Below are 113,442 nucleotides of genomic sequence, written 5' to 3'. Positions count from 1 at the left end.
CTGCGGGCTGATATAGCGCTGACCGCTGAATACCATACGGATGGCCTGAACCATTTCTTCCAGCGCGGCACCCTTGGTCAGGTAGCCGGCGGCACCCGCCTGCAGCAAGCGCGTCGGGAACGGGTCTTCTTCGCACACGGTAACTGCGACGACTTTAAGGTCGGGATGGCTGCGAATCAGTTTGCGCGTGGCTTCGAGGCCGCCGATGCCCGGCATCTTGATGTCCATCAGGACAACGTCGGGCTTCAGCTCGCGGGCTTTCTTCAGGGATTCTTCGCCAGACTCGGCTTGACCAACTACATGCAAGCCGTCGATATCAGCCAGCATACGGGTGATGCCGGTACGTACCAGGTCGTGGTCATCAACAACTAGCACCCTGATCAAGCGACACCCCGGTTTGCGTCAGCCGCCAAGAGCGGCTGGTTGGGTTGGAAGGCTGGAGATTTAATAAATTCCAGCTTGGCGCATAACCGTCAAAAAGCAAGCGCCAATAAGGCTGCGCTAGGGTGACGGCTTGAGGAATTTGGCGGAAGCGGTGAGATTCGAACTCACGGAAGAGTTTCCCCTTCGACGGTTTTCAAGACCGTTGCATTCAACCGCTCTGCCACGCTTCCGGCGTTTGCGGGCGGCAATCTTACCCGAACGCAACACGCTGTCAAACTCTGCGTATTGGCTCTTTATCTGCCTCTGCTATGATCGGGCCTGACCTTGGTCACGGAACCATCAGCCATTTCAGGAGTGTCGCCATGAACGAACACAATTATGCACTTGACCATACGCAGGTTGAGCAGCAAGAAGTCAGCCGCGTCCTGCGCAACACTTATGGCCTGCTGGCCATCACCCTGGCCTTCAGCGGCCTGGTGGCGTACATCGCGCAGCGCGCCAATGTGCCTTATCCGAACATCTTCGTGGTGCTGATCGGCTTTTACGGCCTGTTCTTCCTCACCGCCAAACTGCGTAATTCGGCCTGGGGCCTGGTTTCGACTCTGGCTCTGACCGGCTTTATGGGCTACACCCTCGGCCCAATCCTCAATCGCTACATGGGCATGGCCAACGGTGCTGAAGTTGTCAGCTCGGCTTTCGCCATGACAGCCCTGGTGTTCTGCGGCCTGTCGGCTTACGTGCTGACCACCCGCAAGGACATGAGCTTCCTCAGTGGCTTCATCACTGCTGGTTTCTTTGTCCTGCTGGGAGCGATGGTTGCTGGCTTCTTCTTCGAGATTAGCGGCCTGCAACTGGCGATCAGCGCAGGTTTCGTGCTGTTCTCCTCGGCCTGCATCCTGTTCCAGACCAGCGCAATCATCCACGGCGGCGAGCGCAACTACATCATGGCGACCATCAGCCTGTATGTATCGATCTACAACCTCTTCGTCAGCCTGCTGCAGATTTTCGGCATCATGGGCAGCGACGACTGATTTATGTCGCTGCGAAAAGCCCGCTTCGGCGGGCTTTTTTATACCTGTTGCGCGCATCTTGGCGGCTCAGGCTTTATCATTCCGGCAAATTGGCTTGCCAGGTTTGCTATGAAGTTCGCCATCGCCCTCTTCTCACCTCCTCATGCGCCCTCCTCGCGCCGCGCGCTGCGTTTTGCCCAAGCGGCATTGGCGGGCGGGCATGAGATTGTGCGGCTGTTCTTCTATCAGGACGGCGTCCACAGCGCATCGAGCAATGTGGTCTGCGCGCAGGATGAAGTGGATCTACCGCGTGAATGGCGTGAGTTCGTGCAAGCGCAGCAACTGGATGGCGTGGTGTGTATCGCCGCCGCCCTGCGCCGTGGCGTACTGAATGACGATGAAGCGCAGCGCTACTCGCGCACAGCCGCCAATCTGAATGCACCCTGGGAGCTTTCCGGCCTGGGCCAATTGCACGAAGCGGCGCAGCTGGCGGATCGCCTCGTGTGCTTTGGAGGGCCTTGAAATGAGCAAGTCACTGTTGATCATCAGCCGCCAAGCGCCCTGGTCAGGCCCCGGTGCGCGGGAAGCGCTGGATATCGCATTGGCTGGCGGCGCTTTCGATTTGCCGATTGGCATGCTGTTTCTCGATGACGGCGCATTTCAGCTGAGTGGCGAGCAGCAACCAGCCAATCTGCAGCAGAAAGACCTCAGCGCCAACCTGCAGGCCTTGCCGATGTTCGGTGTCGAGGCGCTGTATGTTTCGCAGCGCAGCCTGGCCGAACGTGGCCTGCAGAATCAACCCAGCAGCCTCGCTGTCGAGCGCCTCGATGATTCCTCAATAAGCGCCTTGATTGACCGTTACGACCAGGTGATTACGCTCTGATGGCTACCTTGCACGTACTTTCGCACTCGTCCTTTACCGATAGCCGCCTGAGCAGTAGCCTGCACATTCTCGGCAGCCAGGATGCCCTGCTGCTCTGCGGTGATGCCGTATACGCCTTGCAGGACGGCAGCGCGCAGCGTCAAGCGCTTGAACTGATGCCCGAAAGCATTGCGTTGTATGCGTTGGATGAAGACGTGCAGGCTCGCGGCCTTGTGTTCCCTGCCCGCCTCACACTGGTCGATTACCCTGGCTTCGTTGCGCTGAGCTGCAAATACGACAAGGTAAACACCTGGCTATGACCACGCTGAATGTTGAGGGTCGCAGCCTGGCGCTGGACAAAGACGGCTATCTGCTCGACCTGACTGATTGGTCCGAAGCTACCGCGCACGCCCTAGCGCAACGTGAAGGCATCAACCTGGACGCCGATCACTGGGAAATCCTCTGGCTGGTGCGCAGCTTTTACGACGAGTTTCAGTTGTCACCGGCCAATCGCCCACTGATCAAATTTATTGCCGTAAAAATCGGCCCCGAGAAAGGCAATAGCCTGAACCTCAATCGGCTGTTCAATGGCGCTCCCGCCAAACTCGCCGCCAAGTTGGCGGGCCTGCCCAAGCCGACCAATTGCCTATGAACCTTGTAACCCCAGCCGAACACCCTTTTGCCCAGTTCGTCCGCGCTCTGGGCAAAGGCAAGCGCGGCGCACGCAATCTCACTCGCGAGGAAGCCCGTGAAGCCATGGGCATGCTGCTTGATGGAAAGGTCGAAGACACCCAGTTGGGTGCCTTTTTGATGCTGTTGCGGCACAAGGAAGAAAGCGCAGAGGAAATGGCCGGCTTTGCCGAGGCTGTGCGTGCACGCTTGCAGGCGCCCGCGATTCAGGTGGATCTGGATTGGCCTAGCTACGCCGGGAAGAAGCGCCACCTGCCCTGGTTCCTGCTGGCCGCCAAAGCCCTGGCCGGCAGCGGCATTCGCATCCTGTTGCATGGCGGCGGCCCACACACCGCGGGGCGGATGTACAGCGAACAGCTACTCGAAACTCTGCACATCCCACTGTGCCGCAGCTGGGGTAGCGTCGAGCAGGCATTGGCGCAACAGCAGCTGGCGTTTATCCCGCTGGGCGACTGGATGCCGCAACTGCAGCGGATGATCGACCTGCGCAATATCCTCGGCCTGCGCTCACCGATTCATTCGTTGGCGCGCATTCTCAATCCGCTGGACGCGCGTTGCGGCCTACAGAGCATCTTTCATCCGGGTTATCAGGCGGTGCACCGTGAAGCCAGCCAGTTGCTCGGCGATAGCGCAGTGGTGATCAAGGGTGAAGGCGGCGAAATCGAGATCAACCCGGACGCCACCAGCCACCTCTATGGCACGGCCAATGGCGACAACTGGGATGAAGAATGGCCGGCGTTGTCGGCGCTGCGCCACGTCAAACCTGAATCATTGGAACCGGCCCATCTGGCAGCCTTCTGGCGCGGTGAAGTGGCCGATGATTACGGCCAGCTTGCCGTCATCAGCACCATGGCTCTGGCCTTGCGCGCCCTCGGCGAACCGCGTGAGCGGGCCTTAGCGCGCGCGGCTCAGCTGTGGGCTGCGCGCAATCAGACGCTGGCCTGAGCCCCTTCGAACCAAGCCAGTTTTTCCCGCAGCTGTACCACTTCGCCGACTATTACCAACGTCGGCGCATGCACCTCATGCTGCGCCACCAGCTCCGCCAGATTGGCCAGGGTGCCAGTAAACACCCGCTGGTTCTGCGTGGTGCCCTGCTGGATCAATGCTGCCGGGGTTGTCGCGGCGCGACCATGGGCAATCAGCTGCTGACAGATGATCGGCAAACCCACCAGCCCCATATAAAACACCAGAGTTTGACTGCTGGCGGTGAGTTCGTTCCAGGGTAAATCACTGCTGCCATCTTTCAGGTGACCGGTAACAAAGCGCACCGACTGCGCATGGTCTCGGTGGGTCAGCGGAATCCCAGCATAAGCGGCGCAGCCAGAGGCTGCGGTGATGCCTGGTACAACCTGAAAGGGGATGCCGTGGGCGGCCAGTTCTTCAATTTCCTCTCCGCCGCGGCCAAAGATGAACGGATCTCCGCCTTTAAGACGTAGCACCCGCTTACCTTCTTTGGCCAGATTGACCAAGCGCTGGTTGATCTGCTCCTGCGGTACGGCATGCTCGGCACGCCGTTTGCCGACATAAATGCGCTCGGCATCACGGCGGCACAGTTCGATAATCGCAGGTGCCACCAGGCGGTCATACAACACAACATCGGCCTGCTGCATTAGGCGCAGCGCACGGAAGGTCAGTAAGTCAGGATCACCCGGCCCTGCGCCAACCAGATATACCTCGCCCAAGGTGCGCGGGGCAATGCCAGCAATTTTCTCTTCCAGCAGGCGCTGACCTTCTTGCAGCTTACCGGCGAATACGCTTTCGGCCACCTGGCCCTGGAACACATCCTCCCAGAACACCCGGCGCTGCTGCACATCGGGGAAGAGCCCTTTGACCTGGGCACGAAAACGTTTGGCCAGACCGGCCAACTGGCCATAGGTTGCGGGAATCCAGGTCTCGATCTTGGCGCGAATCAGCCGTGCCAATACAGGAGCATCGCCGCCACTGGTAATCGCCACAATCAAAGGTGAGCGATCAACAATGGCGGGGAAAATCACGCTGCACAGCTTCGGCGCATCCACCACATTAACCGGAATGCCCAGGGCCTGCGCCTCAGCCGATATTTGCGCATTCAGGGGTTCGTCATCGGTGGCCGCAATAATCAGCGCCACACCGTGAAGATCCGCCGACTGGTAATCACGCAGCAGCACCTCGCCGTGCCGAGCGCTGGCCATCTCACGCAGCTCATCGCGAATCTCCGGCGCAACCACACGCAAGGTTGCACCTGCATCACTGAGCAAGCGCGCCTTGCGCACGGCAACTTCGCCGCCACCGACCACCAGTACCAGGCGATCCTGCAGTTTGTGGAACAGGGGCAGAAAATCCATGACGCACGCTCTCGATCGGATAAACAAAACGGGGCGGCACTGGCCGCCCCGTCGCAGGTAACTGAAATTCGGATTAACCGATGATTTCGATACCGCCCATATAGGGCTTCAGCACGTCCGGCACGCGGATGCTGCCATCGGCCTGCTGGTAGTTCTCCAGTACGGCGACCAGTGTGCGACCTACTGCCAGGCCGGAGCCGTTGAGGGTGTGCACCAGCTCGGGTTTTCCGGTTTCTGGGTTGCGGTAGCGTGCTTGCATGCGACGCGCCTGGAAGTCGCCGCAGTTAGAGCACGAGGAAATCTCGCGGTACTTATCCTGGCTCGGCACCCAGACTTCCAGGTCATAGGTTTTCACCGCACCGAAGCCCATGTCACCGGTACACAGCGCCAATTTTCGGTATGGCAGCTCAAGCAGCTGCAGCACGCGCTCAGCGTTGGCGGTCAGACTTTCCAGCGCTTCGAAAGATTTGCTCGGCTCGACGATCTGCACCATCTCAACCTTGTCAAACTGGTGCTGACGAATCATCCCGCGGGTATCACGACCCGATGCGCCGGCTTCGCTACGGAAGCACGGGGTGTGAGCAACCAGCTTGAGTGGCAGCTGCTTAGGGTCAAGGATCTCGCCAGCAACGATATTGGTCAGCGACACTTCAGCAGTCGGGATCAGGTAAAGATCGGCTTCGCCTTCGCGGCTGATCTTGAACAGGTCTTCCTCGAACTTCGGCAGCTGGCCGGTGCCTTGCAGCGCCGGCGCCTGTACCAAATACGGCGTGTAGGCTTCTTCGTAGCCGTGCTCGCCGGTGTGCAGGTTAATCATGAACTGTGCCAGGGCGCGGTGCATACGGGCGATGGGCCCGCGCAGCAAGGCAAAGCGCGCGCCAGAGAGCTTTGCGGCAGTCTCAAAGTCCAGCCAGCCGTGCTGCTCGCCGAGGGCAACGTGATCCTGAATCGGGAAGTCGAAGCTGCGCGGCGTGCCCCAGCGCGACACCTCAACGTTACCTTCTTCGTCTGCACCAACCGGCACCGACTCATGCGGCAGATTGGGGATATTCAGCAGCAGGTTGTCGAGCTCGGTCTGGATGCTGTCGAGGTCACGTTTACCCTGCTCCAGATCGCTGCCCATCTGGTCCACTTCCGCCAGCAGCGGCGTGATGTCTTCACCGCGCTGCTTGGCCTGGCCAATGGATTTAGAGCGACTGTTGCGCTCGGCCTGCAGCTGCTCGGTGCGGGTCTGCAGAGTCTTGCGCTGGGCTTCTAGCGCTTCAAAACGCGCAACATCGAGGACAAAGCCACGGGCAGCCAGGCGCTCGGCCACTTCATGGAGCTGGGTACGAACGAGTTTGGAATCAAGCATGTTCTGGTCTCAACACTTCACAAGGGTTTGCATGGCTTTGGCCATGACGCGCAATGCCGCGCAGTTTAAGGCTTTAGCGGGGGGAAGTGCCAATCGACAACGCCGTTACTGACACAGGCGCGCCAAGCTAAGTCCCGCCCAGGTCGCTAGCAGGCTACCCAACACGCTGACTGCCGCATAGCCCAGAGCCAGCGTTATCTGGCCGCTCTCCAGCAGCCGTAAGGTGTCGAGGGAAAAAGATGAAAAGGTGGTCAGGCCGCCGAGAAAGCCAACAATCAGCCCCGCGCGCAACTCCAGCGGCAGCTCAGGGCGCAGCAGGAACAGGCCATATAAGTAGCCGATCAGTAGGCAACCGAGAATATTCACCGCCAGGGTCGCGCCGTAGAAGTGCTGCGGCCAGTTTGCGCTGACCCAGTTGGCCGTGGCGAAGCGCAACAGCGTGCCGAACATACCGCCCAAGGCTACGGCAACCACTACACCGATCATGTTTTTCTCCGCTGCCGAGGGCTATTGCGGTCCTGGCTTTTCAAATGCTGCAGCTTTTCGCGAATCTTCAACTCCAGACCACGTGGCACTGGCTGGTAATACTCGCGCGGCTCGAAGGCTTCCGGAAAGTAATCTTCGCCTGCCGCATAGGCATCAGGCTCATCGTGGGCGTAGCGGTATTCGTCGCCATACCCCAACTCTTTCATAAGTTTGGTCGGAGCATTGCGCAGGTGCAGCGGTACTTCCTGCGAGCCATGCTCGGCAGCGTCACGCTTGGCAGCGTTGAAGGCGTTGTAGACCGCATTGCTTTTCGGCGCGCAGGCCAGATAGACAATCGCCTGAGCAACCGCCAACTCACCCTCGGGACTGCCCAGGCGCTCTTGCACATCCCAGGCATTCAGACAGAGGGTTAAGGCGCGCGGGTCCGCATTGCCGATGTCTTCGCTGGCCATGCGTACTACGCGCCGAGCGATATACAGCGGATCACAGCCGCCATCGAGCATGCGTGCAAACCAGTACAGCGCGCCGTCGGGGCTGGAGCCACGCACGGATTTGTGTAACGCGGATATCTGGTCGTAGAAGGCTTCACCGCCCTTGTCGAAGCGCCTACGAGTATCGCCAAGCAGATCGAGTAACAACTCACTGCCGATCTCGCTGCCGTCTTCGGCAAGGTCCGCAGCGTTTTCCAGAAAGTTGAGCAAACGCCGACCATCACCATCGGCGGCGGCTTGGAGAATCTTGAAGCTTTCTTCCGGCAGGCTAAGTTGGCGCTCGCCCAGGCCCTTTGGGTCGCTCAAGGCGCGATCGACTAGTTTGCGCAGCGCACTTTCATCCAGGCTTTTCAGCACGTATACGCGTGCGCGTGAAAGCAAGGCGTTGTTCAGCTCAAACGAGGGATTTTCCGTGGTGGCGCCGATAAAGATCAACGTGCCGTCTTCCACGTAAGGCAGGAAGGCATCCTGCTGCGACTTGTTGAAGCGGTGCACTTCATCGACAAACAGGATGGTCTGACGGCCATATTGCGCGGCATGCTGCTGCGCGACTTCCACGGCCTGACGAATCTCCTTGACCCCGGAAAGCACCGCAGAAATCGTCTCGAAATGCGCATCGGAAACCTGCGCCAGCAACCGCGCCAAGGTGGTCTTGCCGACACCCGGCGGGCCCCAGAAGATCATCGAGTGCAGCGCGCCCTGCTCCAGCGCTTCACGCAAGGGCTTGCCGCGAGCCAGCAAGTGCTCCTGGCCGACGTACTCATCCAGGCTGGCTGCGCGTAAACGGGCAGCCAGAGGTTGAGCGACGGGAGCCTTGCGAAACAGATCCATGACTGCGGTTTAACGCCTCTTGCTTTTGAGCTTTCTACTCTTGAATCACGTCCGCGCCGGCCGGGATTTCGAAGGTGAACTGCGCATTGTCCTGTGGCTCATTCATTTTCACGTTGAGGAAAAGAATGTTGGTGCGCTGGCCAATGCTGTCGATCAGCTGCATATCGTTGAGCACCTTGTTGCGGAACGAAAGGCGCAGACTGTCGAACAGAGTGTCCTTGGATTTTGGCTTGAGAATAAAGTCGACTACGTTGCCGCCTTCGTTGTGGCTGATCTCGAAGTTCTCACGAATCATCGACACATCGCCAGACAGCAGCAGCGCTGGCGTGTGGGTCAGGCGCTGATCGAGGGTCTGGATGGTCACCTGCTGCAGGTCCGGGTCATACAGCCAGACCTTTTCACCGTTGGAGACCAACAGCTGCTCCATCGGCGCATCGGTGTGCCAGCGGAACAGGCCCGGACGCTTGAGCACGAGCTGGCCCGCGGTTTCCTGCAGCTGGGTGCCGCTGCCATCCAGGGTCAGCTGGGAAAAACGCGCAGTGATGGTTTGCGCCTGGTTGAGCAGCTCGGTCAGGCGCTGCACAGCCACTTCATCGTCGGCCATGGCGGCAACGCTGGTAAAACTCAGTACGGTCAGCAACAACATGCGAATCAGGCGCATGGGACTCCTTAAGATCGGGCTAGGCGTTAATCGCGAACGGGGCTTGGTGCTATGACCTCGCGAGAGCCATTGGTGTTCATTGAGGTGACGACGCCGGCCATTTCCATGGCCTCAATCATCCGCGCGGCACGGTTGTAGCCGATTTTCAGCTTACGCTGCACCGCAGAAATAGAGGCGCGGCGACTTTCTAGGACGAAATTGACCGCCTCGTCATAAAGCGGGTCGGACTCACTGCCTTCACTGCCTTCGCCGCTGCCACCCTCAAAGCCGCTACCGGACTCTTCAGCGCCGGCCAGGATGTCATCGATATAGTCAGGTGTGCCGCGCTGCTTCCAGGCCTCAACCACACGGTGTACTTCCTCGTCGGAGACGAAAGCGCCGTGCACGCGGATCGGCAAGCCAGTGCCCGGCGGCATATAAAGCATGTCACCGTGGCCCAACAGTTGTTCGGCGCCACCCTGATCGAGGATGGTGCGCGAGTCGATCTTGCTCGATACCTGGAACGCCATACGGGTCGGGATGTTGGCCTTGATCAGGCCGGTGATTACATCCACCGAAGGACGCTGTGTGGCAAGAATCAGGTGAATCCCCGCAGCACGGGCTTTCTGCGCAATACGCGCAATCAGCTCTTCCACCTTCTTGCCGACGATCATCATCATGTCGGCAAACTCGTCGACCACCACCACGATAGTCGGCAGGGTTTTCAGCAGCGGCGCTTCGTCGTGCATGCTTTCGCGCTTGTACAGCGGATCGCTAAGCGGCTCGCCCGCCTCTTCGGCGTCCTTGACCTTGCGGTTGAAGCCAGCCAGGTTGCGCACGCCCATCTTCGACATCAGCTTGTAGCGCCGCTCCATCTCGGCCACCGACCAGCGCAGGGCGTTGGCGGCTTCCTTCATGTCGGTCACTACCGGGCAAAGCAGGTGCGGAATACCCTCGTAGATCGACAGTTCGAGCATTTTCGGGTCGATCATGATCAAGCGCGCCTCTTCCGGCGTGGACTTGAACAAAATCGACAGGATCATTGCGTTGACCCCGACCGACTTACCCGAGCCGGTGGTACCGGCCACCAACAGGTGGGGCATCTTCGCCAGATCGGTTATCACCGGCTTGCCGCCGATATCGTGGCCCAGAGCCAGGGTGACCGGCGACTTAGCTTCGTCGTACTCGGGCGATGACAGCACTTCGGAGAAGCGCACGATCTGCCGGTCTTCGTTGGGGATTTCGATACCGACGGTGGTCTTACCCGGAATTACTTCCACCACGCGTACGCTGATGATCGCCATTGAACGCGCCAGGTCCTTGGCCAGGCCGGAAATACGGCTGACCTTGACCCCAGCTGCGGGCTGAATCTCGAAACGGGTAATCACCGGGCCCGGATGCACCGACTCGACGATAACCTCGACGCCAAACTCCTTGAGCTTGATCTCAAGCAGGCGCGACATGGCTTCCAGGTATTCGGGTGAATATTTCTTCTGAACTTTCTCGGCCACATCGAGGATCGAAATCGGCGGCAGACTGCCGGCCAGAGCGCTGTCTTCAAACAGGTTGACCTGCTTCTCTTTCAGCACGCGTTTGCTCGGCTCAGGCGCTTTCGGCGCGGCCGGCGGCGTGATCACCGGTGCTGGGCGGTTGACCCGTTCACTCATGTGCTTATTCAGCGACTCTTCGCGCTCAATCAGGCGCTCTTTGACCTTGGCCTGTTCACGGCGATCCAGCACGATCGGCGCGGAGACTTCACTGACGCGCTCATCGACTTCACGCAACTGCGCCACCAGCTGCTTGCGCTCAACTCGCGCACTCCACCAGCGATTGGCCAGGCTCTGGATCAGCTCGATCAGGTCGAGGGTGATCTTGCCGGTCAAGTCCATCACCTTGAACCAGGACAGGTCGGTAAATACCGTCAAACCGAAGAGGAACAGCGCAATCAGCAGCAGCGTACTGCCTTGCACATTCAGCGCATTGATCGCCAGCGCCCCCAGGCTTTCGCCCAGCGCGCCACCTGCAGAGGCAGGCATGCTTGAGCTGGCATGAAAATGGATATACGCCAGCGCGGCACCGGACAGCACCAGAAAAACCAGGCCAATCAGCCGCCAGGAGAACAGCCAGCCACTCCACTGCCACGGCTGATGGCGAGCGCGGAACACCTGCAGGGTTTTTACTGCCAACAGCAGCGGGAATAGATAGGCGAAATAGCCCAGCGCCATAAACAGGATGTCGGCAAACCAGGCACCGGCGCGGCCGGCGGCGTTTTGTACCTGCTCAACATTACTGGTATGGGTCCAGCCCGGATCGGCCGCATCGTAGGTCAGCAGAGCCATCCATAGATAAAGGCAAAGTGCGCCCAGGCCAATCAGTGCGCCTTCTTTGAGTCGATAAGGCAGCTGCTGACGCCAGAGAGGGGCTTGTGCGGTTGGGCTAGATTTCTTCAAAACGCATCTGTTCCTGCGCCAGAGGCGCCGAATAATTGGTTAACGGCAAAATATGCTGCGATTGTACGGGTTTAACCGCACGATACCAGACCGAGCTGTATGCATAAACAGCTACGGCGGTTGACTCCCGCTCTTCGCCCGCTTCGGTGTAGCATATCCGCCAATATCTTCCGTGCGGCTCAATTGGAGCATGCATTCTCTTTTGTGACAAAGGCTTATGAGGTGTTTTTATGAGCGAAGTCAAGCATTCACGCTTGATCATCCTGGGCTCCGGCCCTGCCGGTTATAGCGCTGCCGTTTACGCTGCCCGCGCCAACCTCAAGCCCGTGATCATTACCGGCATTCAGCCCGGCGGTCAGCTGACCACCACCACCGAAGTGGACAACTGGCCCGGCGATGTTGAAGGCCTTACCGGTCCGGCGCTGATGGAACGCATGCAAAAGCATGCCGAGCGCTTTGAAACCGAGATCGTCTACGACCACATCCACACCGCCGAGTTGCAGTCGCGCCCTTTCACCTTGAAAGGCGACAGCGGCACCTACACCTGCGATGCGTTGATTATCGCCACGGGCGCATCGGCGCAGTACCTGGGCCTACCGTCCGAAGAGGCGTTTTCCGGCAAGGGCGTATCGGCGTGCGCCACCTGCGATGGCTTCTTCTATCGCAATCAGGTGGTAGCGGTGATTGGCGGCGGCAATACCGCGGTCGAAGAAGCGCTGTACCTGTCGAATATTGCCAAGGAAGTGCACTTGGTGCATCGCCGCGACAAGCTGCGTTCCGAGAAGATTCTTCAGGACAAACTGTTCGATAAAGCAGCCAACGGCAACGTGGTGCTGCACTGGAATCACTCTCTTGAAGAAGTACTGGGTGATAACACCGGCGTTACCGGTGCCCGGCTGAAAGATACGCAGAGCGGCGTGAGCAAAGATTTGCCTCTAGCCGGCGTGTTTATCGCCATCGGCCATAAGCCCAATACCGAGCTGTTCCACGGCCAGCTGGAAATGCGCGACGGCTATCTGCTGATCAAAGGTGGCAATGAAGGCAATGCCACCGCCACCAGCATTGAAGGTGTGTTTGCTGCGGGCGACGTGGCTGATCACGTTTACCGCCAGGCCATCACCTCTGCCGGTGCCGGCTGCATGGCCGCGCTGGATGTCGAGAAATTCCTCGACGACAATTGATCCACTCAGGGCGGACGCACAGTCCGCCCTTCCCTCCTCCGTCCAATTTCGGCCCTGCACATGCTGACGTGGCTGCAACGCGACTCACTGGATTTTCCGCCCCTCAATAAAGCCTTGCGCGAGCCGAACGGCCTGCTGGCGGCGGGTGGCGATCTACGCCCCGAACGCTTGATCCAGGCTTATCGCCACGGTTGCTTCCCCTGGTTTCAGGATGGCCAGCCGATTCTCTGGTGGTCGCCGGACCCGCGCACCGTGCTGCTGCCTGACAAACTGCATGTCTCGCGCAGCCTCGCCAAGGTGCTGCGTCAGGACCGTTATCGGGTGACCTTCGATCAGGCTTTCGCCGACGTCATCCGCGCTTGCGCCGCACCGCGCAGCTATGCGGCTGAAACCTGGATCACCAGCCCTATGCAGGACGCCTACCTGGAACTGCACAGGCACGGTATTGCTCATTCGGTTGAGGTTTGGCGCGATAGCGAGCTGGTTGGTGGGCTCTATGGCCTGGCCATGGGCCAGCTGTTCTTTGGCGAGTCGATGTTCAGTCGCGCGGACAACGCCTCCAAGGTGGGTTTTGTCACGTTGGTCGAACATTTGAAAGACTGGGGTTTTGTGTTGATCGATTGCCAGATGCCGACCGAGCACCTGCTCAGCCTTGGTGCGCAGACGATTTCCCGAAGCGAGTTCGCCGGCTATCTGAATGACCATCTTGATCAACCCAGCCTGGCCGACTGGGTCGCCTAGGCGAGTTTGCCAGCCTGGCTTACACTTGATTCAAGCCCGACCCTGAGAGTCGATCATGACTGAGCTGGCCCGCCTGAAGTTTTACGCCACTCAACCGCACCCTTGCAGCTATCTGCCCGACGAGCAGGCCACCACCCTGTTCCTCGACCCCAGCCAGCCCATGGATGCGGATGTTTATGCTGAGCTTTCGGAAATGGGCTTTCGTCGTAGCGGCGACCACCTCTATCGCCCGCATTGTCAGCGCTGCACAGCTTGCGTCCCGGCGCGCATCCCTGCCGCGCAGTTCAGCCCGAATCGCCAGCAACGGCGCATTTTTAAGCGTAATCAGGACATTCAGGTCCGCCTGGTGCGCCCGGCATTTACCGAAGAATATTACGCGCTGTACGTACGCTACATTGAGCAGCGGCACGCCGACGGCGATATGTACCCGCCCAACCGCGAACAATTCTCGACCTTTCTGGTGCGCGATCTGGCTTTTTCGCGCTTCTATGAATTCCGCCATGACAACCGCCTACTGGCAATTGCCGTGACCGATGTACTGCCCAATGGGCTGTCGGCGGTTTACACCTTTTACGAGCCAGGCGAGGAACGGCGCAGCCTCGGGCGTTTTGCCATCCTCTGGCAAATTGCCGAAGCGGCGCGTTTGGGACTGCATGCGGTCTATCTGGGCTACTGGATCAAGAACTGCCGCAAGATGAGTTACAAGACCCAATACCGGCCGATTGAGCTGTTCGTCAATCAACGCTGGGTCAGCCTTAACTGAAGCCCTTGGCGCAAACCCCAAATTTCGGGCACAATGCACGCCGCTTTTGCCTGGCGCCAGTTGCACCGGGCCATTCATTGGATACCGAGGGCTTTACTGCATGTCGAAAGAAGACAGCTTCGAAATGGAAGGCACTGTCGTCGACACCCTGCCCAACACCATGTTCCGTGTGGAGTTGGAAAATGGGCACGTCGTTACTGCGCACATCTCCGGAAAGATGCGCAAAAATTACATCCGCATTCTGACTGGCGACAAAGTTCGTGTTGAGCTTACGCCTTATGACTTGAGCAAGGGTCGCATTACTTACCGCGCCCGTTAACAGGCCAGCGAAACTTCGTTTCCTGGCATCTGTTACACCAAGCTCCAGTAAAAACGCCCGGCATTGCCGGGCGTTTTTGTGCGCGCAGGAAAACTGCGACTAGGCCATTTCTGCCGTGGTTTCAAAATCGAAGGTCAACTCGCCACTTTCGATATCGATATGCACCACACCGCCGTGCTCAGACAACTCGCCAAACAGAATCTCTTCCGCCAGCGGACGCTTGATCTTGTCCTGGATCAGACGCGCCATCGGCCGAGCGCCCATCTGCACGTCGTAACCGCTTTCTGCCAACCAGCTCCGCGCTGCATCGCTGACCTCCAGCGTGACGCGCTTGTCCTCCAGCTGCGCCTGCAGTTCGGTGAGGAACTTGTCGACGATGCTTTTGATCACTTCGTGGCTCAGGCGGCCGAACTGGATAATGGTATCCAGGCGGTTGCGGAACTCTGGCGTGAAGCTCTTCTTGATCACTTCCATGGCATCAGACGAGTGGTCCTGATGAGTGAAGCCAATGGATGCCCGCGCCGCTGTTTCAGCACCGGCGTTAGTGGTCATGATCACGATCACGTTGCGGAAGTCCGCCTTGCGGCCGTTGTTATCGGTCAGGGTGCCGTGGTCCATGACCTGCAGCAGCAGGTTAAAGACTTCCGGGTGAGCCTTTTCGATCTCATCGAGCAGCAATACGCAGTGCGGCGTTTTGGTGATGGCCTCGGTTAACAGACCGCCCTGATCAAAGCCGACATAGCCCGGCGGTGCACCGATCAGGCGCGAAACCGTGTGGCGCTCCATGTACTCGGACATGTCGAAACGAACCAGTTCAACGCCCATGGCCTTGGCCAACTGGCGAGCGGCTTCAGTTTTACCAACACCAGTAGGGCCGGCAAACAGGAAGGAGCCCACCGGCTTGTCAGGCGCCTTGAGTCCTGCACGCGACAACTTGATCGCCGTCGACAGCGAGTCAATCGCCGCATCCTGGCCAAACACCGTGAGCTTCAGATCGCGCTCCAGATTACGCAGCAGTTCTTTATCCGAGCTGCTGACGTGTTTTGGCGGAATACGGGCAATTTTCGCCACGATGTCTTCGACCTGCGCCACATCAATGCGGGTTAGGCGCTTTTCCAGAGGCTGCAAGCGCTGATAAGCGCCTGCCTCATCGATTACATCAATGGCCTTGTCCGGCATATGGCGGTCATTGATATAGCGCGAGGCCAGCTCAGCAGCTGCGCGCAGGGCCTCATCGCTGTATTCAATGCTGTGGTGCTGCTCGAAACGGCCTTTCAGACCACGCAGGATGCCGATGGTGTCTTCCACTGAGGGCTCAACCACATCGACTTTCTGGAAGCGCCGTGCAAGGGCGCGGTCTTTCTCGAAGATGCCGCGAAACTCCTGGAAGGTCGTCGAACCGATGCAGCGAATCTCACCCGAGGACAACATAGGCTTGAGCAGGTTGGACGCATCCATTACCCCGCCAGAAGCGGCGCCAGCGCCAATGATGGTGTGGATTTCATCGATAAACAGAATGGCGTGCGGGCGTTTGCGCAGCTCGTTGAGCAGAGCTTTCAGACGCTTCTCGAAGTCACCGCGGTATTTGGTGCCGGCCAGCAGTGCACCGAGATCCAACGAGTAGACCACGCTGTCCGCCAGCAGATCAGGAACCTGGTTATCGACGATGCGCTTGGCTAGGCCTTCGGCAATGGCGGTTTTACCGACACCAGCTTCACCCACCAATAGCGGATTGTTCTTACGCCGACGCGCCAGGATCTGCGCCACGCGTTCGACTTCGAGTTCACGACCGACCAGCGGATCAATACGACCCTGACGAGCAAGATCGTTCAGGTTGCTGGCATAGGCGTCCAGCGGATTGCTGGAGCTGGTGGACTCACCGCCCTCGTCGTCCTGCATTTCCTGTTCGGTTTCTGAATGGCCACCATGACCTGGCACCTTGGAGATGCCGTGGGCAATGAAATTGACCACATCGATACGCGCGACGCTCTGCTGCTTGAGCAGAAACACGGCCTGACTTTCCTGCTCGCTGAAAATCGCCACCAGCACGTTGGCGCCGGTCACTTCACGCTTGCCAGAACTCTGTACGTGGAACACCGCGCGCTGCAGAACGCGCTGAAAACCCAGCGTAGGCTGTGTCTCGCGTTCTTCATCATGTTGAGGGATCAGCGGCGTGGTGGAGTCGATAAACTCCTGCAGATCATGCCGCAGCTTGTCCAGGTTGGCCCCACACGCGCGCAGCACGCTGGCAGCGGCCTCGTTATCCAGGAGGGCCAGCAGCAAATGCTCAACCGTCATAAATTCATGACGCTTGGTACGGGCCTCCTTGAAAGCCAGATTGAGGGTGACTTCGAGCTCTCGATTTAACATAGCTTCACCTCATGCCCAAGTGGCCGGCGTTAACCGTCCTTCTCTATTTCACAGAGTAGCGGATGCTGGCTCTCTCTCGCATATTGATTCACCTGTGTGGCTTTGGTTTCAGCAATATCGCGGGTAAACACTCCACACACTGCCCGCCCCTCTGTATGGACGGTCAGCATGACTTTGGTCGCCAGTTCTCGATTCAGGTTGAAAAACACCTCGAGAATCTCGACCACGAAATCCATGGGCGTGTAGTCATCATTAAACAAGATCACTTTATACATGGGAGGCGCCTGCAGAACGGGCTTGGATTCCTGAACGGCTAAGCCGAAGGAATCGTCCTCATGCTCTGCGGGGCGATCCTGATTGAATGTTAGTCGAATCTGGCTACGTGCATGCATGCTGAATAGCTTCGTTGATGGGCGAATAGTCTGTGCTAGACAGAGTTTGAACGGCTTCTCAGCCAGTTGCAGCATTGCCTTGACTATCGGCAAAACGGTGTTACAAACAATGAATACCCAGCGTGGGTATTAAGGGGTTTCACAGCTTTGCCGACTCACGTCAAGCAAAGCGTGGAATTGAAGTGGATGATACTCCAGTGATGGAGTCCTTTGCAGAGGGATATCAGCATGGTTAGCGGTAAGGTCAAGTGGTTCAACAACGCCAAAGGCTATGGATTCATCCTGGCCGATGGTCGAGATGAGGACCTGTTCGCCCACTACTCGGCCATCCAGATGGACGGCTATAAAACGCTGAAGGCTGGCCAGCCGGTAAGCTTCGATATTATTCAAGGTCCAAAAGGACTCCACGCCGTCAACATCAGTGCGGCTACTGTCGCCAGTGAAGCGCCCGCTGCGGTCAAGCAGCACCAGGGCTCAACGGTTGAAGTCTGATTAGAGTCACCTGGGCAGTTAATCGCCCACAAAAAAGGCCGGTCATATGACCGGCCTTTCTTTATACGGCTGATTTGCTTACATGTGCGAAATCAGTGCATCACCGAATGCCGAGCAGGACAGCAGCTTGGCACCGTCCATCAGACGCTCGAAATCATAGGTCACGGTCTTGGCCGAGATAGCGCCGTTGGTGCCTTTGATGATCAGGTCAGCCGCTTCGATCCAGCCCATGTGGCGCAGCATCATTTCGGCGGAAAGGATCAGCGAACCTGGGTTCACTTGGTCCTTACCAGCGTACTTCGGTGCAGTACCGTGGGTAGCTTCGAACATGGCAACGGTGTCGGACAGGTTGGCACCAGGAGCGATACCGATACCACCGACTTCGGCCGCCAGGGCGTCGGACAGGTAGTCGCCGTTGAGGTTGAGGGTGGCGATCACATCGTATTCGGCCGGACGCAGCAGAATCTGCTGCAGCATGGCGTCGGCGATGGCGTCTTTAACGATGACGTTCTTGCCAGTGCGCGGGTTCTTGAACTGCATCCAAGGACCGCCATCGAGCAGGGTCGCACCGAATTCTTCAGCGGCAATCTCGTAGGCCCACTCCTTGAAGGCACCTTCGGTGAACTTCATGATGTTGCCTTTGTGCACGATGGTCAGCGAGTCGCGGTCGTTATCGACTACATACTGCAGTGCTTTACGTGCCAGGCGACGAGTGCCTTCTCTGGAAACCGGCTTAACGCCGATACCGCAGTTTTCGTCGAAACGAATCTTAGTAACACCCATTTCCTCTTTGAGGAACTTGATGACCTTGGTCGCTTCCGGCGAGCCAGCTTTCCACTCGATACCGGCGTAGATGTCTTCCGAGTTCTCGCGGAAGATCGTCATGTCGACATCGCCGGGCTTCTTCACTGGGCTTGGCACGCCTTCAAACCAACGCACTGGGCGCAGGCAGACGTACAGGTCGAGCTGCTGACGCAGAGCAACGTTCAGGGAACGGATGCCGCCACCGACTGGAGTGGTCAGCGGGCCTTTGATAGAAACGACATAGTCTTTGACCGCATCCAGGGTTTCCTGAGGCAGCCAGGTGTCCTGGTCGTAAACCTGAGTGGCTTTCTCGCCAGCGTAAACTTCCATCCAGGAGATCTTGCGCTCGCCGCCGTAGGCTTTCTGTACGGCAGCATCAACGACTTTGATCATGACCGGGCTGATATCGACACCGATGCCATCACCTTCGATAAAGGGGATGATTGGATTATTCGGTACGTTCAGGGATGTGTCGGCATTAACGGTGATTTTGTCACCGGTGGCAGGCACCTGGATCTTTTGGTATCCCATGCTGGACTCCGTCTTGTGGTTAAACAGTCAGATCGCCCCAGAGTAACTCACTTGAATCGGGCGAAACCATATGTTCGTTGGTCTTATGCGCCAAGGCATTCTGCGACGCGTTAGCGCGGTGGTATACTTCACAGATGACTAACAGGTCATAGGCGCGGATCGTTCAAACAGGCTGTCCGCCTCTTGAAACCGTCGAACTGCTACAGCGATTCAACGGCTCGAAACGCTCAACACTCTACTGGTGCATCCAACATCACCGCGGCAAGACCTCGACTTCTGGCTCGTTCGCATGGGCCTCTGCGCTTACCTGCGCATGTCGAGTGCCTGTGCACGCTCAGCAAAGAAGAGAGTTAACTCAGAATGTCCACCCCTTCGAAGATCATCTATACCTTCACCGACGAAGCCCCAGCCCTTGCGACCTATTCGCTTTTGCCTATTGTAGAAGCCTTCGCAGCCTCTGCTGAGATTGCCGTCGAAACACGCGACATCTCTCTTGCAGGGCGCATTCTTGCAAGCTTTGCCGACCAGTTGGATGCCGACAAGCAAGTCGATGACGACCTCGCCAAGCTGGCTGTACTGGCCACCTCGCCAGACGCCAACATCATCAAATTGCCGAACATCAGCGCCTCGGTGCCGCAGCTCAAAGGCGCAATCGCCGAGCTGCAGGCCCAGGGCTACAACATCCCGAATTTCCCTGAAGACCCGCAAACGGACGCCGAGAAAGAAGCCAGCGCCCGCTACAGCAAGGTACTTGGCAGTGCGGTAAACCCTGTGCTGCGCGAAGGCAACTCAGACCGCCGCGCACCTGCAGCAGTCAAGGCTTTCGTGCGCAAGCATCCGCACTCCATGGGCAAGTGGAGCATGGCCTCGCAATCCCACGCCGATTACATGCGCGGCGGCGATTTCTTCTCCAGCGAACAATCGATCACCATGGCCAAGGCCGGTGATGTACGCATCGAGTTTGTCGGCAAGAACGGTCAGGTCGTGGTCAAGAAGCAGCTCGCCCTACAGGAAGGCGAGGTCTTCGACAGCATGTTTATGAGCTGCCGTAAGCTGCGCGAATTCTTCGAGAAGACTCTGCAGGACTGCAAAGAAACCGGCGTGATGTGGTCCCTGCACGTCAAGGCGACCATGATGAAGGTCTCCCACCCGATCGTCTTCGGCCACGCCGTCAGCGTCTACTACAAAGATGTATTCGACAAATACGGCGAGCTGTTCAAAGAACTGGGCGTCAACCCGAACAACGGCATCAGCAGTGTCTATGACAAGATCAAATCCCTGCCCGCCTCGCGCCAGGAAGAAATTCTCGACGACATCCATGCCTGCTACAGCCATCGCCCGGAAATGGCCATGGTCGATTCGGTCAAGGGCGTCACCAACCTGCACATCCCTAGCGACGTAATCGTCGACGCCTCGATGCCAGCGATGATTCGCAGCTCCGGGCAGATGTGGGGCAAGGACGGCAAGCTCAAAGACACCAAAGCGGTGATGCCGGAAAGCACCTACGCCCGCATCTACCAGGAAATGATCAACTTCTGCAAAACCAACGGCGCGTTCGACCCGACCACCATGGGCAGTGTGCCGAACGTCGGTCTGATGGCGCAGAAGGCCGAAGAATACGGCTCCCACGACAAGACCTTCGAATTGACCGAGAGCGGCATCATGCGCGTCGTCGCAGCCGACGGCACTGTGCTGATGCAACATGAAGTCGAAGCCGGCGACATCTGGCGCGCCTGCCAGACCAAAGATGCGCCGATCCGCGACTGGGTCAAGCTGGCCGTAACCCGTGCCCGCCAGTCCAACACCCCGGCAATCTTCTGGCTCGACCCGGAGCGTGCCCACGATCGCGAATTGCAGAAGAAGGTCGAAGCCTACCTGCAGGAGCACGACCTGACTGGTCTGGACATCCGCGTTATGGACTACAACCAGGCCATCCGTGTGAGCATGGAGCGCCTGATTCGTGGCCAGGACACCATTTCGGTGACCGGCAACGTACTGCGCGACTACCTGACCGACCTGTTCCCCATCATGGAACTGGGCACTTCGGCCAAGATGCTCTCCATCGTTCCGCTGATGGCCGGCGGCGGCATGTATGAGACCGGTGCTGGCGGCTCCGCGCCCAAACATGTGCAGCAGCTGATCGAAGAAAACCATCTGCGCTGGGACTCGCTGGGCGAATTCCTGGCTCTGGCGGTTTCCCTGGAAGAAACCGGGATCAAGACCAACAACCCGAAAGCCAAACTCCTGGGCACCACCCTCGACGCGGCCACCGGCAAGCTTCTGGACAACAACAAATCGCCATCGCGCAAGACCGGCGAGCTGGACAACCGTGGCAGCCATTTCTACCTGGCGCTGTACTGGGCTCAGGAACTGGCCGCGCAGAACGATGACGCCGAGTTGAAAGCGCAGTTCGCGCCACTGGCAAAAACCCTTAGCGAGAACGAAGCAACCATCGTTGCCGAGCTCAGCGCCGTACAGGGCAAGCCCGTGGACATCGGTGGCTACTACCGCTCCAACCCGCAGCTGACCAGCCAGGTCATGCGTCCAAGCGCGACCTTCAATGCTGCGCTCGCGGCTCTGAACTAAAGCATCACGCCCTGCGCCCTCGGGCGCAGCAACACCGCAAACCCCGGCCTCCGCGCCGGGGTTTGTGCATTGAGGGCCGAGAGAATCAGGATAAGATCGCCTTTTCTCATAACAGGTAGCACGTTCATGCAGTGGCAGCCGCACATCACCGTGGCCACGGTCATCGAAGACCAGGGCCGTTTTCTGTTAGTCGAAGAAATGGCCGAAGGCCGCGCCGTGTTCAACCAGCCGGCTGGGCACCTAGAAGCAAACGAAAGCCTGATACAGGCCGCGCTGCGCGAAACCCTCGAAGAAACTGGCTGGGATGTCGAGCTGACCGGCGTTACCGGCATTTACCTGTATACCGCACCAAGTAACGGCATCACCTACCAACGGGTGTGTTTTGCCGCCAAGCCGCTGCAACAGAGGCCCAATCACCCGCTGGATGACGGCATTATCGGCCCACGCTGGCTGACCCGAGACGAGCTGGCAGCGCAACCCGAACGCTGGCGCAGTGAGCTAGTGCTGCGCTGTATCGATGATTACCTGAGCGGCCAGTGCTTTTCACTCAGCCTGATTCGCGATTAACGGCCCCGCGCCTCAGCCTGCTAGAATCGCCCTCTTTTTAGACCCGTGCCCAGTATTCCCATGCCAGATCCAACTACTCAGCGCGTAATCGTCGGCATGTCCGGCGGCGTCGACTCCTCCGTTTCCGCTCTGCTGCTGCTTGAACAGGGCTATCAGGTCGAAGGCCTGTTTATGAAGAATTGGGACGAAGACGACGGCACCGAATACTGCACCGCCATGGACGACCTGGCCGATGCTCAGGCCGTGTGCGACAAGATCGGCATCAAGTTGCACACCGCCAACTTCGCCGCGGAATACTGGGACAACGTGTTCGAGCACTTCCTTGCCGAATACAAGGCCGGACGCACACCGAACCCGGACATTCTGTGTAACCGCGAGATCAAGTTCAAAGCTTTCCTTGATTACGCCCTGATGCTCGGCGCCGACCTGATTGCCACCGGCCACTATGTGCGTCGCCGCGATATCGACGGGCGTACCGAACTGCTCAAGGGCCTCGATCCGAACAAGGACCAGAGCTACTTCCTGCATGCGGTGGGCGGCGAGCAGATAGCCAAAACCCTATTCCCGGTCGGTGAGCTGGAAAAGCCAGCGGTACGCGCGATTGCCGAGAAATACGCACTGGCCACGGCAAAGAAGAAGGACTCCACCGGCATCTGCTTTATCGGTGAACGGCGATTCAGCGACTTCCTCAAGCAGTACCTGCCCGCCCAGCCGGGCAATATCGAAACCACCGAAGGCGAAATCATCGGTCGCCATCACGGCCTGATGTACCACACCATTGGCCAGCGCCAGGGTTTGGGTATTGGTGGCTTGAAAGACGCCAGTGACGAGCCCTGGTACGTCCTGCACAAGGACCTGATGCGCAATGTACTGGTGGTTGGCCAGGGCAATGAACACTCCTGGCTGTTCAGCCGCGCCCTACTCGCCTCGGAGATTTACTGGGTAAACCCGATTGATCTGAGCACGCCGCGCGAGCTGACGGCCAAAGTGCGTTATCGCCAGAGCGATCAGGCCTGCACGCTGGAAAAAACCGCCAGCGGCTATCGCGCCGTCTTCAACGAGCCGCAGCGCGCCGTGACTCCAGGCCAGTCCGTGGTGTTCTACGACGGCGAAATCTGTCTGGGTGGCGGCGTGATTGAAACCGCCGAGCCCTGGACTGCGCGGGAGCAAACGGCGTGAATCCAATCCGCGAGCAACTGATCGCCCTCGGTGCAGTATTCGAATCGGCCGTATTGGTCGACAAACTGGCACGCACCGGCCAGGTCGGCGAGCCGGCCGTAGCCTGCATGATCAACAGCCTGCTGGTGCGCGACCCGAAAGACACGCTGGACGTTTACGGCGGCGATGACCTCAACTTGCGCGACGGCTACCGTGCGCTGGTCAGCGCCCTGGAGCGCGACCCGGCCAGCTTGCAGCGTGATCCGCTGCGTTATGCCCTGGCCCTGCTGGCGTTGGAGCGCCAGTTGGATAAGCGTGGCGATATGCTGCAAGTCATGGGCAGCCGCCTCGACCAGGTGCAGCAGCAGGTCGAGCATTTCGGCCCGACCCATGAAAACGTAATCTCCAACTGCGCCAGCCTGTACCAGGACACCATCAGCACCTTCCGCCAGCGCATTCAGGTGCAAGGCGATATGCGCCACCTGCAACAGACCAACAATGCCGCGAAGATTCGTGCGCTGCTGCTCGCTGGTATCCGTTCTGCGCGCCTGTGGCGCCAACTGGGCGGCCATCGCTGGCAGATGGTGTTCAGCCGCAGCAAGTTGCTCAAGGAACTCTACCCGCTGTTGCGCGCGTGAACATGGGCACCCGTTCGGTCAAACCCGTTCAGGGTGCTGCACTGCTTGCGCTGTCGGCCTTGCTGTTTTCCCTGATGGGCGTGGGCATCCGCGAAGTCTCGGTCAGCGTCAATAACGAGTCCGTGGTGTTCTTTCGCAACCTGGTCGGCGTGCTGTTTTTTCTGCCGCTTATTCTGTTCAAAGGCCTGCGTCCACTCAAAACCACACGCCTGAAATCCCACCTGTGGCGCACCACCTACGGCCTGGCGGCGATGTACTGCTTCTTCTACGCCATTGCCCACCTGCCGCTGGCCGACGCCATGCTGTTCACCTACTCCGCACCGCTGTTTACCCCGCTGATTGCCTGGTGGTGGCTCAAAGAGCCGCTGAGCAAGCGCATGCTGCTGACCACCGTAGTTGGCCTGATTGGCGTGCTGCTGGTGGCCAAGCCCTCAGCTGCACTGCTCGACAGTCATGCATTGATCGGCCTGGCCGCCAGTGTGATGGCCGCCTTTGCCTTTGTATCGATCCGCGAGATGAGTTATACCGAGCCTGCGTATCGCATCGTTTTCTATTTCTCCCTGTTCAGCGCCCTGATCTCGGCCATCCCATTGACCTGGGCCTGGCAGCCAATGACCCAGCATGACCTCGGCCTGCTGCTGGTGATCGGTCTGCTGGCCACCGCCAGCCAGATCGTCATGTCAAAAGCCTACAGCCTGGCGTCGCCCGGGCTGATCGGACCCTTTGCCTATCTGGCGATTGTATTTGCCGGGCTGATCGCCTGGTTGCGTTGGGGTGAAACCCCGGACCTGACCTCGTCGATCGGTGCGGCGTTGATTTTCAGCGCCAGCCTGCTGTCGATTGCTCGAAGCAAGCGCGGCTGAACGGTCGCAGCCAATCGCGATTCAGCTGCCGATTTCATGTATGATACGCGCCCTTTTCAATGCCCGATTGTCCGAGAACGCCTCCCATGCAGCTTTCCTCGCTCACCGCGGTTTCCCCCGTTGATGGCCGCTATGCCGGCAAAACCAGCGCACTGCGCCCAATTTTCAGCGAATACGGCCTGATCCGTTTCCGCGTTCTGGTTGAGGTGCGCTGGTTGCAGCGCCTGGCCGCCCACGAAGGTGTTGCTGAAGTTGCGCCCTTCTCCGCCGAAGCCAACGCCGTGCTCAATGAGCTGGCGGAAAACTTCGCCGTCGAGCATGCCGAGCGCGTCAAGGAAATCGAGCGCACCACCAACCACGACGTTAAAGCCGTGGAATACCTGCTCAAGGAACAAGCTGCCAAGCTGCCGGAGCTGGACAAGGTCAGCGAGTTTATCCACTTCGCCTGCACCAGCGAGGACATCAACAACCTGTCCCATGCGCTGATGCTGCGCGCCGGCCGTGACGACGTGCTGCTGCCGCTGATGCGTCAGACCGCCGAAGCGATCCGTGAGCTGGCGATCAAATTCGCCGACGTGCCGATGCTTTCGCGCACCCACGGTCAGCCGGCGTCGCCGACCACCCTGGGCAAGGAACTGGCCAACGTGGTCTACCGCCTGGAGCGCCAGATCGCTCAGGTCGCAGCGGTACCGCTGCTGGGCAAGATCAACGGCGCAGTGGGCAACTACAACGCTCACCTCTCCGCTTACCCGCAGATCGACTGGGAAGCCAACGCGCGCCAGTTCATCGAAGGCGACCTGGGGCTGCAGTTCAACCCCTATACCACGCAGATCGAGCCGCACGACTATATCGCCGAGCTGTTCGACGCCATCGCCCGCTTCAACACCATCCTGATCGACTTCGATCGCGATATCTGGGGCTATATCTCCCTGGGCTACTTCAAGCAGCGCACTGTTGCTGGCGAAATCGGTTCCTCGACCATGCCGCACAAGGTCAATCCGATCGACTTCGAGAACTCCGAAGGCAACCTGGGTATCGCCAACGCGCTGTTCCAGCACCTGGCCAGCAAGCTGCCGATCTCCCGCTGGCAGCGTGACCTGACCGACTCCACCGTGCTGCGTAACCTCGGTGTCGGTTTTGCTCACAGCGTTATCGCGTACGAAGCCAGCCTCAAGGGCATCGGCAAGCTGGAGCTGAACGAGGCACGAATCGCCGCCGACCTGGACGCCTGCTGGGAAGTCCTCGCCGAGCCAATCCAGACCGTGATGCGCCGCTATGCCATCGAGAACCCGTACGAGAAGCTCAAGGAACTGACTCGCGGCAAGGGCATCAGCCCTGAAGCGCTGCAGACCTTTATCGACGGCCTGGATATGCCAGCCGCCGCCAAGGCCGAGCTCAAGCTCCTGACCCCTGCCAGCTACATCGGCAACTCGGTCGCCCAGGCCAAGCGCATCTAACCGGCAACAGCCTCCCAGACGCCCGGCTGCGCCGGGCGTTTTTATTTATAGGTATTTACTTACTTCAAGGGCTTAGCGATGAATCCTGATACTCCGCTGCAACTGTTGGGTGGCCTTACTGCTCGCGAGTTCATGCGTGACTACTGGCAGAAGAAACCCCTGCTGGTACGCCAGGCCATCCCCGGTTTTGAGAGCCCGATTTCCCCCGACGAGCTGGCCGGCCTGGCGCTGGAAGAAGAAATCGAATCGCGCCTGGTCATCGAACATGGCGAGCGCCCCTGGGAGCTGCGCCGCGGCCCGTTCGCAGAAGACGCCTTTGCCGATCTGCCCGAGCGTGACTGGACCCTACTGGTGCAGGCCGTCGACCAGTTCGTACCGGAAGTCGCAGAACTGCTGGAAGAGTTCAAATTTCTGCCCAAGTGGCGCATCGATGACGTGATGGTCAGCTTCGCCGTACCTGGCGGCGGCGTGGGCCCGCACTTCGACAACTACGATGTGTTCCTCCTGCAGGGTTACGGCAAGCGCCGCTGGCAGGTCGGCCAGGTGTGCGATTCCGACAGCCCAATGCTGCAACACGCGGATCTGAAGATCCTCGCTGAATTCGTTAAAACTGAAGAATGGGTTCTGGAGCCCGGCGACATGCTCTATCTGCCGCCGCTTCTGGCCCACTGTGGTACCGCTGAGGATGACTGTATGACGTATTCCGTAGGCTTCCGTGCGCCAAGCGCCGCTGAAGTTCTGACCCATTTCACCGATTTTCTCGGCCAGTTCCTGCCTGACGAAGAGCGCTACAGCGACGCCGATGCGCAGCCGACCAGCGACCCGACGCAGATCCAGCGCGACGCCTTGGATCGCCTCAAGGCCCTGCTCACCGAACACATGAGCGATGAGCGTCTGCTGATGACCTGGTTCGGCCAATTTATGACCGAACCCAAGTATCCGGAGCTGATTGCCGGCATCGAGATCGACGAAGAAGGCTTCCTCGCTGGCCTGGAAAATGGCGCGATACTGATCCGCAACCCCAGCGCGCGCATGGCCTGGTCAGAAGTCGGCGACGACTTGGTGCTGTTCGCCAGCGGCCAGAGCCGTTTGCTCTCGGCCAGCCTGCGTGAACTGCTGAAACTGGTGTGCGCGGCCGATGCCCTGCATATCGAAAACCTCGGCGCGTGGCTTGCCGATGACGAAGGGCGTAACCTGTTGGTTGAACTGGTCAAACAAGGCAGCCTGGAGTTTGCTGATGAGTGAGATACACGTTCGCCTGGCCGACTGGCAGAAGGACAATGCTGACCTGCGGCGCATTCGCGAAACCGTGTTTATCGCGGAACAAGCAGTGCCGCCGGAGCTCGAATGGGATGCCGAAGACGCCGATGCTGTGCATTTTCTGGCCCTCGAAGGAGACTACCCGATCGGTACTGCTCGCCTGTTGCCCGACGGCCATATCGGCAGGGTGTCGGTACTCAAGGACTGGCGCGGCCTGAACGTGGGGGTGGCGCTGATCCAGGCGGTGATCGCCGAAGCGGAAAAACGCGGCCTGACGCAACAAATGCTCAGCGCCCAGGTGCACGCCACTGCCTTCTATGAAAAGCTCGGGTTTGCCATCGTCAGCGGGGAATACCTCGACGCCGGCATCCCCCACGTGGACATGGTGCGTCATAGCGCCTAGAGGCCAAGATGAACGACGAAAACGCCCCGAGTGATGCTACCGAGCCGCTGGAGCCCATAGAGCTCCCCGCCATCGAGTTTCAATCACCGGGGCGTTTTGCTGTGCACAATCCGGGTAGCCCCAGCCCGGATAGCCCACGGGCGGAGCCGGCGCCGTTTACCCTCGGTGCACATGCAACGCTGGAACGCTTCAGCCAGCCCGAACAGGCACGTGCTCATGCCCTGGCGCTGTTGCAGCAAGCGCAGCGCAGCCTGTGCATCTACAGTCACGACCTGGAACCCTGGCTCTATCACCACAGCAGCGTGCAGGACGCCTGCACCCGTTTTCTCCTGGCCAGCCCGCGCAATCAACTGCGCATTCTGCTGCGCGACCCCAGCCGCGCAGTCAAGGAAGGCCACCGCCTGCTCAGCCTTTCGCGCCGGCTGTCGAGCAACCTACAGATCCGCAAGCTGCACCCGGACTACCCTAGTGAGGAGCTGGCGTTTCTGCTGGCCGATGATCGTGGTTTGCTGCTCTTGCCGGAAATTGGCCAGGCCAGCGGCTATGCCCTGTACCAAGACCCCGGCCGCAATCGCCAGCGCCGTGCACAGTTTGATCAAGCCTGGGACACCAGCATTACCGACGCTGATTTACGGAGTTTTCTGCTATGAAGGTTCGCGCCCTGCTCGCCGCCGCGCTGTTTAGTTGTAGCCTGTCCCTCAGCGCCGCTACCGAAGTGATTCCGCTGAATTTCCGCACGGCTGACGAGGTGCTCAGCGTGGTGCAATCGGTGCTCGGCCATGAGGGCAAGGTCAACGCCTATGGCAACCAGTTGATCGTCAATGCCGAACCGGCGAAGATTGCCGAAGTGCGCACCCTGCTGCAGCAACTCGATACCGAACCGCGCCGCCTGCTGATCAGCGTCGACACCAATGAGTCGGGGTTTCAGTCCGATCGCGGCTACCGCGCCGATGGCACGATCAGCGCTGGCGATGCCGAGGTGCAGATTGGCCAGGGCGAAATCAATGGCCGCGATCAGGTGCGCATCATCCGTCGCAGCACCGACAGCCGCAGCGGCGGCACCCAGCAGGTACAGGCCACCGAGGGCTACCCGGCGCTGATTCAGGTCGGCCAGAGCGTGCCGCTGACCACCCGCGGGCGTGATGCCTATGGCCAGCCCTACAACAACACCCAATACCGCGACGTCACCCGCGGCTTCTACGTCACCGCCAGCCTTAGCGGTGAGCGGGTGCATATCAATATCAGCAGCAACCGTGATCGCCTGAGCCAGTCGCAACCCGGCGCCATCGATGTGCAAAGCACCGATACGCGGGTTACTGGCCGCGTGGGTGAGTGGATCAGCATTGGCGGCGTCAGCGAGCAGAGTCAGGGCGAGCAAGGCGACTTTATGCAACACCGCTCGACCCAGGGCCGCGAAGACATGAGCATGCGCGTCAAAGTCGACGTGGTGAACTAAACCCCGCCCCCCTCCCTCGCACTGGGCCGCCCCTGGCCCAGTGCCGCTTACCGCTCATCGGCTGATCTACGCCGCTGCCGTAAAGCAAATACCTCGCAGCCATTGCCCAACCCCGCAAACCGCCGGATAGAGCGGCAAAAGCTGACTTATCGGTCGTTTCTGGATTTATGTAGTAGTCATGCAAAAAGCACTACAAAATAATTGACGAACACTTTTGGCAGAGGCATGATGGCCCCGCTCCCGCTAATCAGAGGTGCTGAAAGGCCCTCCGAATCGCGCTCCAACTTACCGTCCGAGCCGATTTGCGTTGTAAAGCCCACAAGGCCGTTCGATGAGATTGCGACTGGAACGAAGTTGTCCTGAGGGACGGGGAAGCGTTTAGCAACAGCGCGCATCGAGCACAGCAAGTTGAGTCGTCCAACGGCATCTTTGATCCGCTGAACGCCAAATGACCCAGTCATTTGCAGCAGCTGAAGCCCGCGAACTGTTTAGCTCGTCACCCTCCTCCCGGATCAATTCCGTCTCAAGTCGATGTCTCGGCGTTCTGCAGTTGGCTACAACAACCTCCAGCAACACAGGTGTTCAGTGGGGAAGTCGGTGCTCAACCAAACACATACTTTGAAGGATTGACCATGTCAGCTTATCAAAACGACATCAAAGCCGTTGCCGCCCTTAAAGCCGCCGCAGGCAGCAGCTGGAGCGCTATCGACCCTGAGTCCGTGGCCCGCATGCGCGCCCAGAACCGCTTCAAAACCGGTCTGGAAATCGCTCAGTACACTGCCGACATCATGCGCAAAGACATGGCTGAGTACGATGCTGACTCCTCCGTCTACACCCAGTCCCTGGGCTGCTGGCATGGTTTCATCGGTCAGCAGAAGCTGATTTCGATCAAGAAGCACCTGAAGACCACCAACAAGCGTTACCTCTACCTGTCGGGCTGGATGGTTGCTGCTCTGCGTTCGGATTTCGGTCCGCTGCCGGATCAGTCCATGCACGAGAAAACCTCGGTTTCCGGCCTGATCGAAGAGCTGTACACCTTCCTGCGCCAGGCTGACGCCCGTGAGCTGGACCTGCTGTTCACCGCTCTGGACGCTGCCCGCGCTGCTGGCGACAACGCCAAAGCTGCTGACCTGCAGAACCAGATCGACAACTACGAAACTCACGTAGTGCCGATCATCGCCGACATCGACGCTGGTTTCGGTAACCCGGAAGCCACCTACCTGCTGGCTAAGAAGATGATCGAAGCGGGTGCTTGCTGCATCCAGATCGAAAACCAGGTTTCCGATGAGAAGCAGTGCGGCCACCAGGACGGTAAAGTAACCGTTCCTCACGCCGACTTCCTGGCCAAGATCAACGCTGTTCGCTACGCATTCCTCGAGCTGGGCATCGACAACGGTGTGATCGTTGCGCGTACCGACTCCCTGGGTGCTGGCCTGACCAAGCAGATAGCTGTTACCAACGAGCCGGGCGACCTGGGCGACCAGTACAACTCCTTCCTGGATTGCGAAGAAGTGTCCCCTGCCGATCTGAAGAACGGCGACGTGGTTCTGAACCGCGAAGGCAAGCTGCTGCGTCCTAAGCGTCTGCCGTCCAACCTGTTCCAGTTCCGTGCTGGCACCGGTGAAGCGCGCTGCGTACTGGACAGCATCACCTCGCTGCAGAACGGCGCTGACATGCTGTGGATCGAAACCGAGAAGCCACACGTCGGCCAGATCGCAGAAATGGTTAACGAAATCCGTAAAACCATCCCGAACGCCAAGCTGGTTTACAACAACAGCCCATCGTTCAACTGGACCCTGAACTTCCGTCAGCAGGTATTCGATGCCTTTGTTGCTGAAGGCAAGGACGTTTCCGCCTACGACCGCACCAAGCTGATGAGCGTCGACTACGACGAAACCGAGCTGGCTCAGGTTGCTGACGAGAAGATCCGTACCTTCCAGCGTGATGGTTCTGCTCAGGCTGGTATCTTCCACCACCTGATCACTCTGCCGACCTACCACACCGCCGCGCTGTCCACCGACAACCTGGCCAAAGGTTACTTCGCAGAGCAAGGCATGCTGGCTTACGTGAAAGGCGTTCAGCGCCAGGAGATCCGTCAAGGTATCGCCTGCGTTAAGCACCAGAACATGTCCGGTTCCGACATCGGCGACGCTCACAAAGAGTACTTCGCTGGTGAAGCGGCCCTGAAAGCCGGCGGCAAAGACAACACCATGAACCAGTTCAGCTAAGAACCGGCTCACTCAACCGAGGCCACGATCAAGGTTGAGGGTGTTAAGAAAATCCCAGCAGAGATGCTGGGATTTTTTTATGGCCTGCCATCCATGGCGGCCACCCTTCTGGCCGTCGCTGTGCGACGTTAAAAATGGCTCCCGGCCATTTTTTTGCCCGCGATTCGCCCTTCTTCCGGTTTTGTGCGCTTTCGCACAACCGCTGTCATGTTTACGTCAATTTCATTGGATAGCGTCAGGCACCCGTCGATTAATCCAAGGAGCCTGCATGAGCCACGATAATGACAACTCAGTGCTGTTCGGCAATGGCGATGAATTGCCCAGCAACGCGTCCAGCAACCCGCATATCAATCAGCTGATCGACGGCGTCGGCCGTCGACAAGTGCTGGCCGCCGGTGCCGCGCTCGGCACCCTGGCGTTTCTCGGCAGTGTTATGCCTGGCGCCGCGGTGGCAGCAGAGCCAGCCGCCAAAGGTCTGGAAAAACTGCGTTTTAAACCGCGCAGCAAACTGCCCTTCACGGCTATTGCGACCAACCGTTTAGACAACATCAGCGTACCGAGCGGTTACCGCGCCACGACCTTTATCCCCTGGGGCACACCGATCACCGGCAACTACCCGGCTTACCTGAGCGATGGCAGCAACAGCGCCCAGGATCAGGCCGAGCAACTGGGCATGCACCATGACGGCATGCATTTCTTCCCGATTGACGCACAGCGCGGCGGCAAGAAAAGCGATCACGGCTTGCTGGTGCTCAACCACGAATACGTCGACGCGCCGCTGCTGCACCCCAATGGCCCGACCCTGGTGGCCGGCAAACGCAGCAGCGCCGAAGAAGTGCGCAAGGAAATCAACGCCCACGGCGTTTCCGTGGTGGAAGTACGCCGTGGCCTGAATGGCGAATGGGCGGTATTACCGAGCGCTAGAAACCGCCGGATTACCGGGGCCACGCCCATGCAGATCAGCGGTCCCGCGCGCGGCCATGTGTTGTTGAAAACCCGCTACAGCCCGAAAGGCACGGCCACTCGCGGCACCCTGAACAATTGCTCCCACGGTTTCACGCCATGGGGCACTTACCTGACCTGCGAAGAAAACTGGGCTGGCTACTTTGCCAGCCGCGATACCGACCTGCCGCGCGAGCTGAGCCGCTATGGCCTGCGCAGCAGCAGCCGCTACGGCTGGGATCACCTCAAGGGTGATGAGTTCGAGCGCTTCGATGCCACGCGTATCACCACCACTGCCAGCGCGGACTATCGCAACGAGCCGAACCACTTTGGCTGGATCGTCGAAATCGATCCGTTCGCGCCGGAGTCCGTCCCCGTCAAGCGCACGGCCCTCGGCCGCTTTGCCCACGAAGGCCTGGTGTTCGCTCCGGTTAAGTCGGGCCGTCCAGTGGTGTGCTACTCCGGCGACGACTCGCAGAACGAGTACATCTACAAATACGTCAGCCGCGACAAATACCGGCCAGGGCGCAGCAATGGCCGGCTGCTGGACGAAGGCACGCTGTATGTCGCGCGCTTTGATAACAGCGGCAAGGGTGAATGGCTCGCGCTGGATATCAACGACAAGAAGTTCCAGAAAGCCTGCAAGGCTGCCGGGGTGAGCTTTGCCGACCAGGGTGAGGTGTTGATCAATACCCGTCTGGCGGCTGACGTGGTGGGCGCCACCAAGATGGACCGTCCGGAATGGGGCGCAGTCAATCCGGACAACGGCGAGGTGTACTTCACCCTGACCAACAACAGTGCCCGGACCAGCCCCGATGCTGCCAATCCGCGCCCGGCTAACGCGTTCGGCCATATCATCCGCTGGCGTGAGCTGAGCAAGGATTACGCCGGCCGCCAGTTTGCCTGGAGCCTGTTTATGCTGGCCGGGCCGGAGACCGACAGCATCGGCCCGAATGGCAAACCGCTGACGGCTGATAACCGCCTGGCCAGCCCCGACGGGCTGTGGTTCGACGAGGAAGGCCGTCTGTGGATTCAGACCGACATGAGCGGCAGCCAGCTAAGCAGTGGTCCGTTCGGCAACAACCAGATGCTGGTTGCCGAACCGCGCACCGGTGAGCTAAAGCGGTTCCTGGTGGGGCCTGTGGGCGCCGAGGTAACTGGCATTACCGCCACCCCGGACTTCCGCACCCTGTTCGTCAATATCCAGCACCCGGGTGAAGGCTCAACGGCGACCAACCTGCTCAGCACCTGGCCCGATGGCCCCGGTCAGCGCCCCCGCTCGGCCACCGTGATCATCACCCGCGAAGACGGCCGTCGGTTGCTCTAATCGACCGGTAATCATGTGACCGGTCAGCCCTGGCCGGTCACATTTCGCTGTGACAGACTCATGCCCTTCCCTTTGCGCAAAGAGCATCAGCATGTCCAGCAACCGCTTGAGCCGTATCGTCGGCAAAATCCAGCAACTTCCCACGGCCCTGCAAAGCCCGGCGCTGTCGCTGCTGTTTGGCTCCCAGGTGAAGTTCGCCGGCACCGCCAAGGTACGCGTGCATACGCTGACCCAACAGCAGGCGGTGATGAGCATCGCCAACACGCGCAAGGTGCAAAACCACATCAAAGGCGTGCATGCCGCCGCCATGGCGCTGCTGGCTGAGTCCGCCACGGGCTTTCTGGTCGGCATGAACGTGCCGGATGACAAACTGCCGCTGATCAAAAGCCTCAAGGTCGACTTTCTCAAGCGCGCCACCGGCAGCCTGCGTGCCGTGGCAAGCCTGACACCCGAGCAGATTCAAGCCATCCACACCCAGGAAAAAGGCGAAGTGCTGGTTGCCGTGACCGTGACTGATGAAGCCGGTATCCAGCCGATCCAGTGCGAAATGCTTTGGGCTTGGGTGAGTAAGAAGCGCTGAGTGCAGACTGGACTAAGCTGAAAACGCCGCACTGTGCGGCGTCATTCAGGAGATAGCCGGTGCAGGGAAAACCTCTTCTAGTCGGTGGTGGGCTGGTGCTGATTGCCGTGCTCGGCACCCTCTACTGGCGTCTGCACAGCGAGCCGCAAATGGCCACGCTGCCCATTCAGACCGAAAGCCCAGCAAGCATGCTCACGGGCGATAACCCAGCAACGCCGATGCCCACAGAGGCGCAGCTGCAAGAGCTGTTGAAGAACCCCGCGGTAAAAAACCAGGAACAACGCCTGGCGTTCCATCAGGCCTACCGCAGCTTTGTCAGCGGCGCCGCCGAGCTGTCACCCGCGCAACGTGAAAGCCAGGCGCAGGCCTTGCGTGAGCAGATCGAGACTTACGAACAGCGCAGTGAACTGGCCATGAGCGAGTCGCTGTTACTGCAACTGGGCCTGATTCAGCTCACCACTGGCGATGAACAAGCGCAGAAAGATCAGGCCGCCGCATTGGTCGCCCGCTACAAGGCGATTAGCGCCGAGCGCGAAGCCAAGGCTGCGACGCCCAGCGCCGAGTTTCGTCGTTACAAGACTGATGAGAAGCGCATCGTTGAGGAAGTCCTGAGCATGGACAGCTTTCCCGATGGTTTGAGCCGCGATGAGTACCTGCGCCAACGCCTGCAGCAGGCGCGCGAACAGCACTATCAATAACCCGACCTGAGCAGGCTGCTCAGGTCGGGCGATAACGTTACAGCAGTTGGTCGAGCGCGTAGTACAGCAAGTTGAAGGGTTTGTTGCGGTCAGCAGTATCGCTCTGCTCAGAGGCATCCAGTACTGGGCCGCTGCCATTCATCACGTTATTGACGAAGTCATCCAGCTGCAGGTTCTGCTCCTGAATATCCGCGTTGGCAAACTCGATGATGCTGGTGCAGTGGCTTTCATTGACCGCGCGGTACTGCGGGAAGTAACCACCGACATTCGACAGGTTGGCCAGCTCGTTACGCAGCCTGCCGGTATCCACATCCCACTTGGCGTGAATCAGCGCCTCCTTGGCGGCCTGGTTCGGCGCATTGATGATCTCCGGGTAGAAGCGCTCATAGGAATAGGAGGAGTAGTTCAGGTCCTTCCAGAAGTGCGTGTGGCCCATGCGATCAGCGCTCAGGTTGCTCGACAACGCAGGATAAATGCTGCCCAGGTTATTCAGGTTAAGCCCCGGCAAACGCGACTGCAGGTACGGCAACGGTCCGGCGTCCAGGCCCCAGGCATTGCGGATAAAGCCCTGCAAAGGCAAGGACGGATAGGCCTCGTTGCCACCGCCACTGATGGCCGAGAACACTGGGCCGGAGTCATTGATCAGAAAGCTGCGCGTCGGCGCGATGTCCTGCCGGGTTGGTGCATAGTTGGTCAGACTGCCTGCACCGCCGGCGCTGCAACCGGTGGTCAGCATCTGCGTCGGGCGCGGCAGGTTGTCTTTCAGCCAGCCCACTACTGCACGCATGTTGCGCAAGCCGTTGTGGTGCCAGATCAGCGGCGCCTGCTGGCTTTGCGGGTCTTGATAGACCGCGACCTTGTCGCCGGAGTAGATGTCGCCGGTGCAATACGGCACATAGACCATGTTCCAGTTCTGGGTTTTTACCCGCGTCCAGGGATGCAAGCGCACCACGAAGGGGCTGACCAGACTGGCCCCCGGGTTGAGCAGGCTCATGTAGTCATTGGGAATGCCGTCGGGGTTGCGTGCCCCGCGAATGCCACTCTGGCCGGTGCAACTGGCGTAGTCCCAACAGGCCCCGCCGCCCTCCAGGTAGATGATGGTGTTGCGGGTATTGGGTACGCGGTTGACGAAGAACTTGTACGGCGAACCGTTGCCACACACGGCGCCGGTTTGCGGGGCCATCTGCACGGTTTGCCAGGCGTAGTAATTGGCCGGTTTGAAGCCGCTGTTAAAGCCGCCCGGGTTGGCCAGCAACGGGTACGGCCCGAGACGTTGCGCCGGGGTGACCTTGTTATCCGCCGCCGGTGCCACTACCAGATTGCTCAGGGTTTGCCAGAAGTTGTAATCGCCCTCCTCGGCCTGCACTGGCATGGCCAGGGCCGAAACTATCAGCGGCGCGGCACAGCGCCGAAGTGATATCGCTACAGACATGGTGAGTCCCTCATCTTGTTGTTATCGATGGGTCCACATACCCGAGCCGTTGTACGAATCCCCTCCAGCTGTCACCCGAAATCAGCCCATCACCCACTGGAGACTGCTCATACACCGCGCCGAAGCAGCAGTAACTGCGCGCACCCAAACGTGTCGCCGCTGCTCGACATTCAAGCCAGCCTGGCGATTCGTGCACGTTAGTCCAAGAAACTCCTGCTAACCACAGGGCTACATACTTATTGGATATAGCGCAGCGGGTTTTAAGCTGCGGCAGTTATCTGCCGGCGCGTTATTTCTGCAGTGGTATGGCGCAATAAAAAAGGGAAGCTTGGCTTCCCTTTCAATGTGGCGGCGTCAGGTGCTAGATGCGGAACTGACGCACCAGTGCGCCCAGGCGCTCGCCCAGCCCGGCCAGGTTGCGCGCGGTCTGTGCGCCCTGCTGGGTTTCGTCGGCCACGCTGTCTACCGCCACGGCAATCTTGTGCACGCTGCGGTTGATCTCTTCGGCCACGGCAGTTTGCTCTTCGGCGGCGCTGGCGATCTGCGCGTTCATCGCGTTGATGGTGCCGATCAGCTGCGCGATGGCATCCAGCGAGGTACCGGCGCGGTTGGCCTGCTCGCTGGTGACATCGCCGGCATCACTGGAGCGGCGCATCGCGGTCACCGCATCCTGGGTGCCTTTCTGCAGGCGGTCGATCATGCCCTGAATTTCCTGGGTGCTTTGCTGCGTACGGCTAGCCAGCGCCCGCACTTCATCGGCCACCACGGCAAAGCCACGCCCCGCTTCACCGGCCCGCGCCGCCTCGATGGCGGCGTTGAGTGCGAGCAGGTTGGTCTGTTCGGCAATCGAGCGAATCACATCGAGCACGCTGACAATCGACGACACGTCTTTCTGCAGAGTGTCGAGGGACACGCCGCTGTCGCGGATGTCCTGCACCAGGGTGTGAATGCGCTCGATGCTGCCATCGACCACCTTTTTTGCTGCCTGGCCTTCGGTGTCGGTTTTCTGCGCAGCCTCTGCCGCACCCTGGGCGCTTTGCGCGACTTCATGGGCAGCGGCGGACATTTCGTTGATTGCGGTCGCCACCTGATCGGTCTCATGGCGCTGCCGCTCCATGGCCTCTTCAGAACGCTGCGCCTGGGTCGATACCTGGCCAACCAGCTCGGTCAGTTGGCCAGTCATGTCGACGATCTGCCGCACCAGGCCGTGGATCTTCTCGACAAAGCGGTTGAACGAACCCGCCAGCTGGCCAAGCTCATCATCACCATTGATCGGCAGGCGGCGAGTCAGGTCGCCTTCACCGGCGGCGATGTCATCGAGGTTGTCTTTGATCTGCTGCAGCGGGCGCAGGAAGGTATTGCTCAACACCACACCGACAATGCCGAAGATCACCAGCAGCACGGCAGCAATCACCATGATGCTGGTGATGATGGTGATGATGCGCTCGTCGATTTCAACTTGTACCTGGGCGATCTGCGCTTCAACGCCATCAAGGTTGATCGCAGTGCCCAGGGCCATGTCCCATTTCGGCAGGTAGTAGCTGTAGGCCATTTTCGGCACCAGCACCGAATCATCAGTCGGCAGTGGCGAGCTGTAATTGACGTAGTAGCTGTTGTTCTTGGCGACATTTACCAGTTCACGGTTGATATACACGCCGTTCGGGTCGCGGCGATCGGCCAGGCTTTTGCCCACATCCACCGGGCTGTCGCCGCGGAACAGGCGCACCACATTGGAATCGTGACCGAAGAAGTAGCCGTCCTTGCCGAACTTGATCTTCGACAGAATCGCAACGGCCTGCTCACGACTGGCCATATCGCCTTGTGCGGCGCCGTCGTACAGCGTCTGCACCGAACCCAGGGCAATCTGCACGTAATGCTGCAGTTCGTTGCGGCTTTCCTGCAGCAGGCGTTCGCGGGTTTCTTCAACCTCCTGGGCCGCCAGGTTCTGCAGTACTTTGGCTGCAGCGCCACTGAGCACCAGGGCAAACAGCACCACCGGAATCAGTGCCAGCAGCACGACTTTTGACTTCAATGTAAGACGCATCGGGCAGGTCCTTGCTAAGCGATACAGCGGAATAAAAACGGGGCTACCGGTTTATCGGTAGCCCCGCTGAAAGGTTGAACCGTCTGGCGCTGGAGCGCGTCAGGCGAACAATGCCCCGGTTAAATCACCATAGCTGCTGCCCAACCGAATACCAGCAGCGGCAGGTTGTAGTGCAGGAAGGTCGGCACCACGCTGTCCCAGATGTGATTGTGCTGGCCATCGACGTTAAGCCCGGCAGTTGGCCCAAGGGTCGAATCGGAGGCTGGCGAGCCGGCATCACCCAGCGCGCCGGCAGTGCCGACGATGCACAGAATGGCCAGCGGGCTGAAGCCGAGCTGCAAACCCAGCGGCACGAAAATCGCCGCAATGATTGGCACAGTGGAGAACGATGAGCCGATGCCCATGGTCACCAGCAGACCGACCAGCAGCATCAGCAGCGCACCCAGCGCCTTGTCGTGGCCGATCAGTTCAGCAGAGCTGTCGACCAGGCTTTTCACTTCGCCGGTGGCCTTCATCACTTCGGCAAAACCGGCGGCGGCGATCATGATAAAGCCGATCATCGCCATCATTTTCATGCCTTCGGTAAACAGGCCATCGGCCTCTTTCCAGCGCACTACGCCAGACACCGAGAAAATGATAAAGCCGACCAGGGCGCCGATGATCATTGAGTCCAGCCACAGCTGCACGACAAACGCCGCGACAATCGCCACGCCCGCCACCAGCAGGCTCAATGGGTTGTAGGCAACATCCACGCGCTCGGCCTGCTCGATCTTGCTCAGGTCATACACACGCTTTTTGCGATAGCTGAAGAACACCGCCACCAGCAAGCCAAACAGCATACCCAGTGCCGGGATCGCCATGGCTTTGGTCACGTCCAAGCCGCTGGTGTCGACGCCGCCACTGGCAACATTGGCCAGCAGAATGTCATTGAGGAAGATTCCGCCAAAACCCACCGGCAGAAACATGTACGGAGTAATCAGGCCGAAGGTCAGCACGCAGGCGATCAAGCGGCGATCGAGCTGCAGCTTGCTCAGCACATACAGCAGCGGCGGCACCAGCAGCGGGATAAAAGCAATGTGAATCGGCAGGATGTTCTGCGAGGAAATCGCCACCACCAGCAGCAGACCGATCAGCAGCCACTTGAGCAGACCGGCGCCTTTGGCGTCCTGTTTGCCAACCATGGCCAGGGCTTTGTCAGCCAAGGCGTGGGCCAGACCGGATTTGGCAATCGCCACGGCGAATGCACCGAGCAAGGCGTAGGACAGGGCCACTGTCGCCCCGCCGCCCAGGCCTTTATTGAATGCCGCCAGCGAGCCTTCAATACCCAGGCCACCAAGCAGGCCGCCTGCCAATGCGCCGACGATCAGGGCCACCACCACATGCACACGGCACAAGCTGAGAATCAGCATGATCCCCACTGCCGCAACGACTGCGTTCATCGATTTACTCCCGCCATTAAGTAGGTCCGCGAAGGTTTTGACCTTCTCTGGATGCTGCGCCGGTTCGGCGAAGGGCGCGTACTCTGCACAATGCTGACCAAGCTGTCAAAACACCCGTAAATTATTCTGTACAAGGCGTTGCTAATTTCGATTACCCTGCGACTTTAAGGGCGCTACTGGCCTGCAATTTGCTCTGCTTTACTTAACGTGAAACTTAAAGAAAAGCGCCTAAGCGCCGATAGGCGCTCTAAGCCACTGCCATATAAAGGTCCTGATAATGCTGTTCAGCCGACTCTCTATCCAGTTGAAGATCACCCTACTGGCAGGCCTGTGCTTGCTGGCCATTGTTGCCGTGCTGGTTTCGGCCTCGGTCATTCAGGCCTCGCGCAGCGCTAGCCTGGTCAAGCAGGCCAGTTCGGCGATGCTGCAGGAGTCCGCGCAGTTGCGTATGTCGGCGCGCGGCGAATCTCAGGCGTTGCAGATGCAGCGCTACTTTATGGACGCCTATCAATACGGGCGTGGCGCAGCCACCCAGGTGCTGTTTATCCGTGAGCAGGCGGAAAAGCGCTTTCTCGATGCCTTCGACCTGCGCGAAGACCTGACCCGTCAGGTGCGCAGCGCGCTGGAAGCCAACCGTAGCCTGCTGGGTATTTATGTGGTGTTCGAGCCCAATGCCCTGGACGGCAAGGACGATCTGTTTACCGATCAGGAAAACCTCGGCAGCAACGACAAGGGCCGCTTCTCGATTTACTGGGCACAAGGTGACAACGGCGAACTCAGCGCCGAGGCGATGAAAGAGGCCGACCTGAATGACACCACGCCAGGTATCAGCGGCGCGCCCTATAACGCCTGGTACAGCTGCCCGTTGCAGCAGAAGAAGGTGTGCCTGCTAGACCCTTATATCGACGAAGCTGACGGGGTAAAAACCCTGATGACCAGCATCGCCTTCCCGCTGGAGCAAGGCGGCAAAGTGATCGGCGTGCTCGGCGTGGATATCAGCCTGGCCAGCCTGCAAGAACTCAGCACCAGCGCGCACCAGGGGCTGTTTGATGGCGCCGGGCACGTCAGCATCATCAGCCCTGCGGGCTTGCTTGCCGGCCACAGTCGCGACAGCAGCCTGCTGGGCGGCAAACTGGAAAAAGCCTTCGCAGACCAACACCGCGAAATGACCAGCCTGGTCGCCAGCAACCGCCCGGAAGTCCTGCACCACGACGGTGCACTACAGGTGCTGCAACCGCTGCTGCCGATTCCAGAATCCCAGCCCTGGGGCGTGTTGATGGAGGTGCCGGAGAAAGTCCTGCTGGAGCCGGCCACCCGCCTGGAAACGCAAATGGATGACATGGGCACCCGCAGCACGGCGGTGTCCTTAGGCCTCGGCCTGGCTGCCGGTGTGGTCGGTATTCTGCTGATCTGGCTGACGGCGCTGGGCGTGACCCGGCCGATTCTTGGTGTAGCGGCGATGCTGAAAAATATCGCCAGCGGCGAAGGCGACCTGACCCGCCGCCTGGAATACGCCAAACAGGATGAGCTGGGCGAACTGGCCAGCTGGTTCAACCGCTTCCTCGACAAACTGCAGCCGATCATCGCGGACGTGAAACGCAGCGTGCAGGACGCCCGCAGCACGGCCGATCAGTCCGCGTTGATCGCCAGCCAGACCAGCGATGGCATGCAGCAGCAGTTCCGCGAAGTCGATCAGGTGGCCACTGCATTCCAGGAAATGAGCGCCACCGCGCAGGATGTTGCGCATAACGCCGCCCAGGCCGCCGAAGCTGCGCGTACCGCCGACCAGGCCAGCCGTGAAGGCATGAGTGTGATCGGCAAGACCACCTCGACCATCGAACTGCTGGCCAATGAAATGAACGTGGCCATGCAGGAAGTCGAAGGCCTGGCCAACAGCAGCGAGAAGATCGGTTCGGTACTCGAAGTGATCCGCTCGATCGCCGAGCAAACCAACCTGCTCGCCCTCAACGCTGCCATCGAAGCCGCCCGCGCCGGTGAAGCCGGCCGTGGTTTTGCCGTGGTCGCCGATGAAGTGCGCAACCTGGCCAAGCGCACCCAGGACTCAGTGGAGGAAATTCGCCAGGTAATCGAAGGACTGCAAAGCGGCACCAAGGAAGTGGTCAGCACCATGCACAGCAGCCATCGCCAGGCGCAGGGCAGCGTCGAGCAGGTCGAACAGGCCGTGGCCGTGCTGCGCCGTATCAGTGATGCGGTCAGCGTGATTACCGACATGAATCTGCAAATCGCCAGCGCCGCCGAAGAACAGAGCTCGGTGGCCGAAGAGATCAACCGCAACGTGGCCTCGATCCGTGATGTCACCGAGTCGATTTCCGCTCAGGCAGATGAGTCAGCAAAAATCAGCCAGGGTCTGAACAAACTGGCCAATCACCAGCAGAGTCTAATGGATCAGTTCCGCGTCTAAACGCCGGGCATGGCACCATCGGACCGCCACTCTGGCGGCTGTTTCCTTGTGACGCAGGCTAGCAATCGTTAGCCTGCGTTTTTCATTTCTAACTTATCAATTAACGAGGTGCACGATGCTCAATATCGCTCTGGTGGCCGGTTCCAGCCGCAGCAACAGCCAATCGGGCAAGGTCGCCCGCTTCTTGCGCCAGCGCCTGATTCAGTTGGGCCACACCGATGATGCGCAGAGCAATGTGATTGACCTGGGCCTCGCCCCGCTGCCGCTCTGGCCCGCCGACGACACCGGCCCCTGGGGCCTGTACAGCAAGCAACTGGCAGCCGCCGACGCCGTGGTGATCATCTCCCCGGAGTGGAATGGCATGGCCTGCCCGGCCATCAAGAACTTCTTTATCTACGCCAGCAAGGCCGAGCTGGCGCACAAACCCGGCTTGCTGGTTGGGGTATCTTCCGGGGTGGGCGGGGCTTACCCGATTAGCGAATTACGTGCGTCCAGCTACAAGAACTGCCGCCTCTGCTACCTGCCTGAACATCTGATCGTGCGCAGCGTCGAAAAGGTGCTGAACACCCCAGAGCCAAGCAGCGAGGACGATCAGCGCCTGCATGCGCGTATCGATTACGAGCTGGATATTCTGGTCAAGTACGCGCAGGCCTTGGGCCCGGTACGCGCCAGTATCGATATGAGCAACCCGGCATTTGCCAACGGCATGTAAGCCTTGGGGGGGCGTACCTGATGAACTCAGGTGCGCTTCACCGGCAAGGTAACCGTTACGCGCAGGCCGCCTAGCGGGCTGTCTGCCAGCTGCAGGCGCCCTGCCCAGGCGTCGATGATATCGCGCACGATGCCCAGGCCCAGGCCATGCCCGGCGACTTGCTCATCCAGGCGGCTACCCCGGCTAAGCACTTCGTCGCGCTGCGCGGCGTCGATGCCAGGCCCGTCATCATCAATCAGCAACTGATAGCCGTCACTCTGCAGGCTGATCTGCAGCTGCACCTGGCTGTCGGCCCATTTGCAGGCGTTGTCCAGCAGGTTGCCGAGCAGCTCCAGCAGGTCTTCACGGTCCCAGGGCAAACGCAGCCCAGGCTCGGCCTGCCAGTCCAGTTCCAGGTGGTTGCCATGGATCATCGCCAGGGTCGAGAACAGCTCAGGCAGCTCATTGGCGCAGTCGAAATGCGCCCCCGGCAAGGCCTCGCCGGCCAGTCGTGCGCGACCCAGTTCACGGGCGATACGTTGCTCGATCTGTTGCAGCTGTCCATTGAGGCTTTCGCGCAGTTGCGGCAACTGCTTGAGTTCTTCCCGGGTGGCCAGGCTGACCAGCACCGCCAGTGGCGTTTTTAGCGCATGGCCGAGGTTGCCCAGGGCGTTGCGTGAGCGTTTGAGGATGTCTTCAGTGTGCGCCAGCAAGTGGTTGATCTGCGCCACCAACGGTTCGAGTTCCAGCGGCACTTGCTGGTCCAGCTGACTGCGCTGGCCCTGCTGCAGCTGCATCAGCTGCCGGCGGGTCTGCTCCAGCGGGCGCAACGCGCGGCTGACGATCAGCCGTTGCAGCAACAGAATCAGCACCAGGGCGGTAATGCCCAGGCCGAGGACAATCTTCTGCACCTGGCTGAAGCTGTTGAGTATCGGCCTGTAGTCGCGCGCCACGTGAATCACGATGGGCTGGCCATAACGCTGGTAGTCGGCACGGTATACCAACCACTGCTGGCCTTGCGGCCCGTCGCTCAGCGCGTCCTGCAAACCGACCTCTTCAACCGGACGCAGGTTGCGGTCCCAGAGTGAGCGCGAACGCCAGGTCTGCTCGCCAAGATCGATACGAAAATACAGGCCGGAATACGGCCGCTTGAACGCAGCACTGAGGCGCCGCTCATCCAGTTGCAGGCCGTTAGGGCCACGCACCACCGCGCCCAGCAAGGTCTGGGTTTCATCCTGCAGAGTTGTCTGCAGGTAACTGCGCAGGCTGCGATCAAACAGCCAGAGGCTGCTTTGCGCCAGCAACAGGCCGATAACCAGCAGTACGCTGATCAGCCCCAGGCTCAGACGCCGCTGAATCGACCTCAAGCAGCATCCCCGCTGAAGCGATAACCCTGACCGCGGCGGGTTTCGATGATCTCGCGCCCCAGTTTGCGTCGCAGGTGATTGACGTGAACTTCGATGACATTCGAGTCGCGTTCACTCTCGCCGTCATACAGGTGCTCAGCCAGGTGGCTCTTCGACAGCAACTGCCCGGCATGCAGCATGAAATAGCGCAGCAAGCGGAACTCGGCAGCCGTCAGTTGCACCTCTTCATCATTACGTTTGACTGTTTGCCGGCCTTCATCCAATTGCAAACCCGCGGCTTCCAGTTGTGGCTGGTTGGCCAGGCCATGGGCGCGGCGCAGCAGGGACTGAATGCGCAGCTGCAGCTCTTCCGGGTGAAAGGGTTTGCTCAGATAGTCATCGGCGCCAGCCTTGAGGCCTTCGATACGTTCGGCCCATGAGCCGCGCGCAGTAAGGATCAACACCGGTGTAGTAAGGCCGCCAGCGCGCCATTCCTGCAACACCTCAAGCCCCGGCTTGCCAGGCAAGCCGAGGTCGAGAATGATCAGATCATAGGGTTCGGTCGCGCCTTGGTAGGCAGCATCACGGCCGTCGGCCAACCAGTCCACCGCATAACCCTGGCGGGTCAAACCGGCGAGCAGCTCATCGGCCAGGGGTACATGGTCTTCAACCAGCAGTAGGCGCATTCAGTCTTCCACCTCATCCTTGAGCACTTCGCCGGTGCTGGCGTGCAACTCCAGCTCACGCACGATGCCTTGCTCGGTCACCAGTTCGACTTCGTAAACCAGTATGCCGTCCTCTTCTTCCAGCTCGACTTCCAGGAGAACCGCACCGGGATGAGGCTTCAAGGCCATCTGTAACAACTGCTCAAGGGGCATGATCAGCCCCTCGCGGCGCAGACGTAATGCTTCATCCTGATCCAGGTCACGCGCGCTGCTGCTGAACGTCAGCGTCAGCAGCAGGCAGGCCAGGAATGCGCGGGCAAGCCAAGCAGTGGTGTTCATCAATCGTCTCGTTGGTTCTTCAGAACTTGTGCGTTAGTAGCATCCAGCTCGACGTCCCACTGCACGCCCTGGGCGTCGCGAACTTCAACCTGGTAGATGTAGCGGCCGTACTCTTCTTCCAGCTCGGTGTCTTCGGTCTTGCTGCCTGGGTGCAGCGCCAGCGCTGCAGCGTTGAGTTTTTCGAAGGACTGGATGGTGCCGGCGTCACGCAGTTTCAGCGCTTCGTCCGGGCCCAGATCACGGGCTTGGGCCAAACCGGCAGTCAGGGTCAGGGCAGCAGCGGCAAATACGGCAGTCAGGGTTTTCATGTTCAAGTTCCTTATGGAGTTGGCTTTCGACGGAGTCCAAGTTACTGCACACGACTTAACTCAAGCTGAATTTGCTTAAGGCATTGCTCAAGCACTGATTTATCCAGACCCACGCGCGCATCATTCACGCGCTGAAGTCGCTTGGCCTGGCCATTCAGCGCTCTATAATCGCTGCCTTGCGCGATGGAGGCCAGCATGAGTGCGATATTAATCAAGTCCCCAGCCCTGACAATTAAAGCCGGCAAACGCGCCCTCGCCCGTATTCGCGAGCACGGCTTGCAGCCAGCCGACGTCGGCATTCTGCCGGGCGCGGCAGGCGGCCCGAAGGCTCTGGGGATTCAGGGGCTGGATCTGGCGCTGTTTGGTGACTGGCTGCAACGTGCGCCCCGCGAGCGTTCGCTGATTGGGGCGTCCATCGGTTCCTGGCGTTTCGCCAGCGCCTGTTTGCCGGATGCGGCAGCGGGCCTGCGTCGCCTTGGTGAGCTGTATACCTCGCAGCGCTTTGCCAAAGGCGTGAGCATGGCGCAGGTGTCGAGCAGCTGCAGCCTGATGCTCGACCAGTTACTGGGCAACGACGCCGCCAGCATCCTCAACAACCCGCATTACCGCTTGAATATCGTCGTGGTAAAAAGCCATGGCCTGCTGCAGCACGACCATCGCGGCGCACTCGGCCTGGGCCTGTCTTCGGTAATTGGCAGCAACCTGCTCGGCCGTCCACGTCTGGCCAAGCACTTCGAGCGGGTGATTCTGCACGATGCCCGCCTGGCGCCGCCGCTGGGCGCACTTAGCGATTTTCCGTCGCGCTACCTGCAACTCGACAGCGGCAATCTGCGCCATGCGTTGCTGGCCTCAGGCTCGATCCCGATGGTCATGCAGGGGGTGCGCGATATTCCCGGTGCTGGCCCTGGCACCTACCGCGATGGCGGCCTGCTCGACTATCACCTTGATCTGCCATACAGCGGCGAAGATATCGTGCTCTACCCGCACTTCACCGATAAGGTCATCCCCGGCTGGTTCGACAAAGGCATGCCCTGGCGCCATGGCGACGCTGGGCGTCTGCAGGATGTATTGCTGCTGGCACCGTCGCGTGACTACCTAGCGCGCTTGCCCCATGGCAAACTCCCCGACCGCAAGGACTTCAGCCGTTACCTGGGCGATGATGCCGGCCGCGAACGCTATTGGCGCACGGCCATGAGCGAGAGCCAGCGGCTTGGCGACGAGTTTCTTGAACTGGTCGAAAACGGCCGCCTAGGCGAGCGCCTGCAAGCACTTTGATAACCCGTGGCGCGAAGTACTTTCGCCACGTAGACATGACCAGGGATGGGCAGAATGAAACTCGCAGTCGCCATTATCCACGGCATCGGCACGCAACCCGACCTGCGTGACGACGAAGGCCAGCACGCCTTCGCCCAGAACCTGATCGCCGGGTTGCGCCAACGTCTCGGCGCTGAGGTCGACCAGGTGGCCTTTCAGACCCTGCACTGGGCCAGCGTGCTGGACAAGCGGCAACTGGCGTTTCTCGACAAGCTGCGCGACCAGCCGGTGCGCTGGCGCTGGTTGCGCCGTATCGTCACGCTGTTTTTTGGCGATGCCAGCGGTTACCGTAAAGTCAGTGAGGCCTACGACACCACCTATGAAGAAGTCCATCAGTGCCTGCGCAGCGGCCTCAACGCACTGCGCGCCAAGGTCGATGCCGACACCCCGCTGGTAGTGCTGGCGCACTCACTGGGCGGGCATATCTTCTCCAATTTCGTCTGGGATCAGCAGCGCATCAACAAAGCCGAAAGTTGTCCGCTGGATCCCTTTCTGGCCCTGGAAACCCTCAGTGGGCTGGTCACATTCGGCTGCAATATCCCGCTGTTTACCTTTGCCTATGACACCGTCGTGCCCATCCGCTTCCCCGGCCACTGCCTGACCGAGGCGGTGACCGAACAGGCGCGCTGGCTCAACCTCTATGCCCCCGCCGACCCGCTGGGTTATCCGTTGCGGCCGCTGCCCAGTTACGCCGCCGTGGTCGCCGAGGATCGCGCCATGGCGGTAGGCCCCTGGTACAAGCGGCATACGCCGTTGAGCCACTTGGGCTATTGGGACGACCGGGGCTTTCACCGCTATGTCGCCGGCTATTTGCGCCAGTTACTGGCTGTCTGCAAGGGCCGTGAAAGCGCCTAAAGCCCGCACTCCTCGCGCTGTTTCTCGGCTTACGCCATTAAAACTGTGATTTATCGGACAATTTCTTGCATTTCTTCGACAACATGTGACTTAACAGTCAGCTTCGCTCATCAACACTTATGACTGGCAAGCGTGAGTTCACCGTTTGCCCCTTTGTGTATTTGGGATCACCTCGGAGAAACCGACCCCATGAACGCACCGCTGCGTTTTAACGAAGCCCTGCTGATTGCCGACCGCGCCTTTCAACCTTTCCAATGCGTCGCCTGGGCCCCGCAAGATGGCACTGGCAACCTCAGCCTGAGTGTGATCGACCGTACCAGCACCCGCCTGCTCGGCCGTACTCAACTGTCCAGCAACATCTACAGCGACCCGGTGCAATTTGCCGACGTGCTCAAGCAGTCCCGTGAGCAGCTCAGTCAGCAAGGTTTCACCCTGGAGCCATGGAGCATGCCCGAGTAATCGGCTGCTGCAACAAGGGCTCTGAGCTGCCAATCGGCCCCTCTTCCTATCAGAGCCCTTAACTCCCTCTGCGCCGCACTGTTTTACGCGTCTCTTCGCTTACGAGTTTGCCCACAACCCTTGCAGTTCTTTTGACGGCCGAGCTTTGCTGTGCACGCGTATTAGCGCTTATGCTCAGCAAACGAATGATTCGTGAGGAGTCTGCCATGCTGCAATTGCGCCCAAACTGTGAAAGCTGTGACTGTGATCTGCCAGCAGACTCAACCGATGCTTTGATCTGCTCATTCGAATGTACGTTCTGCCGCGAGTGCGCCGAGAACACCCTCCAGGGCACCTGCCCAAACTGTTCGGGTGAGCTGGTGCAGCGGCCACGTCGGCCTGCCGCCAAGCTCGTGAAGTACCCAGCATCCACTGAGCGCGTCAATAAAGCCTAATACTTAGCAAAGCCAGTCAAAGCAACGCAGGAGGTACCTATGAGCGAAGAGGAAAACAAACCGCTGACGCTATGGGAAATGCTGCAAAGCGTGCTGAGCGCAGCGCTCGGTGTGCAGAGCGGGAAGAACCGCAGCCGCGACTTTTCCCGCGGCAAGCCCAGTCACTTCATCATTCTCGGCGTGTTGTTCACGGCCGTGTTTGTGCTGGTGATCTTCAGTATCGTCAAGCTGGTGCTGCATTTGGCAGGTGTCTGACTCACTGCAACAGCGGTTTGATGGAGAATCCGTAGTCCTTGATCTGCGGGTGGTGCACCGCGCTGAACTGGCGGAAATCCAGGCCATAGCCTGGCACCTTGAGGCGTTGCTGTAAGTGCGCAGCCTGCTTGGCATCCAGCAGGCTGAACAGTTGGTCGACCCGATCCTTGCCGCCACGCGCGGCAAAATCCAACCCCGCATGGTAGTCGTGCAGCATCACCATGGCCCAGCCGCCCAGGGTGAAATGCCCGCCGACCAGTACATCAATTTTGCCGTCGATACGGGCCTGCAGCACCTCATCCGAATTGTTCAGCGCCGACAGGTAAATATCCTTACCGGGCTGTTTACCCAACTCCTGCGCGGCCTGCATCACCCCAAAGGCCATTTCATCATTGGCCGACCACACCAGCTGCACTTCAGGATGGCGTGGCAGCATCAACTGTGCTTGTTCATAGGCGCGCTGACGCTTCCACTCCCCCTGCAACATTTGCTGCAGCTTGATCTCCGGGTGCTCGCGCAAAGCGCGGCGCAAGCCATCTTCGCGCAGAGCGGAGGATGGTGTGTAACGCACACCGGCAAAGGCCAGCAGGCTACCGGGCTTGCCCTCCAGCTTGGCGATCAGGGCCTTGGCCATCCAGTAACCAGCTTGTTCGTCATTGGGGATCAGGCTGCCAACCCAGTTGCGGTAATGCCCACGCGAACCACCCACCATCTGCTTTTGCTCAGGCGTAAGGGTGCTGTGCAGGGAAAACAGCTTGATCGGGCTGTTGGCAAACAGCCTGAGCAATTCCGGCGCGGTATACATTTCGTTGACGAATACCAGGTAGTCCGGCTGCTTGTCGCGGGCTAACACGCCACGGGCTTTTTCCAACAGCTGCGGCGGATTGCGTTCGCCGTAGATAACCTGCAAATGCATGCCCAGATCATCGGCTGCCGCTTGCATAAATGCGCTGTAGCCAACCCAGAATGGCTCATCGGAAAAGCCCGGGTTGAGAAACACCACAGACGCCGGCGCCTTGCCTGCCGCACGGGAGCCTTCAGCAGCCTGGGCGACTTGGGCAAAAGCCAATACGCAGATTGCGCCAATAACAGTTAAAACGGATCTGAACACGCCATGCCTCCTGAGGTGGCGCAGATTATATCGGCAAAGCCATGGCAATTAGCCATCCAGCCGACATGCGCGCCCGTGCAGCCAAGACGCCGCACAACGCAATCGCTACAATCGCCAACCATTCTCGCCCCTCGCTCACCGGTGTTTTATGTCGCCTCTGGAAATCATCGCTTCAGCCCTTGGTGTATGGGCCGTCTGGCTGACCGTGCGGCAGAACCGCTGGTGCTGGCCGCTGGGGTTGGTCATGGTGCTGATGTACGCCTGGATCTTCTATGACGGCAAGTTGTACTCAAACATGCTGCTGCAAGGCGTTTACGCCGTGCTGCAAGGCTACGGCTGGTGGCAATGGACACGCGGCGGCGGCAGCCATACCGGCGTGCAGGTCAGTCGGCTTAGCCACCAAGGCATATTGATCAGCTTAGCCATCGGTGCCGTTGGCGCAGTTATTCTCGGTTATCTGATGGCCACCTTCACCGACGCTGCCGCGCCTTGGCAGGATGCGGCGCTGAGTGCCTTCAGCCTGGTCGCCCAGGTGTGGATGGCACAGAAACGGGTTGAGTGCTGGCCGCTGTGGATCGTCCTTGACCTGCTCTTCGTGGCGCTGTTTCTGCAACAGGGCCTGTACCCGACTGCGGCGCTCTATGGGCTGTTTACCTTGCTGGCGGTCAACGGCTGGCTGACCTGGCGCCGCGATCGCGCCCTGATCAACGCATGAAGGTCCAGGCATGAAGGTACTGGTGCTCACCGGGCCTGAGTCCAGCGGCAAAAGCTGGCTGGCCGGGCAGATCCAAGCTGCGTTTGGCGGGCAGCTGGTCGGCGAATATGTGCGGCATTTTATCGAGCGTGAGCAGCGTGACACCTGCTACGCCGATATCAGCGCCATCGCCCAGGGCCAATTGGACTGGGAAGACCAGGCCAGAGAGGCGCGGCCCGAGTTGCTGATTCTCGACACCCACCTGCTGAGCAATATGCTCTGGAGCCAGGAGCTGTTTGGCGACTGCCCTGCGTGGATCGAACAGGCCCTGCTCGAACGTGATTACCACCTACACCTGTTGCTCAATCCCGCCGATGTACCCTGGGTCGACGATGGCCAGCGCTGCCAGCCGGAATTGGCCCAGCGCATGGCGTTCTACCAGCAGTGCGAGCACTGGCTACGGCTCCACCAACAGCCGCTGCAGTGCATTCAGGGCGACTGGGCGCAGCGACGTGAACAGACGCTGGAGGCGGTGGCGCGCTGGCTCAGTTCAGCGCAGCAGCAGACTGGCCCAGGCCAGTAGCAGGCTCAAGCAAACAATAATGGTCAACGGCCGCCGCAGGCTGGGATACCACTGCGGGGCCAGACCCAGCTTCACTGCCCGCAGATCGGCCGCATACAAAGCGCCAAACGCCAGCAAACACAAAGGCAGAGACAGGCTGATCGGCATGCCGCTGCTAATGGCCAGCCAGCCCAGCAATGGCGGCACCACCGATAGCCCCAGCTGTATCTGCGCAGGCTCGCTGGCATCCTCTGCGCGCATGGCCAAGCCCCAGTGAATCGCTCCCATAAAGGCCAGGATGACCGCTGCGTAATCCAGCAAGGCCGTTAAAACCACCACTCGCCAGCCCTCTGGCGTGACCCAGATGCCCAATGCCCCGGTGACGAAAGGCACCAGGCCGGCATAGCCCAGCAGCAACGCCAATTTCGGCGGCTGCGGCGCGTCAAATGGATGCATGCACTCACTCCTGTTGATTAATCCGTCATAAAACGCACTGTAAAGCCATCTTCTGCCCTAAAAGAAGACTATTTCCTAGATTTTGCGGTAATGGCCGCTTGCCATCGGCTGCGGCAATTGGCATAAAAACAACAAATAAAAAACGCCACAAGGAAGTATCCATGCGCATCCTCCGTCGGGCCCTGTATGGGCTTCTTTTGTTGCTGACTGTGGGGCTGCTAGTCGCCCTGTATTTCATCGCCAACCCCAACCTGCCGGTCTATCAACAGCCCGACAAGCTGCACTACTTAGATCAGTGGTCGGCAGAAGAACGCCAGACCTACTACTACACCCCTCAGGGCACCCAGGTTAAAGGCCTGCGTTATGAATGGTTCAACGCCCTGGAGCTACCGTTCAGCAGCAGCAAATTCGCCACCCCAGATTACCTTGCGCGTTTCGGCTTCCTCGTCGATCCCGTCCAACAGCCCACGCAGCTGAATCCCGGCAACCTGCCAGTGGGTTTTGCCCGGCATGCCGATGCCGAGAGCGGCGAGCATTACCTGGATATCAGCTGCGCCGCTTGCCACACCGGCGAGCTGCGCTACAAAGGCCAGGCTGTACGCATCGACGGCGGCGCCGCGCTGCATTCGCTGGCCTCCACCGTACCCACGGTACGCGGTGGCAGCTTTGGCCAGGCGCTCGGCATGAGCATGGCCTTCACCTATTACAACCCACTGAAATTCCGCCGCTTCGCCCAGCAGGTGCTCGGTGATGAATACGCCAGCCATAAGGCGCAGCTGCGCCGCGACTTCAAAGTGGTGCTCGATCGCCTGCTGGGCACGGCATTCAATGATTGGCACCGCGGCCTCTACCCAACCGAGGAAGGTTTTGGCCGTACCGATGCCTTCGGCCGGATTGCCAACAGCGTATTTGGTGATGCCATCGACCCGAGCAACTATCGAGTCGCCAATGCGCCAGTGAGCTATCCGCAGGTCTGGGATATCTGGAAATTCGACTGGGTGCAGTGGAACGGTTCGGCCATGCAGCCTATGGCCCGCAACGTTGGCGAGGCCCTGGGTGTCGGCGCCACCCTGCGCCTGCTGAATACCGACGGCCATCCAGTTGCCGAAGCCGAGCGCTACGCCTCCAGCGTACGCCTGCGTGACCTGTTCACCCTGGAAGAAACCCTCAAGCAACTGCAACCGCCAACCTGGCCAGAAGAAGTCTTCGGCAAGGTCGATCTGCCGCTGGCCAGCCGTGGTCGCGCGCTGTTTGCAGAAAACTGCGCCTACTGCCATGCGCCTGATCCGAAGAAACCGGATGAGCGTTTTGCGCCGGCCCGCGATCCCGAATGGCGTATGCGCGTGGTACCGACCTCCATCGTCGGCACCGACCCGACCACCGCGGACAATATCGCCGACCACCGCTTCGATATCAGCAAACTGGGCTGGACCAAGGCCGAGCTGAGCAAGCTGGATGTGCGCCTGTTTGGCGCCACGCTGGACGATATCGACATGCGCAGCATCTCCAGCGCCAAGGCCCTGGCCTATGTCACCGCCTATGTGGAAAACCGCGCCTATCAGGATGCCGGCATTTCCGAGCGCGAACGCTGGCGCATGGACGGTTTCGGCCTGCCGATTGGCGTGCAGGAAAAACGCGGCTACAAGGCGCGTCCGCTGGATGGCATCTGGGCCACCCCACCGTTCCTGCATAACGGGTCGGTGCCAACCCTGTTCCAGCTGCTGTCGCCGGTATCGGAGCGGCAAACCCAGTTCTGGGTGGGCAACTTCGAGTTCAACCCGAAACAGATTGGCTACAACAGCGAAAAATTCACCGGCGGTTTCCACTTCGATACTCAGGTCACCGGTAACAGCAATCGCGGCCATGAATTCCGCGCAGGCTGCCGTGAAGACGGCGTGATCGGTCGCGCCCTGCAACCGGAAGAACGCTGGGCGCTGATCGAATACCTCAAGGTCTTGGGCAACCCGGCTCTGGAACAGCAGCTACAACCTGTTGCCGCCAAAGAGTGGACGCCCGGCCCGTCTTGCCAGAACTGAACTGCACGCTGCCTGTAATCGCACACTGAGAATAATTAAAAGGAATTGACTCCATGTTTAAACGATTCTGGCTCTGGCTCGGCCGCGTACTTGGCAAACTGCTGGTGCTTGTACTGGCCATCGGTATCGGCGGCTGGGCCATCGGTGCGGCCTATTACGGCTGGAAGTTCTCCGGCCCTGTATCCACTGAAGAGCAGATCCCGGCCGATGAAGCCGCGCTGACCCAAGGCATCATCGAAGATGCCATTCGCGTGGTCGAACAGCACCGCGACAATACCCGCGTGCTGCGCGATGCCCACGCCAAGGCCCATGGCTGCATGAAAGCCGAAGTCACCGTCAGCGCCGATATCGATAGCAGCCTGCAACGCGGCGTACTCAGCGAGCCGGGGAAAACCTGGCAAGCCTGGATGCGCCTGTCCAACGGCAATGCCTACCCGCAGTTCGACCGAGCCCGCGATGCACGCGGCATGGCGATCAAACTGCTGGATGTGCCGGGTGAAAAACTAACGCAAAGCCCGCAGCACGCCAGCGAGCAGGACTTTGTGATGTTCAATCACCCAGCCTTTTTCGTGCGCGACGTGGCCCAGTACAAAAGCAACTTCGCCGCCCAGGCCGACGGTAAAAAGGCCATGGCCTTTTTCACCAGCTGGAACCCCAACAGCTGGGAAATCCGCCACCTGATCATCGCCCTGAAGACCCTCTCCCCAGCGCCGGAAACCCCGCTGGCGACCACCTACAACTCCATCGCGCCATTCAAACTGGGTGAGCACAACATCAAATACCGGGTCATTCCTCAGCCAGAGGCCTGCCCCGAGTATCAGGTGCCTGAACAGAACCGCGACCTGCCGAACTTCCTGCGTAATGCGCTGTACCAGCAGCTGTCGCTGGACCGTGTACCCGCCTGTTTTGCCCTGCAGGTACAGCGGCAGAACGCCGAGTACTACATGCCCATCGAAGACCCCAGCGTTGAATGGAGTGAGACCATCTCGCCGTTCGAAACAGTCGCCACCATCAAGGTGCCGGCGCAGGATTTTGATAGCCGCGAGCAGAACCTGTTCTGCGACAACCTGTCCTTCAACCCCTGGCATGCACTGCCCGAACACCGTCCGATTGGCGGTATCAACCGTCTGAGAAAGGCGGTTTACGAGGCCGTCAGCATCTATCGGTTGGAGCGCAATCAGCCATAAAACTGTATCCAATCCTCCGTGCTACTCGGTTAACAGCCTTTGAGCTGGTAATATTCGCGCCTTGCTAAACGCGCTGTTAGCCGCATACCACCTGAGAGAAAGACCGTGGAATTGTTCAAAGAGTTTATGTTCGAGGCCGCGCACCGCCTGCCTCACGTCCCGGAAGGCCACAAATGCGGGCGCCTGCACGGCCATTCCTTCAAGGTGGCGGTGTATATCGAAGGTGAAGTTGACCCTTATACCGGCTGGATTCGCGACTTCTCCGAGATCAAGGCGATCTTCAAGCCGCTCTACGAGCAGCTCGACCACAACTACCTGAACGATATTCCTGGCCTGGAAAACCCCACCAGTGAAGTGCTGGCCAAGTGGATTTGGCAGCAACTCAAGCCGCTGTTGCCTGAACTGTCGCGCATCCGCATCCACGAAACCTGCACCAGTGGTTGCGAATACCGCGGCGACTGATCACTCCTTGCCTGGCGCTGATCGAAGCGCCAGGCAACCTCCCCCTAGATCCACATCACTGAATATCGCCACGTTCTCTATTGGGCTGCCGAATCAATAGCGTGCAGCGCGAGAACAATTGCCGGTGGAAAAGCCACAGAAAGATTTCATAAATTTGAAACCGGTTTGAAAAAAAGCAGGCGACCTTGTTATTAGCCAGGCACTGCTTTAGGGTGCCCGGGCGCTTTACCTGGATGGGTAAAGCTTCTTACGGATAAGCGAAAAGGAATCACGATATGTTGAAGAAAATTGCTCTGGCTGCCGGCCTGGTTACCCTGCTCAGCGGTTGCGCCACTGGCCTGTCGCCAGTCAGCGTTGGTCTGATCACCGACGTCAAAGGCCCGATCACTGCCACTACCGCTTCCGGTAGCAAAACCGGCACTGCTTGCGCCACCACCATCATCGGTCTGATCAACAAAGGCGACGCTTCCATTGCTGCCGCCAAGGCCAATGGCAACATCGACACCATCGCTACCGCTGATTACCACACCAAAGGCTTCTACCCGTTCTTCGGCGAAACCTGCGTCAACGTAACCGGTAACTAAGTTGTCGAACTGCCCCCGAGCTTCGTTTGGGGGCAGTGCATAACCTGCACAATCTAGAGGCCAAAGCCCGCCAGGGCTGACAAGAACTGCGCCTCGTCAATCACCCGCACACCCAGCTCACTGGCTTTTGCCAGCTTCGAGCCCGCCCCCGGCCCCGCCACCACACAGCTGGTTTTCGCCGACACCGAACCCGCCACCTTGGCCCCCAGGCTCTCCAGTTTTTCCTTGGCTGCGTCGCGGCTCATCACTTCCAGCGTGCCTGTCAGTACCCAGGTCTGCCCAGCCAGCGGCAAGCCTTCGATAACTTTCTTCTCGCTCAGCCAGTGCATGCCAAAGGCCTTTAGCTGAGCTTCGATGGCGCGCGCGCGCTCGGCATTGGCAGCAACCTCGAAAAACTCGCGCACCGCATTAGCCTGTTTCTCAGGCAGGGTCTGGCGCATATCCAACCAGTCAGCCGCCAGTACGCCTTCCAGACTGCCAAACTTATCCGCCAGCTTCTGCGCGCCACCGGGGCCTACAGACGGGATATTCAGCTTGTCGAGCATTCCCGCCAGTGTGGCGCTGGCGCTGAACTCGGCACTCAGCTCGCCTTGCTCCTGCAATTGCAGCCCGCACTGATCACTGGCCAGCAAAGCCGTGATCACCTGCTGGTTATGGCTGTCGGCAAAGAAACTGTGGATTTCATGCGCCACCTCCAGGCCGATATCCGGCAGGTAGGTCAGCACTTCTGGCAAGGCCTGCTGCACGCGCTCCAGAGATGCCAGCGAACGAGCCAGCACCTTGGCGGTTTCCTCGCCCACATCGGGTATGCCGAGGGCGTAGATAAAGCGCGCCAGGCTGGGTTGCTTGCTGTCGTCAATGGCCTGCAGCAGCTTGTTGCAGGAAACCTCGGCAAAGCCTTCCAGGTTGATGATCTGCTCATAGGTCAGCTTATACAGATCGGCCGGCGAGGCGATCAGCTGCTCATCAACCAGTTGCTCGATGGTTTTATCGCCCAGGCCTTCAATATCCATGGCGCGGCGCGAAACGAAGTGGATGATCGCCTGCTTGAGCTGCGCAGCGCATGCCAGGCGGCCGACACAGCGGTACACCGAGCCTTCACTGAAAGTTTCCTTGCCCTTGCTGCGCTTGACCAGCTGGGTACGCTCAACGTGGGAGCCGCACACCGGGCAACTTTCGGGAATTTGCACAGGCCTGGCATCCAGTGGACGCCGCTCAGGAACCACCTGAACGACCTGCGGAATCACATCACCGGCACGGCGGATAATTACCGTATCGCCAATCATCACCCCCAGACGCGCCACTTCATCCATATTGTGCAGCGTGGCATTGGACACTGTAACGCCCGCCACTTTGACCGGTTTCAAGCGTGCTACCGGGGTAACCGCGCCGGTACGGCCGACCTGAAATTCCACATCCAGCAACTCGGTCAGCTCTTCCATCGCCGGGAATTTGTGGGCAATCGCCCAGCGCGGTTCGCGGGCGCGAAAGCCCAGCTCACGCTGATAGGCCAAGCTGTTGACCTTGAACACCACGCCGTCGATTTCATAAGCCAGCGACTCGCGGCGCTCACCGATGCTGCGGTAGTAGGCCAGGCATTCATCTGCGCCCTTAGCCAATTTCAACTCACGGCTGATCGGCATACCCCATTGCTTCAGGGCCTCAAGAATACCGATATGGGTTTGCGGCAGCTCGCCCTGTACCTGGCCGATGCCGTAGCAGCAGAACTCCAGCGGACGGCTGGCGGTAATTTTCGAATCCAGCTGGCGCAGGCTGCCCGCAGCAGCATTGCGCGGATTGGCGAAGGTCTTACCGCCCTGCTCCAGCTGCCGAGCATTCAGCGCCTCGAAACCGGCCTTGGACATAAAGACTTCGCCACGCACTTCCAACACGGACGGCCAGCCCTCGCCCTGCAGCTTTAACGGCACATTGCGGATGGTGCGCACGTTGACGCTGATGTCCTCACCGGTACTACCGTCGCCGCGAGTGGCACCGCGAACCAGCACGCCATCGCGGTACAACAGGCTAACGGCCAGGCCATCAAGCTTGGGTTCGCAGCTGTACTCAACCTCGGCCCCGCCACCAAACAGATCACCCGCTGGCAGGTCCAGCCCATCACGCACCCGGCGATCGAAATCCAGCAGGTCGGTTTCTTCGAAGGCATTGCCCAGACTGAGCATCGGCACTTCATGCTTGACCTCACCAAAGGCCGAGAGCGCTAGGCTGCCGACACGTTGGGTCGGTGAATCGGCCGTGACCAGCTCTGGGTGTTCGACTTCCAGGGCTTTGAGCTCATGAAACAGGCGGTCGTACTCGGCGTCCGGAATACTTGGCTCGTCGAGTACGTGATAGCGATAGTTGTGCCCGTCCAGTTCGGCACGCAGTTGCACAATGCGCTGGGCAGCAGTCGAGGCGTCGGTCATTGCGGTGTTCTCTCAAACGAAAAGAGCAGCCTTGGCTGCTCTTTGTATTTCATAGGTTAAATCAGCGCTTATTGGTCAGTTGCTTGCGCTCATATTCCACGATGCGCTGGCGATAATGCTCGATAGTTTGCGCAGTCATCACGCTACGCTGGTCATCCTTCAACTCGCCATTGAGTTCATGGGCCAGTTTGCGCGCGGCAGCCACCATCACATCAAAAGCCTGCTTGGGATGACGCGGGCCAGGCAGACCGAGGAAGAAACTCACAGCACGGGTGCTGAAGCCTTCGATATCATCGAGATCAAAGGTGCCAGGCTTCAATGCATTGGCCATGGAGAACAGCACTTCACCATTACCCGCCATGCTTTCATGGCGATGGAAAATATCCATCTCGCCAAAACGCAGGCCGCTTTCCAGAATATTCTGCAGCAACGCCGGGCCTTTGAAGCCATCGGCATCGCGGGCGATCACATTGATCACCAGCACTTCTTCAACCGGCGGCAACTCCTTGCTGCTTTCTTTGGCCTGACTGGCGGGTTTAACCACCTCGTCATCCACCGGGTTAAGCAGCGTCGGCACGGGTTCTTCCAGACCCAGATTAAGGTCACCCTGCTGCGGCTCGCCGCTACGGCGACGATTCAACTCGCGGGCACTCAACGACGGCAGGTCTTCTTCATCAAAGGCAGGTTCATTGCTGCGGTCGATAACCCGTGGCGGGCTTAGCAGATCAGGATCGCTGTCATCATCGGGAAGATTGGAAAAACTGCGGTCAAGTTTAAACTTCAGTTTGCCCTTGCCACCGCGCATCCGCCGCCAACCATCAAACAGGATGCCGGCAATCACAATAATGCCGATGACTATCAGCCACTCGCGCAGACCGAATTCCATGAAATACCTTAACCCCTAATAAAAATGTGATGAAAAGGGCCTTCCTGGCCCATTTTGCTAATTCTTTTACGTGACGCCAAGCCTATGTTCTGTCAGGCCTTTCCCTGCTTTATAACGTCACGTCTAATAACAATGCGCATTAAGCTAGCACGACGAAAGATAACTTTACACCGCCTCGCGCATCATGATTCCACCAGTGCCAGCGCTTCTTCCACATCCACGGCCACCAATCGCGAACAACCGGGCTCATGCATGGTCACGCCCATCAACTGATCGGCCATTTCCATGGCGATTTTATTGTGGGTGATATAGATAAATTGCACCGTTTCTGACATCTCTTTTACCAGCCGCGCATAACGCCCGACGTTGGCGTCGTCCAGCGGTGCATCCACCTCATCAAGCATGCAGAACGGCGCCGGATTGAGTTTGAAGATGGCAAAAACCAAGGCCAATGCGGTCAGCGCCTTTTCCCCGCCGGACAACAAATGAATGGTGCTGTTCTTCTTGCCAGGCGGACGAGCCATGATGGTTACGCCGGTATCCAGCAAATCTTCACCGGTCAGCTCCAGATAGGCGTTGCCGCCACCGAAGACTTTCGGGAATAGCGCCTGCAGGCCGCCGTTGATCTGATCGAAAGTCTCCTTGAAGCGATTGCGAGTTTCCTTGTCGATCTTGCGAATGACGTTTTCCAGGGTATCCAGCGCTTCAACCAAGTCGGCGTTCTGCGCATCCAGGTAACGCTTACGCTCGGATTGCTGCTGGTATTCGTCGATGGCGGCCAGGTTGATCGGGCCCAGCCGTTGAATACGGGCAGCCAGGCGCTCCAGCTCTTCTTCCCAGGCCTTCTCATTGGCCTCTTTCGGCAAGCTGGCGAGCACGCCGTGCAGATCGTAATTGTCTTCCAGCAACTGATCCTGCAACGCCTTGCGCCGCACGGTCAGCGATTGCCAGTCCATACGTTGCTGTTCCAGCTGGCTACGCAGCAACTGCGCCTGCTGCTCGGCCTGGGTGCGGCGTTTTTCCGCATCGCGCAGCTCGCGGTCGGCATCTTCCAGAGCTAGGCGCGCCAGCTTGAGCTCGTCTTCCACCGCCATGCGTTTGTCGAGCTGCTCTTCGAGCTTCATCCGCAGCTCTTCCAGCGGCGCTTCACCCTCCTCCAGATTGAGGTTGAGCTGCTCACGCTTCTCGTGCAGACGCTCGGCCTGCAACTCCAGGCGTTCCAGGGCCTGGCGGGTGGAATCATGCTGGGCTTTCAGCGAACCCAGGCGCACCGCCAATTGGTGGGCGTGATCCTTGTGCTGACGGGCTTCCTGACGCACGCGATCGAGGCGTTCGCGCAGGCTGTCGCGGCGGGCCAGCAGACTTTCGCGCTGCTCGTTATCGGTCGCCATGGCATCCAGGGCGTCCTGCAGTTGCAGGCGCGATTCACCCAGTTGCTCATGTTCGATTTCACGCTGTTCGCCCAGCTCTAGCAACTCGCTGTCCAGGCGAGTACGACGCAAAATCAGCTGCTCGACCTTGGCTTGCCCAGCAGACAGCTGAGCCTTCAACTCACCGAGACGTCGGGCAAGGTCCTGCGCCTGGCGGCGCTGCTGCTCACGCTGTTCTTCCTGGGCGCGCTGGTTTTCGCGAAAATGCGTCAAACGCTCATCCAGCACAGCTAGCGCGGCTTCGCGCTCATCGCGTTCCAGGCTTAACCGTTCAATCTCCTGACCACGGGCCAGTAAGCCGCTTTCCGCTTCACTGGCGCGGCGCACGCGCAGAAAATGCCGGCCGACCCAGTAGCCATCACGGCTGATCAGGCTTTCGCCTTCGGCCAGGCTCAGGCGTGCGGCCAGCGCTTCATCCAGGCTCTGCACCGGCTTGACCTTAGCCAACCAGGGAGCCAGATCGACGTTAGCCTCGACTTTATCCAGCAGACTACCGGCAACCCGCGCGCCGCCCTTGTTTGGGTTGGCCAGGCGCAGGTCGCCCTGAGTAAGCCCGGCAAAATTCAGCCCTTGGAAATCATCCAGCAGCACGGCCTGCAGATCGGCGCCCAGCACGGTTTCTACCGCCAGTTCCCAGCCTGCCTCAACGCGCAGGCCTTCAGCCAGTCGCGGGCGTTCACTCAGTTGTTGGTCGCGCAGCCATTCACCGGCACCTTTGCCTGGGTCCAGCGCCGCTTGCTGCAAAGCTTCCAAAGAAGCCAAGCGGCCATTCAGGCGCTGCAATTCACCTTGCGCCTGTTGCTGGGCCTGACCGCTGTGCTGCAGATCATTACGCAGCTGCTGCAGGCGTTCGGCCTGCTGTTCTTCTTCCAGCTGCAGGTCTTCAAGGCTGATTTCGCCGGCGGCGATCTGCTCGCTCAGTTCGATAATCGCCGCATCTTCCGGGTCGGCCGCCAGTTGCTGCAGCTCATCGGTGAGGCGGCGCTGACGTTCAGCCAGGCGCTCCAGGCTTTGTTCCAGCTGGGCGATGCGTGACTGCTGCACTTCGGCCTGGCGCCGTGGCTCGGCGCTGCTTTGGTTGAAGCTGTCCCACTGTTCCTGCCAGCCATGCATGGCTGTTTCGGATTCTTCCAAGCCGGCGGCGGACTCTTCAGCCGCGGCTGCAGTCAGCTCCTGCTCGGGTTCGAGCATGGCCAGCTCTTCGCCCAGAGTCGCCAGCAGCGTGCGGTCGTGGCCCAGGTGCGATTCGGTTTCCAGGCGCGCGCGCTCGGCTTCGTTAAGGTCATCCTGCAACTGGCGCAAACGCTGCTGACCGTGCTGGATGCTCTGCTCGATACGCGCGATATCGCCGCCCACCGAGTAGAAACGGCCCTGCACCAGGTTGAAACGCTCGCTCAGCTCGTGATGCCCATCGCGCAGACGTTCGATGCTCGCATCAGCATTGCGCTGCTCGGCCACCAGGGCTTCGAAGCTGACTTCCTGGTTGCTGATCACTGCTTCGCGGCTACCCACCTGCTCGTTCAGCGCCTGCCAGCGCAAGGCAGTGAGCTGGGCTTTGAGCTGACGCTCCTCGGCCTTGTATTCCTGATACTTCTCCGCCGACTGGGCCTGGCGGTGCAAGCGGTCGAGCTGACGTTCCAGCTCTTCACGCAGGTCGGTCAGGCGCGCCAGGTTTTCATGGGTACGGCGGATGCGGTTCTCGGTCTCGCGGCGGCGCTCCTTGTACTTGGAGATGCCGGCGGCTTCCTCGATAAAGTTACGCAGGTCTTCCGGCTTGGCTTCGATCAGTTTGCTGATCATGCCCTGCTCGATAATCGAGTAGCTGCGCGGCCCCAGACCAGTACCAAGGAAGATGTCAGTAATGTCGCGACGCCGGCACTTGGTGCCGTTAAGGAAATAGGTGTTCTGGCTGTCGCGGGTGACCCGGCGGCGGATCGAGATTTCGTTGTAGCCGGCGTATTCACCGGTCAGGGTGCCGTCGGAGTTGTCGAAAATCAGTTCGATGGAGGCCTGGGTCACCGGTTTACGGGTATTCGAGCCGTTGAAGATGACGTCGGTCATCGACTCGCCACGCAGGTTCTTCGCCGAGCTTTCGCCCATCACCCAGCGCACGGCGTCGATGATGTTCGACTTGCCGCAGCCGTTAGGCCCGACCACTGCCGCCATATTACTGGGGAAGGTCACCGTGGTCGGGTCAACAAAGGACTTGAAACCGGCCAGTTTGATGCACTTGAGCCGCATAGACAGCCTTCCTTAAGCGTCGGCCAGTGCGGCCAGCACCAGCTGGCAATTGTGCTCACCGTAACCCAGCAATACCTCGCGGATGGCCTGGTGGTCGCGGGCGATGATCGCCTGCAGCAAGGCGGCAAAGGTATTGAGGAACTGGCCCATTTCGCCTTTGCGCCGCTCCAGTGCCAAGTGATAGGTACGGCTGATGGCCGGCAGCAGGTTCTCCACGGTTTCCTGCAGGTAAGGATTATTGGAGAACGGGAAGGCGGCACGCATGATATCGAAGCTGCTTTCGACAAAGCCGTTGATATCTTCGCGCTGCAGGCTGTCCTGCAGGCGCTGTTGTATCACCAGGAACGGCCCGAGATCAGCCTCGACCTGCCAGCTATCCGCCACCGCCTTGCCCAGCAGGATGTACAGCTCCATGACAAGTGCGTACAGGCTCTTGACGTTATGCGGCGTCAGTTCAGCCACCTGCGCTCCGCGGCGCGGCGGGATCACGATCAGGTGACGACGCTCAAGAATCAGCAGCGCTTCACGCACTGAACCCCGGCTGACATTCAGCGCCTGGGTGACTTTCTGTTCCTGAATCCGCTCACGCGCCTTCAACTCACCACGAATGATGCGTTCCGCAAGGTGATGGGCGATCTGCTCAGCGAGGCTATCCGGTGCCTTGAACGTCATGATGATCCTTAGGCTCTATCTGACCTAATTGGGGGGCTTAAAGCGGCTAAACCCGCGCCAGGCTTGGCCTGAGCGGTCGAGCGCCGGCGCGAGTGTAACACAGGGTGTTACCGGGCCAAGGCCATCCGCGGCCTGCTTTCAAACCAAAAGGTGGGCTGCCAGGGGATGGGCAGCAATATGGATTGTCCTACAATCCAACCAACACCCTACTCCAACAATAATAAGTACGGAGCCACCATGTTCGAACGCCTGCCCTCCAACTGGATGCTTGTGATTAAAAGCATCGGCTACTGGTTCTGGTTGATCCCTGTATTGGGGATCCCACTGAGCTATTACTGGTCATTAAATAGCCAATACGCCAACACCTGGCCCTGGTTGGTGGTGCTGGTGGTGTTTGGGGTGATTCCGTTGCTGGATTTCATCATCGGCCGTGATCCGGCCAACCCCGACGAAGCGTTGCAAGTGCCGCAAATGGAGCAGCAGGGTTACTACCGCCTGCTTAGCCTGATAACCGTGCCGGCTTTGCTTGGCATGCTCGGCTGGGCTGGCTGGGTATTCGTCAACCATGAGGCCTGGAGCTGGGTTGGTCAGCTGGGCTGGGTGCTGTCTGTCGGCACCGTGACTGGCGCCATCGGCATCACCGTAGCCCATGAGTTTATCCATAAGGACCCGCAGCTGGAGCAGAACGCTGGCGGCTTGCTGCTGGCAGCCGTGTGCTACGGCGGTTTCAAGATTGAGCATGTGCGCGGTCACCATGTACACGTATCGACCCCGGAAGACGCCAGCTCTTCGCGCTACGGTCAGAGCTTGTACGCCTTCCTGCCGCACGCCTATGTGCACAACTTCCTCAATGCTTGGAAGCTTGAAGCGGAACGGCTGAAGCGCAAAAACCTGCCAGCGCTGCACTGGCGCAATGAGCTGATTGGCTGGTATGCGATCAGTGCGCTGTTTCTCCTCGGTTTCAGCCTGGCCTTCGGCTGGCTCGGCGCGCTGTTCTTTATCGCGCAGTCGGTGGTCGCCTTCACCCTGCTGGAAATCGTCAACTACGTGGAACATTACGGCCTTCATCGCCGCAAGCTGGAGAATGGCCGCTATGAGCGCACCAATCCGACGCATTCATGGAACAGCAACTTCCTCCTGACCAACCTGTTTCTCTTCCATCTGCAGCGCCATTCTGACCACCACGCCTATGCCAAACGCCGCTACCAGGTGCTGCGCCATTTCGAGGACAGCCCGCAATTGCCCAACGGCTATGCCGGGATGATCGTTCTGGCGCTGTTTCCGCCGCTGTGGCGCGCGGTGATGGATCCTCGGGTACGTGCTTATTACGCCGGTGAAGAGCATCAACTGACCGACTCGCAGCTAACCCACTCCTAAGCGCAGTCGCGCAACAAAAAACGCCAAGGGCCCTCACCCTTGGCGTTTTTTATGCCCTGCACTTTTTCTGCAACACCTTGCTTGGCATAAAAGCGGCTAGCGTTTAACCGAGCCACAGGGCTTTTCGCGCTCATAACTGAATCGTATGACAATCGCCTGACCAAAGAGTCAAATATTTGTTGACCCTAAAGTCAGAAAACTCTAGATTCGCCTCATGCCAAGCCGTGTGGAAACGCTGCGCAGTCGTGCTCAGTCGTTTCAGCAGAGCCTGATACGAGAACAATAAAGTGCCTGGAGGTCGTCCTTGATCCAGTTTTTACTCAACCGGGAGCTGCGTACTGAGCATGCCCTGGACCCAAACGTCACCGTGCTCAATTACCTGCGTGAGCATCTCGGTAAATCCGGAACCAAAGAAGGCTGCGCTTCTGGCGATTGTGGTGCCTGCACCGTGGTAGTTGGTGAGCTGGACGGTGAGCGCGTGCGTTATCGCACCCTCAACTCCTGCCTGACCTTCGTTTCCTCCTTGCACGGCAAACAGCTGATCACGGTTGAAGACCTCAAGCACCAGGGCCAACTGCACAGCGTGCAACAGGCCATGGTCGACTGCCACGGTTCGCAATGCGGCTTCTGCACCCCTGGTTTTGTCATGTCGCTGTTCGCCCTGCAGAAAAACAGCAGCGGCTTCGACAAGGCCGACACCATGGAAGCGCTGGCCGGCAACCTCTGCCGCTGCACCGGTTACCGCCCGATTATCGATGCCGCCGAGCAGGCCTGCTGCCAGAAGCAGCCGGACCAATTCGACGCTGCCGAAGCGCAAACCGTCGCGCAACTTAAATCTATCGCGCCGCAAGACACCGCAGAGCTCAACAGCGGCGACAAACGCTGCCTGTTGCCGCTGACTGTTGCTGACCTGGCCGATATCTACGCTGCCAACCCGGAGGCACGCCTGCTCGCTGGCGGCACCGACCTGGCGCTGGAAGTCACCCAGTTCCACCGCGAGCTGCCGGTGATGATCTACGTTGGCCATATCGAAGCGATGAAACGCGTCGAAGTGACTGAGAACAGCATCGAAATCGGCGCCGCCACCGCGTTGTCCGATTGCTATGCAGCGCTGGCCCACGACTACCCGGACTTCGGCGAGCTGCTACACCGCTTCGCCTCGCTGCAAATCCGTAACCAAGGCACCCTGGGCGGCAATATCGGCAACGCCTCCCCTATCGGCGATGCCCCGCCGCTGCTGATCGCCCTTGGCGCACAGATCGTCCTGCGTAAAGGCAACACCAGCCGCACCCTGCCGATCGAAGACTACTTCCTCGACTACAAGGTGACAGCGCGCCAGGAAGCCGAATTTATCGAGAAGATCATCGTGCCGCGCCATCAGGCCAGCCAGGCGTTCCGCGCCTACAAGGTGTCCAAGCGCCTGGACGATGACATCTCCGCTGTCTGCGCCGCCTTCAACCTGGTGGTCGAAGATGGCGTGGTGCAAAGCGCGCGTATCGCCTTTGGCGGCATGGCGGCCATCCCGAAACGCGCCGCTGCCTGTGAAGCCGCGCTGCAAGGCTCGGCCTGGTATCCGGGTGTGATCGAACGCGCCTGCGCCGCGCTGGCCGAGGACTTCACCCCGCTCAGCGATTTCCGCGCCAGCAAGGAATACCGCCTGCTCACTGCACAGAATCTGCTGCGTAAATTCTTCCTCGAGCTGCAAGCTCCCGAAGTCGAAACCCGGGTGACCGCCTATGTCTAACCACATCCAGCACAAAACCCAGGCCGAACTGGCCGAACTGTTCCGCGCCGACATCACCACCGGCGTCGGCAAGAGCGTCAAACATGAAAGCGCGGACAAACACGTCTCCGGCGAAGCCGTCTACGTCGACGACCGCCTGGAGTTCCCTAATCAGCTGCACGTCTATGCCCGTATGAGCGACCGCGCCCATGCGCGCATCGTCAGCATCGACACCGCACCCTGCTACGCCATTCCTGGTGTGGCCATTGCGATTACCAGCAAGGATGTACCCGGTCAGTTGGATATTGGCCCGGTGGTTGCCGGTGACCCGCTACTGGCGGATGGCAAGGTCGAATACGTTGGCCAGGTGGTGATCGCCGTAGGCGCCGACAGCCTGGAAACCGCCCGTAAGGCGGCCATGGCCGCGATCATCGAATACGAAGACCTAGAGCCGGTACTCGACGTGGTCGATGCGCTGCGCAAGAAGCATTTCGTCCTCGACAGCCATCAACACAAGATCGGCAACTCCGCCGCCGAATTGGCCAGCGCACCGCGCCGCCTGCAAGGCAGCCTGCATATCGGCGGCCAGGAACATTTCTACCTGGAAACCCAGATTTCCTCGGTCATGCCGAGCGAAGACGGCGGCATGATCGTCTACACCTCGACGCAGAACGCCACCGAAGTGCAGAAGCTGGTGGCCGAAGTGCTCGGCGTGCCGATGCACAAGATCGTCATCGACATGCGCCGCATGGGTGGCGGTTTCGGCGGCAAGGAAACCCAGGCCGCTGGCCCGGCGTGCCTCTGCGCCGTGATCGCGCACCTCACCGGCCGGCCGACCAAGATGCGCCTGCCGCGCGTTGAAGATATGCAGATGACCGGCAAACGTCATCCGTTCTACGTCGAGTACGACGTTGGCTTCGATGACAACGGCCTGCTGCATGGCATCGAGATTGAACTCGCCGGCAACTGCGGCTACTCGCCGGACCTGTCCGGCTCCATCGTCGACCGCGCGATGTTCCACTCAGACAATGCCTACTTCCTCGGCAACGCCACCATCAATGGCCACCGCTGCAAGACCAACACTGCGTCGAACACCGCCTACCGCGGCTTCGGCGGCCCGCAAGGCATGGTCGCCATCGAAGAGATCATGGATGCGGTCGCCCGCAGCCTGGGTAAAGACCCGCTGGAAGTGCGCAAGACCAACTACTACGGCAAGACCGAGCGCAACGTCACCCACTATCACCAGACCGTCGAGCACAACGTTATCCACGAGATGACCGCCGAGCTGGAAGAAAGCAGTGAGTACAGCAAGCGCCGCGAAGAAATCCGCGCCTTCAATGCCAAGAGCCCGGTACTGAAGAAAGGCCTGGCGCTGACCCCGGTGAAATTCGGCATCAGCTTTACCGCCACCTTCCTCAACCAGGCTGGTGCGCTGATTCATATCTACACCGACGGTTCGATTCACCTGAACCACGGCGGCACCGAGATGGGCCAGGGTTTGAACACCAAGGTCGCGCAGATCGTCGCCGAAGTGCTGCAGGTGGATATCTCGCGTATTCAGATCACTGCGACCAACACCGACAAAGTGCCAAACACCTCGCCGACTGCCGCCTCCAGCGGTGCCGACCTCAACGGCAAAGCTGCACAGAATTCTGCTGAAACGCTCAAGCAGCGTCTGGTTGATTTTCTGGTGCGCGAATACAAGGTCACCCCGGAAGACGTCGAGTTCCGTAACAGCCAGGTGCGCGTGCGCGACCTGTTCCTGAGTTTCGAGGAAGTGATCCAAAAGGCCTACTTCGGCCAGGTATCGCTCTCCAGCACCGGTTTCTACCGCACACCGAAGATTTTCTATGACCGTGACAAGGCTGCCGGCCGTCCCTTCTACTACTTCGCCTACGGCGCCGCCTGCTCGGAAGTGATCGTCGATACCCTGACCGGTGAGTACAAGATGCTGCGCACCGACATCCTGCACGACGTCGGCGCATCGCTGAACCCGGCCATCGACATCGGCCAGGTCGAAGGCGCCTTCGTTCAGGGCATGGGTTGGCTGACCATGGAAGAGCTGGTGTGGAACGGTAAAGGCAAGCTGATGACCAACGGCCCGGCCAGCTACAAGATCCCCGCCATCGCCGATATGCCGCTGGACCTGCGCGTGAATCTGGTGGAAAACCGCAAGAACCCGGAAGACACCGTGTTCCACTCCAAGGCCGTCGGTGAGCCGCCATTTATGCTCGGCATCGCCGTGTGGTGTGCGATCAAGGACGCCGTGGCCAGCCTGGCTGACTACCGCGTACAACCGAACATCGACGCCCCGGCAACTCCTGAGCGCGTGCTCTGGGGTGTGGAACAGATGAAAAAACTCCAGCAACCCGCCAAGTCGGCAGCCACCGTAGAAGCGCAACCGGCGTAACGCAATCCGCCTGGGTGGCCATCCACCCAGGCGCTGCATAAACAGGTGTACAACAATGACAAAACACACCGAAACGAAACCGCAAACACCGCGACCGATTCCAGTACCGATACTGGACCCGTCGCCCAGCAACTGGCGCTTACCGCGCCCCGGACAACTGCCACCTACCTGGAGGCTGAGCAAATGAGCTGGATCAGCGCCCTCGCCGAACTGCAGCAGCAAGGTCAGCCTTGCGTGCTGGTGACCATCATCGAAGAACGCGGCTCAACCCCGCGCAATGCGGGCTCGAAAATGGTGGTCACCGCTGACCGCATCTTCGAGACCATCGGTGGCGGTCATCTGGAATTTAAGGCGATGGAGCTGGCCCGCGAAATGCTCACCTCACGCAGCCAGGACACCCGCCTGGAGCGTTTCAGCCTGGGGGCCAGCCTCGGCCAATGCTGCGGCGGCGCCACCGTGCTGCTGTTCGAACCCATGGGTCAGCCGCAAGCGCAGATCGCCGTATTCGGTGCCGGCCATGTCGGCCGCGCCCTGGTGCCACTGCTCGCCAGCCTGCCGTGCAAGGTGCGCTGGATTGATTCGCGGGACAACGAGTTTCCTGAACAGATTCCGGCTGGGGTCGAGAAAGTGGTGAATGACGAGGTGATCGACGAGATCGAGCGCATGCCCGCCGGCAGCTACTTTATCGTCATGACCCACAACCACCAGCTCGACCTGGAGCTGACTGCGCAAATCCTCAAACGCAATGACTTCACCTATTACGGCCTGATTGGCTCGCAGACCAAACGCGCCAAATTCGAACACCGCCTGCGTGATCGCGGCTTCGACCCAGCCGTGGTCGCACGCATGCGTTGCCCCATGGGCCTGGCCGAGGTCAAAGGCAAACTGCCGGTAGAAATTGCCGTATCCATCGCCGGCGAAGTGATCGCCACCTATAACGCCGCCTTTGGCCAAGAGAGCAAAAAGGGCCAGCCCAGCGTTGCCAAACTGTTGCCCAATTCGCGCCGCGCCCAACCGTAGTTAGTACTGAGCCTGCGCAGATTTTTTTGTAGGAGCGGCCTTGGCCGTGATCAACCTGAGTCACGGCCAGCGCCGCTCCTGCCTTCTCCATTTAACGATTGATAGAGACAACCATGAGCATCACAACCCACGCCTACCGCGCCGCCATCCTGCACAGCATTGCCGACCCTGCCGTGGTGGGCGTTGAGAAATCCTATGAGTATTTCGAAGACGGCCTGCTGGTTATCGACAACGGCCGGGTGGCCAACGTCGGCCACGCCGCCGACCTGCTGCCTATGCTCAAGGGCGTGGAAATCACCGAATACCGCGACGCGCTGATCACCCCCGGCTTTATCGACACCCATATCCACTACCCGCAAACCGGGATGATCGCCTCCTACGGTGAGCAGCTGCTGGATTGGCTGAACACCTACACCTTTCCCACCGAGCAGCAGTTTGCCGACAAAGCCCATGCAGCGGACGTGGCCGGCATCTTCCTGAAGGAGTTGCTGCGCAACGGCACCACCACCGCCCTGGTCTTCGGCAGCGTACACAAGCAATCGGTGGACGCCTTCTTCGAAGCCGCCGAAGCGCTGAACCTGTGCATGATCGCCGGCAAGGTGCTGATGGACCGCAACGCCCCGGACTACCTGACCGACACCCCGGAATCCGGCTACGCCGATAGCAAGGAGCTGATCGAACGCTGGCACGGCAAAGGCCGCCTGCATTACGCCGTGACCCCGCGCTTCGCGCCCACCAGTACCCCAGAGCAACTGACGCTGGCCGGCAAACTGTTAGGCGAGTACCCGGACCTGTATATGCACACCCACCTGTCCGAGAACCGTAAGGAAATCGAATGGGTGAAAGCGCTGTTCCCCGAGCGCAAGGGCTACCTGGATGTGTACGACCACTACCAGCTGATCGGCGCACGCTCGGTGTTCGCCCATGGCGTGCACCTGTGCGACGACGAATGCAAACGCCTGGCTGAAACCGGTTCGGCCGTGGCTTTCTGCCCGACCTCCAACCTGTTCCTCGGCAGCGGACTGTTCGACCTGAACAAGCTGGAACAGCACGGCGTGCGTGTCGGCCTGGGCACAGACGTGGGTGCCGGCACCAGCTTTAGCCAGCTGCAATCGTTGAACGAGGCCTACAAGGTCATGCAGCTGCAGGGCAAGAAGCTCGACCCGTTCAAGTCGCTGTACCTGGCCACCCTGGGCGGTGCCAATGCGCTGTACCTGGACGATAAGCTGGGCAACTTTGAGAGCGGCAAAGACGCCGACTTCGTGGTGCTCGACTACAACGCCACGCCGCTGATCAGTTACCGCATGCAGCAGGCCAAAACCCTGGACGAAAGGCTCTTCGCCCTGACCATGCTTGGCGACGACCGCGCAGTAAAAGAAACCTTCGCCGCCGGCCAGTCGGTGCATCGCCGCGACTAAGATCGCCAAGACTAAGCCAGGCAGGTTAAATCCCAACCAAGAAAAAGCCCGCTCATTGAGCGGGCTTTTTCGTTTAGGCCGGTTGCCCCAATTAGCGGCTCGCGGCTTTCTTCTTGCTGCCCGGCAGCAGGTGTGAGAACACCGCGTGCAGGTCGTCAGAGGCGGTTTCGCCATCCAGGTTGAGCTTGGCGTCGACGCTGTCCATGTGGCGCATCATCAGATCCACCGCCACTTCGACATTGCCAGCCTCGATGGCGTCGATCACCTGGTCGTGTTCGGCATCCGAGCAGTGCGTGCGGCTGTTGCTTTCATACAGCGCAATGATCAGCGAAGTCTGCGAAATCAGGCTGCGCAGAAAGCCCAACAGGGTCAGGTTGCCGGCGGCCTCCGCGAGTTTCAGGTGGAACTCACCCGACAGGCGAATACCCATGCCACGGTCACCACGGGCGAAACAGTCGCGCTCATCGATCACCATCTGGCGCAGCGCGGCAATCTGTTCCGGCTTGGCGTTCTTGCAGGCCAGCTCGGTAATCGCCCGCTCGATCATCCGGCGTACATAGAAGATCTGCCGCGCTTCTTCCGCCCCCGGGCTGGCTACTACCGCGCCACGGTTAGGCCGCAGCAGCACCACGCCTTCGTGGGCCAGGCGCGATAAGGCGCGACGGATGATGGTGCGGCTGACGCCGAAGATTTCACCGAGCGCCTCTTCACTGAGCTTGGTGCCAGGAGCCAGACGCTGCTCAAGAATGGCATCGAAGATATGGGCGTAAACGACATCGTCCTGAGTCCCGCTGCGAGTGCTCTTGCCTTCGCGCGTCTGCTTCTTAAGGGGCTGCAATTGTTCGTTCATTGTGGCTCGCGTGATCAAGGTTCGGCGGTTGCTGATGCAACTCTACTGTGTGCTACCTACCCTCTGGCAAGCAGCAAATCAGTGAAAAGTCACAAATAAAAAGCCCTTGCATTGTACACAATATGATCAACACGTACACCGCTACCAAAGCATAACCATCGTGCAAAGGTGCATTTGCACGCGCTTTCTGTTCGCACTTCTATGCCGAAGAACGCGCAGTCGGCAGATTCATTTCTTATATGCAGCATTTTTCTTGTTCGCGAATCTGCTTAGCAGCCGTCCAGGTAAGTCACGACAGCAACGTCGAGATGCCTGCGATTATTGCCGAAGACCCGCTGATCTTGGGGGTATCAGCGCCGAGCCAGGCCGGCTAAGTGGATGCTCCGGTACACATAAGGAAAAGGACTGGTATTGCATAGGTAAAAAAGCCGAGTACATAGCGGATTTCAACCAGAAACATTATTTGCTTTTTTTGTATACAACATCATAATCGGCCTCAGCGTTATTTCTTGACCGATAGGTCAGCTAAGCACGCCAGCAAGGCAAAAAACACCACCTACCTCAAGAGTCGAGCAGTGCGCAGCACAGGCTCTGGGTGGCACACAACAAGAGATGAGGAGTACCCCTGTGGAAAGCGCTAAACAAGAACAACAGGCGACGCAGATGCAAGACCTGATCAAACCCGGTCTGCTTGACCGCTTCTTCAAGCTGACCGAACACCGCACCACAATCAAAACCGAGCTGCTGGCGGGCCTGACGACTTTCGTCACCATGGCTTACATCATCTTCGTTAACCCCAACATCATGGCCACGGCTGGTGTCGATCATGGCGCGGCGTTTGTCGCCACCTGCATCGGCGCGGCCATCGGCTGTTTCCTGATGGGGCTGTACGCCAACTGGCCAGTCGGCCTGGCGCCAGGTATGGGCCTCAATGCCTTCTTCACCTACACCGTTGTCGGTGAAATGGGCTACAGCTGGCAGATCGCCCTCGGCGCGGTGTTTATCTCCGGCGTGCTGTTTATGATCATGAGCCTGTCACGCATCCGCGAGTGGCTGCTTAACAGCATCCCCATGAGCCTGCGCTTTGCCATGGGTGCGGGGGTGGGGCTGTTCCTCGGGCTGATCGGCCTGAAGACTGCGGGTATCGTCGTCGACAGCCCAGCAACTCTGCTGACCATGGGTTCGTTCGGTGAACCGAATGCAATCCTCGCCGCTGTGTGCTTCCTGCTGATTGCCGTGCTTAGCCACCGCAATGTGTTCGGCGCCATCCTGTTCAGCATGCTCGGCGTCACCGCCATCGGCTGGGCCATGGGCATCGTGGAATACAACGGCCTGGTTTCCATGCCGCCAAGCCTGGCACCGACCTTGATGGCACTGGACATCGCTGGGGCCTTCAACATTGCCATGATCAGCGTGATTCTGGCCTTCCTCTTCGTCAACATGTTCGACACCGCTGGCACCCTGATGGGCGTTGCCCATCGCGCCAACCTGGTGGACGAAGACGGCAAGATCCAGAACCTGTCCAAAGCTCTCAAGGCCGACAGTACCTCCAGCGTGGTCGGTGCCTTTGTCGGTTGCCCGCCGGTAACCAGCTATGTGGAAAGTGCTGCAGGCGTTGCTGCCGGTGGCCGTACTGGTCTGACGGCTGTTGCTGTGGGCGTGCTGTTTCTCTGCGCGATGTTCTTTGCCCCGCTAGCTGGGATGATCCCCGCCTACGCCACCGCTGGCGCGCTGATTTATGTAGCGATGCTGATGATGAGCGGCATGGCGCATATCGACTGGAAAGATCACACCGACACCATCCCGGCGATCGTCACCGTGGTCATGATGCCGCTGACCTTCTCAATCGCCAACGGTATTGCCCTGGGTTTCCTGACCTACGCGACGCTGAAACTGCTGACCGGTCAGCGCGACAAGGTATCGCTGAGCTTGTACGTTCTGTGCATCATCTTTATCGCCAAGTTCGCCTTCCTGTAAGGTTGGCCGGCTGGTAACCAAGCCCCGGCGCGCGCGTCGGGGCTTTTGCGCATCTGGAGAATCACTAATGAGTCTGGAAACCTGGCTGTTGTTCGCAAGTGCTGCACTGGTGGTGATTCTGATCCCCGGGCCGCTATCACTGTTAATGGTCAGCAACAGCCTGAACTATGGCCTGCGCCGCTCGGCCCCGGCCTTTATTGGTGGGGTGTCAGCCTCGATCTGCCTGTTGAGCGCTTCGGCACTCGGCCTTGGCGCGTTGCTGTTGGCCTCGGAGCAGCTGTTCAGCCTGCTGAAGATTGTCGGCGCGCTGTACCTGTTTTACCTCGCCTGGCAAAGCTGGCAGGAATCACGCAAAGCCGCCAAACCGGTGACGGCCGAAGAGCAGCCGGTCAACCCAGGCTTTCGCAGCATGTTCTGGAAGGCCTTCGGCTTGGGCGCCAGCAACCCCAAGGACATCCTGTTCTTCGCCGCCTTCCTGCCGCAGTTCATCAGCGCCGAGCAGCCTATGCTCAGCCAACTGCTGGTGATGATCGCCACCTGGGCGGTGTTGGACTTGGCCTGCAAGCTGTTCTACGGCCTTAGCGCCCAGGGCGCCGCGCGCTACCTGCGTTCGGGCAAGGGCCAGGTATGGTTCAACCGCATCAGCGCTGCCTTGTTTGGCGGGGCTGGCGCAGCCTCACTGCTTAGCCGCTAGCGTTATTGCTGATCCCTGAAGCCCGCTGTTTGGGCTTCGCGTAGCCCAAACTCCCGCCCCGATCAGCACCTCAAATCGCAGGCAAAAAAAAGCCCGCAGTGTGTACGGGCTAGGGACTCTTAAATTGAGTCAGAGGGTGACAAGCATTCGGTTCAGCTACCGCGGTAGGTGGAGTAGCTGTAAGGGGAAATCAGCAGTGGCACGTGGTAATGCTCCTGCCCGGCATCAATGCCGAAGCGCAGCACCACAACATCCAAAAAGGCCTGCTCAGGTAATTTGACGCCGCGAGCGCGGTAGTAATCGCCAGCATGGAAATGCAGCTGGTAAACCCCGCTACGGTAATCGTCACCCTGCAGCACCGGCGCATCACAGCGCCCGTCGTGGTTGGTGACAACGCTATTGAGCAGCTCCATCTGAGCCCCTTCAACGCGATACAACTCAATCTTCAGTTCGCTGCCTGGGCAACCATGGGCGGCATCCAGTACGTGTGTGGTCAATCGTCCCATCGCTTATGGGCACCTGCGCAGATAAGCCTACGTAGACGCCGCACCTCCTCTACTTTTATTGAATTCGGCAGATTTATCAGGCTAAGCAGCCTCGACTGAGCTGAAGCATAGCATGCTGAAATTCAAAAATAAGACACTTTTATAAAAAACTGTACACAATAAACCGATCATTACGTCTGCTTAGCGCACCGTAAACGGGCAGCAAATCGACCATAAGTGCTTGCGAGCACTGCTTTTGCACAACAACAGCTGACGCACTGGACAGATTCAGCATTAAGGCAAAATTTCGCAAAATAAGTGAATTTTAGATTTACAAGATGCAAAGCACTTTGTATACAATTAGCCCATCACGGTCGTGCAACGCATTCATGCCTGCCCAATGACCGCCACAAACAGCAAGAAGGAAGACTGCAGTGAGCGCTGACTACCCACGCGACCTGATCGGTTACGCCAACAACCCGCCCCACCCGCACTGGCCGAATGATGCGCGCATAGCCCTGTCGTTTGTTCTCAATTACGAGGAAGGCGGCGAGCGCAACGTGCTGCACGGCGACAAGGAGTCCGAGGCGTTCCTCTCCGAAATGGTCTCCGCGCAGCCGCTGCAAGGCCAGCGCAACCTGTGCATGGAATCACTCTACGAGTATGGCAGCCGTGCCGGCGTCTGGCGTTTGCTCAACCTGTTCCAGAAACACAACATCCCACTGACCATCTTCGCCGTGGCCATGGCCGCGCAGCGTCACCCGGATGCCATCAAGGCGATGGTCGCCGCCGGTCACGAGATCTGCAGCCACGGCTACCGCTGGATCGACTACCAGAACATGAGCGAAGCCGAAGAGCGCGAGCATATGCTCGAAGCCATCCGCATCCTCACCGAACTGACTGGCCAGCGTCCGCAGGGCTGGTACACCGGCCGTACCGGCCCGAACACCCGCCGCCTGGTGCGCGAGGAAGGCGGCTTCCTGTATGACAGCGACACCTATGACGATGACCTGCCCTACTGGGACCCGGCCAGCACCGCGGCCAAACCGCATCTGGTGATTCCTTACACGCTGGACACCAACGACATGCGCTTCACCCAGGTGCAAGGCTTCAACAAGGGTGATGACTTCTTCGAATACCTGAAAGACGCCTTCGATGTGCTGTATGCCGAAGGCGTGGCCGGCGCACCGAAGATGCTGTCGATCGGCATGCATTGCCGTCTGCTCGGCCGTCCGGCGCGTCTGGCGTCACTGGCGCGCTTCCTTGAATACGTGCAGAACCACGAAAAAGTCTGGTGCGCACGCCGCGTAGACATCGCCCAACACTGGTACGCAACCCATCCGTTGCACGATCAGCCGTCCAAGGAGAGCTCGAAATGAGCCGTTTTCAAACCCTGACTCCATCCCGTTTGAGCCGTGAAGACTTCGTCAAAGTCTTCGCCGATATCTACGAGCACTCGCCCTGGGTAGCCGAGAAGGCTTTTGACCTGGGCCAGGACGACAGCATTAACGAAATCGACGGCCTGCATCAGCGCATGGCCGACCTGTTGCTCAGTGCCAGCCATGCCGCACAGCTGGCGCTGATCAATGCTCACCCGGATCTGGCCGGCAAGGCAGCCGTACGCGGTGAGTTGACCGCCTCCTCCACGTCGGAGCAGGCAGGTGCAGGCATTCACGCCTGTACCGCAGAAGAGTTCGCCCGCTTTACCGAACTGAACGATGCTTACAAAGCCAAGTTCGGCTTCCCCTTCATCATGGCGGTGAAAGGCAGCAATCGGCACCAGATCCTGGCGGCCTTCGAGGAGCGGATTCATAACTCCCCGGAGCAGGAATTCGCCTGCGCCCTGGCCGAGATCAACAAGATCGCGCTGTTCCGCTTGCAGCAGCTGTAGGCCGCAAGCCCTCCGCCCTCCCCAACGCCATCATCTAAGGCAGACATTTCATGAAAGCTTACGCCGTACCCTTTGAGAAATACGTCAACCTCGCCGACGCACGCCTGGGCACCAAGGCCATCTCGGTCACCGACGACTGGTTCGCCGACGTTAACCGTCTGTTCCAGCCGACCCCGGCCGTATGGAAGGAGGGCGTGTTCGATGACAACGGCAAGTGGATGGATGGCTGGGAATCGCGCCGCAAGCGCTTCGAAGGTTACGACAGCGCGGTAATCCGCCTGGGCGTACCGGGCTCGATCAAGGGTGTGGACATCGACACCAGCTTCTTCACCGGTAACTTCCCGCCATCGGCGTCCCTGGAAGGCTGCTTTGTCGCCGCAGGCGACCCGACCGACGCAACCGAGTGGACCGAAGTGCTGGCCGCAGTCGAACTGCAAGGCAACAGCCACCACTACCATGAAATCGCCAATGCACAGGCCTTCACCCACCTGCGCTTCAACATCTACCCGGACGGCGGCGTCGCCCGTCTGCGCGTGTACGGCGTGCCGTTCCGTGACTGGTCGAACGTAGGTGACAACGAAGAAGTTGACCTGGCTTCCGCACTGAATGGCGGTCGCGCGCTAGCTTGTTCGGACGAACACTTCGGCCGTATGAGCAACATCCTCAACCCGGGCCGTGGCATCAACATGGGCGATGGTTGGGAAACTGCACGTCGCCGTACGCCAGGTAACGACTGGGTGATTGTCGCCCTCGGCCATCCGGGCGAGATCGAACGCATCGTCGTCGACACCCTGCACTTCAAAGGCAACTACCCGGACAGCTGCTCGATCCAGGCGGCTTTTGTCAAAGGCGGCACCGACAGCCAGATCGAAACCCAGAGCCTGTTCTGGCGCGAGCTGCTGCCAAGCCAGAAGCTTTCGATGCACGCCGAGCACGAGTTCAGCGAGCAGATCAAGGCGCTGGGCCCGATCACTCACGTACGGGTGAACGTGTTCCCGGACGGTGGTATCAGCCGTCTGCGCCTGTTTGGCAAAGTCGCCAAGTAAGCCAATAAACCCCTCTCCCTTTGGGAGAGGGGCATAAACGAACGAACAAGAAGACCAACATGCGCAAATTGATCATCGAGCCGCTGAGCAAAGAAGCCTTCGCCCCCTTTGGTGACGTTATCGAAACCCAAGGCAGTGAATTCTTCATGATCAACAATGGCTCCACTCGCCGCTATCACAAACTGGCCACGGTCGAGACCGCACAGCCAGAGGATAAGGCGATCATCAGCATCTTCAGTGCCGAGGCCCTGGATATGCCGCTGACCATTCGCATGCTGGAGCGTCATCCGCAGGGCAGTCAGGCGTTTATTCCGCTGCTCGGCAACCCCTTTCTGATTGTGGTCGCGCCAGTTGGCGATGCACCTCAATCGGAGTTGGTCCGCGCCTTCCGCAGCAACGGCAGGCAGGGCATTAATTACCATCGCGGCGTTTGGCACCACCCGGTGCTGACGATCGAAAAGCGGGATGACTTCCTGGTGGTTGATCGCAGTGGTTCTGGCAACAACTGCGATGAGCATTTCTTTACCGACGACGAGCAACTGCTCCTCGCCCCCCACCAATAAGAGAAGCCCAGCATCGGCGTGCCGGCACTGGGAAAGAGGTACTGATTGTGGAAGCGCATTTTACTGAGTGGCTGAACCTGGGTATCCGCTGGATCCATATGATCACCGGCATTGCCTGGATCGGCGCATCCTTCTATTTCGTCTGGCTGGAAAACAACCTCAACCGCAGTAATCCCCGCGAAGGCCTGTCTGGTGACCTCTGGGCGATTCACGGTGGTGGTATCTACCACCTGGAAAAATACAAACTGGCTCCGCCGAAAATGCCGGAGAACCTGCACTGGTTCAAATGGGAGGCCTATTTCACCTGGCTGTCGGGCGTAGCCCTGATGCTGGTGGTCTACTACCTCAACCCGAGCCTGTACCTGGTTAAACCCGGCGTTGATCTGGCACCGGAAATGGCTATCGCTATTGGCTTCGGTTCGATGGTGGCGGGCTATGTGGCCTATCACTTCCTCTGCGATTCGCCGCTGGGCAAGCGCCCGGCTCTGCTTGGCGCCGTGCTGTTCGTGCTGATCATCGCTGCCGCCTATGGCTTCAGCCAGATCTTCAGCGGCCGCGCGGCCTATATCCATGTCGGCGCGATTATCGGCACCATCATGGTCGGCAACGTGTTCTTCACCATCATGCCGGCCCAGCGTGCGCTGGTTAAGGCCATCGAAGACAACACCACGCCGGACCCGACCCTGCCAGCCAAAGGCCTGCTGCGTTCGCGCCACAACAACTACTTCACCTTGCCGGTGCTGTTCATCATGATCAGCAACCACTTCCCGAGCACCTACGGCAGCCAATACAACTGGCTGATTCTGGCGGGCATCGCGATGCTGGCGGTACTGGTGCGCCACTACTTCAACACGCGCCATGACAGCAGTAAGTACATCTGGACCCTGCCTGCCGCCGCCCTGGGCATGATCTGCCTGGCGTTCGTCACCGGCCCCAGCATGAAGGCTGCTGCACCGCAGGAACCGCAAGCTGCAGTAATCAAGTACGCCCCAGTACCGGCCACTGGCATCAGTGGCCGTCCGGAAGTTGTTGCCAAGGCTGCCGAAACAGCCAGCAAACCGGCAGAAACCGCAGCGGCCCCTGAGGCCAGTGCTCCAGCAGAAGCCGCAGCTGACGCGGGCGACTTTGCCCAGGTCAACAGCGTGATTCAGGAACGCTGCAGCGTGTGCCACTCGGCCACACCAAGCAGCCCGATGTTCAGCGCACCGCCTGCCGGGTTTGTCCTCGACACGCCGGAGCAGATCAAGGCCCAGGCCGCGAAGATCCACGCGCAAAGCGTTGCTTCGCAGATCATGCCGCTGGGCAACATCACCCAGATGACCCAGGAAGAACGCGAGCTGATCGGCTCGTGGATCGACCAGGGCGCACAGCTCAACTGATCCACCCAAATGCCGCGCCCACAAGGGCGCGGCATTTTCTTATCTGCCCAGCCAGAATTCTCCGCTACAGGCGTGTGAACGCGCAGCCATGAACAACCCGCCGCCACAACACCAAGTCTCCTCCTAATTGTCATCCGCAGCCCGCTAAGTCTGGCTGCATGCTGATGCGCGCAGCCTTTGACAGCCAGGCAATCCCCTCTAAAACAAGCCACTTCCGCTGACCGCGCAGCTATCTGACTGACGGTTCATTTTTTGTGCACAATCTTAAAATAAATTGTTTTTATCAGTGTGAACAAGTTGCTATAGTCGATCCATTCTGACCAGATGGACAACTTCTACCCCGGTACAGAACAGAGGCGCCGTGAAGCCTCGCCAAGCCCATGACCGTATAAAAACAACTGGCAGGCTCTGATATGACCACGACTAGCAGCACAGAGACCACGGCTCCGCCTGTGGCAAACAACGACCTGATCTACCAACTGCACGACACCCCGGCCTTTGCTCCGGCGATCTTCGCCGCGTTGCAGCACGTACTGGCCAGCTTCGTCGGCATCATCACCCCTACCCTGATTGTCGGTGGCGTCCTCGGCCTCGGCGCTTATGTGCCGTATCTGGTCAGCATGGCGCTGTTCGTTTCCGGCCTCGGCACCTTTATCCAGGCCAAGCGCATTGGCCCAGTCGGCTCCGGCCTGCTGTGTCTGCAGGGCACCAGCTTCGGTTTTCTCAGCGTGATTCTCAGCGCCGGGTTTATCGTCAAGGGCCGCGGCGGCAGTGAAGAGGAAATTCTCTCGACGATCTTTGGCGTGTGCTTCTGCGCAGCCTTTGTCGAGATCGCCTTCAGCCAGTTCATCAACAAGCTGCGCCGGGTGATCACCCCGGTCGTCACCGGCACCATCATCTGCCTGATGGGCTTGTCGCTGATCAAGGTGGCGATGACTGATATCGCCGGCGGTTACGGCGCGGCGGATCTCGGCGCCCTGCACCACCTGGGCCTCGGCGGCCTGGTGCTGGTGACCATCGTGATTCTCAACCGCTTCCCATCGCAGGTGGTGCGCCTGTCGGCAGTCATCATCGGCCTGGTGCTGGGCTTTAGCGTGGCCTGGTTCACCGGCAAGGTGGATTTCGCCAACATGGCTCAGGTGCCGCTGATCAGCGTGCCGGTGCCGTTCAAGTACGGCTTCAATTTTGACTGGATGGCGTTTATACCGATTGCGGTGATCTTCCTGATCACCCCGCTGGAAACCGCAGGCGACCTGACGGCCAACTCGATCATCTCCAAGCAGCCGGTCAAAGGTCCGCTGTATATGCGCCGGATCAAATCCGGGGTCTTGGCCGATGGTTGCAACTCGGCCATGGCGGCGATGTTCAACAGCCTGCCGATGACCACATTCAGCCAGAACAACGGCGTGATCCAGCTGACCGGCGTGGCCAGCCGCCATGTGGCCTTCTATATCGCCGGCATTCTGGTGTTGCTGGGCCTGTTCCCGGCAGTGGGTGCGGTGCTGCAGCTAATGCCGAAACCGGTACTCGGTGGCGCCACCCTGATCATGTTCGGCACCGTGGCCGTCGCAGGCATCAAGATCCTTACCGAGGCGGGCCTGCATCGCCGCAACGTGCTGATCGTGGCCATATCCCTCGGTTTGGGCCTGGGTGTTGCGGCCGTACCGGAAGTGCTCTCGCAAATGCCCGATGCGCTGAAGAACATCTTCGGCTCGCCCATCACCATCGGTGCCTTTAGCGCGATTCTGCTGAATATCTTCCTGCCGGAAGAGCATTTGCAGCTGGAAGAAAACGACTACGACCCCGAGGCGCACCTGCACACCGTGCTGCAAAACCCGCAGGACGACAGTGCAACGGATGCGCCTAACAGCGGCCGTAACGAGCTCAACGTGGCCCCGCGTACCAGTTGAGTCACTGCCCCTTTGCCTGACAGATCCTGCGGTTCGCCGCAGGTTCGAGAAACCTTGTAAGTCCAATAATAAGGAAACCATGATGAAACTGAAGCACCTGCCCCACGGCATCGCCCTCTCGGCTGGACTGTTTTCCGGTCAACAGGCTTTGGCCAGCGACGCCTTCCTCTGGCAAGACACCAGCCTCTCCTACCTGTATGGCAGCAACTTTCAGCGCCTGAACTTCAACGATGAAGAGCAGCGCTCGCAGAGCACTTTCACTCTGGAAAACGCCAGCGGCTGGACCTGGGGCGATACCTTCTTCTTCCTCGACTACATCGACGCCGACAACGCGCAGGCGCGCGGCAGCAACTTCGGCAACCTGGATATCGACGAGAAGAGCAGTTTCTACTACATGGAATTCTCGCCACGCGTCAGCCTCAGCTGGCTGACCGGCCAGGACCTGTCCGCAGGTCCGCTGAAGGATGTGTACGCAGCCTTTACCTATGAAAAAGGCAACGGCGGCCCTGGCACCGAAAACTACCTGTACGGCATCGGCACCGCCTGGAACGCTCCAGGCTTCGCCTACCTGAACGCCAACCTGTATGCGGTGAAGGTCAACAACCACATCTTCTTCGATCATGACTTCAAGGCATCTGACAAGGGCAACGGCCACACCTACCAACTGACCGTGAGCGGCGCGTACCCGTTCGCCATTGGCGAACAGGACTTCGTGGTCGACGGCTATATCGACTGGCGTGCCCCGTCCAAGGACGCCGGCACCCAGACCTCGGTCGGTTCCTCGATCCAGATCAAGTGGGATGCGGGCAAGGCGCTGTTCGGTGAAGGTCGCAAGCTGTATGTCGGTACCGAGCTGAACATGTGGCACAACAAGTACGGTATCCGGCCAATCGACGGTTCCACCGACGGCTTCGATCAGACTGCAGTTCAAGCGCTGGTGAAGTACCACTTCTAAGCCTATGTGCTTGATGCGGGTTGCCGGGTAGGCGGCAACCTGTAACAAAAAGGGGATGGCATCGTTGCCATCCCCTTTTTTATTGCGTCTATCCCGGCTCTTTCTATGCGCAGAAAAAAACCGCTCATCTGGAGCGGTTTTTGTTAGCTCAGCACATCACTGCGATTGCGCGTCCTTGAGCTTTTTGCGCTCGATAAAATCCAGCTTCCACTGCTCCAGGCCGATGCGCTCGGCATCCAGATTGGCCTCGACCTTGTACTGGCTTTTCAGCGCGGCAATTTCGCTCTGCTGCTCGATCAGAAAGCGGTCGAAACGCTGCATAAAAGCCGCGTGCTTGAGGGTCGAGAGCTTGAAGCTGCCACGGTTATGCGGCAACTGCGCGTCGAATATCAGCGCGCCCGGTCGCGCGCGGATGTTGTCCAGGTAATGGGTCGCCACCACCACGTTGAAGTAAGCGCCATCAGTGTCCTTCTTCAGCGCCTGGCGAATCATCTGGCGTAGATCATCGCTGTAGGTCAGCTCGATCTGCCCGGCATCGATACGCTCCTGATAACCCCAAGGCGTCCAGCCGTTGACCATGGCCAGGCGCTTGATCTGCTCGATGGGCTGGCCATGGCGCTGCGGCGCCACCAGCACGCCATCGACATACTCAACCACACCCTGGCTGTAGCTCAGGGTCTTGCCGGCCTTCTGCTCCTGCGCCCAGGTTTCACTGTCGGGGTATTTGAAATCCACCTGGCCGCTGAGCAGCGCGGGCAACAGCTGCTCAACAGGTAGCACCTTGTAGCTCAGCTCCACCCCGCTGGTCTGCGCGAACAAGTCGAACAGCTCACGGGCAAAGCCCTGGTACTGGCCTTGTGCGTCGATGCTGTAGTGCGGCGCAAAGGCCAGCTTCTCTACACCGATCACATAACTTTCAGCGCTGACCGCGCTAGAACAGACAACGGCGAACAAACTGCAGACGTGCGAGGGCTTCACAGCAAACCTCCTGTTTAATCGTGGTATTGAAATAAATGGAACCGCCAAGGCGGTGGAAGCAGATCGGCGCTAGCCGCCGGTCATGCTCATAAAGCGCACCACCTGGACCTGTGCATCGGTCTCGAAGTGGTGACGTTCGGGTTTCAGTTGCAAGGCTTGCATCAAGGCTTCACTCAGGCGCTGGCTGTCGCCGGGATGGGCACGCATCAGGCCTTTCAGGTCCAGGGCATTCTCATGACCCAGACAGAGCACCAGCTTGCCCTCGGCGGTGACTCGCACGCGGTTGCAGTCGCCGCAGAAGTTGTGGCTGTGTGGTGAGATAAAACCAACCTGAGTGTCGCTGCCGACCACCTGCCAGTAACGCGACGGCCCGCCGGTCAACTTGCTGCTACGCACCAGGGCATAGCGCTGTTCGATGCGCTCACGCACCTCATCGCTGGAGCAGAAGGTCTGCTCGCGCTGGTGGCTGGAAATACTGCCCAGCGGCATTTCTTCGATAAAGCTGATGTCCAGGCCACGCGCCATAGCGAACTCGACCAGGTCGAGCACTTCGTCATCGTTGCGGCCTTTCTGCACCACGGCGTTGAGTTTGATCTTGCGAAAACCCGCCGCGCGCGCCACCTCGATGCCTTCCAGCACCTGGTCGAGTTTGTCGCGTCGGGTAAAGGCGGCAAAGCGCTCGCGCTGCAGGGAATCCAGGCTGACATTCAGGCGCTTGACCCCGGCCGCGTGCAGTTGCGGCGCCAGGTCGGCCAGTTGCGAGCCATTGGTGGTAATGGCCAGGTCTTCCAGCTCAGGGCGCTGGCCCAGGCGGGTCAGCAGGCTGAGCAGATTTTTGCGTACCAGCGGCTCGCCACCGGTGATGCGGATGCGTTTGACCCCGAGGCCGATAAAGGCGTCCGCCACTGCATAGAGCTCTTCAAGGCTGAGGATCTGCTCGCGCGGGGCGAACACCATGTCCTCACTCATGCAGTAGGTGCAGCGGAAATCACAGCGATCGGTAACCGATAACCGTAGATAGGTGATGCGCCGACCGAAGGGGTCAACCAGTTGATTGCTCACGACGTGTCTCCTGGAGCTCATCGAGCCGAGACTTTTTGTTATGAATGCATAGGGCAAGATAAAAACAGAAAAATTAAATTTTGTATACAACAACCTGACCTGCAAGTCAGATAGCTTCACCGAAGCCCAGGCCACGCGGCTTGAGCGCCGCGCAAAGCCGGTGCTACCATGCCCGACGCTGCCCAGCGACGGGCGTTCGACAGAAGCAAAGAGGCTTATGACCAGTATTCGCGAGCGTAACAGAGAGCTGATTTTATGCGCAGCCAGTGAGGAGTTCGCCGACAAAGGCTTTGCTGCCAGCAAAACCAGCGACATCGCCGCCAAGGCCGGGGTGCCCAAGCCCAACGTCTACTACTACTTCAAGTCGAAAGAAAACCTCTACCGCGAAGTGCTGGAAAGCATCATCGAACCGCTGCTGGAAGCCTCGGCGCCGTTCAATCAGCCAGGCAAACCGGCCGACGTACTGCGCGCTTATATCCGCTCGAAAATCCGCATCTCCCGCGAACTGCCGTTTGCCTCCAAGGTATTCGCCAGCGAAATCATGCATGGCGCGCCGCATCTGTCCGCCGACCAGACTGCGCAGCTGAATGCCCAGGCCAAACACAACATCTCCTGCATCCAGGGCTGGATCGACCAGGGACTGATGGCCAAGGTTGACCCGCATCACCTTCTGTTCAGCATCTGGGCCGCAACTCAGACCTACGCTGACTTCGATTGGCAGATTTCCACCGTAACCGGCAAAGCCAGCCTGGATGAAGCCGACTATGAAGCCGCCGCGCAAACCATCATCCGCCTGGTGATCAAGGGCTGCGAGATCGACGAAACCCAGCCCAGCCCGTCCGAGCAGGTCACCAACGCATAAGCCTGGTTATCCGCCCTGCCCTTGGTTTAAAGCGGCAATCAATAAAAACGGTGAATGCCGCAAAGCATTCACCGTTTTTTATTGCTTGAAACCACTGTGGGATGCGCTTTAGCGGCGAGCTTTCAATCTTTGCAGTCGCGGCTAAAGCGCCTCCCACAAACCGCGCACTATCAGGCAGCGATACCTGCATCCGCCTTTAGCCCGACCGACTCCACTGCGCTGACTGCGCACTGCTCATCGATATCCGAGGTATCGCCAGTGATGCCCACTGCGCCTATCACTTCGCCGCGCTCATCACGAATCAGCACACCACCCGGTGCCGGCACCAGCTGACCGTCTGCCAGGTTGTTTACCGCGCCGATAAACGCCGGGCGCTGTTGTGCGTCGGCGGCGATCAGGCGCGAGCCCTTGCCTAGAGCCAGCGCTCCCCAGGCCTTGCCGATGGCGATTTGCGGACGCAGCAGGCTCGCGCCGTCTTCACGCTGCAGGCTGATCAGATGTCCACCGGCGTCCAGCACGGCCACGGTCAGCGGTGCGGCGGATATTTCCCGGCCGACAGCCAGGGCGCGGTTGCTGATGGTGGTGGCGATTTGCAGATTCAACGTACTCATGTTGGGTCTTCCTCGATGCTGATAAATCCTACGAAACACCCGGAACCACAGCGCCTACAGGGCGATTGACAGCTGCCGGGCAATCCAAAGCTCAACACCACTATCCCACTAGAAACAAAAAACTCAATAGACGAATACAATACAAAGACTATTTGTATACAGTTATTCGCAGGCGTTTCCGCAGCAGATCAAGCACCCCAGCTAAAACAGTTGTTTTAAAAGATTTTTTGCCAGACAGCGCCTCGACAACAAAACGTGTTGACCGGAAGGTCAGGCCATGAATAGAATCCAAACCAGCTGTTTTGTATACAATCTGATAACAAACGAGGCACAAGACAATGGCCAAAATGAGAGCAATCGAGGCCGCCGTACTGGTGATGCGCCGCGAAGGCGTTGACACTGCGTTCGGCATCCCCGGCGCCGCCATCAACCCCCTGTACGCTGCACTGAAGAAAGTTGGCGGTATCGACCACGTCCTGGCTCGCCACGTCGAAGGTGCCTCGCACATGGCTGAGGGTTACACCCGCACCAATGCCGGCAATATCGGCGTGTGCATCGGCACCTCCGGCCCAGCTGGCACCGACATGGTGACCGGCCTGTACTCGGCATCGGCCGACTCCATCCCGATTCTGTGCATCACCGGCCAGGCGCCGCGTGCCCGCATGCACAAGGAAGATTTCCAGGCAGTCGACATCACCAGCATCGTCAAGCCGGTGACCAAGTGGGCGACCACGGTAATGGAGCCGGGCCAAGTGCCACGCGCCTTCCAGAAAGCCTTCTATGAAATGCGCAGCGGCCGTCCAGGCCCCGTGCTGATCGACCTGCCGTTCGACGTGCAGATGGCCGAGATCGAATTCGACATCGACGCCTACGAGCCACTGCCACTGGCCAAGCCGGCGGCAAACCGGGTGCAGGCTGAAAAAGCCCTGGCCATGCTGAATGACGCCGAGCGTCCATTGCTGGTTGCCGGCGGCGGCATCTTCAACGCCGACGCGGCCGACAAGCTGGTTGAGTTCGCTGAGCTGACCGGCGTACCGGTTGTGCCAACCCTGATGGGCTGGGGCGCGATTCCGGATGACCACAAGCTGATGGTCGGCATGGTCGGTCTGCAGACGTCGCACCGTTACGGCAACGCCACCCTGCTGGAATCCGACCTGGTATTCGGTATCGGTAACCGCTGGGCCAACCGCCACACCGGCAGCATTGATGTCTACACCGAAGGCCGCAAGTTCATCCACGTCGACATCGAACCGACGCAGATTGGCCGCGTGTTCAACCCGGACCTGGGCATCGTTTCCGATGCTGGCGCCGCTCTGGACGCCTTTATCGAAGTGGCCCGCGAGTGGAAAACCGCTGGCAAGCTGAAAGATCGCAGCGCCTGGGTCGACTCCTGCCGCGAGCGCAAGCGCACCCTGCAGCGTAAAACCCACTTCGACAACGTGCCGGTCAAGCCGCAGCGCGTCTACGAAGAGATGAACGAGTTCTTCGGCAAGGACGCCTGCTACGTCAGCACCATCGGTCTGTCGCAGATCGCCGGCGCGCAGTTCCTCCACGTTTACAAGCCGCGTCACTGGATCAACTGTGGCCAGGCCGGCCCGCTCGGCTGGACCATTCCGGCGGCGCTGGGTGTGGTCAAGGCTGATCCGACCCGTAACGTCGTGGCGCTGTCTGGCGACTATGACTTCCAGTTCATGATCGAAGAACTGGCCGTGGGCGCGCAGTTCAACCTGCCATACATCCACGTGGTGGTGAACAACTCCTACCTGGGTCTGATCCGTCAGTCGCAGCGCGGTTTCGAGATGGACTACTGCGTGCAGTTGGCCTTCGAGAACATCAACGCACCGGAGATCAACGGTTACGGCGTCGACCACGTTGCCGTGGTGGAAGGTCTGGGCTGTAAAGCCGTGCGTGTATTCGAGCCGAACGACATCCAGGCGGCATTGGCCAAGGCCAAGGCGCTGATGGAAGAGTTCCGCGTACCGGTCATGGTCGAAATCATCCTGGAGCGTGTCACCAACATCTCCATGGGTGTGGAAATCAACGCGGTCAACGAGTTCGAAGAACTCGCCGAACGCGGTGCCGACGCCCCGACTGCGATTTCCCTGCTCGACTAAATCGTCTTCTGAACCAGTAGCCCGGATGTTTTATCCGGGCTGCGCAAGACAAGGAGCACCACATGCCCCGTTTTGCCGCCAACCTGTCCATGCTGTTCACCGAAGTGGACTTTCTGGACCGTTTCGACGCTGCCGCCACCGCAGGTTTCTGCGGTGTCGAATACCTGTTTCCCTATGACTTCGCTGCCGAAGTGATCAAGGCGCGCCTGGATGCCAACCGCCTGGAGCAGGTGCTGTTCAACCTGCCTGCCGGCGACTGGGCCAAGGGCGAGCGCGGTATCGCCTGCCACCCCGATCGCGTTGAAGAATTCCGCGCCGGTGTCGACCAGGCCATCGCCTACGCCAAGGTGCTGGGCAACAAGCAGATCAACTGCCTGGCCGGTATCCGTCCGCAGGGTCTGGATTGCGCCACTGTCGAGCAGACCTTTGTCGACAACCTCAAGTTTGCTGCCCGCAAGCTCGAAGCCGCGGGCATCAAGCTGGTCATGGAAATGATCAACACCCGCGACATCCCCGGCTTCTACCTGAACACCACCCAGCAGGCGCTGGCCATTCGCGACAAGGTCGGCAGCAGCAACCTGTACCTGCAATACGACATCTACCACATGCAAATCATGGAAGGTGACCTGGCGCGTACCGTCGAGGCCAATCTCTCTGTAATCAACCATGTGCAGTTGGCCGACAACCCGGGCCGCAACGAGCCGGGCACTGGCGAGATCAACTACCGCTTCCTCTTCGAGCACCTGGACCGCATCGGCTACCAGGGCTGGATCGGCTGTGAATACAAGCCGGCAACCACCACCGCTGCCGGCCTCGGCTGGATGAAAGCGCACAACGCAATCTGAATCAGAGGATATTTCTCATGGCAAAAATCGGATTTATCGGCACCGGCATCATGGGCAAGCCTATGGCGCAGAACCTGCAAAAAGCCGGGCATACCCTGTTCTTCTCCGAGCACTTCGACAAGGCCCCGGCCGACCTGCTGGGCGACAACGGCATCGGTCTGGCCAACCCGCGCGAAGTGGCGCAGGAAGCCGAATTCATCATCATCATGGTGCCGGACACCCCGCAGGTTGAAGACGTACTGTTCCGCGCTGACGGCGTTGCCGCAGGCGTGGGCGCTGGCAAAGTGGTGATCGACATGAGTTCGATCTCCCCTACCGCCACTAAAGTCTTCGCCGAGAAGATCAAAGCCACTGGCGCTGCCTACCTCGACGCGCCGGTATCCGGCGGTGAAGTCGGTGCCAAGGCGGCCACCCTGTCGATCATGATCGGCGGCTGCCCGAATGCCTTCGAACGCGCCCTGCCGCTGTTCCAGGCCATGGGCAAGAACATCACCCGCGTCGGCGGTAACGGTGACGGTCAGACCGCCAAGGTCGCCAATCAGATCATCGTTGCTTTGAACATCCAGGCAGTGGCCGAAGCCCTGCTGTTCGCCGCCAAGAACGGCGCCGATCCAGCCAAGGTGCGTGAAGCGCTGATGGGCGGTTTCGCCGGTTCGAAGATCCTTGAAGTGCACGGTGAGCGCATGATCAAAGGCACCTTCGATCCAGGCTTCCGTATCAGCCTGCACCAGAAGGACCTCAACCTGGCACTGGCCGGTGCGCGCGAACTGGGCCTTAACCTGCCCAACACCGCCAACGCCCAGCAAGTGTTCAGCACCTGTGCCGCCATCGGTGGCAGCAACTGGGACCACTCGGCGTTGATCAAAGGCCTGGAACATATGGCCAACTTCAACATCCGTGGTGAGTAAGTAACAGGTTTCAGGGCGGGGTCAGCCGCGCTGAAACAACCCTTTCGATCTGTCCGGCAGGCGGTGTCACGGCCTGCCTGCCGGGTGGGTCGATTCTAGTGCGCAGCGCCTTGGCCCAGGGCGCTGCGCACTAGAATCGAAGTTGATCCAGACCAAGAGAGATCACCATGTCCATCGATCCGTCTTTCAATCCAACGTCTCTGCTGCGCGAGCTGTTCGCCAGCGCCATCGACGCCGCCCACCCGCGCCAGGTTCTGGCTGATTACCTGCCGGAAGATCGCAGCGGCCGGGTTATCGTAATCGGTGCCGGCAAAGCCGCCGCGGCCATGGCCGAAGTGATTGAGCAGGAATGGCAAGGCGAGGTCTCCGGCCTGGTGGTCACCCGTTACGAGCACGGCGCCAACTGCAAAAAGATCGAAGTGGTCGAAGCGGCGCACCCAGTGCCGGACGACGCCGGTGAGCGAGTGGCGCGCCGCGTGCTGGAGCTGGTCAGCAATCTGACCGAGTCTGATCGGGTGATCTTTCTGCTGTCCGGCGGCGGCTCTTCCCTGCTCGCCCTGCCCGCCGAAGGCATCAGCCTGAAAGACAAACAAGCGGTCAACAAAGCCCTGCTGAAATCCGGCGCCTCGATTGGCGAAATGAACTGCGTGCGCAAGCACCTTTCGGCGATCAAGGGCGGTCGTCTGGCCAAGGCCAGCTGGCCAGCCAGCGTCTACACCTACGCGATTTCCGATGTACCGGGCGATGAAGCTACGGTGATTGCCTCCGGCCCGACCGTGGCCGACCCGACTACCTCCGCTGAAGCGCTGGCGATCCTCGCCCGCTATAGCATCGAGATTCCAGCCAACGTGCACGCCTGGTTGCAAAACCCAGCCTCGGAAACCGTCAAACCGTGCGACCCGTGCCTGGCCCGCAGCCACTTCCAGCTGATTGCCCGCCCGCAACAGTCCCTCGATGCAGCTGCTGCCAAGGCACGCGCCGCTGGTTTGCCGACGCTGATCCTCGGTGATCTGGAAGGCGAATCGCGGGAAGTCGCCAAGGTGCATGCCGGTATCGCCAAACAGGTGCGTCTGCATGGTCAGCCGATCAAGGCACCCTGCGTGATTCTCTCCGGCGGTGAAACCACGGTGACCGTACGCGGCAATGGCCGTGGCGGACGCAATGCCGAATTCCTCCTGAGCCTCACCGACAGCCTCAAGGGTCTGCCCGGGGTATACGCCCTGGCCGGTGACACCGACGGTATCGACGGCTCGGAAGACAACGCCGGGGCCCTTATGACCCCCGACAGCTATGCCCGCGCCGCGGCGCTGGGGCTAAGCAGCAGCGATGAGCTGGATAACAACAACGGCTACGGCTACTTCGCCGCCCTCGATCAACTGATCGTCACCGGGCCGACGCGTACCAACGTCAACGATTTTCGCGCCATTCTGATCCTTGAGAACCCTGCCAAATGAACGCCGACAAGAAAGTAAAAATCCTCGCCACCCTTGGCCCAGCGATCAAAACCATCGACGACATCCGCCAGCTGGTGGAGGCTGGGGTCAACCTGTTCCGCCTCAACTTCAGCCACGGTGAACACGCCGACCACGCCCAACGCTTCGACTGGGTACGTGAAGTCGAGCAGCAGCTGAACACCCCGATCGGCATCCTGATGGACCTGCAAGGGCCAAAGCTGCGCGTCGGCCGTTTTGCCGAGGGCAAGGTCAACCTGCAACGCGGCCAGACCCTGCGCCTGGACCTCGACAGCACCCCAGGCGACGTCAATCGGGTCAACCTGCCCCACCCGGAAATTATCGAAGCGCTGCAACCGGGCATGAGCCTGTTGCTCGACGATGGCCGCCTACGCTTACAGGTCACCGCCAAGCACAGCGATGCAGTGATTACCGAAGTGATCGCCGGTGGCGAGCTGTCCGACCGCAAAGGCGTCAACGTGCCGGAAGCCGTGCTGCAACTAAGCCCATTGACCGAAAAGGATCGCCGCGACCTGAGCTTCGGCCTGGAACTGGGCGTGGACTGGGTCGCGCTGTCGTTCGTGCAGCGCCCGGAAGACATTATCGAAGCCCGCCAGCTGATCGGAGATCGCGCCTTTCTGATGGCCAAGATCGAGAAGCCGTCTGCGGTGATTCACCTGGAAGAGATCACCCAGCTGTGCGACGCAATCATGGTTGCCCGTGGCGACCTGGGCGTGGAAGTGCCGGCCGAGAACGTGCCGCGCATCCAGCGCGACATCATCCGCACCTGCCGCCAGCTCGGTAAGCCGGTGGTGGTGGCCACGCAGATGCTCGAATCCATGCGTTTCTCCCCTGCGCCGACTCGCGCCGAGGTCACCGACGTGGCTAACGCCGTGGCCGAAGGCGCCGATGCGGTGATGCTCTCAGCGGAAACCGCCTCCGGCGATTACCCGCTGGAAGCCGTGCAGATGATGAGCAAGATCATTCGCCAGGTGGAAAACGGCCCGGACTTCCAGGCCCAGCTCGACGTCAGCCGCCCGCAGGCTGAAGCCACCGCCTCGGATGCGATCAGTTGCGCGATCCGCCGCATCAGCACCATCCTGCCGGTGGCCGTGCTGGTCAACTACACCGAGTCGGGCAACTCCAGCCTGCGCGCCTCGCGCGAACGGCCGAAAGCGCCGATCTTGAGCCTGACCCCGAGCCTGGATACCGCGCGGCGCCTGAGCGTGGCCTGGGGCGTGTACTCGGTGGTCAACGCGCGCCTGCACAAGGTTGAGGAAGTCACCCGCACCGCCCTGGAAACCGCCCGCTCAGCTGGGCTGGCGAAAACCGGCGACACCGTGGTGATTACCGCCGGCGAGCCGTTCGGCCAACCGGGCAGCACCAACAGCCTGCGTATCGAAATCCTCCACTGATCCAGCTCTGCGGCAGGTCGCCAGCCCTCGCCGCAGAACGCAATTCCCACGCTGGCTTTGCCAGTTTTGTAGGCACCCACTGTTCCCGCGGTGGGTGCCTCTTTTTATGGCCCTGGTGATCGTCTACTCAGGTTCGTCTGCATGTCGCCATTACCGCTCGCCCCTCACGCCTTGCAAGGCTCTCGAGCCCTGCTTAACGGCTTTAGCCAGATTTTTCTACAAGCCCATCCCGGCTGCGGCTTGCTGGTGCTGTTGGCGATTGCCATCGGTGCGCCGCAACTGCTCGGCGGCGCCCTGCTCGGTTGTCTTAGCAGCACGCTGACGGCGCAGCGTCGTGGTTATGTCAAAGCCGATATCGATCTCGGCTTGTATGGCTACAACGGGGTTCTGCTGGGCATGCTGATCAGCCTGCAATTTGCCTGGTCGGCGCTGCTGCCGCTGCTGATCATCGTCAGCGCCGGAGCTTCCAGCCTGCTGCTGGCCGCCTGGGTGCAGCGCATGCGCGAGCGCCAATGGTTGCCGGCCTTTACCTTCCCCTTTGTCGGCTTGAGCTGGCTGCTGTTGTGGCTGGCACCCGCCCTACAGCTTGAGTTGGCGCCGGCCATCCCAAGCCAGACGCAACCGCTCGACTGGTGGGCCAGTCTGATCGCCATGGCGCGCGGCTTGGGCCAGGTGATTTTTCTCGATCAGCCGTTGGCCGGCGTTTGCCTGCTGTTCGGCCTGTTGCTGGCAGATCACCGCGCTGCCTGCTGGGCGCTGCTCGGTTCCACTGGCGGGTTGGCTCTGGCGGTGTATCAGGGTTTACCGCAGCACAGTGCCCTCACCGGCCTGTATGGCTATAACGCCGCCCTGACGGCCATCGCCCTCAGTCAGGTACACCGCCGCCCCTGGTTACCGGCCCTCGGTATCGCTCTGGCGCTGGTGCTGCAACCCGGCTTCAGCGCACTGGGTCTGCCGGCCCTGACCATGCCGTTTATCCTTACCTGCTGGCTGGTCAGCGCCACCCAGCGCCTGCTGCGCAAAGCCGCGGCCGACTGCGCACCGCTGCCACCCAACAAAGGTAAAGGCTTGCATCACCAGGACAAAACTCCCTAGGCTGCCTGTTCGCGTTATCGCGAACACCGCATACGGAGCAGCCAGAGCACCATGGACACGCCGCATAACCTGCGTCAGCAGCTGTACAGCATCATCTTCCACACGGACACGCCAGCCGGGCAGCGCTTCGACCGTTACCTGCTGCTGACCATCATGGCCAGTCTGGTGGTGGTGATGCTCGACAGCATCGACAGCGTGCACAGCCAGCAAGGGAGGCTGCTGGCGGGTATTGAATGGGGCTTTACCGCGCTGTTTGCCATCGAATACGTGGTGCGCCTGTACTGCTCACCGAAACCACTGCGCTACGCCTTCAGCTTCTTCGGCCTGATTGACCTGTTGGCAATCCTGCCGGGCATCCTCGCCCTGTTCTACGCCGACGCGCAGTACCTGCTGATCATCCGGGTGATCCGCATGCTGCGGGTGTTCCGCGTGCTCAAGCTCAGCCCCTATCTGCGCCAAGCCAACTTCCTGCTCACCGCGCTGCGCGGCAGCAAACAGAAGATCATCGTGTTCTTCGCCTGCATCGCCACCATGGTCACGGTGTTTGGCACCCTGATGTACGTGATCGAAGGCCCCGCCCACGGCTTTACCAGCATTCCCAAGGGCATCTACTGGGCCGTGGTTACTCTGACCACCGTCGGCTTCGGCGATATCGTGCCGAAAACCCCACTGGGCCAGGCGCTGTCGACCCTGGTGATGATCACCGGCTACTCGATCATCGCCGTGCCCACCGGCATCTTCACCGCCGAACTGGCCAACGCCATGCGCGGCGGCGACGAACTGATTCACGACTGCCCAAGCTGCGCCAAAAACACCCACGAACACGGCGCCGCTTTCTGCACCCGCTGCGGCAACCCGCTGTTTCCGAGGCAAGTCGACAAAATTGAGTAATCCCGGCCAATAAAAAACCGCAGCTGGCTGCGGTTTTTTTATGCGTTCGAAGTTAACTCAGCCACGTTCGATTGGCGTAGAAGTCAGCTCAAACGGGCTATTGCTGCGCCGCTGGTTGCGGTCTTCGCGCGGGGTGGCGCCGAAGAAGTTGCGGTAGGCGCTGGAGAAGTGCGGACCAGAGGAGAAACCGCAGGACAGGCCGATCTGGATGATCGATTTGCTGGTCTGCATCAGCAGTTGGCGCGCCTTGTTTAGACGCAGTTCCAGGTAGTACTGGCTGGGGACGCGGTTGAGGTACTGCTTGAAGATGCGTTCCAGCTGACGCCGTGACACGCAGACGTGCTGGGCGATTTCGTCGGTGGTCAGCGGCTCTTCGATATTGGCTTCCATCAGCAGCACGGCCTGAGTCAGCTTGGGGTGGCTGGAGCCCAGACGATTCTGCAATGGAATACGCTGACGTTCGCCGCCTTCGCGGATGCGTTCGACTACCAGCTCTTCGGATACCGCACCGGCCAGTTCGGCACCGTGGTCGCGGGCGAGCAAGGCCAGCAGCAGATCGAGCACGGCCAAGCCGCCACAGGCGGTCAGACGATCACGGTCCCAGTCGAACAAATGGCTGGTGGCGATCACCTTAGGGAAGCGTTCCGTGAAATCATCCTGCCAGCGCCAGTGCACCGAAGCGCGGTAGCCATCGAGCAAGCCCAGCTGCGCCAGCGGATAGACCCCGGCGGCAATCGCGCCGATCACGCAGCCACCACGCACCAGTTGCTTGAGTGCGCCGGAGAGCGCCGCAGGCATCGGTCCTGGCGGCTCATCGGCGAGCAGGAAGAGCTTCTGGCAGCCTTCCAGCTTGCCCACCCAGGATTCCCCCGGCAGCCGCCACGCGCCCTCAAGCGGTGCCTCAGCCTGCAGAAACACCAACTCGTAGACCACCTCGGGGTGGACGCGCTGGGCAACGCGCAGCGCTTCTTCCGCCAAGGCCAGGGTCAGGGGCTTGGTGGTGGGCCAAAGCAGGAAGCCAATTCGGTGGGCATTCATGGGGGGCAGTTTAGGCTCTGTTGGCGATTATGGGCATAGCACGGATGCTTGCAGATGTTGCCGCGGGTTATTTGAGACTGCCAGAGAGGAACTGCTGCAAACGTTCGGATTGCGGATTGGCCAACACTTCTTTCGGGCAGCCGCGCTCTTCCACCACGCCTTTGTGGAGGAACACCAGCTGATTGGAGACTTCACGGGCAAAGCCCATTTCGTGGGTTACCACGACCATGGTGCGGCCTTCCTGCGCCAGGTCCTGCATGACTTTCAGCACTTCACCGACCAGCTCCGGGTCCAGCGCCGAGGTCGGTTCGTCAAACAGCATCACCTCAGGCTCCATGGCCAGGGCGCGGGCAATTGCTACACGCTGCTGCTCGCCGCCGGACATATGCGCCGGGTAGGCATCTTTACGATGGGCCACGCCAACCTTGTTCAGGTAATGCTCAGCCTTTTCCAGGGCTTCTTTCTTGCTCATGCCGAGCACGTGCACCGGGGCTTCCATGACGTTTTCCAGGGCGCTCATGTGCGACCACAGGTTGAAGTGCTGAAATACCATGGACAGGCGCGAGCGCATACGCTGCAGCTGCTTGGGATCGGCGGCTTTCAAGCCACCATCCTTGTTGGCCACCAGTTTCAGCTCTTCGTTGTTGAGCAGAATCTTGCCGCCGTGAGGCTGTTCCAGCAGGTTGATGCAACGCAGGAAGGTACTCTTGCCCGAGCCGCTGGAGCCGATGATGCTGATCACATCGCCGGCCTTGGCCGCCAGTGACACGCCCTTCAATACTTCGTGGCTGCCGTAGCGCTTGTGCAGATCCTGAACTTCAAGTTTGTACATGGTTTCCACTCTCTTGAATCAGTCGCTGAGCAAGCGACCCTGGCGAATAGGGGTACGACCGGCCACTTTGGCCAGCCACAAACCGGGCTGAGCAAAACGCAACCGCTCGCGCGCATAGAGCACACCATCTGTAACGGCACAGACAGTTGTGTGGCGATCATCCAGAGGATCGATCACTTCAAACAAGGGGTCGCCGGCCAAAACCTGCGCGCCCACCGGTTGCAGAAAACTCACCACCCCGGCATGCGGGGCATAGGCGTATTGCGCACCATTAAACGGCGTGGCGTCGCAGCTTTCAGCGGGCGCTGGCGGCCAGTCACCGGCAATCAGGCCCTGCTCGGCGAGAAACGCCAGAATGCTTTCGGCACTGGCTTCAGCCTCTGGCTTGCCGGTATCGGCCATGCCGCCCAGCTCGACCGTTACAGCCAGACAAGCCAGCGGCACAGCGGCCTGAGGGAAATGCCGGGCTAGATGAACCCAGGGCAAGGCACAGGCTTCATCGAAAGAGCTACCGCCGGAATCCTCGACGGTCAGCGCCGCCCCGGCCTGCAGACGAGCAGCCAGGGAACGCAGTTGCGGCCACTGCTGCGGCAGCAGGTACAGATGCACTGCAGCATCGAAATCACAATGCAGGTCGAGCACCACATCGGCATCGCAGGCATGTTTGAGCAGCAGGCGTTGCATGCCTTGCAGCTCCGAGCCGGCTGGCGGCAAGGCTTCCAGCGCGGCCTGCATGGCAGCGCGAATCAGCCGCACATTGCTGGGGCCGTCACTGCCCAGGCAGCCTTCCAAAGCCGGTGCAATGGCGGCGGCCAGGTCAAAGAAATCACGGTTGAAGTTCTTGCCACTGCCCACCTCAAAACGGCCCTGATGGGTCGCCTGAAACATCTGCCCCAAGCCAATCGGATTGGCCACGGGTACCAGTTCGATCACCCCAGTAAGCCGCCCCTGAGCTTCCAACTGACGCAAGCGGCGCTTGAGTTCCACCGCCACGCGCATCCCAGGTAGCTCATCGGCATGCAGCGAGGCCTGGATATACGCCTTGCACGGGCCCTGGCCGAAACGAAATACGCTCAAGCGGCGTTCGGTTCCGGGACAACCCCAGGGCAGTGGATGATCAATACGCTGCATGGACTCTTCCTCAGGCCTTGCGCGGGGCTAGGTAGGCCAGCCAGCGGCGTTCAGCCAGCTTGAACAGGCGTACGAGGATAAAGGTCAGGCACAGGTAGAACAGGCCGGCAGTGATAAACGCCTCGAATGGCAGGTAGTACTGCGAGCTGACGGTGCGCGCCGCGCCAGTGATATCGATCAAGGTAACGATCGAGGCCAGCGAGGTGGTGTGCAGCATCATGATCACTTCGTTGCTGTACTGCGGCAGGGCGCGGCGCAGGGCCGACGGCAGCAGGATGCGGCGGTACAGTTTAAAGCGCGACATACCCATGGCCTTAGCTGCCTCGATCTCGCCATGGGGCGTAGCCTTGAGGCTGCCGGCGAGAATCTCCGCACTGTAGGCGCTGGTGTTGATGGCAAACGCCAGGCAGGCACAGAAGGTAGCGCTGGAGAAATACGGCCACAGCGCGCTCTCACGTACCGCCTCGAACTGGGCCAGACCGTAATAAATGAGAAACAGCTGCACCAGCATCGGCGTGCCGCGAATCACGTAGGTGTAGAGCCAGGCCGGAAAGTTGACCAGGGACGACTTGGAGACGCGCATCAACCCCAGGGGAATGGCTAGAGCCAGGCCGCACGCCAGGGAAATCAGCAGAATTTTCAGGGTGACCAGTACACCGCCAAAGTACAGCGGCAGGTTTTCCAGAATTACGTTGTAGTCAAAAATCATCGCTGCGCTCCCCGCTTACAGATCAGCGGCTTTGATGCCGACCGAGTAACGTTTTTCCAGGTAACGCAAAGCCAGCAGCGACACGCTGGTCAGCACCAGATACAGGGCCGCAACGGCCAGGTAGAAGGTGAATGGCTCACGGGTGGCATCGGCGGCACTTTTCGCCTTGAACATCATGTCCTGCAGACCCACCACGGAAATCAGCGCGGTGGCCTTGGTCAACACCAGCCAGTTGTTGGTGAACCCAGGAATGGCGAAGCGAATCATCTGCGGCACCAGGATGCGGAAGAACACCTGCATGCCACTCATGCCGTAAGCCGCACCGGCTTCGGCCTGACCTTTGGGGATGGCCATAAAGGCCCCACGGAAGGTCTCCGACAGGTAAGCACCAAAGATAAAGCCCATGGTGAACACGCCGGCAATAAAGGGGTTGATATCGATGTAGTCGTCATAGCCGAGCATCGGCGCCAGACGGTTCACCATGTCCTGACCGCCGTAGAAAATCAGCAGGATCAGCACCAGATCGGGAATCCCGCGGATTACCGTGGCGTAAGTTTCACCCAGCAGCGATAGCCACTTGATTGGTGATAGGCGAAACGCCGCACCCAGCAAACCCAACACGATGGCCACTGCCATCGACGTCAGCGCCAGAATCAGGGTGAGCCAGGCACCCTCTAGAATGGTCGAGCCGTAGCCGTTGAGCATGCTCTGCTTACCTCATGCAAACGCCGGGCGGCGCCTGGGAGTACAACGGGAAAGTGGCGCAAGCTTCAGGTTACAGCCAGCTTGCGCCACTTTCAGTGAAAGCGACTGAGCGAACTCAATCAGTCGCCGTAGACGTTGAAGTCGAAGTACTTGTCTTGCAGTTCCTTGTACTTGCCGTTGGCGCGAATGGCATCAATGGCGTTGCTGATCTTGTCAGCCAGTTCCTTATCGCCCTTGCGCACGGCGATACCGGCGCCATGGCCGTAGTACTTCTCTTGGGTGAAGTCCGGGCCTACCAGGGCGAAGTCTTTGCCGGCGTCAGTCTTGAGGAAGCCTTCGTCGATATTGACCACGTCGGCCAGGGTCGCGTCTACACGGCCGGAAGCCAGATCGAGGAAAGCTTCGTTCTGCGAGCTATAACGCACGACTTCAACGCCAGCTGGCTCGAACTCATCGGTGGCATGACGGTCGTAGATCGACGAGCGCTGCACACCGACTTTCTTGCCTTTCAGATCAACCAGCGGATCGTTGATCACGGTGCCGGCCTTCATCGCCAGCTTACCGGGGGTGTGGTAGTACTTCTTGGAGAAGTCGACCGACTTCAAGCGATCTTCGGTGATGCTCATCGACGACAGTACGGCGTCGAACTTGCGTACTTTCAGAGCTGGGATCAGGCCGTCGAATTCCTGCTCGATCCATTTGCATTCCACTTTCATCTCTTCGCACAGAGCGACGCCGATGTCGTAGTCGAAACCGCTGATGGCACCTTCAGGGGTTTTGAAAGCGAACGGCGGGTAAGCCGCTTCGATACCGATACGCAGAGGCTTGGCCTCTTCAGCCATGGCCAGCGGCGACAGCATGGACAGCGCCAGTGCGCCGAGAAGTGCAATCTTCTTCATTTTGTGACTCCTTCGAATGGGAATGGCATCGGTTGGCAGAGATTGTTCGGGTATGCATCCAGCCTTGCATGAATTGTAGTGAGTCGCCGCCAAGCTGCGCGCTGCGCAGAAGCCAGACGGCCCCAGCCGGGTGAGCGGCATTCTAGCGACAGCTCGAAAGTCGATATTTCTTCAATGCGACAAGTAATTACAAAAGGCCCGGACGGGTATAGCGAGGATATTGACAGCCCCTGGATTATATGCAGAGACAGAAAAGACAGTTAACCATTGGTTAAAGCAATTAACGCGCCCAATTTCAATAAGGCCTTTATCTTCGCGGCCTGGTGGCGGTTTTTATTTTTATAGCCGCAGCGAACGATGCGTCATCTTGACGCGAAACGTTCCCGCACACCCCATAAAAGTGCGCGTTGTTACGCCCGAGTTACAACGAAATACCCAGATGAAAATCGATAATGCCGCGCAAAGCACAACGCCCTGCCCGGCTTGTGGCCGAAACAGGGCGTTGTTTACAGGCGGTTCAACCGAAGTCAGGCAGCCTGCATCTCGCGGTGAGTATCAATAAGGTGCTGCACCACGCCAGGATCGGCCAACGTGGAGATATCGCCGAGTGCATCGTATTCGGCGGTTGCGATCTTGCGCAGGATACGGCGCATGATCTTGCCCGAGCGGGTTTTCGGCAGGCCTGGAGCCCACTGAATCACGTCCGGTGAGGCAATCGGGCCGATTTCCTTGCGTACCCAGTTTTTCAACTCCTGGCGCAATTGTTCGGACGGCTGCTCGCCACCATTCAAGGTGACGTAGACATAGATGCCCTGCCCTTTGATGTCGTGCGGCACGCCAACCACGGCGGCCTCGGCGACTTTCGGGTGAGCAACCATGGCGCTTTCGATCTCGGCGGTGCCCATACGGTGGCCCGACACGTTCAACACGTCGTCGACACGGCCGGTAATCCAGTAGTACCCGTCTTCATCACGGCGCGCACCGTCACCGGTGAAGTACATGCCCTTGAAGGTCTTGAAATAGGTATCGACAAAGCGGTCGTGGTCGCCGTACAGCGTACGCGCCTGACCCGGCCAGGAATCGATGATCACCAGATTGCCTTCGGCAGCGCCCTCGATCAGGTTGCCGAGGTTATCCACCAGAGCAGGCTGTACGCCGAAGAACGGACGGGTCGCTGAGCCTGGCTTGAGCGCGGTAGCACCCGGCAGCGGGCTGATCAGGATGCCGCCAGTTTCGGTCTGCCACCAGGTATCGACAATCGGGCAGCGCTCTTTGCCGACCGCCTTGTAGTACCAGTTCCAGGCTTCCGGGTTGATCGGCTCACCAACCGAACCCAGCAGACGCAGGCTGGAGCCATCGGCACCAGCTACCGCCGCATCGCCATGAGCCATCATGGCGCGGATAGCAGTCGGTGCGGTGTAGAGGATATTGACCTTGTGTTTATCGATGATCTTCGACACCCGGGTGATATCCGGATAGTTCGGGATGCCTTCAAACAGCAGCGTGGTCGCGCCATTGGCCAGCGGGCCGTAGACGATATAGCTGTGGCCGGTAACCCAGCCAACGTCGGCGGTGCACCAGTAAACGTCGCCAGGTTTGTAATCGAACACCCGCTCATGGGTCAGCGCCGCATACACTAGGTAGCCGCCGGTGGTGTGCTGCACGCCTTTCGGCTTACCGGTGGAGCCCGAGGTGTAGAGGATAAACAGTGCTTCCTCGGCGCCCATTTCCTTCGGCGCGCAATGGCTGGAAGCCACGGCCATCAGGTCTTCGTACCAGATGTCGCGATGCTGGTTCCACTTGATTGGGCTACCGGTGCGTTTGCACACGATGACCTTTTGAATGCTCGCGGTTTCCGGGTTGGTCAGCGCGTCGTCAACGTTGGCTTTAAGCGGGGTTTTCTTGCCGCCGCGCAGGCCTTCATCGGCGGTGATCACCACCTTGGATTGGCAGTCGATGATGCGGCCGGCCAGTGCTTCCGGGGAGAAACCACCGAACACCACCGAGTGGATCGCGCCGATACGGGTACAGGCCAGCATCGCCACCACCGCCTGCGGAATCATCGGCATATAGATGGTCACCACATCGCCGCGGTGCACGTCCTGGCCACGCAGAGCGTTGGCGAACTTGCAGACTTGTTCGTGCAGCTGGCGGTAGGTGATTTCCTCGTGCTCGGACGGGTCATCGCCTTCCCAGATAATCGCCACCTGATCGCCACGCTCTTCCAGGTGACGGTCCAGGCAGTTGTAGGAAACGTTGAGGGTGCCGTCGGCAAACCATTTGATATCGACGTGGTGATCGTCGAAGGAGGTCTGCTTGACCTTGGTGAAGGGCTTGATCCAGTCCAGGCGCTGAGCCTGCTCACGCCAGAAGCCATCGGGGTTGATCACCGACTGCTGATACATGGCTTTATAGGTGGCCTCATCAGTCAGTGACTGGGCCGCCACCTCCGGGCGCACGGGATACAAGGACGCAGCACTCATCAGAAACACCTCGGTGGGTAGTTGTTGTTCTATGCGCCATTTTGTATCCACGACCCCACCTTTGAGCCATTCGACCATGGTCTTAACGCTCTACGACCATGGTTGCAGACGTTTTTTTCAGGCAAAAAAATGCCGGGAGCAATTTTTAACGTCGCGGAGCGACGGCCCGCAGGGTGGCGGCCAGGGATGGCACGCCATAAAAAAAAGGCGGTCATCTGACCGCCTACCCAAATCATTCCAGGGAGAGGAATGGAGAAACGCTTGCATCCAAACCACGCAGGATTGGAACGCCGCCACTTTCACCCAGCACGCTGCGCCGAGCTATTGCACCTTGGTCGTAGGCTGCGGCGTACTCGCCTGCCTGGCACTCAGCGCAACAAACCAGGGTTCCAGCCGCCGGCCGAAGGCGACTTCGGCGCTAAACAGCTTCTGATAACCCGAGTAGTCAACGCCTGGCTGCTCAGCTTGCTGCGGCAGGCTGTCGAACGTCGCATGCCAGCGCTGCGGCAGGTTGAGGCTCTGCACTCCAGGGGTTTCGGCCGAGCCGCCGAGCTGCCAGGTCCAGCGCTGGTTGTCCGGACGCGGGTCATCGCCCTCGCCCGTCCAATCGGTCGCTACGCTGCTGGCCTGCACCGCGATGATGCTGCGCACAATGGCGTAGCGCGTGCGGTCCGGGTAACGCGCGCGCAGCGTCTGCTGATCCATCCCGACATCCACCACCAGCAGGCGGCTGGCGCGGTGTTGCTCATAGTTCAGCGCATTGGCTGCGTGCTGGGCCGCCTCACGCAGCTCTTTGCTGTCCGGCACCGACTTCTGCAAACGCAGGGCCTCGGCATGGGCGGCAACCTGCAGCGCCACTTCACGCTGATAAGCCGGGCCATCGAGTTCCAACACCAGCAGTGCATCACGGTCCAGCTGACGACGGTAACGTCGCACGCTCTGCTCGTTCAGCTCAGTGGGCACCTGAAAGCCCAGTTCGGCCATCTTTTCGGCGCTGATCGACAGGTAGTAGTGGTCATCATCCGCTTGGCTGGGCCAGCGGTAATCCAGGTGCAGTGCCAGGCTGCTGTTGTCCTTGCGCCAATAGGCGTAGGTATTACCCAACTCGCGCTCGGACAGCTGCAGGCGGCTTTCCTCGGGCTCCTGGCGATTCCAGGCCACGCCCGCCAGGATAATCGCGTTAACCAGGCCAATCAGCGCCAGCCCGGCAATCAGATAACGCGCACGCACGCCGCTCATTGCACACCTCCCAGCAAACCGTGGCGGCTACGCAGGCGCCGCAGCACCAGCAGAATCAGCACCGCACTCAAGCCCAATACCAGGAAGAACAGGTACTTGGGCATGCTCTCCCACCACCAATCGAAGAGCTTGGTGTAGAGAAAAATCACAAAGAAGCTCAGCCCGGTGTTCACCACATCCGCCCATTCGCGACGCACACCCAACCAGATCACCAGCGCCGCGAGGATAAAGCCGCCAATCTGGTAGGTATTCTCGATGTACTCGGGCGAATAATCGAAGAAACTGCCCGCGCCCCAATGCGACAACACCAGTACCGGCACAAACACCCCGAGCAGGCCAAATACCCGATAGATCACCGCAAAGCCGTCAAAACGGCGCTGATCAATCAGCAGCGGCACCGCGAAGATCAGCAGCGCCGGCAGGAAGAAATTCTCCGGCCGCTGGGCAAACCCCAGCCAGTAAATGCCGTCCCAACTGCCAATCCGCGCAGCGACAAAGGCCAGCAGACAGCTCAATCCGGCCGCCAGCAGCAGGCGCGCACCGCAGGCATAAGCCAGCAGCAGCGCATAGAGCGCCCAGGGCAGCAAGGCGTTGTTCGAAGGGGTGATATTGAATATCTGCCCGAGCATGACGATGTTCAGGACAAAACAGGTAAAGGCCACCAGCGCCGCCAGCTTGCTGAAATAGCCCGAGCTATCGAGGCGTTGCACCCACAGCGTCAGGCCGAATGAGGCGATACTCGCGGTCAGCAGAATCGCCACCTGGCTCAGGGTGCCGAACAGCCCCCAGAACTGGTAGAACAGAAAAAACACACTGGCCGCCAACGCCAGCGCGCCGAGAAACGAAGCAATGCGCATGCCCAGCGACAGCTGACGGGCCTGGATGTCGTGATCGATATCGAAGGCCGCCAAATAGCTGTTAAGCAATTGCTGCTGGTAGCCATGCAGACTGGCGCGCTGGCTGTCATTCAGGTTCAACACCTGCTCCGCTTCAAGGCGCGCCAATTCACGATTGAAAACGCCGATCTCATCGGCACGTTGCTGGGCATCACTGCGGTTTATGTTGGGCATGGCAATCCTTGCTGCGGTCCATCAGGTCATAAGTTGATCAGCACACTCTAGCGCTAAAGTTTCGGCCTTGGGCTGACCCAGTAAAGGGTTTGTGGCCGCGCAGTGCGCTCGCGGCTAAAAGCCCCCTACTCCTTGCCCAACCCATGCTGACGCAGCTTGTTGGCAATCGTGGTGTGTGACACGCCAAGGCGTTTACCTAACTGACGACTGCTCGGGTGGTCGTGGAATAGGCGCTCCAACACGGCTTTCTCGAAGCGCCCGAGAATCTCGTCCAAGCCGCCCTCCACCGAGAACTCACCCAGCGGCTGCGGCGCGCCGTAGTCCGGCAGGCGGATATGCTCACCCTTGACCACTCCGCCATCGCACAGCGATACGGCTTGGAACAGCACGTTCTCCAATTGACGCACGTTGCCCGGCCAGTGGTAGTGACCGAGTTTATCCAACACTTGCGGCGCCAGCTTGGGTAGCGGGCAGCCAATCTGCCGGCTGGCCTGGTCAAGAAAGTGCTCCACCAGCGGCGGCAGACCATCTAGGCATTCGCGCAGCGGCGGGATATGCAGGCTGAGCACGTTGAGGCGGTGATAAAGGTCCTGGCGGAACTCGCCCTTGGCGCACAGCTCGGACAGGTCGACCTGGGTGGCGCAGATTACCCGCACATCCAGATAGACCTCCTCATCACTGCCGACCCGACGAAAACAGCCGTCCTGGAGAAAACGCAGCAGCTTGGCCTGCAGGCGTGGGCTCATTTCGCCGACGCCATCGAGAAACAGCGTGCCGCCAGCTGTCAGTTCCAGCAGACCGAGTTTGCCTTCCGGCCGCGCGCCTTCGAAGGCACCGGGGCCGTAGCCGAACAGCTCGGTCTCGGCCATGGATTCCGGCAACCCGGCGCAATTCAGCGCCATAAACGGCGACTGCCCACGCGGGCTGGCCAGGTGGCAGGCGCGGGCCAGCAGTTCCTTACCGGTGCCGGTTTCGCCCTCGATCAGCAGCGGCGCATCCAGCGGCGCCATACGCCGCGCTTCGCGCACCACGGCGGCCATTACCTTGGAACTCTGGAAAATCGAATCGAAGCCACGCAACTCCTGCTTGCGCACGTTATAGATGCGCTCGCCCACCCGATCCGCCCGGTGCAAGGTCAACACCGCGCCAGCCATGGCATCACTCTCTTCATGCTCGGTTTGCAGCGGGGCGATATCGGCGAGAAACACATCGCCCTTAACTTTCACCCGCAGGCCATTGATCCGCGACTTATTGGCGCGCACCAGCTCGGGCAGGTCGAAGTCCTCGGCATAACGCGACAGCGGAATACCCGGCACTTCATCCACCCGCACGCCAAGCAGCTGCGCCGCACTGCGGTTGGCCGCGACGATTGAGCCGCCCATATCAATCGACAACACCGGGAAATCCAGCGCACCGAGCAAGGCATTCAACTCCAGATGACGACGCTCGCTGGGCATTAGACCCACACGCTTGACGCCAAACACCCCGGAAATCGCCTCGAACTTAGGTCGCAGCGATTGGAACTGCAGGTTGATCAGGTTCGGACAGTGCAAGTAGATGGCGTTGCCCTGCTCGCCACCGACTTCGCCACGGGCGACGTTGATGCCGTATTCGACCAGCAGGTTGAGGATGTCGCGCAGGATGCCAATTCGGTTCTGGCAGTGGACTTTGATACGCATGGCTAGCCCCTAGATCTATAAGCCAGCTCGGAAAGCGGCCACTTTTGTCAAGAATATCTGACAGAACCTGCAACAACCACCGTGAACAGCCCTCGCAATCGCAAATTCGTAATCTTTTCATTACAAAACGGGCAGATCTTCATCCAGTGGTAATCGGGACTAACCTGTTAAAGCCGCCACACCGCTCACCTTGCGCCAATCAGGAACGTTACATGAGCACCTACGTGATCAATCGCCTGATTCACTTCGATAACGAAGCCTATGTGCTGTACGCGGCCCAGGCCCCTGACGAGGTATTGCGCATCGGCGCTATTGCCAGCCGTTGCCTGACCCAGTTGCTGCAAGCCAACGGGCAGATCGTCAGCAAGCGCGATCTGATGAGCGGTGCCTGGGGGGCTTTCGGCCTGGAGGTGACCGACAACAGCCTGGCTCAGGTGGTGCGCCAACTGCGTGTGGCGCTGGAGAAGCTGCAGCCGAACCACGAACTGATCATTACCATCCCACGAATCGGCTACAAGATCAGCGAACAGGTGGAGCTGCTCGACGAAGCCGTCTTATCTGCCCCGCCACTAACACCCGCAGCGCCTGCGCCAAAAGCTCCGCCGTCCAGCGCAGAGCCGTACGAACCGATGCCACGTAAAGAGCGGCGGCATGAGCGGACGACGGACCTGCTGCTGGGTTTCGCTGCGATTATCTGCTGGGTGGCGCTGTTCCAGCTGCCGAGCCTGCTGGGCGAGAAACCTCTGCCAGAGCTGCCTTTTGTCGAGCATCAGGTGGAAAGCATCGACGCGATACAGGTCCATCAGGAAAGCATGCCCGGCGGTGCCTTGCAGCCAGACAACCGCCGGCTTGTTGCGCAAGCAAAGCAGCTCAGTCAGGCCCTGGGTATGGACTCGCGCGACCTGCATATTTACCGCTTCGCGGACCAGTACCGCAGCCTGGACCTGCTGTGCCAAGGCAAATTGCTGGTGCCGGACAGTCAATGCATGGGGATACAAGCCAATGACTAGTCGGCGCTGGCGTCACCTCTGGGTGTTCCTTGTTGTCGGTGCCCTGAGCCTCGGTGCCGGGATGCTGGTCGAACGGCCTGCCCCGCCTCTTGACCTGCTCTGCAGCGGACGCAGCGCGCTGGAAATCGAGTCGCCGCAAGGGCGGTGGCTGCTCAACGAATACCACCTCGACCTGCGCGCCGAGGGCCTTGGCGATTACAAAGCCAGTGCGCGCCTACTGGAAACCGGCAACAGCGAGACCTTGGGTTACCTGCATCGCACGGCAAGCTTCGAGCACCGTCGTGAGGGGCAACGCTTACTGCTGCATGTACAACATAGCGGCAAGAGAGAGACCGATAGCCTGCAGGAACCGCAGCTGGCCGGCCTCGGCCTGTTTATCTTCACCGAGCAGTCACGCCTGACCTACAAGGTCCGCCGGCTAACCCCGGACAGCGTACTGATCAGCGACGGCATGGGGGCCGTGCTGTTCTGCGAGCAGAGCCTTGCACGACACTGAGCCGCACACCTTGCAGAGCGACTCAGCCAACCAGATCAAACATCGGCTGCTCGCACTCCAGGCTGGGCAGCGTCAGCAGCAGGCAGGTGGTGTCCAGGGCATCGTCCACCTGCAGCTCCAGCGCGCCGCCCTGGGCCAGCGCCAGTTTCTTCGCCGAGTAGGTGCCAAGGCCGTTGCCGTTCTTCTTGCCAAGACTGCTGTACTTATCAAAAAAGTGCGGACGGAAAGCCTCGGCCACCGCTGGCTGGTTCTCTAAACGAATGCTGAGTTGCTCGTCCATCGCCACCTGCACCCGCACGCGACTGCCCTCGGGGGCCGCCTCACAGGCGTTCTTCAACAGATTGTTGAGCAGCGAGTAGCACAACAGCTGATCGCCCCAAGCTTGCACAGACTCGTTTTGGTCCCCGTCAGGCAGGCTCAGTTCGATCACCAGTGACTTGGCCTGGTAGGTCATCCGCGCCGCCTCGACCATGCTGCCGAGCATGGGTGCCAGTGCCACTTGAGTCGGCTGCAGCTCGAAGCGCCCGGTCTCGATGCGGTGCAGCGTCGCCGAGAGGTCGAGCATATTCAGCACCTGCTGGCCGCTATCCTCCAGCAACCACAGCATGCGCTCCTGCCCCGGCAGCAGGTTGCCGCCCTCAAGCAGGCCCTGGGCCAGCCCAAGGATGCCGCTGAGCGGCGCCTTCAGATCATGCCGGGCGATCTGCTCGACCTCCTCACGCAAGCGTGCCAATTCCAGCAGCTCGTTGTAGTCAGCCTGCACCTGGCAGTGCCGCTCCACGTGGCGCAGCAGGTTGCTGACCCGCAGGCGCAGCATGTGCGGATCAATCGGTTTGTTGACGAAATCCACCGCACCCAGTTCCAGGCCGCGCTGCTGGGCCTCGGGTTCGGTCATGGCGGTGATAAAGATCAGCGGGATATGGCTGGCCCGTGGATGGCTGCGCAGCTGGCTGGCCAGCTCGAAGCCATCCATGTTCGGCATCATCACGTCGAGCAGCAGCAGATCCGGCGGGTCGTCCGAGGTGCAAATGGCCAGGGCGGCGTTGCCGTTCTGCGCCACGCGCACCCGGTAATCCTTGCGAAACAGGCCGGAGATCAGGCTGAGGTTGTCCGGCATGTCGTCCACCACCAGCAGGGTGGGTCGGCGCGTCTCCTTCGGAACAGGCGCTTTGACTACCTCGGGCTGGACCTGCACCAGCGGCAAAGGCTTGGGACGATGACGCATGGCCCGCGTCAAATGCTGCACAAGGTCCTGAGAGTTGTAGGGTTTGACCAGGATGCTGCTCACCCCACTGGCAATCAGCTGGTTGACCTGATCGCGCTCGCACTCGGCGGTGATCATGATGAACGGCAAGTGCGCCAGGCTCTCGCTCGAACGCACCCGGTGCAGCAGATCGAGCCCTGACATCACCGGCATGTTCCAGTCGGAGATGATCACGTCAACGCGGCGGGTTTCGAGAATCTTCAGGGCCTCCAGGCCACTGTTCGCCAACAGGATCTGGCGCGCGCCCAACCGGGTCAGCTGGCTGCTGTTGATCCGGCGCATGGAGTCGGCGTCATCGACGACGAGAAAAACAGTTTGCTCGGTAATCATGGGGCTACTCCAGTGCGTCAGGCGCAGTCGGCCACGACGACATGCAGTTGGCTAACACTGAACTGCTCGGCCTTGGCGTGCAGGGTCTCATCGGTATCGGCGTAGCGCCGTGCGATGTCCTGGAACTCCAGCTCTAGGCTGAGGAAGGCATCCACCACAGCCGGATCGAAGTGCCCACCACGGCCCTCACGGATGATCGCGACGGCTTTCTCGTGGGGCATTTCAGGCTTGTACACACGGCGACTGATTACCGCATCGTAGACATCGGCAATTGCCATCAACCGGGCGCTGAGGGGAATTTCCTCGCCGCTCAGGCCCTGCGGGTAGCCGCTGCCGTCCCATTTTTCGTGGTGGCAGAGGGCGATTTCTTTGGCGATTCGCAGAAACGGCACCGGCATGCCGAGCATTTCCTCGGCATGCACCAGCGCCTGGTAGCCCAAGCGCGGGTGGTGCTTCATTACCTCGAACTCGTGCGGCTCGAAACGCCCAGGTTTGAGCAGGATGTGGTCAGGGATACCGACTTTGCCGATATCGTGCAGCGGCGCCGACTTGTACAGCAGCTCGATACTCTGCTCGTCCAGCTGCGCGGCGAAGCGCGGTTGCTCGCTCAGCCTCTGCGCCAACACGCGCACATAGTTCTGCGTGCGGCGCAGGTGGTTGCCGGTCTCGTTGTCGCGGGTTTCCGCCAGCGAGGCCAGGGCCAGAATGGTCACGTCGTGCACCGCCTGCAGCTCGCGGGTGCGCTGCGCCACCTCTTCATCAAGATGGGCATTGCGCAGACGTAGCTGGTCGGACGCTGCTTTCAGGCGCAGCTGACTGCGTACTCGCGCCAGCAGCACCGTCGGCTCGAACGGCTTGCTCAAGTAATCGGTGGCGCCCAGCTCGAGGCCGTGCCGCTGGTCCTCGGCCTGGTCCTTGGCGGTGAGGAACAGCACGGGGATGTCCTGGGTCAGCGGATTGGCCTGCAGCTGACGGCAGACCTCGTAGCCGTCCATATCCGGCATCATCACGTCCAGCAGGATCAGGTCCGGCGGACTTTGGCGGGCGATCTGCAATGCCTTCTCGCCGCCGGAGGCTACCCGCAGTTGATAATGCGGGCGCAGCAGCTCACTCATCAGGTGGAGATTGGCCGGTACATCGTCGACCACCAGCAGGGTGGCCTTGCGCTCGTTCATGCTCATCCTAGCGTCCTCGAAATAGGCAAATTGCAGATACAGCGATTAGCCCACAGCGCCGCCTGAGCTGCTCTGAATAGGGCTGAATCGCGCTGAATTTCCATGAAAAGCCTCAGGCCGCGCGGCTCAGCCGGCTATCGATGGCCTCGTCCAGGCAGGCCAGCGCTTTGTCGAAGTCGAAATCATCCAATGCCGCCGCCAGTCGCGCGACCTGTGCCGGAAACGCCGCACGCAGCAACGGCGCGTGGCTGGTGAAGCAGGTCTGCGCCTCGGCATCGTTGTCCGTCAGCAAGTCCGACAGCCGCTCGCACGCTTGCTGCAACTGCTGCTCATCCACCGAGGCAGCAATCTCCTGCTCATTGGCCGGCAACTGGCGCAGCTGGTCGAGCAAGGGATTGAGCTGCGCCGCCAGCGCGACCAGCAGCGGCTCGCTACCCGCGGCCGCGCCGTGGCGCAGGTGCTGCTCCAGCGCGCCGGCGGCCTTGGCCAGGGCATTCGCGCCAAGCGTGGCGGAAACACCCTTGCAGCCATGGGCCAAATGCTCTGCGGTAGCAGCGTCGCCCTGGTCTAAGGCGCTCTGCAACTGCTCGATCAGCGAGGCCTGTCCGGTAAGGAACTGGTTAAGCAGCTGCCGGTACAGCGCCTCGTTGCCCAGCACCCGACGCAGGCCGGCGGCCACGTCCACCCCGGCCAAACGCAGCGTCTGCGCCTGATGCGCGACAACCTGTGGTCGACTCCAACGCTGGCCCAACCAGCGCTGAACCACGGCGTGCAGGGTCTGCGGCTCAAAGGGTTTGCTGATGAAGTCGTTCATCCCGGCAGCCAGGCAGGCCTCGCGGTCCTCGCGCATGGCGTTGGCAGTCATCGCCACCACCGGTAACTCAGCAAGCTCGGGGCGTAGGCGCAGCTCACGGGTCGCGGCCAGGCCATCGAGCACCGGCATCTGCATGTCCATAAACACCAGTTCGTAGCGGTGCAGCGCCAACCGATCCAGGGCCTCGCGGCCATTGCCGGCAATATCCACCTGACAACCCATGGCGCGCAGCAGCTCGGCCGCCACCTGCTGGTTCAGCTCGTTGTCCTCCACCAGCAGCACACGGCCGCCCAGCAAAGGCTCCTGGGTCAGCGGGCTGCTGAGCAGATTCTCGTTACGCAGCGGCGCATGGGCCAGCTGCAGGCACGCGGTAAAGCTGAAGGTACTGCCCTGGCCAGGCACGCTGCGCACCGCCACGTCCCCGCCCATAAGCGACGCCAGTTGCTTGGCAATGGCCAGGCCGAGACCGGTACCGCCATAACGGCGGGGGGGCGAGGCATCGGCCYGCTGGGAAMTGGGGRACARCTGCCCSCACYGCTGCTCGGGAAGGCCAATAACCSGGATCGCTGACCTGGAAMTCCAGACAAAAGGCATGCGCMGCGGGGTCGCGCAG

Annotated in this window: 105 protein-coding genes, 1 tRNA gene and 1 pseudogene (1 of these 107 only partly in view); 63 read left to right on the top strand and 44 right to left on the bottom strand. The window is 59.9% G+C overall.

The annotated features are described in order from the left end of the window. Both gacA and ACQ4LH_RS02855 read right to left on the bottom strand, forming a co-directional pair. Positions 1 to 384, bottom strand: partial view of a response regulator transcription factor GacA gene (gacA, locus tag ACQ4LH_RS02860; protein ID WP_397493349.1) — the 5' portion only. The gene continues 261 nt to the left of window position 1, outside the view; the window shows 384 of its 645 coding nt (coding positions 1-384); its start codon is at positions 382 to 384; its stop codon lies beyond the left edge, outside the window. A 140-nt stretch (positions 385 to 524) separates the two neighbouring features. Further along, positions 525 to 614, bottom strand: a tRNA-Ser gene (locus ACQ4LH_RS02855). A 132-nt stretch (positions 615 to 746) separates the two neighbouring features. Here ACQ4LH_RS02855 and ACQ4LH_RS02850 point away from each other — a divergent pair. The 6 genes from ACQ4LH_RS02850 to ACQ4LH_RS02825 all read left to right on the top strand — a co-directional run bounded on the left by ACQ4LH_RS02850 (position 747) and on the right by ACQ4LH_RS02825 (position 3,891). Then, positions 747 to 1,415, top strand: a complete 669-nt coding sequence (locus ACQ4LH_RS02850) for a Bax inhibitor-1/YccA family protein (protein WP_090253709.1) — start codon at positions 747 to 749, stop codon at positions 1,413 to 1,415. A gap of 108 nt (positions 1,416 to 1,523) precedes the next feature. Beyond that, positions 1,524 to 1,916 carry a sulfurtransferase complex subunit TusD gene (gene tusD, locus ACQ4LH_RS02845; protein WP_339730828.1) on the top strand — a complete coding sequence of 131 codons (393 nt, stop codon included), beginning with the start codon at positions 1,524 to 1,526 and terminating at the stop codon, positions 1,914 to 1,916. Between the two features lies 1 nt (position 1,917). Next, complete coding sequence (gene tusC / locus ACQ4LH_RS02840) at positions 1,918 to 2,277, top strand: sulfurtransferase complex subunit TusC (RefSeq protein WP_430695831.1); 360 nt, start codon at positions 1,918 to 1,920, stop codon at positions 2,275 to 2,277. Next, entirely contained in the window at positions 2,277 to 2,576 is a 300-nt protein-coding gene (gene tusB / locus ACQ4LH_RS02835; RefSeq protein ID WP_430695830.1) for a sulfurtransferase complex subunit TusB, read from the top strand. Before tusC ends, tusB begins: the two co-directional genes overlap by 1 nt. Further along, positions 2,573 to 2,908, top strand: coding sequence for a TusE/DsrC/DsvC family sulfur relay protein (locus tag ACQ4LH_RS02830; protein WP_430695829.1), 336 nt, complete (start codon positions 2,573 to 2,575; stop codon positions 2,906 to 2,908). Before tusB ends, ACQ4LH_RS02830 begins: the two co-directional genes overlap by 4 nt. Then, complete coding sequence (locus ACQ4LH_RS02825) at positions 2,905 to 3,891, top strand: glycosyl transferase family protein (RefSeq protein ID WP_430695828.1); 987 nt, start codon at positions 2,905 to 2,907, stop codon at positions 3,889 to 3,891. Before ACQ4LH_RS02830 ends, ACQ4LH_RS02825 begins: the two co-directional genes overlap by 4 nt. Here the strand turns inward: ACQ4LH_RS02825 and cysG are convergent. The 7 genes from cysG to ACQ4LH_RS02790 all read right to left on the bottom strand — a co-directional run bounded on the left by cysG (position 3,876) and on the right by ACQ4LH_RS02790 (position 11,784). Then, a complete protein-coding gene (gene cysG, locus ACQ4LH_RS02820; protein ID WP_430695827.1) occupies positions 3,876 to 5,270 on the bottom strand; it encodes a siroheme synthase CysG in 1,395 nt (464 codons plus the stop codon). The genes ACQ4LH_RS02825 and cysG overlap by 16 nt on opposite strands. A 73-nt stretch (positions 5,271 to 5,343) precedes the next feature. After that, positions 5,344 to 6,624, bottom strand: a complete 1,281-nt coding sequence (gene serS / locus ACQ4LH_RS02815; protein ID WP_430695826.1) for a serine--tRNA ligase — start codon at positions 6,622 to 6,624, stop codon at positions 5,344 to 5,346. A gap of 105 nt (positions 6,625 to 6,729) precedes the next feature. Further along, positions 6,730 to 7,110: a fluoride efflux transporter CrcB gene (gene crcB / locus ACQ4LH_RS02810; RefSeq protein WP_430695825.1), complete on the bottom strand. Its 381-nt coding sequence runs from the start codon at positions 7,108 to 7,110 to the stop codon at positions 6,730 to 6,732. Then, complete coding sequence (locus ACQ4LH_RS02805) at positions 7,107 to 8,432, bottom strand: replication-associated recombination protein A (protein WP_430695824.1); 1,326 nt, start codon at positions 8,430 to 8,432, stop codon at positions 7,107 to 7,109. The genes crcB and ACQ4LH_RS02805 overlap by 4 nt, the downstream gene beginning before the upstream one ends. Positions 8,433 to 8,466: 34 nt before the next feature. Continuing rightward, entirely contained in the window at positions 8,467 to 9,093 is a 627-nt protein-coding gene (gene lolA / locus ACQ4LH_RS02800) for an outer membrane lipoprotein chaperone LolA (RefSeq protein WP_430695823.1), read from the bottom strand. Between the two features lie 26 nt (positions 9,094 to 9,119). Beyond that, positions 9,120 to 11,522 (bottom strand): DNA translocase FtsK, encoded by a 2,403-nt coding sequence (gene ftsK / locus ACQ4LH_RS02795; RefSeq protein WP_090253686.1) that lies wholly within the window; start codon positions 11,520 to 11,522, stop codon positions 9,120 to 9,122. After that, positions 11,509 to 11,784 carry a hypothetical protein gene (locus tag ACQ4LH_RS02790; RefSeq protein WP_160014296.1) on the bottom strand — a complete coding sequence of 92 codons (276 nt, stop codon included), beginning with the start codon at positions 11,782 to 11,784 and terminating at the stop codon, positions 11,509 to 11,511. Before ACQ4LH_RS02790 ends, ftsK begins: the two co-directional genes overlap by 14 nt. Here ACQ4LH_RS02790 and trxB point away from each other — a divergent pair. The 4 genes from trxB (at position 11,753) to infA (ending at position 14,526) form a co-directional block, all read left to right on the top strand. Next, positions 11,753 to 12,703, top strand: a complete 951-nt coding sequence (trxB, locus tag ACQ4LH_RS02785; RefSeq protein ID WP_170049957.1) for a thioredoxin-disulfide reductase — start codon at positions 11,753 to 11,755, stop codon at positions 12,701 to 12,703. The genes ACQ4LH_RS02790 and trxB overlap by 32 nt on opposite strands. A 60-nt stretch (positions 12,704 to 12,763) precedes the next feature. Further along, entirely contained in the window at positions 12,764 to 13,444 is a 681-nt protein-coding gene (aat, locus tag ACQ4LH_RS02780) for a leucyl/phenylalanyl-tRNA--protein transferase (RefSeq protein WP_430695822.1), read from the top strand. Between the two features lie 55 nt (positions 13,445 to 13,499). Next, a complete protein-coding gene (locus tag ACQ4LH_RS02775) occupies positions 13,500 to 14,207 on the top strand; it encodes an arginyltransferase (protein ID WP_090253680.1) in 708 nt (235 codons plus the stop codon). A 100-nt stretch (positions 14,208 to 14,307) separates the two neighbouring features. Beyond that, positions 14,308 to 14,526, top strand: a complete 219-nt coding sequence (infA, locus tag ACQ4LH_RS02770) for a translation initiation factor IF-1 (RefSeq protein WP_002553999.1) — start codon at positions 14,308 to 14,310, stop codon at positions 14,524 to 14,526. Positions 14,527 to 14,625: 99 nt separating this feature from the next. Here the strand turns inward: infA and clpA are convergent, their stop codons facing one another. Both clpA and clpS read right to left on the bottom strand, forming a co-directional pair. Beyond that, the gene (gene clpA / locus ACQ4LH_RS02765) at positions 14,626 to 16,896 is read right to left on the bottom strand and encodes an ATP-dependent Clp protease ATP-binding subunit ClpA (protein ID WP_430695821.1); all 2,271 of its coding nucleotides are present in this window, start codon (positions 16,894 to 16,896) and stop codon (positions 14,626 to 14,628) included. Between the two features lie 29 nt (positions 16,897 to 16,925). Then, complete coding sequence (gene clpS, locus ACQ4LH_RS02760; RefSeq protein ID WP_430695820.1) at positions 16,926 to 17,288, bottom strand: ATP-dependent Clp protease adapter ClpS; 363 nt, start codon at positions 17,286 to 17,288, stop codon at positions 16,926 to 16,928. 228 nt (positions 17,289 to 17,516) lie between these two features. Between clpS and cspD the strand changes: the two genes are divergently transcribed. After that, positions 17,517 to 17,780 carry a cold shock domain-containing protein CspD gene (cspD, locus tag ACQ4LH_RS02755; protein WP_430695819.1) on the top strand — a complete coding sequence of 88 codons (264 nt, stop codon included), beginning with the start codon at positions 17,517 to 17,519 and terminating at the stop codon, positions 17,778 to 17,780. A 78-nt stretch (positions 17,781 to 17,858) separates the two neighbouring features. On the opposite strand, the gene icd is transcribed toward cspD, so the two are convergent. Next, a complete protein-coding gene (gene icd / locus ACQ4LH_RS02750) occupies positions 17,859 to 19,115 on the bottom strand; it encodes an NADP-dependent isocitrate dehydrogenase (protein ID WP_430695818.1) in 1,257 nt (418 codons plus the stop codon). A 360-nt stretch (positions 19,116 to 19,475) separates the two neighbouring features. On the opposite strand from icd, the gene ACQ4LH_RS02745 reads away from it, so the two are divergent. The 14 genes from ACQ4LH_RS02745 (at position 19,476) to ACQ4LH_RS02680 (ending at position 35,278) form a co-directional block, all read left to right on the top strand. Next, on the top strand, positions 19,476 to 21,701 hold the full coding sequence (locus ACQ4LH_RS02745) for an NADP-dependent isocitrate dehydrogenase (RefSeq protein WP_430695817.1): 2,226 nt from the start codon (positions 19,476 to 19,478) through the stop codon (positions 21,699 to 21,701). 126 nt (positions 21,702 to 21,827) lie between these two features. Beyond that, entirely contained in the window at positions 21,828 to 22,268 is a 441-nt protein-coding gene (locus tag ACQ4LH_RS02740; protein ID WP_305591368.1) for an NUDIX hydrolase, read from the top strand. Between the two features lie 60 nt (positions 22,269 to 22,328). Continuing rightward, a complete protein-coding gene (gene mnmA / locus ACQ4LH_RS02735; RefSeq protein WP_430695816.1) occupies positions 22,329 to 23,447 on the top strand; it encodes a tRNA 2-thiouridine(34) synthase MnmA in 1,119 nt (372 codons plus the stop codon). Continuing rightward, positions 23,444 to 24,064 (top strand): high frequency lysogenization protein HflD, encoded by a 621-nt coding sequence (gene hflD, locus ACQ4LH_RS02730; RefSeq protein ID WP_430695815.1) that lies wholly within the window; start codon positions 23,444 to 23,446, stop codon positions 24,062 to 24,064. Before mnmA ends, hflD begins: the two co-directional genes overlap by 4 nt. A 2-nt stretch (positions 24,065 to 24,066) precedes the next feature. Next, positions 24,067 to 24,927 carry a DMT family transporter gene (locus ACQ4LH_RS02725; protein ID WP_430695814.1) on the top strand — a complete coding sequence of 287 codons (861 nt, stop codon included), beginning with the start codon at positions 24,067 to 24,069 and terminating at the stop codon, positions 24,925 to 24,927. An 86-nt stretch (positions 24,928 to 25,013) separates the two neighbouring features. Beyond that, positions 25,014 to 26,384, top strand: coding sequence for an adenylosuccinate lyase (gene purB, locus ACQ4LH_RS02720; protein ID WP_430695813.1), 1,371 nt, complete (start codon positions 25,014 to 25,016; stop codon positions 26,382 to 26,384). Positions 26,385 to 26,462: 78 nt separating this feature from the next. Then, positions 26,463 to 27,629, top strand: coding sequence for a JmjC domain-containing protein (locus ACQ4LH_RS02715; protein ID WP_430695812.1), 1,167 nt, complete (start codon positions 26,463 to 26,465; stop codon positions 27,627 to 27,629). Next, positions 27,622 to 28,047: a GNAT family N-acetyltransferase gene (locus tag ACQ4LH_RS02710; RefSeq protein ID WP_170049946.1), complete on the top strand. Its 426-nt coding sequence runs from the start codon at positions 27,622 to 27,624 to the stop codon at positions 28,045 to 28,047. The genes ACQ4LH_RS02715 and ACQ4LH_RS02710 overlap by 8 nt, the downstream gene beginning before the upstream one ends. Before the next feature lie 8 nt (positions 28,048 to 28,055). After that, positions 28,056 to 28,697 carry a histone acetyltransferase HPA2 gene (locus ACQ4LH_RS02705; protein ID WP_430695811.1) on the top strand — a complete coding sequence of 214 codons (642 nt, stop codon included), beginning with the start codon at positions 28,056 to 28,058 and terminating at the stop codon, positions 28,695 to 28,697. Then, positions 28,694 to 29,503 carry a secretin N-terminal domain-containing protein gene (locus ACQ4LH_RS02700; RefSeq protein WP_430695810.1) on the top strand — a complete coding sequence of 270 codons (810 nt, stop codon included), beginning with the start codon at positions 28,694 to 28,696 and terminating at the stop codon, positions 29,501 to 29,503. Before ACQ4LH_RS02705 ends, ACQ4LH_RS02700 begins: the two co-directional genes overlap by 4 nt. A 632-nt stretch (positions 29,504 to 30,135) precedes the next feature. Continuing rightward, a complete protein-coding gene (locus ACQ4LH_RS02695; RefSeq protein ID WP_430695809.1) occupies positions 30,136 to 31,731 on the top strand; it encodes an isocitrate lyase in 1,596 nt (531 codons plus the stop codon). Between the two features lie 268 nt (positions 31,732 to 31,999). Then, positions 32,000 to 34,000, top strand: coding sequence for a PhoX family protein (locus ACQ4LH_RS02690; RefSeq protein ID WP_430695808.1), 2,001 nt, complete (start codon positions 32,000 to 32,002; stop codon positions 33,998 to 34,000). A 91-nt stretch (positions 34,001 to 34,091) separates the two neighbouring features. Then, the gene (locus ACQ4LH_RS02685) at positions 34,092 to 34,580 is read left to right on the top strand and encodes a DUF4442 domain-containing protein (RefSeq protein ID WP_430695807.1); all 489 of its coding nucleotides are present in this window, start codon (positions 34,092 to 34,094) and stop codon (positions 34,578 to 34,580) included. 59 nt (positions 34,581 to 34,639) lie between these two features. Beyond that, positions 34,640 to 35,278, top strand: a complete 639-nt coding sequence (locus ACQ4LH_RS02680; protein ID WP_430695806.1) for a hypothetical protein — start codon at positions 34,640 to 34,642, stop codon at positions 35,276 to 35,278. 37 nt (positions 35,279 to 35,315) lie between these two features. Here the strand turns inward: ACQ4LH_RS02680 and ACQ4LH_RS02675 are convergent, their stop codons facing one another. The 3 genes from ACQ4LH_RS02675 to ACQ4LH_RS02665 form a co-directional block, all read right to left on the bottom strand. Beyond that, positions 35,316 to 36,710: a pectin acetylesterase-family hydrolase gene (locus ACQ4LH_RS02675; protein ID WP_430695805.1), complete on the bottom strand. Its 1,395-nt coding sequence runs from the start codon at positions 36,708 to 36,710 to the stop codon at positions 35,316 to 35,318. A 361-nt stretch (positions 36,711 to 37,071) separates the two neighbouring features. After that, on the bottom strand, positions 37,072 to 38,754 hold the full coding sequence (locus ACQ4LH_RS02670; RefSeq protein WP_430695804.1) for a methyl-accepting chemotaxis protein: 1,683 nt from the start codon (positions 38,752 to 38,754) through the stop codon (positions 37,072 to 37,074). 119 nt (positions 38,755 to 38,873) lie between these two features. Beyond that, entirely contained in the window at positions 38,874 to 40,193 is a 1,320-nt protein-coding gene (locus ACQ4LH_RS02665; RefSeq protein WP_430695803.1) for a Na+/H+ antiporter family protein, read from the bottom strand. A gap of 277 nt (positions 40,194 to 40,470) precedes the next feature. Between ACQ4LH_RS02665 and ACQ4LH_RS02660 the strand changes: the two are divergent. From ACQ4LH_RS02660 to ACQ4LH_RS02650, 3 genes and pseudogenes are all read left to right on the top strand, one after another. Next, positions 40,471 to 41,757, top strand: a pseudogene (locus ACQ4LH_RS02660) (HAMP domain-containing protein); the annotation flags it as partial. A 102-nt stretch (positions 41,758 to 41,859) separates the two neighbouring features. Beyond that, positions 41,860 to 42,615, top strand: coding sequence for a methyl-accepting chemotaxis protein (locus tag ACQ4LH_RS02655; RefSeq protein ID WP_430696134.1), 756 nt, complete (start codon positions 41,860 to 41,862; stop codon positions 42,613 to 42,615). Between the two features lie 115 nt (positions 42,616 to 42,730). Continuing rightward, positions 42,731 to 43,327: an NADPH-dependent FMN reductase gene (locus ACQ4LH_RS02650; protein ID WP_430695802.1), complete on the top strand. Its 597-nt coding sequence runs from the start codon at positions 42,731 to 42,733 to the stop codon at positions 43,325 to 43,327. 26 nt (positions 43,328 to 43,353) lie between these two features. Here ACQ4LH_RS02650 and ACQ4LH_RS02645 read toward each other — a convergent pair whose 3' ends face one another. From ACQ4LH_RS02645 to ACQ4LH_RS02630, 4 genes are read right to left on the bottom strand one after another with little or no spacing between them, the layout of a single operon-like run. Further along, positions 43,354 to 44,673: a sensor histidine kinase gene (locus ACQ4LH_RS02645; RefSeq protein ID WP_430695801.1), complete on the bottom strand. Its 1,320-nt coding sequence runs from the start codon at positions 44,671 to 44,673 to the stop codon at positions 43,354 to 43,356. Continuing rightward, positions 44,670 to 45,338: a response regulator transcription factor gene (locus tag ACQ4LH_RS02640; RefSeq protein ID WP_430695800.1), complete on the bottom strand. Its 669-nt coding sequence runs from the start codon at positions 45,336 to 45,338 to the stop codon at positions 44,670 to 44,672. Before ACQ4LH_RS02640 ends, ACQ4LH_RS02645 begins: the two co-directional genes overlap by 4 nt. Beyond that, the gene (locus tag ACQ4LH_RS02635) at positions 45,339 to 45,656 is read right to left on the bottom strand and encodes a PepSY domain-containing protein (protein ID WP_430695799.1); all 318 of its coding nucleotides are present in this window, start codon (positions 45,654 to 45,656) and stop codon (positions 45,339 to 45,341) included. Beyond that, a complete protein-coding gene (locus ACQ4LH_RS02630) occupies positions 45,656 to 45,964 on the bottom strand; it encodes a PepSY domain-containing protein (protein ID WP_090253626.1) in 309 nt (102 codons plus the stop codon). Before ACQ4LH_RS02630 ends, ACQ4LH_RS02635 begins: the two co-directional genes overlap by 1 nt. A gap of 195 nt (positions 45,965 to 46,159) precedes the next feature. Here ACQ4LH_RS02630 and ACQ4LH_RS02625 point away from each other — a divergent pair, with 195 nt between their 5' ends. From ACQ4LH_RS02625 to ACQ4LH_RS02605, 5 genes are all read left to right on the top strand, one after another. Continuing rightward, positions 46,160 to 47,239: a patatin-like phospholipase family protein gene (locus ACQ4LH_RS02625; protein ID WP_430695798.1), complete on the top strand. Its 1,080-nt coding sequence runs from the start codon at positions 46,160 to 46,162 to the stop codon at positions 47,237 to 47,239. A gap of 54 nt (positions 47,240 to 47,293) precedes the next feature. Further along, the gene (locus ACQ4LH_RS02620; RefSeq protein WP_430695797.1) at positions 47,294 to 48,133 is read left to right on the top strand and encodes a hypothetical protein; all 840 of its coding nucleotides are present in this window, start codon (positions 47,294 to 47,296) and stop codon (positions 48,131 to 48,133) included. A gap of 189 nt (positions 48,134 to 48,322) precedes the next feature. Further along, entirely contained in the window at positions 48,323 to 48,592 is a 270-nt protein-coding gene (locus ACQ4LH_RS02615) for a hypothetical protein (RefSeq protein ID WP_430695796.1), read from the top strand. A 206-nt stretch (positions 48,593 to 48,798) separates the two neighbouring features. Next, the gene (locus ACQ4LH_RS02610) at positions 48,799 to 49,026 is read left to right on the top strand and encodes a DUF1272 domain-containing protein (RefSeq protein ID WP_430695795.1); all 228 of its coding nucleotides are present in this window, start codon (positions 48,799 to 48,801) and stop codon (positions 49,024 to 49,026) included. A 39-nt stretch (positions 49,027 to 49,065) separates the two neighbouring features. Next, a complete protein-coding gene (locus tag ACQ4LH_RS02605; protein ID WP_430695794.1) occupies positions 49,066 to 49,281 on the top strand; it encodes a DUF2970 domain-containing protein in 216 nt (71 codons plus the stop codon). A 1-nt stretch (position 49,282) separates the two neighbouring features. On the opposite strand, the gene ACQ4LH_RS02600 is transcribed toward ACQ4LH_RS02605, so the two are convergent. Continuing rightward, positions 49,283 to 50,392, bottom strand: coding sequence for an ABC transporter substrate-binding protein (locus ACQ4LH_RS02600; RefSeq protein WP_430695793.1), 1,110 nt, complete (start codon positions 50,390 to 50,392; stop codon positions 49,283 to 49,285). Positions 50,393 to 50,540: 148 nt separating this feature from the next. On the opposite strand from ACQ4LH_RS02600, the gene pnuC reads away from it, so the two are divergent. Together pnuC and ACQ4LH_RS02590 are read left to right on the top strand one after the other, a co-directional pair. After that, the gene (pnuC, locus tag ACQ4LH_RS02595) at positions 50,541 to 51,107 is read left to right on the top strand and encodes a nicotinamide riboside transporter PnuC (RefSeq protein ID WP_430695792.1); all 567 of its coding nucleotides are present in this window, start codon (positions 50,541 to 50,543) and stop codon (positions 51,105 to 51,107) included. 10 nt (positions 51,108 to 51,117) lie between these two features. Then, entirely contained in the window at positions 51,118 to 51,669 is a 552-nt protein-coding gene (locus ACQ4LH_RS02590; protein WP_430695791.1) for an AAA family ATPase, read from the top strand. On the opposite strand, the gene ACQ4LH_RS02585 is transcribed toward ACQ4LH_RS02590, so the two are convergent. After that, complete coding sequence (locus tag ACQ4LH_RS02585; protein ID WP_430695790.1) at positions 51,637 to 52,104, bottom strand: DUF3429 domain-containing protein; 468 nt, start codon at positions 52,102 to 52,104, stop codon at positions 51,637 to 51,639. The two genes, ACQ4LH_RS02590 and ACQ4LH_RS02585, sit on opposite strands and share 33 nt — an antisense overlap. 25 nt (positions 52,105 to 52,129) lie before the next feature. Continuing rightward, positions 52,130 to 52,267 (bottom strand): hypothetical protein, encoded by a 138-nt coding sequence (locus ACQ4LH_RS02580; RefSeq protein WP_430695789.1) that lies wholly within the window; start codon positions 52,265 to 52,267, stop codon positions 52,130 to 52,132. Between ACQ4LH_RS02580 and ACQ4LH_RS02575 the strand changes: the two genes are divergently transcribed. The 4 genes from ACQ4LH_RS02575 to ACQ4LH_RS02560 all read left to right on the top strand — a co-directional run bounded on the left by ACQ4LH_RS02575 (position 52,266) and on the right by ACQ4LH_RS02560 (position 56,373). After that, positions 52,266 to 54,140, top strand: a complete 1,875-nt coding sequence (locus ACQ4LH_RS02575; RefSeq protein ID WP_430695788.1) for a di-heme-cytochrome C peroxidase — start codon at positions 52,266 to 52,268, stop codon at positions 54,138 to 54,140. The genes ACQ4LH_RS02580 and ACQ4LH_RS02575 overlap by 2 nt on opposite strands. A 53-nt stretch (positions 54,141 to 54,193) precedes the next feature. Beyond that, positions 54,194 to 55,327, top strand: a complete 1,134-nt coding sequence (locus tag ACQ4LH_RS02570; protein WP_430695787.1) for a catalase family protein — start codon at positions 54,194 to 54,196, stop codon at positions 55,325 to 55,327. Positions 55,328 to 55,432: 105 nt separating this feature from the next. After that, positions 55,433 to 55,789, top strand: a complete 357-nt coding sequence (queD, locus tag ACQ4LH_RS02565; RefSeq protein ID WP_090241991.1) for a 6-carboxytetrahydropterin synthase QueD — start codon at positions 55,433 to 55,435, stop codon at positions 55,787 to 55,789. A 275-nt stretch (positions 55,790 to 56,064) separates the two neighbouring features. Continuing rightward, positions 56,065 to 56,373 (top strand): TRL-like family protein, encoded by a 309-nt coding sequence (locus ACQ4LH_RS02560; RefSeq protein ID WP_430695786.1) that lies wholly within the window; start codon positions 56,065 to 56,067, stop codon positions 56,371 to 56,373. A 53-nt stretch (positions 56,374 to 56,426) separates the two neighbouring features. On the opposite strand, the gene ligA is transcribed toward ACQ4LH_RS02560, so the two are convergent. The 4 genes from ligA to ACQ4LH_RS02540 form a co-directional block, all read right to left on the bottom strand. After that, complete coding sequence (gene ligA, locus ACQ4LH_RS02555; RefSeq protein WP_430695785.1) at positions 56,427 to 58,796, bottom strand: NAD-dependent DNA ligase LigA; 2,370 nt, start codon at positions 58,794 to 58,796, stop codon at positions 56,427 to 56,429. A 61-nt stretch (positions 58,797 to 58,857) separates the two neighbouring features. Then, positions 58,858 to 59,682: a cell division protein ZipA gene (zipA, locus tag ACQ4LH_RS02550; protein ID WP_430695784.1), complete on the bottom strand. Its 825-nt coding sequence runs from the start codon at positions 59,680 to 59,682 to the stop codon at positions 58,858 to 58,860. Positions 59,683 to 59,864: 182 nt separating this feature from the next. After that, on the bottom strand, positions 59,865 to 63,353 hold the full coding sequence (smc, locus tag ACQ4LH_RS02545; RefSeq protein ID WP_430695783.1) for a chromosome segregation protein SMC: 3,489 nt from the start codon (positions 63,351 to 63,353) through the stop codon (positions 59,865 to 59,867). A gap of 12 nt (positions 63,354 to 63,365) precedes the next feature. After that, positions 63,366 to 64,025, bottom strand: a complete 660-nt coding sequence (locus ACQ4LH_RS02540; RefSeq protein WP_257778376.1) for a GntR family transcriptional regulator — start codon at positions 64,023 to 64,025, stop codon at positions 63,366 to 63,368. Between the two features lie 237 nt (positions 64,026 to 64,262). Here ACQ4LH_RS02540 and ACQ4LH_RS02535 point away from each other — a divergent pair, with 237 nt between their 5' ends. From ACQ4LH_RS02535 to guaD, 5 genes are all read left to right on the top strand, one after another. Then, a complete protein-coding gene (locus ACQ4LH_RS02535) occupies positions 64,263 to 65,402 on the top strand; it encodes an alkane 1-monooxygenase (protein ID WP_430695782.1) in 1,140 nt (379 codons plus the stop codon). Between the two features lie 304 nt (positions 65,403 to 65,706). Beyond that, entirely contained in the window at positions 65,707 to 67,146 is a 1,440-nt protein-coding gene (gene xdhA, locus ACQ4LH_RS02530) for a xanthine dehydrogenase small subunit (protein ID WP_430695781.1), read from the top strand. Then, positions 67,139 to 69,535 (top strand): xanthine dehydrogenase molybdopterin binding subunit, encoded by a 2,397-nt coding sequence (xdhB, locus tag ACQ4LH_RS02525; protein WP_430695780.1) that lies wholly within the window; start codon positions 67,139 to 67,141, stop codon positions 69,533 to 69,535. The genes xdhA and xdhB overlap by 8 nt, the downstream gene beginning before the upstream one ends. Positions 69,536 to 69,718: 183 nt before the next feature. Continuing rightward, complete coding sequence (gene xdhC / locus ACQ4LH_RS02520) at positions 69,719 to 70,555, top strand: xanthine dehydrogenase accessory protein XdhC (RefSeq protein ID WP_430695779.1); 837 nt, start codon at positions 69,719 to 69,721, stop codon at positions 70,553 to 70,555. Between the two features lie 113 nt (positions 70,556 to 70,668). Further along, a complete protein-coding gene (guaD, locus tag ACQ4LH_RS02515; RefSeq protein ID WP_430695778.1) occupies positions 70,669 to 71,973 on the top strand; it encodes a guanine deaminase in 1,305 nt (434 codons plus the stop codon). A gap of 91 nt (positions 71,974 to 72,064) precedes the next feature. Here guaD and ACQ4LH_RS02510 read toward each other — a convergent pair whose 3' ends face one another. After that, on the bottom strand, positions 72,065 to 72,823 hold the full coding sequence (locus tag ACQ4LH_RS02510; RefSeq protein WP_090253579.1) for a GntR family transcriptional regulator: 759 nt from the start codon (positions 72,821 to 72,823) through the stop codon (positions 72,065 to 72,067). Between the two features lie 627 nt (positions 72,824 to 73,450). Here ACQ4LH_RS02510 and ACQ4LH_RS02505 point away from each other — a divergent pair. Together ACQ4LH_RS02505 and ACQ4LH_RS02500 are read left to right on the top strand one after the other, a co-directional pair. Continuing rightward, entirely contained in the window at positions 73,451 to 74,800 is a 1,350-nt protein-coding gene (locus ACQ4LH_RS02505; protein ID WP_430695777.1) for an NCS2 family permease, read from the top strand. Positions 74,801 to 74,867: 67 nt separating this feature from the next. After that, on the top strand, positions 74,868 to 75,494 hold the full coding sequence (locus ACQ4LH_RS02500; RefSeq protein ID WP_430695776.1) for a LysE family translocator: 627 nt from the start codon (positions 74,868 to 74,870) through the stop codon (positions 75,492 to 75,494). Between the two features lie 152 nt (positions 75,495 to 75,646). Here the strand turns inward: ACQ4LH_RS02500 and uraH are convergent, their stop codons facing one another. Further along, positions 75,647 to 76,000, bottom strand: coding sequence for a hydroxyisourate hydrolase (gene uraH / locus ACQ4LH_RS02495; protein ID WP_090253575.1), 354 nt, complete (start codon positions 75,998 to 76,000; stop codon positions 75,647 to 75,649). Between the two features lie 413 nt (positions 76,001 to 76,413). Between uraH and puuE the strand changes: the two genes are divergently transcribed. The 7 genes from puuE (at position 76,414) to ACQ4LH_RS02460 (ending at position 83,723) form a co-directional block, all read left to right on the top strand. Next, the gene (puuE, locus tag ACQ4LH_RS02490) at positions 76,414 to 77,358 is read left to right on the top strand and encodes an allantoinase PuuE (RefSeq protein WP_430695775.1); all 945 of its coding nucleotides are present in this window, start codon (positions 76,414 to 76,416) and stop codon (positions 77,356 to 77,358) included. Continuing rightward, positions 77,355 to 77,870, top strand: coding sequence for a 2-oxo-4-hydroxy-4-carboxy-5-ureidoimidazoline decarboxylase (gene uraD, locus ACQ4LH_RS02485; RefSeq protein ID WP_430695774.1), 516 nt, complete (start codon positions 77,355 to 77,357; stop codon positions 77,868 to 77,870). Before puuE ends, uraD begins: the two co-directional genes overlap by 4 nt. Positions 77,871 to 77,920: 50 nt before the next feature. After that, complete coding sequence (alc, locus tag ACQ4LH_RS02480; protein ID WP_430695773.1) at positions 77,921 to 78,916, top strand: allantoicase; 996 nt, start codon at positions 77,921 to 77,923, stop codon at positions 78,914 to 78,916. 59 nt (positions 78,917 to 78,975) lie between these two features. Further along, on the top strand, positions 78,976 to 79,479 hold the full coding sequence (locus ACQ4LH_RS02475; RefSeq protein ID WP_430695772.1) for an ureidoglycolate lyase: 504 nt from the start codon (positions 78,976 to 78,978) through the stop codon (positions 79,477 to 79,479). 47 nt (positions 79,480 to 79,526) lie between these two features. Continuing rightward, entirely contained in the window at positions 79,527 to 80,858 is a 1,332-nt protein-coding gene (locus ACQ4LH_RS02470) for a urate hydroxylase PuuD (RefSeq protein ID WP_430695771.1), read from the top strand. A 413-nt stretch (positions 80,859 to 81,271) separates the two neighbouring features. Beyond that, the gene (locus tag ACQ4LH_RS02465; RefSeq protein ID WP_430695770.1) at positions 81,272 to 82,768 is read left to right on the top strand and encodes a nucleobase:cation symporter-2 family protein; all 1,497 of its coding nucleotides are present in this window, start codon (positions 81,272 to 81,274) and stop codon (positions 82,766 to 82,768) included. A gap of 82 nt (positions 82,769 to 82,850) precedes the next feature. Continuing rightward, positions 82,851 to 83,723, top strand: a complete 873-nt coding sequence (locus ACQ4LH_RS02460) for an outer membrane protein OmpK (RefSeq protein WP_430695769.1) — start codon at positions 82,851 to 82,853, stop codon at positions 83,721 to 83,723. A gap of 156 nt (positions 83,724 to 83,879) precedes the next feature. On the opposite strand, the gene ACQ4LH_RS02455 is transcribed toward ACQ4LH_RS02460, so the two are convergent. Both ACQ4LH_RS02455 and moaA read right to left on the bottom strand, forming a co-directional pair. After that, positions 83,880 to 84,701 (bottom strand): transporter substrate-binding domain-containing protein, encoded by an 822-nt coding sequence (locus ACQ4LH_RS02455; RefSeq protein WP_430695768.1) that lies wholly within the window; start codon positions 84,699 to 84,701, stop codon positions 83,880 to 83,882. Between the two features lie 69 nt (positions 84,702 to 84,770). Then, the gene (gene moaA / locus ACQ4LH_RS02450) at positions 84,771 to 85,763 is read right to left on the bottom strand and encodes a GTP 3',8-cyclase MoaA (RefSeq protein WP_430695767.1); all 993 of its coding nucleotides are present in this window, start codon (positions 85,761 to 85,763) and stop codon (positions 84,771 to 84,773) included. A 217-nt stretch (positions 85,764 to 85,980) separates the two neighbouring features. Here moaA and ACQ4LH_RS02445 point away from each other — a divergent pair, with 217 nt between their 5' ends. After that, positions 85,981 to 86,625, top strand: coding sequence for a TetR/AcrR family transcriptional regulator (locus ACQ4LH_RS02445; RefSeq protein ID WP_430695766.1), 645 nt, complete (start codon positions 85,981 to 85,983; stop codon positions 86,623 to 86,625). Between the two features lie 170 nt (positions 86,626 to 86,795). Here the strand turns inward: ACQ4LH_RS02445 and ACQ4LH_RS02440 are convergent, their stop codons facing one another. Then, complete coding sequence (locus ACQ4LH_RS02440; RefSeq protein WP_275962899.1) at positions 86,796 to 87,236, bottom strand: GlcG/HbpS family heme-binding protein; 441 nt, start codon at positions 87,234 to 87,236, stop codon at positions 86,796 to 86,798. A 338-nt stretch (positions 87,237 to 87,574) separates the two neighbouring features. Here ACQ4LH_RS02440 and gcl point away from each other — a divergent pair, with 338 nt between their 5' ends. The 7 genes from gcl (at position 87,575) to ACQ4LH_RS02405 (ending at position 95,955) form a co-directional block, all read left to right on the top strand. Continuing rightward, positions 87,575 to 89,350 carry a glyoxylate carboligase gene (gene gcl, locus ACQ4LH_RS02435; protein ID WP_430695765.1) on the top strand — a complete coding sequence of 592 codons (1,776 nt, stop codon included), beginning with the start codon at positions 87,575 to 87,577 and terminating at the stop codon, positions 89,348 to 89,350. A 62-nt stretch (positions 89,351 to 89,412) separates the two neighbouring features. Beyond that, positions 89,413 to 90,195, top strand: a complete 783-nt coding sequence (gene hyi, locus ACQ4LH_RS02430) for a hydroxypyruvate isomerase (RefSeq protein ID WP_430695764.1) — start codon at positions 89,413 to 89,415, stop codon at positions 90,193 to 90,195. Between the two features lie 17 nt (positions 90,196 to 90,212). Beyond that, the gene (locus tag ACQ4LH_RS02425; protein WP_160087072.1) at positions 90,213 to 91,103 is read left to right on the top strand and encodes a 2-hydroxy-3-oxopropionate reductase; all 891 of its coding nucleotides are present in this window, start codon (positions 90,213 to 90,215) and stop codon (positions 91,101 to 91,103) included. 167 nt (positions 91,104 to 91,270) lie between these two features. Next, positions 91,271 to 92,557: a glycerate kinase type-2 family protein gene (locus ACQ4LH_RS02420; protein ID WP_430695763.1), complete on the top strand. Its 1,287-nt coding sequence runs from the start codon at positions 91,271 to 91,273 to the stop codon at positions 92,555 to 92,557. Further along, positions 92,554 to 93,969, top strand: coding sequence for a pyruvate kinase (gene pyk / locus ACQ4LH_RS02415; protein ID WP_430695762.1), 1,416 nt, complete (start codon positions 92,554 to 92,556; stop codon positions 93,967 to 93,969). The genes ACQ4LH_RS02420 and pyk overlap by 4 nt, the downstream gene beginning before the upstream one ends. Positions 93,970 to 94,110: 141 nt before the next feature. Then, entirely contained in the window at positions 94,111 to 95,064 is a 954-nt protein-coding gene (locus tag ACQ4LH_RS02410; protein ID WP_430695761.1) for an urea transporter, read from the top strand. A 51-nt stretch (positions 95,065 to 95,115) separates the two neighbouring features. Beyond that, on the top strand, positions 95,116 to 95,955 hold the full coding sequence (locus tag ACQ4LH_RS02405) for an ion transporter (RefSeq protein WP_430695760.1): 840 nt from the start codon (positions 95,116 to 95,118) through the stop codon (positions 95,953 to 95,955). Between the two features lie 57 nt (positions 95,956 to 96,012). On the opposite strand, the gene argR is transcribed toward ACQ4LH_RS02405, so the two are convergent. From argR to ACQ4LH_RS02355, 10 genes are all read right to left on the bottom strand, one after another. After that, positions 96,013 to 96,993 (bottom strand): transcriptional regulator ArgR, encoded by a 981-nt coding sequence (gene argR / locus ACQ4LH_RS02400; protein ID WP_090253542.1) that lies wholly within the window; start codon positions 96,991 to 96,993, stop codon positions 96,013 to 96,015. Between the two features lie 67 nt (positions 96,994 to 97,060). Then, complete coding sequence (locus ACQ4LH_RS02395; RefSeq protein ID WP_275962891.1) at positions 97,061 to 97,825, bottom strand: ABC transporter ATP-binding protein; 765 nt, start codon at positions 97,823 to 97,825, stop codon at positions 97,061 to 97,063. Positions 97,826 to 97,843: 18 nt separating this feature from the next. Next, positions 97,844 to 98,956, bottom strand: a complete 1,113-nt coding sequence (locus tag ACQ4LH_RS02390) for a succinylglutamate desuccinylase/aspartoacylase family protein (RefSeq protein ID WP_430695759.1) — start codon at positions 98,954 to 98,956, stop codon at positions 97,844 to 97,846. Positions 98,957 to 98,966: 10 nt separating this feature from the next. Then, positions 98,967 to 99,665, bottom strand: coding sequence for an ABC transporter permease (locus tag ACQ4LH_RS02385; protein WP_430695758.1), 699 nt, complete (start codon positions 99,663 to 99,665; stop codon positions 98,967 to 98,969). Between the two features lie 15 nt (positions 99,666 to 99,680). Then, positions 99,681 to 100,370 (bottom strand): ABC transporter permease, encoded by a 690-nt coding sequence (locus ACQ4LH_RS02380; RefSeq protein WP_430695757.1) that lies wholly within the window; start codon positions 100,368 to 100,370, stop codon positions 99,681 to 99,683. Between the two features lie 119 nt (positions 100,371 to 100,489). Next, positions 100,490 to 101,269, bottom strand: a complete 780-nt coding sequence (locus ACQ4LH_RS02375; protein ID WP_430695756.1) for an ABC transporter substrate-binding protein — start codon at positions 101,267 to 101,269, stop codon at positions 100,490 to 100,492. A gap of 527 nt (positions 101,270 to 101,796) precedes the next feature. Then, positions 101,797 to 103,752, bottom strand: a complete 1,956-nt coding sequence (gene acs / locus ACQ4LH_RS02370; protein WP_430695755.1) for an acetate--CoA ligase — start codon at positions 103,750 to 103,752, stop codon at positions 101,797 to 101,799. 321 nt (positions 103,753 to 104,073) lie between these two features. Then, positions 104,074 to 104,991 carry a DUF4824 family protein gene (locus ACQ4LH_RS02365; RefSeq protein ID WP_430695754.1) on the bottom strand — a complete coding sequence of 306 codons (918 nt, stop codon included), beginning with the start codon at positions 104,989 to 104,991 and terminating at the stop codon, positions 104,074 to 104,076. Further along, positions 104,988 to 106,061 carry a DUF2157 domain-containing protein gene (locus ACQ4LH_RS02360; RefSeq protein ID WP_430695753.1) on the bottom strand — a complete coding sequence of 358 codons (1,074 nt, stop codon included), beginning with the start codon at positions 106,059 to 106,061 and terminating at the stop codon, positions 104,988 to 104,990. Before ACQ4LH_RS02360 ends, ACQ4LH_RS02365 begins: the two co-directional genes overlap by 4 nt. Before the next feature lie 125 nt (positions 106,062 to 106,186). After that, positions 106,187 to 107,740, bottom strand: a complete 1,554-nt coding sequence (locus tag ACQ4LH_RS02355) for a sigma-54-dependent transcriptional regulator (RefSeq protein WP_422909516.1) — start codon at positions 107,738 to 107,740, stop codon at positions 106,187 to 106,189. A gap of 212 nt (positions 107,741 to 107,952) precedes the next feature. Between ACQ4LH_RS02355 and ACQ4LH_RS02350 the strand changes: the two genes are divergently transcribed. Continuing rightward, positions 107,953 to 108,750 (top strand): winged helix-turn-helix domain-containing protein, encoded by a 798-nt coding sequence (locus tag ACQ4LH_RS02350; RefSeq protein WP_430695752.1) that lies wholly within the window; start codon positions 107,953 to 107,955, stop codon positions 108,748 to 108,750. Further along, positions 108,743 to 109,246 (top strand): hypothetical protein, encoded by a 504-nt coding sequence (locus ACQ4LH_RS02345; protein WP_430695751.1) that lies wholly within the window; start codon positions 108,743 to 108,745, stop codon positions 109,244 to 109,246. The genes ACQ4LH_RS02350 and ACQ4LH_RS02345 overlap by 8 nt, the downstream gene beginning before the upstream one ends. A 22-nt stretch (positions 109,247 to 109,268) precedes the next feature. On the opposite strand, the gene ACQ4LH_RS02340 is transcribed toward ACQ4LH_RS02345, so the two are convergent. The 3 genes from ACQ4LH_RS02340 to ACQ4LH_RS02330 form a co-directional block, all read right to left on the bottom strand. Continuing rightward, positions 109,269 to 110,840: an ATP-binding response regulator gene (locus tag ACQ4LH_RS02340; protein ID WP_430695750.1), complete on the bottom strand. Its 1,572-nt coding sequence runs from the start codon at positions 110,838 to 110,840 to the stop codon at positions 109,269 to 109,271. A 17-nt stretch (positions 110,841 to 110,857) separates the two neighbouring features. Continuing rightward, positions 110,858 to 112,015, bottom strand: a complete 1,158-nt coding sequence (locus tag ACQ4LH_RS02335) for a response regulator (RefSeq protein ID WP_430696133.1) — start codon at positions 112,013 to 112,015, stop codon at positions 110,858 to 110,860. Positions 112,016 to 112,127: 112 nt separating this feature from the next. Next, positions 112,128 to 113,423, bottom strand: a complete 1,296-nt coding sequence (locus ACQ4LH_RS02330; protein WP_430696132.1) for a response regulator — start codon at positions 113,421 to 113,423, stop codon at positions 112,128 to 112,130. Between the last annotated feature and the right edge of the window lie 19 nt (positions 113,424 to 113,442).

Origin of the sequence: Pseudomonas peli (assembly GCF_050563605.1) — a bacterium.
Taxonomy (GTDB): Bacteria; Pseudomonadota; Gammaproteobacteria; order Pseudomonadales; family Pseudomonadaceae; genus Aquipseudomonas; species Aquipseudomonas peli_A.
This window is presented reverse-complemented; position numbering and strand designations above follow the sequence as displayed.

What these genes read in the sequence shown, in the direction of transcription:
- ACQ4LH_RS02395 (WP_275962891.1), bottom strand. Translation starts at nt 97,825, where the DNA reads ATGTACAAACTTGAAGTTCAGGATCTGCACAAGCGCTACGGCAGCCAC.
- infA (WP_002553999.1), top strand. Translation starts at nt 14,308, where the DNA reads ATGTCGAAAGAAGACAGCTTCGAAATGGAAGGCACTGTCGTCGACACC.
- tusC (WP_430695831.1), top strand. Translation starts at nt 1,918, where the DNA reads ATGAGCAAGTCACTGTTGATCATCAGCCGCCAAGCGCCCTGGTCAGGC.
- ACQ4LH_RS02625 (WP_430695798.1), top strand. Translation starts at nt 46,160, where the DNA reads ATGAGTGCGATATTAATCAAGTCCCCAGCCCTGACAATTAAAGCCGGC.
- tusB (WP_430695830.1), top strand. Translation starts at nt 2,277, where the DNA reads ATGGCTACCTTGCACGTACTTTCGCACTCGTCCTTTACCGATAGCCGC.
- ACQ4LH_RS02535 (WP_430695782.1), top strand. Translation starts at nt 64,263, where the DNA reads ATGTTCGAACGCCTGCCCTCCAACTGGATGCTTGTGATTAAAAGCATC.
- lolA (WP_430695823.1), bottom strand. Translation starts at nt 9,093, where the DNA reads ATGCGCCTGATTCGCATGTTGTTGCTGACCGTACTGAGTTTTACCAGC.
- ACQ4LH_RS02685 (WP_430695807.1), top strand. Translation starts at nt 34,092, where the DNA reads ATGTCCAGCAACCGCTTGAGCCGTATCGTCGGCAAAATCCAGCAACTT.
- crcB (WP_430695825.1), bottom strand. Translation starts at nt 7,110, where the DNA reads ATGATCGGTGTAGTGGTTGCCGTAGCCTTGGGCGGTATGTTCGGCACG.
- ACQ4LH_RS02700 (WP_430695810.1), top strand. Translation starts at nt 28,694, where the DNA reads ATGAAGGTTCGCGCCCTGCTCGCCGCCGCGCTGTTTAGTTGTAGCCTG.
- mnmA (WP_430695816.1), top strand. Translation starts at nt 22,329, where the DNA reads ATGCCAGATCCAACTACTCAGCGCGTAATCGTCGGCATGTCCGGCGGC.
- acs (WP_430695755.1), bottom strand. Translation starts at nt 103,752, where the DNA reads ATGAGTGCTGCGTCCTTGTATCCCGTGCGCCCGGAGGTGGCGGCCCAG.
- trxB (WP_170049957.1), top strand. Translation starts at nt 11,753, where the DNA reads ATGAGCGAAGTCAAGCATTCACGCTTGATCATCCTGGGCTCCGGCCCT.
- pyk (WP_430695762.1), top strand. Translation starts at nt 92,554, where the DNA reads ATGAACGCCGACAAGAAAGTAAAAATCCTCGCCACCCTTGGCCCAGCG.
- ACQ4LH_RS02465 (WP_430695770.1), top strand. Translation starts at nt 81,272, where the DNA reads ATGACCACGACTAGCAGCACAGAGACCACGGCTCCGCCTGTGGCAAAC.
- ACQ4LH_RS02380 (WP_430695757.1), bottom strand. Translation starts at nt 100,370, where the DNA reads ATGCTCAACGGCTACGGCTCGACCATTCTAGAGGGTGCCTGGCTCACC.
- ACQ4LH_RS02630 (WP_090253626.1), bottom strand. Translation starts at nt 45,964, where the DNA reads ATGAAAACCCTGACTGCCGTATTTGCCGCTGCTGCCCTGACCCTGACT.
- guaD (WP_430695778.1), top strand. Translation starts at nt 70,669, where the DNA reads ATGAGCATCACAACCCACGCCTACCGCGCCGCCATCCTGCACAGCATT.
- ACQ4LH_RS02620 (WP_430695797.1), top strand. Translation starts at nt 47,294, where the DNA reads ATGAAACTCGCAGTCGCCATTATCCACGGCATCGGCACGCAACCCGAC.
- ACQ4LH_RS02790 (WP_160014296.1), bottom strand. Translation starts at nt 11,784, where the DNA reads ATGATCAAGCGTGAATGCTTGACTTCGCTCATAAAAACACCTCATAAG.
- ACQ4LH_RS02560 (WP_430695786.1), top strand. Translation starts at nt 56,065, where the DNA reads ATGTTGAAGAAAATTGCTCTGGCTGCCGGCCTGGTTACCCTGCTCAGC.
- ACQ4LH_RS02605 (WP_430695794.1), top strand. Translation starts at nt 49,066, where the DNA reads ATGAGCGAAGAGGAAAACAAACCGCTGACGCTATGGGAAATGCTGCAA.
- purB (WP_430695813.1), top strand. Translation starts at nt 25,014, where the DNA reads ATGCAGCTTTCCTCGCTCACCGCGGTTTCCCCCGTTGATGGCCGCTAT.
- cysG (WP_430695827.1), bottom strand. Translation starts at nt 5,270, where the DNA reads ATGGATTTTCTGCCCCTGTTCCACAAACTGCAGGATCGCCTGGTACTG.
- ACQ4LH_RS02385 (WP_430695758.1), bottom strand. Translation starts at nt 99,665, where the DNA reads ATGATTTTTGACTACAACGTAATTCTGGAAAACCTGCCGCTGTACTTT.
- ACQ4LH_RS02345 (WP_430695751.1), top strand. Translation starts at nt 108,743, where the DNA reads ATGACTAGTCGGCGCTGGCGTCACCTCTGGGTGTTCCTTGTTGTCGGT.
- ACQ4LH_RS02710 (WP_170049946.1), top strand. Translation starts at nt 27,622, where the DNA reads ATGAGTGAGATACACGTTCGCCTGGCCGACTGGCAGAAGGACAATGCT.
- ACQ4LH_RS02585 (WP_430695790.1), bottom strand. Translation starts at nt 52,104, where the DNA reads ATGCATCCATTTGACGCGCCGCAGCCGCCGAAATTGGCGTTGCTGCTG.
- gcl (WP_430695765.1), top strand. Translation starts at nt 87,575, where the DNA reads ATGGCCAAAATGAGAGCAATCGAGGCCGCCGTACTGGTGATGCGCCGC.
- ACQ4LH_RS02580 (WP_430695789.1), bottom strand. Translation starts at nt 52,267, where the DNA reads ATGGATACTTCCTTGTGGCGTTTTTTATTTGTTGTTTTTATGCCAATT.
- ACQ4LH_RS02390 (WP_430695759.1), bottom strand. Translation starts at nt 98,956, where the DNA reads ATGCAGCGTATTGATCATCCACTGCCCTGGGGTTGTCCCGGAACCGAA.
- ACQ4LH_RS02340 (WP_430695750.1), bottom strand. Translation starts at nt 110,840, where the DNA reads ATGATTACCGAGCAAACTGTTTTTCTCGTCGTCGATGACGCCGACTCC.
- ACQ4LH_RS02830 (WP_430695829.1), top strand. Translation starts at nt 2,573, where the DNA reads ATGACCACGCTGAATGTTGAGGGTCGCAGCCTGGCGCTGGACAAAGAC.
- ACQ4LH_RS02670 (WP_430695804.1), bottom strand. Translation starts at nt 38,754, where the DNA reads ATGCGTCTTACATTGAAGTCAAAAGTCGTGCTGCTGGCACTGATTCCG.
- ACQ4LH_RS02775 (WP_090253680.1), top strand. Translation starts at nt 13,500, where the DNA reads ATGACTGAGCTGGCCCGCCTGAAGTTTTACGCCACTCAACCGCACCCT.
- ACQ4LH_RS02540 (WP_257778376.1), bottom strand. Translation starts at nt 64,025, where the DNA reads ATGACGTTCAAGGCACCGGATAGCCTCGCTGAGCAGATCGCCCATCAC.
- ACQ4LH_RS02850 (WP_090253709.1), top strand. Translation starts at nt 747, where the DNA reads ATGAACGAACACAATTATGCACTTGACCATACGCAGGTTGAGCAGCAA.
- xdhC (WP_430695779.1), top strand. Translation starts at nt 69,719, where the DNA reads ATGAGCTGGATCAGCGCCCTCGCCGAACTGCAGCAGCAAGGTCAGCCT.
- ACQ4LH_RS02705 (WP_430695811.1), top strand. Translation starts at nt 28,056, where the DNA reads ATGAACGACGAAAACGCCCCGAGTGATGCTACCGAGCCGCTGGAGCCC.
- alc (WP_430695773.1), top strand. Translation starts at nt 77,921, where the DNA reads ATGAAAGCTTACGCCGTACCCTTTGAGAAATACGTCAACCTCGCCGAC.
- ACQ4LH_RS02360 (WP_430695753.1), bottom strand. Translation starts at nt 106,061, where the DNA reads ATGCCCAACATAAACCGCAGTGATGCCCAGCAACGTGCCGATGAGATC.
- ACQ4LH_RS02695 (WP_430695809.1), top strand. Translation starts at nt 30,136, where the DNA reads ATGTCAGCTTATCAAAACGACATCAAAGCCGTTGCCGCCCTTAAAGCC.
- ACQ4LH_RS02570 (WP_430695787.1), top strand. Translation starts at nt 54,194, where the DNA reads ATGTTTAAACGATTCTGGCTCTGGCTCGGCCGCGTACTTGGCAAACTG.
- cspD (WP_430695819.1), top strand. Translation starts at nt 17,517, where the DNA reads ATGGTTAGCGGTAAGGTCAAGTGGTTCAACAACGCCAAAGGCTATGGA.
- ACQ4LH_RS02500 (WP_430695776.1), top strand. Translation starts at nt 74,868, where the DNA reads ATGAGTCTGGAAACCTGGCTGTTGTTCGCAAGTGCTGCACTGGTGGTG.
- zipA (WP_430695784.1), bottom strand. Translation starts at nt 59,682, where the DNA reads ATGGAATTCGGTCTGCGCGAGTGGCTGATAGTCATCGGCATTATTGTG.
- uraD (WP_430695774.1), top strand. Translation starts at nt 77,355, where the DNA reads ATGAGCCGTTTTCAAACCCTGACTCCATCCCGTTTGAGCCGTGAAGAC.
- ACQ4LH_RS02615 (WP_430695796.1), top strand. Translation starts at nt 48,323, where the DNA reads ATGAACGCACCGCTGCGTTTTAACGAAGCCCTGCTGATTGCCGACCGC.
- ACQ4LH_RS02405 (WP_430695760.1), top strand. Translation starts at nt 95,116, where the DNA reads ATGGACACGCCGCATAACCTGCGTCAGCAGCTGTACAGCATCATCTTC.
- ACQ4LH_RS02460 (WP_430695769.1), top strand. Translation starts at nt 82,851, where the DNA reads ATGAAACTGAAGCACCTGCCCCACGGCATCGCCCTCTCGGCTGGACTG.
- ACQ4LH_RS02440 (WP_275962899.1), bottom strand. Translation starts at nt 87,236, where the DNA reads ATGAGTACGTTGAATCTGCAAATCGCCACCACCATCAGCAACCGCGCC.
- aat (WP_430695822.1), top strand. Translation starts at nt 12,764, where the DNA reads ATGCTGACGTGGCTGCAACGCGACTCACTGGATTTTCCGCCCCTCAAT.
- ACQ4LH_RS02375 (WP_430695756.1), bottom strand. Translation starts at nt 101,269, where the DNA reads ATGAAGAAGATTGCACTTCTCGGCGCACTGGCGCTGTCCATGCTGTCG.
- ACQ4LH_RS02715 (WP_430695812.1), top strand. Translation starts at nt 26,463, where the DNA reads ATGAATCCTGATACTCCGCTGCAACTGTTGGGTGGCCTTACTGCTCGC.
- ACQ4LH_RS02355 (WP_422909516.1), bottom strand. Translation starts at nt 107,740, where the DNA reads ATGCGTATCAAAGTCCACTGCCAGAACCGAATTGGCATCCTGCGCGAC.
- ACQ4LH_RS02725 (WP_430695814.1), top strand. Translation starts at nt 24,067, where the DNA reads ATGGGCACCCGTTCGGTCAAACCCGTTCAGGGTGCTGCACTGCTTGCG.
- xdhB (WP_430695780.1), top strand. Translation starts at nt 67,139, where the DNA reads ATGTCTAACCACATCCAGCACAAAACCCAGGCCGAACTGGCCGAACTG.
- clpS (WP_430695820.1), bottom strand. Translation starts at nt 17,288, where the DNA reads ATGCATGCACGTAGCCAGATTCGACTAACATTCAATCAGGATCGCCCC.
- pnuC (WP_430695792.1), top strand. Translation starts at nt 50,541, where the DNA reads ATGTCGCCTCTGGAAATCATCGCTTCAGCCCTTGGTGTATGGGCCGTC.
- ACQ4LH_RS02350 (WP_430695752.1), top strand. Translation starts at nt 107,953, where the DNA reads ATGAGCACCTACGTGATCAATCGCCTGATTCACTTCGATAACGAAGCC.
- argR (WP_090253542.1), bottom strand. Translation starts at nt 96,993, where the DNA reads ATGAATGCCCACCGAATTGGCTTCCTGCTTTGGCCCACCACCAAGCCC.
- ACQ4LH_RS02740 (WP_305591368.1), top strand. Translation starts at nt 21,828, where the DNA reads ATGCAGTGGCAGCCGCACATCACCGTGGCCACGGTCATCGAAGACCAG.
- ACQ4LH_RS02745 (WP_430695817.1), top strand. Translation starts at nt 19,476, where the DNA reads ATGTCCACCCCTTCGAAGATCATCTATACCTTCACCGACGAAGCCCCA.
- uraH (WP_090253575.1), bottom strand. Translation starts at nt 76,000, where the DNA reads ATGGGACGATTGACCACACACGTACTGGATGCCGCCCATGGTTGCCCA.
- ACQ4LH_RS02425 (WP_160087072.1), top strand. Translation starts at nt 90,213, where the DNA reads ATGGCAAAAATCGGATTTATCGGCACCGGCATCATGGGCAAGCCTATG.
- ACQ4LH_RS02575 (WP_430695788.1), top strand. Translation starts at nt 52,266, where the DNA reads ATGCGCATCCTCCGTCGGGCCCTGTATGGGCTTCTTTTGTTGCTGACT.
- ACQ4LH_RS02690 (WP_430695808.1), top strand. Translation starts at nt 32,000, where the DNA reads ATGAGCCACGATAATGACAACTCAGTGCTGTTCGGCAATGGCGATGAA.
- ACQ4LH_RS02335 (WP_430696133.1), bottom strand. Translation starts at nt 112,015, where the DNA reads ATGAACGAGCGCAAGGCCACCCTGCTGGTGGTCGACGATGTACCGGCC.
- ACQ4LH_RS02635 (WP_430695799.1), bottom strand. Translation starts at nt 45,656, where the DNA reads ATGAACACCACTGCTTGGCTTGCCCGCGCATTCCTGGCCTGCCTGCTG.
- ACQ4LH_RS02825 (WP_430695828.1), top strand. Translation starts at nt 2,905, where the DNA reads ATGAACCTTGTAACCCCAGCCGAACACCCTTTTGCCCAGTTCGTCCGC.
- ACQ4LH_RS02590 (WP_430695791.1), top strand. Translation starts at nt 51,118, where the DNA reads ATGAAGGTACTGGTGCTCACCGGGCCTGAGTCCAGCGGCAAAAGCTGG.
- ACQ4LH_RS02650 (WP_430695802.1), top strand. Translation starts at nt 42,731, where the DNA reads ATGCTCAATATCGCTCTGGTGGCCGGTTCCAGCCGCAGCAACAGCCAA.
- ACQ4LH_RS02665 (WP_430695803.1), bottom strand. Translation starts at nt 40,193, where the DNA reads ATGAACGCAGTCGTTGCGGCAGTGGGGATCATGCTGATTCTCAGCTTG.
- clpA (WP_430695821.1), bottom strand. Translation starts at nt 16,896, where the DNA reads ATGTTAAATCGAGAGCTCGAAGTCACCCTCAATCTGGCTTTCAAGGAG.
- ACQ4LH_RS02675 (WP_430695805.1), bottom strand. Translation starts at nt 36,710, where the DNA reads ATGTCTGTAGCGATATCACTTCGGCGCTGTGCCGCGCCGCTGATAGTT.
- ACQ4LH_RS02410 (WP_430695761.1), top strand. Translation starts at nt 94,111, where the DNA reads ATGTCGCCATTACCGCTCGCCCCTCACGCCTTGCAAGGCTCTCGAGCC.
- serS (WP_430695826.1), bottom strand. Translation starts at nt 6,624, where the DNA reads ATGCTTGATTCCAAACTCGTTCGTACCCAGCTCCATGAAGTGGCCGAG.
- tusD (WP_339730828.1), top strand. Translation starts at nt 1,524, where the DNA reads ATGAAGTTCGCCATCGCCCTCTTCTCACCTCCTCATGCGCCCTCCTCG.
- smc (WP_430695783.1), bottom strand. Translation starts at nt 63,353, where the DNA reads ATGCGGCTCAAGTGCATCAAACTGGCCGGTTTCAAGTCCTTTGTTGAC.
- ACQ4LH_RS02510 (WP_090253579.1), bottom strand. Translation starts at nt 72,823, where the DNA reads ATGAACGAACAATTGCAGCCCCTTAAGAAGCAGACGCGCGAAGGCAAG.
- ACQ4LH_RS02365 (WP_430695754.1), bottom strand. Translation starts at nt 104,991, where the DNA reads ATGAGCGGCGTGCGTGCGCGTTATCTGATTGCCGGGCTGGCGCTGATT.
- ACQ4LH_RS02610 (WP_430695795.1), top strand. Translation starts at nt 48,799, where the DNA reads ATGCTGCAATTGCGCCCAAACTGTGAAAGCTGTGACTGTGATCTGCCA.
- ACQ4LH_RS02640 (WP_430695800.1), bottom strand. Translation starts at nt 45,338, where the DNA reads ATGCGCCTACTGCTGGTTGAAGACCATGTACCCCTGGCCGATGAGCTG.
- ACQ4LH_RS02655 (WP_430696134.1), top strand. Translation starts at nt 41,860, where the DNA reads ATGCAGCAGCAGTTCCGCGAAGTCGATCAGGTGGCCACTGCATTCCAG.
- hyi (WP_430695764.1), top strand. Translation starts at nt 89,413, where the DNA reads ATGCCCCGTTTTGCCGCCAACCTGTCCATGCTGTTCACCGAAGTGGAC.
- ligA (WP_430695785.1), bottom strand. Translation starts at nt 58,796, where the DNA reads ATGACCGACGCCTCGACTGCTGCCCAGCGCATTGTGCAACTGCGTGCC.
- icd (WP_430695818.1), bottom strand. Translation starts at nt 19,115, where the DNA reads ATGGGATACCAAAAGATCCAGGTGCCTGCCACCGGTGACAAAATCACC.
- ACQ4LH_RS02420 (WP_430695763.1), top strand. Translation starts at nt 91,271, where the DNA reads ATGTCCATCGATCCGTCTTTCAATCCAACGTCTCTGCTGCGCGAGCTG.
- ACQ4LH_RS02445 (WP_430695766.1), top strand. Translation starts at nt 85,981, where the DNA reads ATGACCAGTATTCGCGAGCGTAACAGAGAGCTGATTTTATGCGCAGCC.
- ACQ4LH_RS02475 (WP_430695772.1), top strand. Translation starts at nt 78,976, where the DNA reads ATGCGCAAATTGATCATCGAGCCGCTGAGCAAAGAAGCCTTCGCCCCC.
- ACQ4LH_RS02805 (WP_430695824.1), bottom strand. Translation starts at nt 8,432, where the DNA reads ATGGATCTGTTTCGCAAGGCTCCCGTCGCTCAACCTCTGGCTGCCCGT.